The 115,343-nt window shown below is 60.5% G+C and carries 94 protein-coding genes and 2 pseudogenes (1 of these 96 only partly in view); 36 read left to right on the forward strand and 60 right to left on the reverse strand.

The window, feature by feature from the left end; all coding sequences use genetic code 11:
* Window positions 1-305: 305 nt before the first annotated feature.
* Together G3I74_RS15730 and G3I74_RS11130 are read left to right on the forward strand one after the other, a co-directional pair.
* Window positions 306-728: pseudogene (locus tag G3I74_RS15730) on the forward strand (integrase core domain-containing protein); the annotation flags it as partial.
* 354 nt (window positions 729-1,082) lie between these two features.
* A complete protein-coding gene (locus G3I74_RS11130; RefSeq protein ID WP_164211684.1) occupies window positions 1,083-1,334 on the forward strand; it encodes a hypothetical protein in 252 nt (83 codons plus the stop codon).
* Between the two features lie 10 nt (window positions 1,335-1,344).
* On the opposite strand, the gene G3I74_RS11135 is transcribed toward G3I74_RS11130, so the two are convergent.
* From G3I74_RS11135 to G3I74_RS11165, 7 genes are all read right to left on the reverse strand, one after another.
* The gene (locus G3I74_RS11135; RefSeq protein WP_164211685.1) at window positions 1,345-2,205 is read right to left on the reverse strand and encodes a glycosyltransferase; all 861 of its coding nucleotides are present in this window, start codon (window positions 2,203-2,205) and stop codon (window positions 1,345-1,347) included.
* Between the two features lie 60 nt (window positions 2,206-2,265).
* Entirely contained in the window at window positions 2,266-3,210 is a 945-nt protein-coding gene (locus G3I74_RS11140; protein ID WP_164211686.1) for an IS1595 family transposase, read from the reverse strand.
* A 74-nt stretch (window positions 3,211-3,284) separates the two neighbouring features.
* Window positions 3,285-4,352, reverse strand: coding sequence for a glycosyltransferase (locus G3I74_RS11145; protein WP_164211687.1), 1,068 nt, complete (start codon window positions 4,350-4,352; stop codon window positions 3,285-3,287).
* Window positions 4,352-5,902, reverse strand: coding sequence for a glycosyltransferase family protein (locus G3I74_RS11150; RefSeq protein WP_164211688.1), 1,551 nt, complete (start codon window positions 5,900-5,902; stop codon window positions 4,352-4,354). Before G3I74_RS11150 ends, G3I74_RS11145 begins: the two co-directional genes overlap by 1 nt.
* A gap of 57 nt (window positions 5,903-5,959) precedes the next feature.
* The gene (locus G3I74_RS11155) at window positions 5,960-7,186 is read right to left on the reverse strand and encodes a hypothetical protein (protein WP_164211689.1); all 1,227 of its coding nucleotides are present in this window, start codon (window positions 7,184-7,186) and stop codon (window positions 5,960-5,962) included.
* Between the two features lie 7 nt (window positions 7,187-7,193).
* Complete coding sequence (locus tag G3I74_RS11160; protein ID WP_164211690.1) at window positions 7,194-8,531, reverse strand: FkbM family methyltransferase; 1,338 nt, start codon at window positions 8,529-8,531, stop codon at window positions 7,194-7,196.
* A gap of 23 nt (window positions 8,532-8,554) precedes the next feature.
* Window positions 8,555-9,820 carry a hypothetical protein gene (locus G3I74_RS11165; RefSeq protein ID WP_164211691.1) on the reverse strand — a complete coding sequence of 422 codons (1,266 nt, stop codon included), beginning with the start codon at window positions 9,818-9,820 and terminating at the stop codon, window positions 8,555-8,557.
* Between the two features lie 488 nt (window positions 9,821-10,308).
* Here G3I74_RS11165 and G3I74_RS11170 point away from each other — a divergent pair, with 488 nt between their 5' ends.
* The 4 genes and pseudogenes from G3I74_RS11170 (at window position 10,309) to G3I74_RS11185 (ending at window position 13,739) form a co-directional block, all read left to right on the forward strand.
* Window positions 10,309-10,983, forward strand: coding sequence for a sulfotransferase family 2 domain-containing protein (locus tag G3I74_RS11170; RefSeq protein ID WP_164211692.1), 675 nt, complete (start codon window positions 10,309-10,311; stop codon window positions 10,981-10,983).
* A complete protein-coding gene (locus G3I74_RS11175) occupies window positions 10,974-11,936 on the forward strand; it encodes a sulfotransferase family 2 domain-containing protein (protein ID WP_164211693.1) in 963 nt (320 codons plus the stop codon). Before G3I74_RS11170 ends, G3I74_RS11175 begins: the two co-directional genes overlap by 10 nt.
* 137 nt (window positions 11,937-12,073) lie before the next feature.
* Window positions 12,074-12,277: pseudogene (locus G3I74_RS15980) on the forward strand (IS5/IS1182 family transposase); the annotation flags it as partial.
* 271 nt (window positions 12,278-12,548) lie between these two features.
* A complete protein-coding gene (locus G3I74_RS11185) occupies window positions 12,549-13,739 on the forward strand; it encodes a hypothetical protein (RefSeq protein ID WP_164211694.1) in 1,191 nt (396 codons plus the stop codon).
* Here the strand turns inward: G3I74_RS11185 and G3I74_RS11190 are convergent.
* The 7 genes from G3I74_RS11190 to G3I74_RS11215 form a co-directional block, all read right to left on the reverse strand.
* Window positions 13,702-14,811: a rhamnan synthesis F family protein gene (locus G3I74_RS11190; protein WP_164211695.1), complete on the reverse strand. Its 1,110-nt coding sequence runs from the start codon at window positions 14,809-14,811 to the stop codon at window positions 13,702-13,704. The two genes, G3I74_RS11185 and G3I74_RS11190, sit on opposite strands and share 38 nt — an antisense overlap.
* Entirely contained in the window at window positions 14,808-15,866 is a 1,059-nt protein-coding gene (locus G3I74_RS11195; RefSeq protein WP_164211696.1) for a glycosyltransferase, read from the reverse strand. Before G3I74_RS11195 ends, G3I74_RS11190 begins: the two co-directional genes overlap by 4 nt.
* Before the next feature lie 82 nt (window positions 15,867-15,948).
* On the reverse strand, window positions 15,949-17,727 hold the full coding sequence (locus G3I74_RS11200; protein ID WP_164211697.1) for an ABC transporter ATP-binding protein: 1,779 nt from the start codon (window positions 17,725-17,727) through the stop codon (window positions 15,949-15,951).
* A 12-nt stretch (window positions 17,728-17,739) separates the two neighbouring features.
* The gene (locus G3I74_RS11205; RefSeq protein WP_164211698.1) at window positions 17,740-19,227 is read right to left on the reverse strand and encodes a glycosyltransferase family 2 protein; all 1,488 of its coding nucleotides are present in this window, start codon (window positions 19,225-19,227) and stop codon (window positions 17,740-17,742) included.
* Between the two features lie 195 nt (window positions 19,228-19,422).
* The gene (locus G3I74_RS16355) at window positions 19,423-19,542 is read right to left on the reverse strand and encodes a ribbon-helix-helix domain-containing protein (protein WP_420823079.1); all 120 of its coding nucleotides are present in this window, start codon (window positions 19,540-19,542) and stop codon (window positions 19,423-19,425) included.
* 281 nt (window positions 19,543-19,823) lie between these two features.
* Window positions 19,824-21,341 (reverse strand): MBL fold metallo-hydrolase RNA specificity domain-containing protein, encoded by a 1,518-nt coding sequence (locus G3I74_RS11210; protein ID WP_164211699.1) that lies wholly within the window; start codon window positions 21,339-21,341, stop codon window positions 19,824-19,826.
* Between the two features lie 375 nt (window positions 21,342-21,716).
* Window positions 21,717-23,057, reverse strand: coding sequence for an MSCRAMM family protein (locus tag G3I74_RS11215; protein WP_164211700.1), 1,341 nt, complete (start codon window positions 23,055-23,057; stop codon window positions 21,717-21,719).
* A gap of 85 nt (window positions 23,058-23,142) precedes the next feature.
* Here G3I74_RS11215 and G3I74_RS16360 point away from each other — a divergent pair, with 85 nt between their 5' ends.
* Window positions 23,143-23,703 (forward strand): helix-turn-helix domain-containing protein, encoded by a 561-nt coding sequence (locus tag G3I74_RS16360; protein ID WP_164211701.1) that lies wholly within the window; start codon window positions 23,143-23,145, stop codon window positions 23,701-23,703.
* 434 nt (window positions 23,704-24,137) lie between these two features.
* Window positions 24,138-27,173, forward strand: a complete 3,036-nt coding sequence (locus G3I74_RS11225; protein WP_164211702.1) for a hypothetical protein — start codon at window positions 24,138-24,140, stop codon at window positions 27,171-27,173.
* Between the two features lie 51 nt (window positions 27,174-27,224).
* Here the strand turns inward: G3I74_RS11225 and G3I74_RS11230 are convergent, their stop codons facing one another.
* The 10 genes from G3I74_RS11230 to G3I74_RS11275 all read right to left on the reverse strand — a co-directional run bounded on the left by G3I74_RS11230 (window position 27,225) and on the right by G3I74_RS11275 (window position 45,469).
* Window positions 27,225-33,434, reverse strand: coding sequence for a carboxypeptidase-like regulatory domain-containing protein (locus G3I74_RS11230; RefSeq protein ID WP_164211703.1), 6,210 nt, complete (start codon window positions 33,432-33,434; stop codon window positions 27,225-27,227).
* Between the two features lie 211 nt (window positions 33,435-33,645).
* Complete coding sequence (locus G3I74_RS11235) at window positions 33,646-34,059, reverse strand: transposase (RefSeq protein ID WP_164211704.1); 414 nt, start codon at window positions 34,057-34,059, stop codon at window positions 33,646-33,648.
* A 126-nt stretch (window positions 34,060-34,185) separates the two neighbouring features.
* Complete coding sequence (locus G3I74_RS11240; protein WP_164211705.1) at window positions 34,186-34,974, reverse strand: glycosyltransferase; 789 nt, start codon at window positions 34,972-34,974, stop codon at window positions 34,186-34,188.
* 99 nt (window positions 34,975-35,073) lie between these two features.
* Window positions 35,074-35,853, reverse strand: coding sequence for a polysaccharide pyruvyl transferase family protein (locus G3I74_RS11245; protein WP_164211706.1), 780 nt, complete (start codon window positions 35,851-35,853; stop codon window positions 35,074-35,076).
* Window positions 35,854-36,165: 312 nt separating this feature from the next.
* Window positions 36,166-37,185 (reverse strand): UDP-glucose 4-epimerase GalE, encoded by a 1,020-nt coding sequence (gene galE / locus G3I74_RS11250; protein WP_164211707.1) that lies wholly within the window; start codon window positions 37,183-37,185, stop codon window positions 36,166-36,168.
* Window positions 37,182-39,254 (reverse strand): glycosyltransferase family 2 protein, encoded by a 2,073-nt coding sequence (locus G3I74_RS11255; protein WP_164211708.1) that lies wholly within the window; start codon window positions 39,252-39,254, stop codon window positions 37,182-37,184. The genes galE and G3I74_RS11255 overlap by 4 nt, the downstream gene beginning before the upstream one ends.
* 16 nt (window positions 39,255-39,270) lie before the next feature.
* A complete protein-coding gene (locus tag G3I74_RS11260; RefSeq protein WP_164211709.1) occupies window positions 39,271-40,167 on the reverse strand; it encodes a CgeB family protein in 897 nt (298 codons plus the stop codon).
* A 5-nt stretch (window positions 40,168-40,172) separates the two neighbouring features.
* Window positions 40,173-41,624 carry a glycosyltransferase family A protein gene (locus G3I74_RS11265; RefSeq protein ID WP_164211710.1) on the reverse strand — a complete coding sequence of 484 codons (1,452 nt, stop codon included), beginning with the start codon at window positions 41,622-41,624 and terminating at the stop codon, window positions 40,173-40,175.
* Between the two features lie 24 nt (window positions 41,625-41,648).
* On the reverse strand, window positions 41,649-43,436 hold the full coding sequence (locus G3I74_RS11270) for an FkbM family methyltransferase (protein WP_164211711.1): 1,788 nt from the start codon (window positions 43,434-43,436) through the stop codon (window positions 41,649-41,651).
* Window positions 43,433-45,469, reverse strand: a complete 2,037-nt coding sequence (locus G3I74_RS11275; protein WP_164211712.1) for a sulfotransferase family protein — start codon at window positions 45,467-45,469, stop codon at window positions 43,433-43,435. The genes G3I74_RS11270 and G3I74_RS11275 overlap by 4 nt, the downstream gene beginning before the upstream one ends.
* Before the next feature lie 150 nt (window positions 45,470-45,619).
* Between G3I74_RS11275 and G3I74_RS11280 the strand changes: the two genes are divergently transcribed.
* From G3I74_RS11280 to G3I74_RS11290, 3 genes are all read left to right on the forward strand, one after another.
* Window positions 45,620-46,342, forward strand: a complete 723-nt coding sequence (locus G3I74_RS11280) for a glycosyltransferase family 2 protein (RefSeq protein WP_239056880.1) — start codon at window positions 45,620-45,622, stop codon at window positions 46,340-46,342.
* Between the two features lie 11 nt (window positions 46,343-46,353).
* Entirely contained in the window at window positions 46,354-46,722 is a 369-nt protein-coding gene (locus tag G3I74_RS11285) for a DUF2304 domain-containing protein (RefSeq protein WP_164211714.1), read from the forward strand.
* A gap of 70 nt (window positions 46,723-46,792) precedes the next feature.
* Window positions 46,793-48,523, forward strand: coding sequence for a tetratricopeptide repeat protein (locus G3I74_RS11290; RefSeq protein WP_164211715.1), 1,731 nt, complete (start codon window positions 46,793-46,795; stop codon window positions 48,521-48,523).
* Here G3I74_RS11290 and G3I74_RS11295 read toward each other — a convergent pair.
* Together G3I74_RS11295 and G3I74_RS11300 are read right to left on the reverse strand one after the other, a co-directional pair.
* The gene (locus G3I74_RS11295; RefSeq protein WP_164211716.1) at window positions 48,511-49,662 is read right to left on the reverse strand and encodes a glycosyltransferase; all 1,152 of its coding nucleotides are present in this window, start codon (window positions 49,660-49,662) and stop codon (window positions 48,511-48,513) included. The two genes, G3I74_RS11290 and G3I74_RS11295, sit on opposite strands and share 13 nt — an antisense overlap.
* Window positions 49,663-49,742: 80 nt before the next feature.
* Window positions 49,743-50,678 (reverse strand): glycosyltransferase family 61 protein, encoded by a 936-nt coding sequence (locus G3I74_RS11300; protein ID WP_164211717.1) that lies wholly within the window; start codon window positions 50,676-50,678, stop codon window positions 49,743-49,745.
* A 19-nt stretch (window positions 50,679-50,697) separates the two neighbouring features.
* On the opposite strand from G3I74_RS11300, the gene G3I74_RS11305 reads away from it, so the two are divergent.
* The gene (locus G3I74_RS11305) at window positions 50,698-51,636 is read left to right on the forward strand and encodes a glycosyltransferase (protein WP_203594707.1); all 939 of its coding nucleotides are present in this window, start codon (window positions 50,698-50,700) and stop codon (window positions 51,634-51,636) included.
* A gap of 28 nt (window positions 51,637-51,664) precedes the next feature.
* On the opposite strand, the gene G3I74_RS11310 is transcribed toward G3I74_RS11305, so the two are convergent.
* The 11 genes from G3I74_RS11310 to gspG form a co-directional block, all read right to left on the reverse strand.
* The gene (locus G3I74_RS11310; protein WP_164211719.1) at window positions 51,665-54,721 is read right to left on the reverse strand and encodes an AMP-binding protein; all 3,057 of its coding nucleotides are present in this window, start codon (window positions 54,719-54,721) and stop codon (window positions 51,665-51,667) included.
* Window positions 54,722-54,915: 194 nt separating this feature from the next.
* Window positions 54,916-56,349: a hypothetical protein gene (locus G3I74_RS11315; protein ID WP_164211720.1), complete on the reverse strand. Its 1,434-nt coding sequence runs from the start codon at window positions 56,347-56,349 to the stop codon at window positions 54,916-54,918.
* Window positions 56,350-56,811: 462 nt separating this feature from the next.
* Window positions 56,812-58,968: a secretin N-terminal domain-containing protein gene (locus G3I74_RS11320; RefSeq protein ID WP_164211721.1), complete on the reverse strand. Its 2,157-nt coding sequence runs from the start codon at window positions 58,966-58,968 to the stop codon at window positions 56,812-56,814.
* A gap of 161 nt (window positions 58,969-59,129) precedes the next feature.
* Window positions 59,130-59,729: a hypothetical protein gene (locus G3I74_RS11325; RefSeq protein WP_164211722.1), complete on the reverse strand. Its 600-nt coding sequence runs from the start codon at window positions 59,727-59,729 to the stop codon at window positions 59,130-59,132.
* Window positions 59,726-60,319 (reverse strand): GspMb/PilO family protein, encoded by a 594-nt coding sequence (locus tag G3I74_RS11330; protein WP_164211723.1) that lies wholly within the window; start codon window positions 60,317-60,319, stop codon window positions 59,726-59,728. The genes G3I74_RS11325 and G3I74_RS11330 overlap by 4 nt, the downstream gene beginning before the upstream one ends.
* Window positions 60,316-61,167 (reverse strand): hypothetical protein, encoded by an 852-nt coding sequence (locus tag G3I74_RS11335; RefSeq protein ID WP_203594708.1) that lies wholly within the window; start codon window positions 61,165-61,167, stop codon window positions 60,316-60,318. The genes G3I74_RS11330 and G3I74_RS11335 overlap by 4 nt, the downstream gene beginning before the upstream one ends.
* Before the next feature lie 109 nt (window positions 61,168-61,276).
* Window positions 61,277-62,335 (reverse strand): hypothetical protein, encoded by a 1,059-nt coding sequence (locus tag G3I74_RS11340; RefSeq protein ID WP_164211725.1) that lies wholly within the window; start codon window positions 62,333-62,335, stop codon window positions 61,277-61,279.
* Window positions 62,332-62,961, reverse strand: a complete 630-nt coding sequence (locus tag G3I74_RS11345; protein ID WP_164211726.1) for a PulJ/GspJ family protein — start codon at window positions 62,959-62,961, stop codon at window positions 62,332-62,334. The genes G3I74_RS11340 and G3I74_RS11345 overlap by 4 nt, the downstream gene beginning before the upstream one ends.
* Complete coding sequence (locus tag G3I74_RS11350; RefSeq protein ID WP_164211727.1) at window positions 62,961-63,383, reverse strand: PulJ/GspJ family protein; 423 nt, start codon at window positions 63,381-63,383, stop codon at window positions 62,961-62,963. The genes G3I74_RS11345 and G3I74_RS11350 overlap by 1 nt, the downstream gene beginning before the upstream one ends.
* 2 nt (window positions 63,384-63,385) lie before the next feature.
* On the reverse strand, window positions 63,386-63,772 hold the full coding sequence (locus tag G3I74_RS11355) for a pilus assembly FimT family protein (protein WP_338063102.1): 387 nt from the start codon (window positions 63,770-63,772) through the stop codon (window positions 63,386-63,388).
* Between the two features lie 6 nt (window positions 63,773-63,778).
* A complete protein-coding gene (gene gspG / locus G3I74_RS11360; RefSeq protein WP_164211729.1) occupies window positions 63,779-64,222 on the reverse strand; it encodes a type II secretion system major pseudopilin GspG in 444 nt (147 codons plus the stop codon).
* Window positions 64,223-64,423: 201 nt separating this feature from the next.
* On the opposite strand from gspG, the gene G3I74_RS11365 reads away from it, so the two are divergent.
* Together G3I74_RS11365 and G3I74_RS11370 are read left to right on the forward strand one after the other, a co-directional pair.
* On the forward strand, window positions 64,424-66,163 hold the full coding sequence (locus G3I74_RS11365) for a GspE/PulE family protein (protein ID WP_164211730.1): 1,740 nt from the start codon (window positions 64,424-64,426) through the stop codon (window positions 66,161-66,163).
* Window positions 66,164-66,170: 7 nt separating this feature from the next.
* Entirely contained in the window at window positions 66,171-67,370 is a 1,200-nt protein-coding gene (locus G3I74_RS11370; RefSeq protein WP_164211731.1) for a type II secretion system F family protein, read from the forward strand.
* Window positions 67,371-67,458: 88 nt separating this feature from the next.
* On the opposite strand, the gene G3I74_RS11375 is transcribed toward G3I74_RS11370, so the two are convergent.
* The 4 genes from G3I74_RS11375 to G3I74_RS15995 form a co-directional block, all read right to left on the reverse strand.
* A complete protein-coding gene (locus G3I74_RS11375) occupies window positions 67,459-71,151 on the reverse strand; it encodes a hypothetical protein (protein WP_164211732.1) in 3,693 nt (1,230 codons plus the stop codon).
* Between the two features lie 190 nt (window positions 71,152-71,341).
* Window positions 71,342-72,214 carry a glycosyltransferase family 2 protein gene (locus G3I74_RS11380; protein WP_203594709.1) on the reverse strand — a complete coding sequence of 291 codons (873 nt, stop codon included), beginning with the start codon at window positions 72,212-72,214 and terminating at the stop codon, window positions 71,342-71,344.
* Window positions 72,215-72,387: 173 nt separating this feature from the next.
* On the reverse strand, window positions 72,388-72,525 hold the full coding sequence (locus tag G3I74_RS15990) for a hypothetical protein (RefSeq protein ID WP_239056890.1): 138 nt from the start codon (window positions 72,523-72,525) through the stop codon (window positions 72,388-72,390).
* Window positions 72,516-72,668: a hypothetical protein gene (locus tag G3I74_RS15995; RefSeq protein WP_239056891.1), complete on the reverse strand. Its 153-nt coding sequence runs from the start codon at window positions 72,666-72,668 to the stop codon at window positions 72,516-72,518. Before G3I74_RS15995 ends, G3I74_RS15990 begins: the two co-directional genes overlap by 10 nt.
* A 430-nt stretch (window positions 72,669-73,098) precedes the next feature.
* On the opposite strand from G3I74_RS15995, the gene G3I74_RS16005 reads away from it, so the two are divergent.
* From G3I74_RS16005 to G3I74_RS11400, 4 genes are read left to right on the forward strand one after another with little or no spacing between them, the layout of a single operon-like run.
* Window positions 73,099-74,130 (forward strand): outer membrane protein assembly factor BamB family protein, encoded by a 1,032-nt coding sequence (locus G3I74_RS16005; RefSeq protein WP_239056884.1) that lies wholly within the window; start codon window positions 73,099-73,101, stop codon window positions 74,128-74,130.
* A 1-nt stretch (window position 74,131) separates the two neighbouring features.
* A complete protein-coding gene (locus tag G3I74_RS11390) occupies window positions 74,132-74,449 on the forward strand; it encodes a hypothetical protein (RefSeq protein ID WP_164211734.1) in 318 nt (105 codons plus the stop codon).
* A 48-nt stretch (window positions 74,450-74,497) separates the two neighbouring features.
* Window positions 74,498-75,085, forward strand: coding sequence for an ECF-type sigma factor (locus G3I74_RS11395; RefSeq protein WP_164211735.1), 588 nt, complete (start codon window positions 74,498-74,500; stop codon window positions 75,083-75,085).
* Between the two features lie 5 nt (window positions 75,086-75,090).
* Window positions 75,091-77,655 (forward strand): serine/threonine-protein kinase, encoded by a 2,565-nt coding sequence (locus G3I74_RS11400; protein ID WP_164211736.1) that lies wholly within the window; start codon window positions 75,091-75,093, stop codon window positions 77,653-77,655.
* Between the two features lie 352 nt (window positions 77,656-78,007).
* Here the strand turns inward: G3I74_RS11400 and G3I74_RS11405 are convergent, their stop codons facing one another.
* The 3 genes from G3I74_RS11405 to G3I74_RS11415 form a co-directional block, all read right to left on the reverse strand.
* Entirely contained in the window at window positions 78,008-78,400 is a 393-nt protein-coding gene (locus G3I74_RS11405; RefSeq protein ID WP_164211737.1) for a PIN domain-containing protein, read from the reverse strand.
* Window positions 78,397-78,636 carry a type II toxin-antitoxin system Phd/YefM family antitoxin gene (locus tag G3I74_RS11410; RefSeq protein WP_164211738.1) on the reverse strand — a complete coding sequence of 80 codons (240 nt, stop codon included), beginning with the start codon at window positions 78,634-78,636 and terminating at the stop codon, window positions 78,397-78,399. Before G3I74_RS11410 ends, G3I74_RS11405 begins: the two co-directional genes overlap by 4 nt.
* A 72-nt stretch (window positions 78,637-78,708) precedes the next feature.
* A complete protein-coding gene (locus G3I74_RS11415) occupies window positions 78,709-82,530 on the reverse strand; it encodes a methylmalonyl-CoA mutase family protein (RefSeq protein ID WP_164211739.1) in 3,822 nt (1,273 codons plus the stop codon).
* 99 nt (window positions 82,531-82,629) lie between these two features.
* Between G3I74_RS11415 and G3I74_RS11420 the strand changes: the two genes are divergently transcribed.
* Window positions 82,630-82,953: an ArsR/SmtB family transcription factor gene (locus tag G3I74_RS11420; RefSeq protein WP_164211740.1), complete on the forward strand. Its 324-nt coding sequence runs from the start codon at window positions 82,630-82,632 to the stop codon at window positions 82,951-82,953.
* A 261-nt stretch (window positions 82,954-83,214) separates the two neighbouring features.
* On the opposite strand, the gene G3I74_RS11425 is transcribed toward G3I74_RS11420, so the two are convergent.
* Window positions 83,215-84,699, reverse strand: coding sequence for a helicase HerA-like domain-containing protein (locus G3I74_RS11425; protein ID WP_164211741.1), 1,485 nt, complete (start codon window positions 84,697-84,699; stop codon window positions 83,215-83,217).
* Between the two features lie 103 nt (window positions 84,700-84,802).
* Between G3I74_RS11425 and G3I74_RS11430 the strand changes: the two genes are divergently transcribed.
* The 3 genes from G3I74_RS11430 (at window position 84,803) to G3I74_RS11440 (ending at window position 86,841) form a co-directional block, all read left to right on the forward strand.
* The gene (locus tag G3I74_RS11430; protein ID WP_164211742.1) at window positions 84,803-85,006 is read left to right on the forward strand and encodes a YgaP family membrane protein; all 204 of its coding nucleotides are present in this window, start codon (window positions 84,803-84,805) and stop codon (window positions 85,004-85,006) included.
* A 32-nt stretch (window positions 85,007-85,038) separates the two neighbouring features.
* Window positions 85,039-85,569, forward strand: coding sequence for a DsrE family protein (locus G3I74_RS11435; RefSeq protein WP_164211743.1), 531 nt, complete (start codon window positions 85,039-85,041; stop codon window positions 85,567-85,569).
* Window positions 85,570-85,737: 168 nt separating this feature from the next.
* Complete coding sequence (locus tag G3I74_RS11440) at window positions 85,738-86,841, forward strand: Glu/Leu/Phe/Val dehydrogenase (RefSeq protein WP_164211744.1); 1,104 nt, start codon at window positions 85,738-85,740, stop codon at window positions 86,839-86,841.
* A 107-nt stretch (window positions 86,842-86,948) separates the two neighbouring features.
* Here the strand turns inward: G3I74_RS11440 and G3I74_RS11445 are convergent, their stop codons facing one another.
* The 8 genes from G3I74_RS11445 to G3I74_RS11480 form a co-directional block, all read right to left on the reverse strand.
* The gene (locus G3I74_RS11445; protein ID WP_164211745.1) at window positions 86,949-88,643 is read right to left on the reverse strand and encodes a hypothetical protein; all 1,695 of its coding nucleotides are present in this window, start codon (window positions 88,641-88,643) and stop codon (window positions 86,949-86,951) included.
* Window positions 88,644-88,793: 150 nt separating this feature from the next.
* Complete coding sequence (locus G3I74_RS11450) at window positions 88,794-91,970, reverse strand: TonB-dependent receptor (RefSeq protein ID WP_164211746.1); 3,177 nt, start codon at window positions 91,968-91,970, stop codon at window positions 88,794-88,796.
* Window positions 91,971-91,978: 8 nt separating this feature from the next.
* Window positions 91,979-93,154, reverse strand: a complete 1,176-nt coding sequence (locus G3I74_RS11455; protein ID WP_164211747.1) for a tetratricopeptide repeat protein — start codon at window positions 93,152-93,154, stop codon at window positions 91,979-91,981.
* Window positions 93,155-93,174: 20 nt separating this feature from the next.
* Entirely contained in the window at window positions 93,175-93,807 is a 633-nt protein-coding gene (locus tag G3I74_RS11460; protein ID WP_164211748.1) for an energy transducer TonB, read from the reverse strand.
* Between the two features lie 25 nt (window positions 93,808-93,832).
* Window positions 93,833-94,243: an ExbD/TolR family protein gene (locus G3I74_RS11465; RefSeq protein WP_164211749.1), complete on the reverse strand. Its 411-nt coding sequence runs from the start codon at window positions 94,241-94,243 to the stop codon at window positions 93,833-93,835.
* On the reverse strand, window positions 94,240-94,848 hold the full coding sequence (locus tag G3I74_RS11470) for a MotA/TolQ/ExbB proton channel family protein (protein WP_164211750.1): 609 nt from the start codon (window positions 94,846-94,848) through the stop codon (window positions 94,240-94,242). Before G3I74_RS11470 ends, G3I74_RS11465 begins: the two co-directional genes overlap by 4 nt.
* Entirely contained in the window at window positions 94,848-96,311 is a 1,464-nt protein-coding gene (locus G3I74_RS11475) for a MotA/TolQ/ExbB proton channel family protein (protein WP_164211751.1), read from the reverse strand. Before G3I74_RS11475 ends, G3I74_RS11470 begins: the two co-directional genes overlap by 1 nt.
* A gap of 2 nt (window positions 96,312-96,313) precedes the next feature.
* Window positions 96,314-97,096, reverse strand: coding sequence for a DUF3450 family protein (locus tag G3I74_RS11480; RefSeq protein WP_164211752.1), 783 nt, complete (start codon window positions 97,094-97,096; stop codon window positions 96,314-96,316).
* A 168-nt stretch (window positions 97,097-97,264) separates the two neighbouring features.
* Here G3I74_RS11480 and G3I74_RS11485 point away from each other — a divergent pair, with 168 nt between their 5' ends.
* Window positions 97,265-98,413 carry an acyl-CoA dehydrogenase family protein gene (locus G3I74_RS11485; protein ID WP_164211753.1) on the forward strand — a complete coding sequence of 383 codons (1,149 nt, stop codon included), beginning with the start codon at window positions 97,265-97,267 and terminating at the stop codon, window positions 98,411-98,413.
* Window positions 98,414-98,429: 16 nt separating this feature from the next.
* On the opposite strand, the gene G3I74_RS11490 is transcribed toward G3I74_RS11485, so the two are convergent.
* Window positions 98,430-99,008: a Uma2 family endonuclease gene (locus tag G3I74_RS11490; RefSeq protein ID WP_164211754.1), complete on the reverse strand. Its 579-nt coding sequence runs from the start codon at window positions 99,006-99,008 to the stop codon at window positions 98,430-98,432.
* A 201-nt stretch (window positions 99,009-99,209) separates the two neighbouring features.
* Between G3I74_RS11490 and G3I74_RS11495 the strand changes: the two genes are divergently transcribed.
* From G3I74_RS11495 to G3I74_RS11515, 5 genes are read left to right on the forward strand one after another with little or no spacing between them, the layout of a single operon-like run.
* The gene (locus G3I74_RS11495; protein WP_164211755.1) at window positions 99,210-100,379 is read left to right on the forward strand and encodes a thiolase family protein; all 1,170 of its coding nucleotides are present in this window, start codon (window positions 99,210-99,212) and stop codon (window positions 100,377-100,379) included.
* Between the two features lie 14 nt (window positions 100,380-100,393).
* Entirely contained in the window at window positions 100,394-101,290 is an 897-nt protein-coding gene (locus G3I74_RS11500; RefSeq protein WP_164211756.1) for a hydroxymethylglutaryl-CoA lyase, read from the forward strand.
* Window positions 101,291-101,329: 39 nt separating this feature from the next.
* Complete coding sequence (locus G3I74_RS11505) at window positions 101,330-102,100, forward strand: SDR family NAD(P)-dependent oxidoreductase (RefSeq protein WP_164211757.1); 771 nt, start codon at window positions 101,330-101,332, stop codon at window positions 102,098-102,100.
* Between the two features lie 6 nt (window positions 102,101-102,106).
* Entirely contained in the window at window positions 102,107-102,508 is a 402-nt protein-coding gene (locus G3I74_RS11510) for a hypothetical protein (RefSeq protein WP_164211758.1), read from the forward strand.
* A gap of 27 nt (window positions 102,509-102,535) precedes the next feature.
* Window positions 102,536-103,369, forward strand: a complete 834-nt coding sequence (locus G3I74_RS11515) for a mechanosensitive ion channel family protein (RefSeq protein WP_164211759.1) — start codon at window positions 102,536-102,538, stop codon at window positions 103,367-103,369.
* Window positions 103,370-103,433: 64 nt separating this feature from the next.
* Here the strand turns inward: G3I74_RS11515 and G3I74_RS11520 are convergent, their stop codons facing one another.
* Window positions 103,434-104,306: an NYN domain-containing protein gene (locus G3I74_RS11520; protein WP_239056881.1), complete on the reverse strand. Its 873-nt coding sequence runs from the start codon at window positions 104,304-104,306 to the stop codon at window positions 103,434-103,436.
* A 134-nt stretch (window positions 104,307-104,440) separates the two neighbouring features.
* On the opposite strand from G3I74_RS11520, the gene G3I74_RS11525 reads away from it, so the two are divergent.
* Entirely contained in the window at window positions 104,441-104,965 is a 525-nt protein-coding gene (locus G3I74_RS11525; protein ID WP_164211761.1) for a YqiA/YcfP family alpha/beta fold hydrolase, read from the forward strand.
* A 160-nt stretch (window positions 104,966-105,125) separates the two neighbouring features.
* Here the strand turns inward: G3I74_RS11525 and G3I74_RS11530 are convergent, their stop codons facing one another.
* Window positions 105,126-107,075, reverse strand: coding sequence for an acetoacetate--CoA ligase (locus G3I74_RS11530; protein ID WP_164211762.1), 1,950 nt, complete (start codon window positions 107,073-107,075; stop codon window positions 105,126-105,128).
* 67 nt (window positions 107,076-107,142) lie between these two features.
* Window positions 107,143-107,652, reverse strand: a complete 510-nt coding sequence (locus tag G3I74_RS11535) for a GNAT family N-acetyltransferase (RefSeq protein ID WP_164211763.1) — start codon at window positions 107,650-107,652, stop codon at window positions 107,143-107,145.
* Window positions 107,653-107,756: 104 nt separating this feature from the next.
* Here G3I74_RS11535 and G3I74_RS11540 point away from each other — a divergent pair, with 104 nt between their 5' ends.
* On the forward strand, window positions 107,757-107,984 hold the full coding sequence (locus G3I74_RS11540; protein WP_164211764.1) for a DUF2061 domain-containing protein: 228 nt from the start codon (window positions 107,757-107,759) through the stop codon (window positions 107,982-107,984).
* A gap of 49 nt (window positions 107,985-108,033) precedes the next feature.
* On the opposite strand, the gene G3I74_RS11545 is transcribed toward G3I74_RS11540, so the two are convergent.
* The 3 genes from G3I74_RS11545 to prmB form a co-directional block, all read right to left on the reverse strand.
* Window positions 108,034-108,972 (reverse strand): FAD-binding protein, encoded by a 939-nt coding sequence (locus tag G3I74_RS11545; protein WP_164211765.1) that lies wholly within the window; start codon window positions 108,970-108,972, stop codon window positions 108,034-108,036.
* Window positions 108,972-109,718: an electron transfer flavoprotein subunit beta/FixA family protein gene (locus tag G3I74_RS11550; protein WP_164211766.1), complete on the reverse strand. Its 747-nt coding sequence runs from the start codon at window positions 109,716-109,718 to the stop codon at window positions 108,972-108,974. Before G3I74_RS11550 ends, G3I74_RS11545 begins: the two co-directional genes overlap by 1 nt.
* A gap of 84 nt (window positions 109,719-109,802) precedes the next feature.
* A complete protein-coding gene (gene prmB, locus G3I74_RS11555; RefSeq protein WP_164211767.1) occupies window positions 109,803-110,693 on the reverse strand; it encodes a 50S ribosomal protein L3 N(5)-glutamine methyltransferase in 891 nt (296 codons plus the stop codon).
* A gap of 46 nt (window positions 110,694-110,739) precedes the next feature.
* Here prmB and G3I74_RS11560 point away from each other — a divergent pair, with 46 nt between their 5' ends.
* The 6 genes in view from G3I74_RS11560 to G3I74_RS11585 are tightly spaced (at most 9 nt apart) and all read left to right on the forward strand, a layout consistent with a single transcriptional unit that may run on beyond the window.
* On the forward strand, window positions 110,740-111,381 hold the full coding sequence (locus G3I74_RS11560) for an SCO family protein (RefSeq protein ID WP_164211768.1): 642 nt from the start codon (window positions 110,740-110,742) through the stop codon (window positions 111,379-111,381).
* Window positions 111,378-112,259: an archaetidylserine decarboxylase gene (asd, locus tag G3I74_RS11565; RefSeq protein WP_164211769.1), complete on the forward strand. Its 882-nt coding sequence runs from the start codon at window positions 111,378-111,380 to the stop codon at window positions 112,257-112,259. Before G3I74_RS11560 ends, asd begins: the two co-directional genes overlap by 4 nt.
* A complete protein-coding gene (panB, locus tag G3I74_RS11570) occupies window positions 112,256-113,047 on the forward strand; it encodes a 3-methyl-2-oxobutanoate hydroxymethyltransferase (RefSeq protein ID WP_164211770.1) in 792 nt (263 codons plus the stop codon). The genes asd and panB overlap by 4 nt, the downstream gene beginning before the upstream one ends.
* Window positions 113,048-113,056: 9 nt before the next feature.
* Window positions 113,057-113,815, forward strand: a complete 759-nt coding sequence (panC, locus tag G3I74_RS11575; RefSeq protein ID WP_164211771.1) for a pantoate--beta-alanine ligase — start codon at window positions 113,057-113,059, stop codon at window positions 113,813-113,815.
* Complete coding sequence (gene coaBC, locus G3I74_RS11580) at window positions 113,802-115,064, forward strand: bifunctional phosphopantothenoylcysteine decarboxylase/phosphopantothenate--cysteine ligase CoaBC (protein WP_164211772.1); 1,263 nt, start codon at window positions 113,802-113,804, stop codon at window positions 115,062-115,064. Before panC ends, coaBC begins: the two co-directional genes overlap by 14 nt.
* Window positions 115,064-115,343, forward strand: the 5' portion of a protein-coding gene (locus G3I74_RS11585) for a type III pantothenate kinase (protein WP_203594711.1). The gene runs 527 nt beyond the window's last position; only the first 280 of its 807 coding nucleotides appear in the window; its start codon is at window positions 115,064-115,066; its stop codon lies beyond the right edge, outside the window. Before coaBC ends, G3I74_RS11585 begins: the two co-directional genes overlap by 1 nt.

The raw sequence follows: 115,343 nt of genomic DNA on the forward strand, positions 1-115,343 counted from the left end.
AACCAGCCGTTGCCACTGGTTCCGAGTACGGCGCTTCCAGCCCATGGTGAAACTCCTTGGCAATCCAGGTAGCACTCATCATCGGCCAGAGCGCGAGCCAAGGGAAGGACGTATTTGTCCAGACGCTTACATTTCGTCTGAGACAGGGTGCTCTCGAGCGCCCCGAGTGCTGCTGTAAAGGAGCATCCCGGCTCTGGCTCTGAGAAGATGGAAGTGTCAAGCAACCATCAAGCAGAGCACGGAGGCCGGGATTCAACTGAAGACTATCCTCAATCGAGTCCAGAAGTTCAAGTCGTTTGTGTATACCGAGGGTGAGCAACGACAATCCATTCAGCGAATCACAGTTCAAGACGGCCAAATACCAGCCAGACTATCCAGGCCGGTTCGATAGCAGCGCCCATGCCCAACGGTGGTTCGATAGCTACTTCGAGTGGTACAACTTCAAGCACCATCACAGTGCCTTGGCTGGGTTCACGCCTGCGCAGGTGTTCACCGGACAGCATCACCAGGTCGCGGCCACCCGACAAGCCGCACTGGACGAGATGTACCAAAAGCATCCGGAGCGCTTCGTCGCCGGGCCGCCACGAACCTCGATGCCACCCAGTGTGGTGGCCATCAATCCGGTCACTCAGGGCGACATCGAGCGCGGCATCTCCACCACTGTGAACTTCCCGACCCTGCTGGCGGCGCGTCAGACAGCTCGAGAATCTACGTTAATTTTGAAATGAGTGTCCGAAACAGCTTGACATGTTCCGCAGCCGCCCTCGGCCAGGCTATGATCGGCTGCCGGCACGGCGCTTTGAGTTTGTCCCGCTGTGGGGCATCAAGGTGTTTCTGGTCTATGCGCCACGCCGGGGTGGACTGCCCCGAGTGTGGCGTGCGGGTCGAGCAGATGCCTTGGGCTTCGGGCAAGCATCGCCTGACCCAAGCCTATGCCTGGTTTCTGGCACGCTGGGCGAAGCGACTGATTCCTTTTCGTCTGTGTCGTCGAAAACTCCGACAAAAGGATAAGCCGGTGGCCTACTTCAATCCTCGGCCACCGAAATTACAGAACAGATGATGCACTAACCCGCGAATTGCAAATGACCGTTCGTCAGCCGACCCGAAGCAGCAATGAAAAGCGCTCGCCGCTCTGGTCATTCGAGATGTTGGGCACGCTGCGTCGCACCATTATCCAGCGTGCCTGCCGATTGACCCGGCCCGGTGGCAAGCTCAAGCTGACCATGAGCGCCAATCAGGTGACTCAGGATGAGTTGCTGCACATTCTCCATGCTCTGGAGCGGGCCGCGCAGGGTCAAATCGGGCCGGATTTATGCAATAGTTGGGTGTACTAAGGCACAGCAATCAGCCTGGACGGTGATAACTAATTGATTGAAAATGCTCTTCAATACAAAAATCTACTTCCACGCCAGATTTCATAATCTGACTAAGCTCGCCTACGGAGTCGCGACTACCAAATATTGAATCGTTGTGCTGATGCCACGTGTAGACCCACGCTGGATAGGTGGCATCGCACACTGCGGGATAGAGAAGATCAGCTTTCTTGTGCGGTATGTTCTGCTCCGGCAGTATCAACTCTTGACTCTTTTTACTGTAGCACCCGATCCTCATCCACCCAATTGCTAACATTCGATTATGAACTTTTCTAAAGTTCTTATACTTCAACGACTCGCCGCACAACTCGCCATAAAGGCCTAAGCTTGGCGCGTATATCATCCCCCCAAATGAGGCTTTGACAAAAGGCATCGCTCGGGACATCCACAGACTACCAAGAACATCATCATCATCCAACCGAAAAACACCCAGAGGCACCGTTTCTTTCTCAGACGAGGCCTCCAACAGATTCTTTACATCACCATATTGCAACGGATCCAATAAGTCCGGATGGTGTGGCACTGGAATAATAAAGCTGTGGCGATTCAAGGCCTCCAATAGCGCAGAAAGATAATTAATTGGCAACTCTTCACTATAACCGACCACATGCCTATAGTTAGGATTAAGATTCGCAAAACGCTGCAAGATAGGTAACGAATACACCAAAAATATATGCAACCTTGATCTTAAACGCTCTTCGGAAAATAGAGCTTTCTTAAAAGCCGCTAAATCGTCCCCAGTTTCTCGGCCAATCCGCCAAAATTTACGCTCACGATCAAAGACGCTAAATCGAGTAACACCAACCATGACCGGAGCATCTCTTTCGTTCATAAACATTAACTTCCCTCAGGAGCGTTTGGCCGAAATAAAAGAATCCACAGCATATCCTGATTACGTATGTACCTCAGCCATCGTAGCGAACCGATAAGGCAGCGGCGCCGTGCGGCAGGCCACGTAGGCCAGCCGCTCGATCATGCTGCCGAGCTCGAAGCGACGGTTGAAGCGATAAGCGAAGGCGCCCAGGTACCGACCAAGGTGCTTTCCTCTGACCGCATGGTAGGTGCCATGCAGAGCTTTCTTGACGTTCCCCAGCATCGTATTGACCCAGGTGAATTCCGGCGTCTCGACGCTGCCGGGTCCACCACCAGTCTTGATGCTCCAGTGCGGGCAGGTTTCCACGATGGCCCGGAAGCACGCCAAGCCATCGGAGGTCACTTCCGCCTCAGGTGCCAGATGCGTTCTCGCCCAGCGATCAATCGAGTCGCTGGAAAAGGACTTGATCGGCGTCATCCGCATCGCCAGAGGCCGCCCGTCGGTACTGCAGGCCACGGCAGCCACAAATGGCGTCTTGCCCTCGGCACCTCGGCCACGCTTGCCACCCCGACGTTCTCCGCCCCAGTAGGCGTCGTCAACTTGCACCGGACCGGTCAGTGGTTGGCTGTCATCGCGCTCGCGCATGGTCTCCATCAGTTTCTGCTTGACCAGCCAGGCAGTGTTGTAGGACACCCCGAGGTGGCGACAGAGCGCCAGCGCCGACAGGCCGGTCTTGCTCTGGGTCAGCAGAAAGATGGCCAGAAACCAGGTCGTCAGGGGCAGCTTGGTCCGATCGAAGATCGTCCGCGCTGTCAGCGAGGTCTGATGATGACAGTGGTGGCACTGAAAGACCTGGCGAGACTTGATCTGGCAGTAGGTCGAGTTACCGCACTCTGGGCACTCGAAGCCACCGGGCCAGCGCAACTGAAAAAGAGCGTCTCGGCAGGCCGCTTCAGAGCCGTACTTTTTCAGAAACTCGGTCATGCTGAGGCCTTTCTGAAACTGGACCATATTCCGCGCCATCTCGTAACCTCGTGTTTATCAGATGGTTACAAGGCTACCGGGAGCCATTCTCAATAGCTGAGAAACCTACATAATCAGGTAGCATAATGAACAACCTGTTCATACATCATACCAAGAATCTTCCGCAGGTCGTATCTATTTCTAAAAATCAGACCATTCATTTCAGATATTTCAGAAATATTAACCCCGTTCAACGAATGGACAATTTCAAAAAGATCTGATGCTGACGGAACAGCCTTTACGATTTTTTTTCCCGCCAAATTCTCTTGCGCAAACTTCTCAACCGGTACAACAAAATCAGTTCCACATTCATTCATAGGAGCATGATCGGTCGTTACAACCAAGGCACCAGAACATTGGGCCTCATATAAGCCCAACCCCAAGCCTTCCCAGTACGAGCAAAAAATAAAAACATCCCCGTCGGCATATACGTCTTTTCTCTCATCAAAATTACCGAGGATTAAATTAGCTGACCGAGGCACATTCTCGGCTAATCGTTCAGTTTGCTGAGTGTAAACTGTCAGCGGAGGAGCGCCCGGCAAAGAAAACGCATCGAATATCACATCCGACGCCTTCCTCAATTTATAACCACCATTGCCATTAATAAAAACGAACCTTTTAGCGAATTTTCGAGGAACAAAGGGAAACTCATCGAGATTGACGCCCCACTGTCCTTGCACCACCTTATTGCGCCAACAATGATGAAAACCATGTGCAAATAACACATCTGATAACGAAGAAAGATACCGGTAAGTGAAATCGGTAACTGCCCACAACATGTCTGTTGCAAGTGCCCAATCCTTGCTTTCCGGCCACCATTCCCACATCGGAACACCGATCACAAAGACGCCCCGCTTTTTTGCCTCCAGCACTATGTTATACGAACCTCGCAAGCATGGATGCTCCACATATAGCAGGACGTCAATTGAATCAAGAAAATATTTGTACTCAGCTTCCGAACCTGCAAGTTCGCATTTTATGACTTCACTATCACCGCAAGCCTGAAGGTATGGCTCATGGTTCTCAGAATTTGGGTGCTTCGGCACAAGCCAATGTGTTACCCAAGGCGCTAAGCGAACGATGTCATAGTTCATACTTCCAACGCCACTAGCTATTCCCCATCCAACAAGCCCGACCCTCATTACGCAGTCTCCCTATTTCGTAATGTCAGAGCTTTCGGAATTTTCCCACCCCACCTTCTAACAGTACAATTCTCCGGCAAATCATTAGAAAACCACGCTTGGCGACATTGTGTCGTCTCGGGCCTTGTACGCTCTTCACCCCGGTTAACGTAATATTCAGTCTTATCAAGCATATCATCGGCCGGTTTAGCAAAGCCCATATGGACGCAATATGGTCCTTCAAAAACAAAACTATCACCGTCCGCAATTTCGCTAATCAGTCTGTTCAGTTTCTTACGTCGCTCATCAACCAAAAAGAAGCCATTCACTTCAGGCCAATTATGATTCCTAAGATACATCATTCCCGGGAGGTACCTAAAAAATCGCGTATGCGATACATCATAGTATCCCCCAGTCACAAAGTTATTAAGATCCTTCCAAAAGTGAACTTGGGGAACAGTGACTGAAAGATATTCCGAACCCGCTAATGCTATTTTTATACTTTCAATGAATTCCGGCTCATAAAATTCATCGGCATCAATAACTAGAAGAAATGAAGCACTGGCGTTGTCCAAATAGCGATTTCGCAATTCAGACTTTGCGTCCTCCCCATCGGCTTTTGTTCTGCCGTGTGCAACATATCTAATTTTTTCAGCATAATCGGGAAAAAGACGCACCATCAATGACGTGCGATCCCCTGAAAGGCCATTCAATCTTACCTTTCTTTCCGGATAACCTTTGCAGAGCCCTTCTACAATTGTCCAGCTGTCAACGTAGTTATAGTGCTGCAATAGATTTAATCCAATGTAGTGCTCCTCGTTTAAAACAATAGTTCCTGCATGAAGACTATTGACACTTGTAACTCGGCGAGCAGAAGCGTTAGGCAATGCACTCGACCATATGCTCGCCGGCTCTGCAGCAGCACCCAACAACGGCAACATCTGGCCATACTGTTCGTCAGGGATGGGACGATGAGAGTAAAGCAAACGCGCCCGAGGGGATGCAACCTCAACTCGATCTAGAAACCTAAGATATTTAGCGCGATTTAGTAGCCAAAAAGAATGCCTTGAGGCTAGCGCCACCATAAACCCGATTGATGGGATCTCATTTTCGAAGTCTGCGTAAACTTCGGGATTGACGTCGAGTTGCTCTGATATATAATTTGCGTAAAATAAGAGATCTCTTTGAAATGGTGACGATATCGCACACTGCAGTGCTCGTTGAAGATGCGCAACTGAAGGAGCAAGACTCCCACACTCGTCAAGAAAAGCGATAATTATATCGTCGCTAACTTTTGGTGAGTTCTGAAACTGCAAATTGACAGGCAATCGAAAAAGGGCGTCTAGTTCGCTAGGAAGCGCCTGTTGGGGGCATGAATTAGCGTTAGCAATTGATTCAGATCTGGCTATCCGCCTTCGACAGATCTCCGCGTTCACTTCCAGAACCCGTTCTAATCGCGGCCATTTTTTTGCAAGCTGGTTATACTCGCCAAGAGCTTTACGATAGAGTTTAGCGTTAAAGCTTTCGTTGGCCGCCTTCAGTTGAGCTATAGACTCCATATTTGATTTCATTCTATCCCCCATAGCTGGAACGACACATTCAGGCATACCGCCGAAAATCGAATTGACCTACCTGAAATAACAAAGATCTGGTGCGAGCCGAACTTTTTGAATCAATGATGCATAAGCGCTCTCAATACGAAATCGGTCTGCACTGCGAACTCGCGTTGTTCGGCTCTTCTTTTCTGGCAGCGGAACCTGGCAACCGAGTAGTTTCTCTACGATATCTGCAAGTTCATGTATTCGGTCATAGCGCACGCAGACATGCGGAATACCGTTCGGACGCATCCACGCGTCGAACATTTTTTCATAATTCAAGTGATCCGCTTCATAAAGATCAGAAGTTTCAGGCGAAAGGTGTTCCGCACCGCAGTTTCGGAAATGGCCTGCATCGAATCGCTTCTCGCGCGTGGACACCACTGAGTCCACCACGTCACCAAATAGAAATATCGCTACGTCTACTTTGTTAACAAGGGTAGACGGCTCAAAGGTATGAGTTTTGACGTGCGGTCCCGCGTAGTCCTTCGGTGTTGTACTCCCAGGTGGAAGGCCTGCAATCGCGCGAAAAGTCATCGTCGTACCAGATCTGGGTATACCTGCAACGGCGACTCTCGGTCTGATAGAAGCGTCTAAAACTGGTGACGAATTAGAAAGAATCTGCCCCATCGCTGCGTACTGGGCCATTTCCCAGATTACTGACGATCCGCTAGCCTCAGCAAGGGATATCAGTTGACGCGTTGCGGTCGGCTTTAGAACCAGGTCGATATCGGCATCCGGCGCCGCGAGGGCGATGGCTGAACGAAAGTGATTCATGACCTTCTGGTCGGGGCGGTGAGTAAGTGCTGCGATTCGGCCCAATGTGTTGCTGGCCCCTCCGATCAAGATCCGGGCAACGGATTCACTATCCATACCGGCTCCGATAGCTCTGTCGAGCAAGGCGCGGGCGCGCGACCTGGCATGCTCACCGCCTTTTTGCAGATGCCCGGCGGCGGCCAGCAGTTGCAGCTCGGCCGCGGCCGGGTTGTGTTGGAGTTCGTGATCGTCCAGATCGGCCAGCTTTTCCCAGTCGCCCAGTTGTAGCTGCAGGCGCGAGCGGTTAAGCAGGCGCGGGTTGTAGGGGACCAGGTTGGATTGCGCTTGGGCGGTTCGTGTCAGGTCTTGTTGGGTGTGATCGGCCGTGTCTTTCGGCTCGTTCGGCTGCCGAGCGACGTGGGTATCTGGCCGTGGCTTGCGCGCCTTATGAGGACGGCTGCGGATGGCCTGGATACGCTGCTTGCTGGTTCTGCGCGAGGGCATGGTGCGGTCAGACCGGCTTGTCTCGAAACACCAGCTCCTTGATCAGCTCCAGCTGGGATTCGGCCTTTAGGAATTCCTCGTCGATCAGGGCTTCCTTGCGTTGGTATTCCTGCTCCAGCTTGCGGTATTTCTGCTGTAGGTCGTCGTTGTGCTGGCGGGTGGATTTGGCATCGTTCTCGGCTGCGCTGAGCTTGGCCTGGAGTTGTTTGAGTTCTTCTTGCTGTTTTCGGGTAGCTTCGGAGGCTTCTTTTGCCTTGGCTTCTAGCTGAGTGCGCAAGCTGGCGTTTTCTTCTTCCAGGGCCTTGAGGCGCTTTTCTTGCTCGGTAAGGTTGGCAAGTTTTTGTTCGGCCTCGGTGAGTTTCTGCTGCGCCTCGTCGTGGGCCTGGGTGAGGCGGGCGAGGTCTTTCTTGTGCTGGTGGAGTTCGGTGCCGAGCTTTTCGCTGGTGGATTTTTGTTCGGTGAGGGCGGATTCGAGTTGCTGGGTTTTGGCCAGCTGGGCCTTTTGCTGTTCTTCGGCCTGGGTGCGGGCTTGTTCGGATTCGGCCAGTTGGGTCTTGAGGGCGTTGAGTTCGTTCTGATGCTGGCGATCGCTTTCGGCCAGGACTTGCTGGACGCTGGCCAGTGCCTTTTCGATGGCCTGCAGGTCGGCTTTGTGTTCAGCCTCCAGCGTTTGGTAGCGCGCCAGCTCGGCCTTCAGGCGCTTGCATTCCAGCGCCATGCGGTCCAGGCGCAGGTGGTGGCGGGGCCAGTCGGCGTCGGTGGTGTCGGGCTGGCTGGCGGGTTCAAAGCCTTGGGCCTGCAGCTGGATTACCAGGTCGGCTGCGCTTTTGGCGCCTTCATACAGGGGTTCGATGCCGGCGCTTAAGAAAATGCGGGCAAAGTGGTGCAGGCGGTCGCTGCGCTGCAGTTGATCGATCACGGCGGCTTCTTCACCGGGGGTGTCAATGACCAGCCAGTTGCCGGTTTGGATGTCGATACCCAGCCGGTCCAGCAGCTGGTCCACGGTTAGTTGCTCGACCGTCGCCCGGCCGGTTTGCTGCAGCCCGGGCAGGCTGTGGTACAGGCCGGTGGGTTCGCGCAGGCTCGACAACAGGGGGAAGTTGAACAGGGGAAAGCTACCGCGGCCGGGTTGGTCGGCAATGGCGGCGGCAATAATTTCGACGTTATCATGGTCGGCGGTGCTGCGGCGCAGTTCGGCGAGCAGCTCCGGGTTGGGTTCGACCAGCACGATGCGCTTGGCACCGGTTTGCTGCCAGGTGGGCAGCTCGCGGCACAAGCCGGCACCTAAGTGAATGATGGCGTCGGGCGGTGGCGTATTTTGCAGTTGTTGTTGTAGCCAGTCCATGTGTCCCCCTGGCGTGGCTTACTTTAGGAAAAGATTCTTAAAGGCTTGGTGATTTTCCAGGATTTGCTGTTTTTCAGGGCCTGGATGGTGTCGTGGGCTGCCTCGACGGTGTCGGGCAGCGGCTGTTTCTCGCTGGCTGCAGGGCCTGCGCCAAAGACCCGCAAGAACCAGCGCAGCGGCCGGGTCAGGCGCCAGGAATAGCTGTTGTAGATGGCCCGGATGGTGTCATGGGCAGCGTGGAGCTCGGCCGTGTCTTGCCACGGGCTGGCCTGCTGGGTGCTTTGCAGGTAGTAGTGCTCCAGCTCTTCCTGGACGTGGTGCAGCTGCTGCAACAGCAGCTCGTTTTCTTCCTGCAGGTCCTGGAGGGCCGGGTCGTTTTTGCCGGATTCCTGGCCGGCCGATTCCAGCTGTTTGCGCAGCTGGTCGTACTGCTTTTGGGCCTGGGCCAGTTTTTCTTCGCTTTGTTTGGCCTGCAAAAAGTGGCTTTGCAGTTCTTCTTGCACCTGGTGCAGCTGGGTGAGCAACAGCTCGTTTTCTTCTTTGAGCTCTTCGGCTGTCTGAGCTTTGTGCTGGACTTGCTGGAGTTTTTGGCGGGTTTTTTCCAGCTCGACCCTGGAGGTCGTGTCGACGCTGTGGCGGTATTCGGCAAAAACCTGGTCGATGGCCGGCAATAAGATGTTTTGGGCAGAGCGCAGCGGTAACGCGGTGGCGGTCAGCTCTGCAGCCAGATTGCGGGCCTCACTTGATTGCCAGATGGCGTTTTCGGCCATCATGCGCAGCACGGCGCTGGGCAGGGCCGGCGCGGCGGCTTGAGCGGGAACCTCTTGCAGCTGTAACTGCAAACGCTGGCTGACGGTGTCCAGCAGGGCTGGCGTATCGGCCAGGGCCGGTTCGGCAAACAGCAAGCTGACCCGCCGCCGATGCCGCCGAATGACCGCCAGCACCGGTTGGGCCGACTCCAGCCATTGCGCCAGCGCTGTCTTGGGCGCCATGCCCTCGCCCAGCCGGCGCGCCACGGCCACGACCGGCAGGCGCATCAGCAGCAGCAGATGGCCTTGAGGGTGTTCTGCCATCCAGTCCGAGACCTCGGCCAGGTCGCCGATCTGGTCCTGGCTGATCAGTTGTGGTTGCCCGCATGGGTCGCTTTGGGCAGCCTGGTCGGATAGTCCGGCGGCCTTTAGCGCATCAAAAAAGGCGGCCTGGTGGGTGGGCAAGGTGGCCGCCACAATCACGCTCTGCGGCGTTTGGATCGCGGCCAGCCTGCGGGTGCTGGTTTGGTGGTCGCTCATGTGGGTCTCGGCAGGCAGGAGATACCTTGGATAATTTACAGTGCTGAACATTTCAGTGTGATGAATTCCCCAAAAAGCACCCTTTTTCGGTAATCTGCCTGAGGGGGCTTCAGGCACGCTACCGCCCTTGGGCGCCCCCACCGTTTTCGCGATTGCCAATAGCTGGCATACCCTCGTCATCAAAGGGTCATCGCCAACACGTTTAAAGTATACCGAACTTTAACGCGCCTATAGCACCTGGATTGGCGCGGGTTCGACGGGTTGTCCGGTTTCGGCAACGGGTGTTTTTGGTCGGCGAGCAGTTGCTGGACGCCGAATGTCATAATATGTCACAGGGCACGGAGTAGCGGCAATCGACCCTAATCGCCCCCTCAACATCCAAGACATATTGATGGCAGCATTTGTACATATCCGGTGCCACGTTTTTGTCGCCTTACCATCTGAGCACTTCGACGATGATAACCAGGAAGGAAAGACGGACTTCAAACTTGGAGTCTCTCGAAGCCATTTTTGTCCACATCCCGAAAACGGCAGGAGTGACCCTGCGGCAAGTATTAACAGATTTGTACGGCCCATCAGCGGTTTTTTTGTCTTATCATCGAAAAGTCGAAGGCATACGACCGGATATAGCACAATCAGTTCCACCGGGCACACGCGTTCTGGCAGGCCACTTCACCTTCCGTCAGATAGAACATCTTTACGACCCCCGACGCCATAAAATTTTTACCTTCGTTCGCGAACCGCTAGCACGTTTTGTTTCTTACTACTATCATCTAAAACGTCATGCTCACACAACGCAAGCGACCCGAATAGAGAAAGCTCGCAAGCACGAACCTCTTTGGATATATGCCGCAAACCCTTTTTACTTTAATGTCATCCATAAATACACAAAAGGTCTAGATTTAGATGACTGGAACTTTATCGGCAGACAAGAAACTTTCGACACTGACCTTCCGAAACTTCTTGATATCTTAGGTCAAGACCTCCCAAAGAAAAAAAAAGAAAGTCTCTGCAAGCTACACTTTAATGCAAATAGAACATATCCGCCCAAAACAAGACCATTAGCTAAGCCTCTTAATTCGTGGCTTAAAATTATCAACTCGAAAGACCGTAAAGTACTAGCTCAGATTGATTTAATTAGGTCCAAGAAAGGATGGCTGTAGTTCGCCGATGGCTGGCAACGTTTACGATTGGCAATATGGCAACCGTTACCTATAGCCAGCCAAATTTGGGATTCAACCGAACCTTGCTGCACCTAATAGCAGAGGATGGCATGAAGGCTTTATTGAAAAATATTCTTCTCTTTAGCAGGTTGTACCGCTCGCCTAGGCCGTTGATAGACGACCACCATCGAACGGTCATTTCATGGTCCGCCAAAGCAGCCTGCACACGTGTCTTGATCTGGCACTACGAAAGACTTGGACTGATCGACGAGGCGCTTCAATACCATCACTGGCCACACAAATACAGAATGAATGTTCTATATAAGTCACGTCGCTATGTCGAAGGTCGGAAAAAGCTCATAAGGGAGGGCCCTCCGCTTTGGGACTATGTCAAAGTCGTTCGTGATCCTGTGAAGCGCTGCGTGTCATCCTACCGGCATGCACTAGCCCATGGATATGCCGACAAGAACATGAGCGCGGTGCTGGGTAAGAAAATAGACCATAAATATGGTTTTTCCTATGCTACGTTTCTTGAGTATCTGAAGGGCATAAATATTTCACGTTGCGATGTACATCATCAACTTCAGGCCCATCCTTTAGACAAAATCAAGTTTGGACGCACCTGGCTTGTACACATCGATGAATATGATTTGGACACGGAGCTGGCCTCGATTGATTCAGCCCAAGGCGTTATGCTAAACAGAAAAGATTCGGTCGCAGGTGACTTTGTGCGCAAAGATGCGCACCGATATGCCATAGGCAAAAGGAAATCTGACTCATTTGATGTAGATCAGTGGTTGCGTCCCCTGAGAAAATCCGATACCGCGTCTTGGCCGAAACAAGCACTTGAAAAGGCACCAGAAGCCAGAGAGATCGTTGGTAAACTCTATGGTCATGACTACCGAACCATATCAGAATTGAAAAATCGATCAGAAAGATTTGAAGCAGACTAAGACGTTAGTCTAAACAGCGCGGCCACGCTGAATCTAAATGCTCTAGGGAGCCTCTGGATAGGGCACCGGTTTTGCGATGCTGGGGTCAGTTGGCTGCAACACGTTGATTTCAGATGAAACATCTGATACTGCGTTAGGGCAGCATTGTGGATGCCAGCATCTTTACGGCACCGAGCTCGACAAAGAATGCCGACAAGCAGCGGGATCCGGAGATGCACCAGACCACGAAAGCAAACCAGTGGCACTGCGGCATGAAGGTGTATATCGGTGTCGATGATGAACTGACGGTCGCAAACAAGCTTCTGCATGGTCAGGAGAAGCGGGTCTACGGTGATGCCGGCTCGGCTATCGTGGCATCGAGAAACGGCAAGCGCATCAGGCGCGCAGAAAATGCCGCTGACGTAGGTTCAGTACGTTCGGAGTCCGCCCATAAAGCGGCATCCGGCCAAAAATTGATTAGAAAACGAGCAAGAAAATCGCGCACAATCTATACCAGCCCTTCCCTTCCGGGAGAGCGAGTTAGGCGAAAATCATCGTTATTCAGAGACTCTTTAGCGCTGTTGGATGCATTCAGCCACATCGAAACAGCTCATCATATTTCCATAAATAGTAATGGGGCTTTCCATGGTTGATAAAGTGATTCTTCATATCGGTATGCATAAAACCGGCTCGACGTCGATTCAGGAAGCGCTCAAAGACTACGACGATGGCAAGACATTCTATGCACCATTTCAAGAAGCCAACCACTCGGCTGCTATTCGATCTGCTTTCTCCAAGAGACCAGAAGACTTTCACTCTTGGCGGAAGCTCGGCCTGGATCGATCGGAGGTCCTCAGTCGCCGCAACCAATACAGGAGTCAATTGGTCAGTGATCTGAAAAGAAAGGATCGGGACCAGCTCATCATCTCTGGTGAAGACATCGGCTTGCTTGAAGAAGCGGGAAAACATGAGCTTGTTGAACTCTTAAATCGACATGCCAAAATCATTCAGGTGGTGTGTTACATCAGAGCACCGATGGAATTCGCCGCATCGTATTTGCAGCAGCAGATTAAAACTGGGAGGAAATCGCTTCCTGAACTAATTAAGACCGATTATAAGAAGCGTCTTACTTTCTTCAAAGAGCATCTACCAACGGACCAAATCATTGTCAAATCCTTTAACCGGCAAACCTTGCAGCGGGGTTGTGTCGTATCCGATTTCTGCCGTACCTGCGGCATTGACAGCACACAAGTACCAAAATCAAGGTTAAACGAAAGCCTGAGCGCACCGGCCTTGAAGCTCCTGTATTCATTTAACAGGAGCAACGGCTGTTATCAAGGTGATCTAGTGACTCATCGGGCCCACCACCTGTTGATTCAATGGATAGCTCACGATTACCGAACAGGTCCGGGCATTAAACAAAGCCGCTTCCTCCCGATGAGCGATTTTTCCGAGCTGGACTACTTGCGCGACAAGTTCGGGCTCCATTTTGAACCTCCCAACCCCCAGATCCACTCTGGCGATCAGTCACTTGAGGCCTGGTTGACTGACACCAGCGACATTGACATGGAACCTTTGAATCAACGTCTCGCGCAGATCGGAGTCAATAGCCAAAATAAATCTGTTGATTTTCTTCTTAACAGGCTGTATTACCACGCACTTGTGGTTACCGCCTTACGCCATCAACAAGTCCGCATCCAACCGAACATGATTAGCCGGGGACTATTGAGGGATGTCATAAAAAGCCTCTTCATTGCGACATTCAACACCATCAGGCGAAGGATTTTCACACCTGCTCACCGACGCGCAGACCGCAATGGGTAACCAGGTAGCCCAGCGCGCGCTCAAAGGCATGGGCGGTGCTGCCGTCGGTGCCGCCTTGCTCGGGTTCAAAGTCGGCTGCCGTCAGGCCTAGTGCGGCTATGGCCTGAATAATGGGCGCCTTGACCCAGAAGATGGAGCCGGCGGCGAAGTTGAGCGCCTGCGGGTCCGGCTGCAGGCCGGCGCGAGCGAGCATTTGCATCGCGCGGGGCTGGTTGGCGCCCCACCATTTCGGCCCCTGCAGATGCTGCCCTTGGCAGACCAGCAGGCCAAGCTTCGGATGCTCCAGAAAGGCTTTGACCCGCGTTGCGCTGGCAGCGCCGGGCAGAACGCCACGCAGCAAGCTGTCTCGCCAGGCCGCACCGTGTTCGAGGTGGGGGGAGCGCTTGGTGTGGAGTTTGCAGACGGCGCGATAAGGATCAAGCACCCCGGCATTGATCAGATACACCCACGGAAACACGTCGCGCCCATGGTTGGGCATAAGCAGCACGGTGGCCAGCGGATAACTGCGGCTGATGGCCTCGGCCAGCTCGCGGTGGGTCGGACCGAGATCGGTAATGGTGATGTACCAATCCATGGCAAGACCGCTGTCAGCCAGCAGTTGTTCGATTTCCGGCCACAGATCCGGGTAGTAGACGTGGACCACGGCGGCCAGATCACTGCCCGGCTCTCTTGAGCGAACCGGCGGCAGCGGCGCGGGCTTGTTTTTATCGGTCGGTGAAGGGTCGCGCGTGATCAGTTGCTGATCGCAGCCGGCTTTTAGGTAATGCAGAAAAGGCGGCAGTTGGCTGGCGGCGGCTTCGGGATTGAGGCGCAGGTAAGCCGTGGGTGAGAAATCCGGGCGCGGGAACAGGCCGGCGGCCTCGCCGAAGGCAATGTAGTGGCGCTCGGGAAGCCACAGGAATAGCGGCATCAACTGCGGGTTCTGGCGGCGGTAAAAGGCGCGATCGAACAGGCCGCTTTGCTTGAGTTGGTTTAGATAGGCGCGCTGGGTTGGGGAGAACACCAGCAAGCGCCGCAGCAGGCTGAAGACCCAGGCCTTGTGCCGAACGTAGTTTGCCAGCCGTGTCTTCATCGCTCGAAGATGGTCTTTTCGCGTCCCAGCACAAAGCGACGAAAGTAGCGCCAGTAGCGGCCGAGAAAAAACTCTTGCCGGCGCAGGATCTCGCGACGGCGGATGCGGATCGGTGCCCGGTTGCTGCGCGCGCGGCGGATTTCCGGCCAGCGCGCAGCGGTGCGCCAAAGTGCCAGCCATTGCACCTTGAGCAGACGCCAGCGGCCGGTCAGGGCCGGGACAATCAGCATGCCCAGGGTCTTTAGCATGATCCAGGGCATGTTCCAGAAGATCACCGAGGCCGGCATGAGCTTGAAATAGGCGTAGTGGATATTGACCTGGAGGGTCACGGCGTAGTCCAGATCGCGAATCTTGTCGATGCTGGCACCGACCTTGTGGCGGATTTGCGCGGCGGGCTGGTAAACCTGGCGGTAGCCGGCCAGCCAGGCGCGCAGGCCAAGCTCGGCATCTTCGTAGCCGGTGGAGTAGAACGCGTCGAACAGGCCGATGTCCTGGAGCATATCCAGGCGCAGCAGACACGCACCGCCGCAGCTGCCTTCAACGTCGGCGGGCTCGCTGAAAGTTGCAGCCGGTTCAGCCGACCCTCGCGGCAGCACCTCGCCGGTGTTGAGAAAGACATGGCCGGCATTATCCAGCAACCCGGGATTGTCGTAGCGCAGCATGCGGCTGGCCACAGCCCCCGCCCCGGTGGATTCTGCCGCCTCGACCAAGGCGGCCAACCAACCGGGTTCAGGAAACGCATCGTTATTGAGCAGAGCGACGTAGCGCGGCCTTTGTTCCGGGCCGGTAGCCAGCAGCTCGGCCAGAATGCGGTTCATCCCGAGGGCAAAGCCCAGGTTTTCGGGGTTGCGGCGCAGTTCGACCAGCCGATTGTCGCCGTAGCGGGCCTTCAGTTGGTCGTAGTCGTCGCCGTCCGAGGCGTTGTCGACCAAAATCACGCGCAGTGAAACGTCTTTGGCGGCCAACAAATGGTCGATGCAGTTGATCGTGTCGTTGAGGCCGTTCCAGTTGAGCACAACCACGGGCACAATCGTGTTGCGGGCAGAAGCAGTCACAGCGCCCTGCCCTAAGCGACTGAGCCGCAGGGCGTCTGGCGGCTGAACAGCATACACATGCCTGGAGCCGCGGCCAGGGCCGTCATGAGGCCTTTTTCAGATCGGGCAGACCCTGAATACCGGCTTCTTCCAGCACAACAAGAATGGGCGGCAGCGCATTCAGGGCGGCGCGGTAAGCTTCGCGGGCAACGATTTTTTCCAGATTACTCAAATGCACCACCAGCTTGAACCCTTGAGGACTGGCCTGGGCTGCCGGGCAGCCGCATTCGGCCAGTTCGGGTAGCAGGGTGTCGGGATTGTAGGCTTTGTCCAGATCTTGAACGGTCAGGTCGACCCCCATGACGTCCCGGGCAATGGCGTCCCAATTGATCAAAACGGGCTGGTCTTGTTCGGTCAGCAGCAAATTGGCCGGTGCAACATTCCTGTTGATCAAGACCCGTGGCATGGCATTGACCATGTGGCGCATGTCTGCCAGGCAGTCCAGAAAGGCATCCAGAAGCTTTTCTTCCTCAGGCTCGTTGCAGCCCAGACGGATGCGGGCAAAGCGCTCGGCGTCCAGGCGGTCGCCGAGCGAGGCAAAGCTGCGCTTCAGACGTTCAGCCAGGGCCTTGTCCAGATCATGCTGCCACAGTGCCAGGCGCACCTGGCGCAATTTGGCCGGATAGTCTTTACCGGGACAGGCCTTGAGCACACCAGAGCGCAGCGCCAGAAAGCCGCGGCCGTGCACGGCACCGGAGCCCACAAACTCAGCTGACAGGCCCAGGGCCTTCGCCGAGCTACTTTGGTAAAACTGGACCTCGCGCGCCAGGCCGGCGTCTTTGGCGTTGCCGATTACTTTCAACCGGAGTTCTGCCTGGTCTTCGGCCTGGGGCGAGGACACATACAGCGCCTGCCCGCGCACCGCAAAATCGCACCATTGCCACTGGCGATGAGCCATCTCGGGATAGCCCATCCGGGCAACTTCTTCAAACAGATCGCGACGACGATCGGGCATCAACAGCGTCTCGAAACTGACCTCGCGCGCTTGCCGCTTCTCGCGCACGTGCTGCTCGGGATAGACCAGGGCTTCGATACGCTCGCGCTGCTGCAGCATGAAATATCCGTCCTGGGTGCTCTTGACCATGCGCTGCAATACCTGCCGGGTCAGGATGAACATGATCAACCCGATGATGAAGTTCATAGTCGGGTCGGTCAAAAAAAGAAACACCAGTACACCGAAAGCCAGGAAAGTGTTGACGGCCGAGATGTTCTGCAATACATCTACCCGCTTTTGCACGAACCGGTCGCGGGCCTCGGCCTGCTCGGGTGCCTGGTAACGGTTCCAGAAGCGCGCCAGAAAAATGATTTCGAGGATCACGGCCACCATAAGCACGGCCACCAGGCGCCACTCAAGCAACAGCCCCAGCGCAACGCCGCCGATCACGAGCAGGAGCGTGCCCCAGGTCTGGGCAACGCGCGAAAACACATCTTTCGCGAAGTCTTCCTCGGCGTCGAACAGGGTCGCTTTGTTGCCCTGAGCGCGAATGCGCGCACCACCCCGTGCGCCCAGGCGGCTCAACACAAGATCCGATACCAAGTAGAGGATAAAGAAGCCGACAATGCCCAGGCTCAGATAGATGATCCAGGCCTGGCGGGTTTCCTGGGTGACAAAAAACTGCATGTACCGGGGAATGCCCTCCGTCCCGAGCATGATGATGATCTTCAGCGGCAGCATGAACATCAAAATGAACGACACCTGATTGATCACCACCAGCGGCATGGAAAACAAAAAAGACCACGGCGCGCACCGACCGACCCGCCGAGTGACGTGAACCAGGGTTCGACTGTAATCAGTGATCAGGCTGGAAAAGCTGTTGGACATTCTGATTACTCCTCAATCACTGCCGGAAGCGCCCCGTTTGGGCAGCATGGCGTCGGCCACCGGAAAGGGACGCTTTTGGGGGGATTGTGGCATGTACAGGTCTGCAATGCCTTTGGCTGATGCATGCCAGTGTGCGTGAGCGCGATGATAGTCATGGCGCAACCCTTTGAGTTTTGTCATTAAATGGGTTTCGGACACGCGGGTTAGCGAATTCGGCTCGGAACGGGCAAAAGCCAGAGGCACCTCGGGCATGGCGGTACTAAGCGCCCGCATTCCCCAGGCTGTGTAAATCCGGGATACATACTCTGCATCACAACTGCAGCGTAATTCGTCCCAATAACCCAGCGTATCGAAAACCGCCCGTCTAATGAGCAGAGAGGACGTATTGCACCGCACCCAACCAATCCAGGCCGAAGGCGAGCCCCAACCCCCAAACATCAACTCAGGCGTGGTGCGAACCCAGTTTGAGAAGCAACCCTTCAGTTCAGGCTGCTGCTGCATCAAGGTCATTTGGCGCTCGATTTTCTGGGGGTGTGACCAGTCATCGGCATCGTGCACGGTGATGAACTCGCCGGTGGCCGCGTTCAGCGCGTGGTTGCGGGCGGCGTATGGCCCACCGGGCTGTTCGGGCTGCAACAGCTTTACCCGCGCATCCTGGGCTGCGACGGCCTCGACAGCGGCTGCCGTCTGATCGTCAGAGCCGTCATCGACCACAATGATCTCCAGGTCCTGATAGGTCTGGGACAGCAGGCTTTGAAGCGCTGTGTCAACCGTCGACTGCGCGTTGTAAGCCGCCATCAGCACGCTGACCAGCGGACCGTGCGCTGGGCGTCCCGCTTCCGTGAGCAAGGCGTCCATCCTCGATGCGCTGCTGTTCTTCAATTTCAGCGGCAGCAAGCCATGCCGCGCATACCAGTCGTTGAGATGAGCCAGCCAGGCCGCTCGACGCTCATTACGATCGTCGGCCGCCGCTCGCAGGTAATTAGCCCTCAGAAGGGCCACGTCTGCATGGTCCGGGTATGCAGCTTCCAGCCACTGCAGCCGCTTATTCGCGACTTGTAATTGGTCAGTGTGCACCAGCGCGTCGGCCTCCAGCAACGCCGGCAAATGGCGAAAAGGTGATTGTTTTTGTAAATCTCGCTCAAAATCCGCATCTTGCAGGGTTGCAATGACGTCGGCCCAGCGCTCGTGCAGCGCATACCAGCGCGCGATCAGCCAGCACAGGTAATCGCGATCCAGCGGCTCGAGCTTGGCCCGGTCACGCAAATAGGCCTGCCTGACTCGATCAAAAACGGACTCATCGAACCAGAGGGCAACATGGTCTTCAGCTGCAAAGCGGCCTTCGTGGCGGCCGTGGGCATGAAAATGAGCCCATGCATTCTCACCGGAACGAGCAACATCGGGGTATTGCGACAGGTACCAGCGCGGAGAAAAAAATCCAGGCGGGCGTGGCAGTTTGAGCTGTGCATGCAGCCAGCTTTTCAGTCGTTTTGACAACATCGTCGTTTAGCTATCCGTGCCCGCTGGCGCGGTCCAGCAAATGAGTCTGCTGAAACCGCGTCATCCGCTCAATCAGCGACTTGCTTTCGGTCGCCGAGCGCCGAGACCGCAGCCCGTCAATATCTTCGATGGCGACAGGCTTACCTCGATGAATCGCGCGTCAGCCGGAGAGGTTCCTAATTGACATGGAGCTTTTCAGTGAGGAGGGTCAATCGACTGGGAGTCCCTGACAACCTCTGTTGCGTTGCCGTATTCGCCTGTTTTCGCAAGGCTTTTGATGAATCCTTCCATTTCCGGCGGCAGGTTGATATGCATCGTCGTCTCAGAGCTCCGAGCAACCATAGGATGTCCACATTATATCGATGAGTGACGGGTTACCGGCAAACCAGATCCCGGATCAAGTCCGGGATGACGGCTTGCGTTAGCTACAGGTTACGGGTTACGGGAAAATCAGATCCCGGATCAGGTCCGGGATGACGGGTTGCGTGTTAAGGAAAATCAGGTCCCGGATCGAGTCCGGGATGATGCTTTGCGTCAGTTACGGGAAACAGGTTTCAGGGTTCAGGTTTCAGGAAAAACCCAGCCGTTGGTCTGGTTCAGGTGGCCAGGGTTACTTCGGTTTTGTGGGCGTTGGCTTGGGCCCAGGTTTCGATTTTGGCGTTCAGTGCTTCCTGCGCGTCGCGTTCGCCGTGGACAAGGCGAATTTCTCTTGGCGGCTGAGGAATGCCCTGGATGAAGCCCATCAGGTCGTTCTGGTCGGCGTGGGCGGAGTAGCCGCCGATGGTGTGGATCCTGGCGCGGATGTCGATCCGTTCGCCGTCGAGTTCGACCCAGCCGCCTCTGGGGCCGAAGCGCTGGATGGCGCGGCCGGGGGTGCCCTGGGCCTGGTAGCCGACAAACAGCACGTCGTGGCGCTCGTCGCCGAGCATGGCTTTCAGGTAGTTGACCACCCGCCCCCCGGCGGCCATCCCGCTGGCGGCGATCACCACCGCGGGGCGGCCGGTGCGGGCCAGGTAGGCGACGGTTTGCAGGTGTTCTTCGTGGCTGTCGACGGTGTAGAGGTTGTCGAAGGCCAGCGGGTGGCGGCCGTGATCCAGGCGCTGGTGGGCTTCGGCGTCCCAGTAGGGCTTGAGTTCGCGGTAGGCCTGGGTAAAGCGGGCGGCCATGGGTGAGTCGACGATGATTTCCAGATCCTGCCAGTGCGGGTCGGTGGCGTGGTGGATGAGGTCTTCGAGCTCGTAGAGCAGTTCCTGGGTGCGGCCGATGCTGAAGGCCGGGACGATGACGGTGCCGTTGTTTTCCAGGGCGTGGTCGATGGCGGCTTTCAATCGGCTCTGGCGGGTGCTGCGGTCTTCATGCACGCGGTCGCCGTAGGTGCTTTCCAGGACCAGGATGTCGGCGCGCTCTGGCGGGTTGGGCGCCGGCAGCAGGGCGCTGTTGGGGGCGCCAAGGTCGCCGGAGAAGACGATGCGGGTGGTAGGGGCGCCTTTGCCGGGTAGATCCCGGATATCCGCCTGCGGCCGATTCCGGGATGACAAGGTGGTTTCGTTGTCCCTGTCATCCCGGCCGGAGCGCAGCGGAGAGCCGGGATCTCCAGCAGTCTGATCCAGTGCGCAGATGTCGACTTCCACGTAGGCCGAGCCGAGGATGTGGCCGGCGCGTTGCAGGCGGATGCGCACGTGGTGGCGGTGGTCTTGGATCACGGTGTGCCAGGTGCGGTAGTCAAGCGCGACGAGGCGGCCTTGCACTTCTTGAAGGAAGCGTGTGATCAGGGCGCGGTCGCGCGTGAAGCCGATTTTCAGGGCGTCTTCAATCACCAGCGGCAGCACCCGGGCCGAGGGTACGGAGCACAGGATGGGGCCGCGGTAGCCGGCAGCCAGCAGGTACGGCAGGCGCCCGATGTGGTCGATATGCACATGGGTGACGATCAGCGCCAGCACGTCGTCGACCGGGAAGCTGACACGGTGTTGTTCGAGTTGGTCTTGCCCGACGGCATCCTCGCCCTGGAACAGCCCGCAGTCCACCAGCAGCGCACGGTCGGGTGCGATTTGCAGGCGGTGGCAGGAGCCGGTGACGCCGGTGGCGCCGCCGTGGTGGGATATTGAAGGGGACATGGGTTACGGGAAATCGGTGGTCGGCGGGCTACTTCGGCCACACTGGCAACGCCACCAGAGGCTTTGGCGAGCTGAGAGACGCCAAGGCCAAGGCGGGATCCTTCCGTCTTTCATGACACGGTCCGTGAGCACGCTACCGCCCTTGGGTGAGCTCCCAAAGGCTAAGTTTCTTGAACGGATTTAATCAACCCAGGCGCAAGCCAGTGTTTGTTTCTGGAGGGGAATCTGCCGGTACCCCTTCTCCGACGCCAAGCGGTCAGTGTAAGGAAATGGATAGGGGTGTCAAGGTGGCTTCGAATGCTCCAGAAAAGCTTAACCACCAGCCCCGGAGCGGATCCGGGGCCGGTGGCGCTGGTCAAGCAGTCAAGGCACGTTTCAGTCGGCCTGGAAGCGGCTCTGGAAGATCACGTCCTCGCGCGCCAGAATGATGTCGACATCGGAGTCCGGCTCGCCGCCGCTGATGGTAAACACGGTGTCGACCGACGGATCGCAGTCGCCATCGCAGAAGCCGGCGCCCACGACCACGTCGTCCAGGTTAGAGACCAGGTCGTTACGGACCACAACGGTGTAGCCGCCATCCGGCAGACCATCAATCTCCCAGTTGCCATCGGTGCCAAGACTCGTCAGACCAACGAGTCGACCTTGAGCATCAAAGATTTCAATCTGGGCGCCTACCAGTCCGCGATCGCTGCCGTCCACAGCACGGCCCGATAACGCACCGCCGTCCAACACGCGCAGAACCAGCTGGCTGCTATCGAACTGGCCATCCAGGCTCACCGCTGTGCCTCGCGTCACATCGCAGGACAAGGGGCAGGCCAGCGAATCGGGCTCGCGGTAGGCCACGTTGACGAAGCTTCCCGTTGTCACGCCACGGGCCTCACCATCGGTTGTGGCAACGTAATAATCACCGGCGCTGAAGGCCGCGCCTGAAATAAACTCACCCAGCCCATCGGTTTGGGTTGAGCCTACCAATTCGCCGTCTGCGTTAAAGAAAGACACGGTGGCGTTGGCCAGCGGGTTTCCGTCCGGGTCGAGCAAGATCCCGGTGATGCGGGAACCACGCTCCAGAACAAACGCTAACGGACCGTTACCCGGCTCTCTTGCCGTGCGGTCAGATCCTGCGGGCTCTGCAGACGCTTGCGGGACCGTGATCGGTGTTCCCTGGGTTACATCACAGCGGCCACCCGGGCACGGCAGGCGCTGGTAAAGCTCATCGATCAACCCAGAGCCATTCAGCACCACCGCGAAATAGGTTCCGTTTGCAATACCGGTCAAGCGCCACGTGCCATCGGTAATCGGGCCGCGCTTGACTTCGCGACCTTGCTCATCATAGAGAACGACCTCGCCGGTGGGCAACGGGTTACTGAACTGGTCCGTGACTGTTCCGTTCAGTTCACTACCCGCTTCCAGCGCGAAATTGATGCCTTCGATCAGGCCGCCGCCAACCTGCAGCGGTGTGCCCAGTCCCGTTGAGCAGGGGAACGGGGTACAGCTGAAGCCATCGAACACCTCATCAACCAGGCCACGGCTATTCCGGGTCCGCGCAAAGTAGCGGCCACCGGCCAGTCCACGCACTCCGAACTGTCCGTCAGCATCGGTTATCGGTGCAGCAACCAAGGCGCCCAAGGCGTTGTAAATCTCCACGGCAAGGCCGGCTTCAGGCTGCTGCTCTGAGGCATCAATGACGCGACCGGCCAGGCCGCCGCCAAAGGTCAACGCGAAATTGATGGGCTCTTCCCGGTTTTGTGTGGGTTGATCGGTTCGGATAGCCTAAGGACTGGCCCTGCTGTGAGTCCAGCCCATGCACGACCGCGAGCTTTACCGCCAGATTCTGGGTATCCAGGCGCCCTGGGCGGTTTCCGAGGTGCAGGTCGAGCTGCCAGCCACCGGTATCACCGTCCATATTCGCCATTCCGGCGCGGATCTGGCTTGTCCGCAGTGCGGGGCGATCTGCTCGGGCTACGACACCCGCGAGCGCAAGTGGCGGCATCTGGATACTTGCCAGTACAAGACCTGGCTGGTCGCGCAGGTGCCGCGCGTCCAGTGTCCGGAGCACGGGATTCATCAGATTCCGGTGCCGTGGGCCGAGAGCAATAGCCGCTTGACGGCGCTGTTTGAGGACTTGGTGATTGACTGGCTCAAGATCGGCACGATTTCGGAAGTGGCTGAGCAACTGGGTCTGAGCTGGTCGGCGGTCAGCGGTGTTCAGGAGCGCGCAGTGGCGCGTGGCCTCGCGCGTCGCGGACAGGCGTTTCCTGACTCGAAAAGAGCGATTCAAGGCTGCGATCTACTTTCATCTGGGCGGGCTCGACCTCTACCCGGAGGCGCTACGGAAATGAGCGCTACCCACACGATTCAGTGAAGAGCCAACAAAACTTTACAGGAGGCCCCATGGCCTCTCAAATCAGACCGGATCAGCCCTGAAACCCGTTGCGAGATTCGGATAGACCCACAAAAACGACGACACGGACTCCCTCCAGTGGCGCCTGTGTCCCGGCATCGCGGACGACCCCGGAGATCGAGATATCCTGCGCCGAGGCCGGACTGAGCGCCGCGGCAATCAAGAGCAAAATATACAGAAAGCTTGCCACGTAGCCCCCAGGCGCGCAGCGAAAGGTCCCAAAAACGCCAAACATGTGCTGTATCCTTAACACATTCCCCTCAGAAATCCTAGCAATGCGCCTAGCCCGAGTCAAACATTATTTCGGATCGGTACTGCCCGGCCCGGGGTTGACCTACAGGGGTGTTGACCTGGAGTTTGCGTACGACCTCACAACATAGAATCTTAGAGCCGCAATGAACAAAATAATCCACAGCGCGATTTCTTTAGCGATTTTTATCCTGATGGCCCCCATAGATCTGGCCCATTCTACGAAGGCTTCAGGCGAGCCAGCCGGTCTTTTAGCGACACAGGCCAGGGCACTTGAGGGTGCTTCATGGACTCGATTCGGCGGCTCACTTACCGGTTGTGATGGGCCCGTTGACGCTCTTACAGCTGGAGACGACGGCATGCTCTATTTGAGCGGGACCTTCAGAAATTGTGGGGGTGTGGAAGTCCCCGGCTTAGCATCTTATGATCCCAAGACAGATCGCTTCCGGACTATCGGTACACCGCAAAGCGTTGTGAATGGAAGGATCAACGCGCTCACTTTCCATCAAGGCGCGTTGCATGTCGCCGGCATTTTTGACGACGTGGGTGATCTGCCTGCCAGCAATATCGCGCGTTGGACAGGTGACCATTGGGAAGTATTGGGCGACGGGAACTTGAACGGTGTTAACGGTCCGGTCAACGCTTTAGAGACCGACGGGGACGCTCTTTATGTCGGAGGTCAATTCACAGAGGCAGGTGGACAGCCTGCAAACGGCATCGCCAAATATTCTGCCTCTGCATGGCGTCCTATCGGTCAAGCGGGAGACAATGGTGTAACGCATCCGATTTCCGCATCCGTAAACGTTATCAAGGCGACACCGGAGGGCTTGTACGTCGCCGGCCAGTTCGAGAAAGCGGGACAGCTCATCACTAACAATATTGCGCTGTGGGATGGGACGGATTGGCAAAGTCTGCCTGGACAAGGCGGCGTAGGGGTCGACGGCGTAGTCAATGCCTTGGTCGTTAAAGGCACTTCTATTTACGTCGGTGGCGGATTTTCTGCCGCGGGTGGCTCACCTGCCAGCAATATTGCTGAATGGACCAGCGCCGGATGGTCCCCTCTTCAAGGGACATCGGCGAATGGCACTTCCAGAAGTGTTTTTTCCCTGGAGTTTTACAATCAAAAGCTATTCGTTGGGGGCCGTTTTAATACTGTTGGCGACATAACGGCCAACTATGTGGCGTCATGGGATGGAAATGATTGGGCGTCCGTTGTGGTTGATGGCCAGAACGGGCTCTCTGGTGGCACTGAATCTTTCGCGGAGTCGGGCTCGGTTCGCGCACTGTTCCACACCAACGATCGCCTTTACTTAGCTGGTAATTTCACGGTTGCAGGGGAAAAGAGAGCGTTCTTCTTGACCTCATGGGACGACAACGAGTGGCAAGCAATCGCTAGCGAGTCGCAACAAGGTCTGGGCAGCTTTGGGCTTGTCGATCTTCGATCGATCGAGCGCCAAACGACCGGGATCTTTGCAGGTGGCCTGTTCGCCTACGCTGGCGGCCAAATTACCAATGGTATTGGTTTCTGGGATGGAACGTTCTGGCAACCATTGGGTCGAGCCTCTGAAAACGGCATTGATGGAAGCGTTGAAACTATCCTGGCCAATGGCGACAACATTTATGTTGGTGGCCGTTTCTCCTCAGCGGGGTCCATCCCGGCAAGCAATATAGCGCTTTGGGACGGAGGACGGTGGAACGCTCTTGGCCCAGTCAGCGCAAACGGCCTTGATGGTGATGTCTTCGCCATGGCAATTTACAATTCAGAGCTCTACGTAGGAGGCCGTTTTTCTCTGGCGGGTGATGTGGACGCGAGCGGAATCGCTCGATGGGATGGTGCTCGATGGGAACCCGTAGGTCCAACCGGCGAAAACGGCGTGGATGGAGCCGTTTTCGCTCTGGACATCTATCAAGGTGATTTATATGTTGGAGGCAGCTTCAGCCGCGCCGGAGACATAACTGCAAACAACCTGGCGCGATGGAATGGAACAGATTGGAAATCCGTCGGCGACGGTCAAGAAAATGGAGTTTCCGAGCTATCCAGCACTTTTTCGTCACCTGCAGTCACAGCATTCGCCCACTCCCCCGACGGACTGATAGTTGGAGGACGCTTTGAAAAAGCAGGCTCGGTAGCCGCTCGAAACATCGCAAGCTGGGATGGACAGCAATGGAAGCCGCTCGGAGGCGGGGTCGATGGACCCGATTTTGTTCCCTTCGGACCACAACAGGGCGTATTGTCGCTCGCGTCCAAAGGGGATTTTATTTTCGCTGGCGGCAACCTTGATCAAGCAGGCGACCAGGCCATAAATAACGTCGCGTTATGGAACGGTTTCGAGTGGGTCCCTCTAGCGACCGAGTCCGAGGATGGTGTTCGGATGGCGTCCGGTGCCGCCTCAAATGTATCCGCGCTGAGTGTGACACCTGATGGGGTTTGGATAGGAGGCTCTTTCGACCTCGCAGGTGGCAAAGCATCGGAAGGCATCGCACACTTTACCCATAACCTTACCCCGGCTGAACCTCTGACCATTCAGGCATTGCAAACCACGCTGCTTGTTGATCAAGCAACGGAGCTCAAGCTGACAGGCATTTCTGGAGAAAACCCCATCGCCCTCGAAGTCAGCGAAGGAGAGCAGCACTGCTCATTGCAGAATCTGACCTTGACTGCACAATCAGAAGGCCGATGCATCGTTACCGCCCGGGAAACTGACGCTGATGGTAACGTAATTGCCACCGCCAGCGCCGTATTCCGCATCGTTACCGAACCTGGCGTTAATCTTGTTGTTGATATTGATGTGCAGCAAACTGATGCGCGTGTGTCATGTCAATCCTTGACCGTCGAGGTATTCGTGACGAACCAGGGGCCCGTTGATGCCCCCCAGGTACGTGCCACGACGTCCCTGATACAGGGGCTACTGGATGAGACTCAATGGTCTTGTGAGATCAACAATACTCCTTGCCAGCCGCCAACCGGGACCGGGGTAGTCGACACTGTTTTCCCGATTCCGATAGGAAGTACCGCGCTCATCAAATTAACCGGGTGTGCCCAGCCCGACGCTGCGTTTGCTGAAGTCAGCGCTGCTGCAAGTCCTACCGACGACACACCACTGCTGTTCGCCGACGAGGCGCAAGTGGTACGTTATCTGCCGGTCAACAACGACGGGCTGTTCCGGAGTCGATTTCAATAGCACGATGGGACCGGAGCCGGTGGTGTGCCGGCCCGGCCATCAAGACAGGATTTAGTCGGCCTGGAAACGGCTCTGGAAGATCACTTCATCGCGCGCCAGAATGATGTCGACATCGGATTCCGGCTCGCCGCCGCTGATGGTGAACACGGTGCCGACCGACGGGTCGCAGTCGCCGTCGCAGAACCCGCTCCCCACAACGTAGTCGCCGAAGGCTTCGACCAGGTCATTGCGCAATACCACGGTATAGATGCCGTCGGGTAGTCCATCGATGCGCCAGTCGCCACTGGTACCGACTGTCGCCAGACCGGCAAGACGACCCTGTTGGTCGAAGATCTCGACCTGGGCACCCACCAGACCTGCGTCTTGCCCGTCCACGGCTCGACCTTGGAGGGCGCCACCTTCCAGCACGCGCAGGACTATATCGTCACGATCGAACTGGCCGTCCAGCTCAACCGCCACTCCTTCCGTGACGTCACATTCCAGCGGGCATGGCAGGTCCTGGTAGGCGACGTTGACATAGCCGCCGGTCGTAACCCCACGGGTTTCACCATCGCTGGTGGCGAGGTAGTAGTTTCCTTCGCTGAAGGCCGCCTCAGAGACGAACTCGCCAATGCCATCGGTCTGGGAAGAGCCAACGACCTCGCCAGTATTGTTGAAGAAGTAGACGGTGGCGTTGACCAGCGGGGTGTTATCCGGCCCCTGGAGGACGCCGCGAATACGTGAGCCGCGCTGCAGCTCGAAGACCAGCGGACCACTGCCGGCCGTTCTGCCGCTGCTGTCAGTTTCAGCAGCATCCAACTGGGGCACCGGGATTGCAGTGCCTTGAGTAATATCGCAACGCCCCCCCGGGCAAGGTAACCGATCGTAAAGTTCGTCGATCAGGCCCGAGCCGTTGAGCACCACCGCATAGTAGCTGCCGTCGGCAATGCCGGTCAGGCGCCATTCACCGTCGGTGATGATGCCGCGTTTGACCTCGCGACCGGTCTCGTCGTACAGCACGACCTCGCCGGTCGGCAGCGGATTCCCGAACTGGTCGGTAACCGTACCGGACAGCGAGTTGCCAGCGGCCAGGGTGAAGTCCACGCCCTCGATCAGACCGCCATCAAGCTCCAGCGGCGTGCCGAGTCCGGTCACGCACGGGAGCGGCGTGCAGCCTAAACCGTCGAAAACCTGATCAATCAGCCCCCGGCTGTTACGGGTACGAGCAAAGTAGCGTCCGCCCGACAGGCCACGAAGGACGAAGTCACCGTTCTCGTCCGTATCCCGCATGCCGACGATGTGGCCCAGTGCGTTATAGATTTCCACGCTGAGCGAGCTGACCGGCACCGCATCGGACGTCGTGACGCTGCCGGCCAAACCACCGCCGAAGGTCAGGCTGAAATCGATCCCGTCTATGCGCTGTCCGGCCGAGACCGTAACCGCGTCTGAGCCGGTCACGTCGCAGACCGGGATGCAGTCACGCCCGTTGTAGGTCTGGTCGGTGTAGTTGCCGTCGGCACGGGTGCGCAGGAATACCTCACCTGGGGCCAGGCCGCGGATTTCGTAGCTGCCGTCGGCGCGGGTCCTGCCCTGCCGCGCCAGGCGGCCATCGGCCAGGACGGCCTGAACGGCCACGTCGGCGATCGGCGCGTTGTCGGCATCGAGCACGGTACCGGCGATGCTGGCGGCAGACTCCAGGGCGAAGTTGATGGTTTCGCTTTCGCCAATCGTCAGCGAGACAACGGTGCCGTCCCCGATGTCACACTCGGCGACGCATTCGACGCCGGCGTGGACCTGGTTGACCAGGCCCAGCGAGTTGCGGGTGGCGATTCGATAGCTGCCTTCGCCCAGGCCATCGACCTGCCACGTGCCGTTGCTGCCGGTCCTATGCGATTTCAGAAGGTCACCGGCGGCGCTATAGATCTCGACATTGACGCCGGCCACCGGGGTGGCATCGGCCTGGCGGGTGACGGTACCGGTCAGGGCGGCACCGGTATCCAGGGCCAGATTGATGTCGGCGCGGGCCTCGCCGCGGCTCAGTTCAATGGCAGTGGTCTGAGTGACGTCGCACCCGGTGCACTCCCGACCGTCCCAGGCCACGTTGACCAGACCCAGATCGTTGTCCGTGCGGACGTAAAACTGCCCGGCCGGCAGACTGTCCACCCGCCAGGCGCCATCCTGGTCAGACAGTGACGAACCAACCAGGCCACCCAGGGCGTTATAAACCTCGACCATAATTGCACCCAGCGGGACGGCGTCTCTGCCGGTGGTGGTACCGCTGATGGACCCGGCGCCGGTCAGCACAAAGTCGATGCCCTCAACACTGTCGCCGCTGGTCACCGTGACCGGAGTGCCGCTCACGGGGCTGCACGACGGCTCGCACAGGATGGGCGTGTCGCCGTTCCAGAGCTGATCTTCAAGACCGGCGGTGTTGCGGGTTCTCAGGTAGTAATCCCCCGGTAGCAGGCCACCAACGGTGAAACTGCCGTCTTCCTGCGATACAAAGGTGCCCGGTACTGAGCCACCGCTGTCATCAAACACGTCGATTCGGCCAGATACCGGCGCCCCGCCATCGGCTTGTCTGACCGAGCCGCTGATTGAAAGACCACGGAATAGTTCGATATCAATCGGCGGCGGCAGGGTCTCGGCCTGCAGGTCGACCTCGATCGGTGTGCCTGTGGTCACATCGCAGTCCGCAACACAGGGAACGTCATCGTAGACAACATCCACGAATTCCGCTGACACCCCACTCCCGCCGCCCCCTTCAGGGTCGACCAAGCGGGTGGATACGTAGTAAGTGCCGTTCGGAAGACCATATTGCGTCTGAAAAATCCCATTTTGACTCCCGAAGGCGAAAACCTGACCTGCCAGCACCCCCTGATCGTTGTAGATGTGCAGGCGGCCGAAATCGACGGGCGCACCACCGTTATCGCCATCAAGAAGTGTGCCCATCAAAGGCACCCCATCGCTCAAGGTGACGTCTAGCTGCGGCTCATCGGCCGGCGTCAAGACCTCATTTTGAGAAACCTGCACCGAACCCGTCGTCTCCATGCCGCAGCTGCCATTGGGGCACGACACATCATCAAGCGCAGTTGCGACCAGTGCCCGATTTGAGCTGCTTGCCTGGAACAGCAAATGCCAAGTACCCGGCGGCACCTGCACGGCAAAAAAACCTTCCGGGTCTTGCGCATACCATGGCATAACCCTGATCTGCAGGGAGTCGACCGGTTGGCCGTCTTCATCAAAAACCCTGCCGGTCACGAATTCGTTGGAGCCGACTGGCGCTCCTTCCGGCAGTGATACGGTTCCGGTCACGAGCGCGCCCGGATCCATCGGCAAATCACCCAGATCCACGGGTTCATCGCCGACCGAAACGCGCTGTCCGGGAAAGTCTGGGCAACGCCTGGCCGAACACCAGCCTTCTGCTGATCTGAAGCTACTGAATAAGCGCGTAATATAGCCGTCTTTCTCAATCACCACGCCCCAGTCGCCGATCGGGAGAACAACGTTGAACCGCCCGTCGGGGTCGGTCTCAATCGTCCTCAGCGGAACACGCACGTCATTCAAGATCATATCGATCCGAGCACCGGCCAGAGGCTGCCCGGTACTGCGTTCCAACACCCGACCGGTCACGGTCTGGGTCGGCGCAATGTCCAGAGCAAAATCGATCTGCTTATCATCGCCCGGCGCAAGGGTCAGCACGTCGCCGGCCTGCTGGTAAAAGCAACGTGTTCCCCGCGCCCCAACGCAGTTGCGATCTTCAAACAGCTGATCAATCAATACTGGGTCAGTTTCTCGAGATTCCGCACCCATTCGGTATTCGCCGGGAGGCAACGCGGCAAATTCAAATGATCCTTGTTCAACAACGCGACCCGCGGCACGGTCTGGACTCTCTGCTGGAGTGAGAAGCCATACCCTCGAGTTGATCGGCTCCCGGTCACTTTCACGCGCGACGCTGCCAGTTACCCGAGCCCCGAGATTAAGCACTGGATTGACTTCAATATCACCATTGGTGATTGAAAAGCTTTGCGCAGCGGATCGGTCGCAACCGAATAATGTGCACGGAACATCAGGAAAAAGCGCTGGCAGGTACCGCTTGCTGGATCCTTCCGGCCAAGGTTGGAACTGGAAGTAGAACTCTCCCTGCGGGACGCGAAACTCATAGTTGCCGTCTTCTTCAGCCGACACCCATCCCAGATAAAGCGATTGGTTGGGATCATCAACAGGTCGCGCGTTCACCCACATTTCACGCAGCCCGTCGCCGGCGGCATTGGTTACGCGACCACGCATCAGGTTAACGGACTCGGCCGGTATCGAGAGCTCTCGGTCGGAATCAATCATCTCCACCACGGCGCCCTGCTCGCCGATATTGCAAGACGGCAGGCAGGTCGTGCCAGAAGCGCCATCATAAAGTGTGATTGCGTAACGAGACCATTCATTGATTGGATTGATCTGAACTTTATATTGACCCGGCAAGACAGCTGGCAAATCGTTACGGGTGGTATTGGCATCGCGACACCGGCTATTCAAGAACTGACCGTCTACCGAGAATAGATCTATGCACAGAGCGTCAATCGATACAGCAGGATCGTCGCGATCAAAGGCATCTATCGAGATATTGAGACCTCGAGTCAGCTGGAGGCTGATTTCCTTCGTCTCACCTTGGTCAAGGAAAATTGGATCACCATCTTCTGGCCGACAGCGCTGCACGCAATCTGTTGATTCATATAGCCTTTGCACGTAGTCCGAATCCGGATCAATCCGCATCCGATATTCGCCCTCAACCATCCCGGCAAAACGATAAAAGCCATTCTCGTCCACCCGGCGGGCCGCGACCCAATTACCCACCGGATCGTACAAGCTCACCCATGTTGACTGGACGACACCGCCATCATCCCCGGTCAGAAAACCCTCAATCGTCGAGCCTTGCACCATAGTCACTGGTTCAAGCTGGGTTGTTTCTCCTGCACTGATTTCGATTGTCTGGCCAAGAGAAGCGCGATCACAGTTAAAGTCAGGGCAGGACACCCCTTCGTACAGCTGATTCACAAAACCGTCCGCGCGGAAGCCCAATTTGTAAGTGCCGGGCGGGATTCCATCGATGCTGAATTCGCCACCTTCTATACGGTATCCCCGCGACCCCCACTCGCCATTGCTGCCTAAAAGCTCCATCGAGCCATCAAGATTGCCGCCCTCGGCATCCTGCAGCAAGCCGGACAGCGTTCCCCCCGGCTCCACGGCGATATCCAGCTCAAGAGGCTCCCCGTCGGCAATAGCCTGTGCAGTCACTTCAATGGGGGTGCCCTGATCCGATACCGAGCACTGAAAAACGCAGGGAATATCGGGGTAAAGAACGGGCGGGAAGGAATCAAACGCTCCGACGGGGGTCATGATCAGCTTGTAGTCACCGGGCAAGACCGCAGGCAGTCGAAACGTCCCGTTTTCACTATGGCGGCAGCGCCAGTTCACAAACTCGCCCGTGTCGGTGAACAGATCGAAGCAGGCCTCCTGGATGGGCGTAGCCGGCGTACCCTGCTCCGCCACATTGACGGTGAAACTGAGGCCTCGGGTCAACGTGATGTCAAGTTGCTTGGTCTCATCCGACTCCAGGTCAATGGGGTCACCGTCTTCGACGCGACAGGAGCCTACGCAGTCCAGCCCGCCATAGACCCTTTGGAGGTAGTCGGCATCCGGATCAATCCACATTCGGTATTCCCCGGCAGGCAACCCGGAAAAACTGAAAAAGCCGTTCTCGTCTACCCGTGTACTGGCGATCCTGGAGGCAGCACTGTCATAGAGGTTGACCCAGGTTGCCTGGACGACCGCCCCGTCGTCTCCTTTCAAGGTACCCTCGATGACCCCACCTGAATCCGTGGTCAGCGGGTCACTGCGCGACGTGCTTACATCACCAGCTTGAGGCGAACGATCAAAACGTGCTTCATAGTCAACACTTTGGAGATCGTCATCTAACGGCTCGTCATAATATCGAGAAACAAAATCGAGCCTGCGCGGATCTGACTCAAGATCGCTAGACCGCTCCAAACGCGAGCCAGCGTCGTCTGGATAATCTGCTTGCACAGGCTCACCCGATCTGTCCCAAACCAATATCGGATTCTCAGCCGATGAGACACCGGACCAACTCAGGCATAGCAGCAACGCGCAACCCAGCAAGAAGATTGATTTGACGCGCAAAACCGCGCAATCGTCAGAAAAGCCAACCATTTGAAACCACCACATGAAGCACCCGGTCGGCACCGTAACAAACTTTGTCCAGGCAGTCAAAGGGAGCTTCCAATGGGGGCTCTTTGCCCACCGGACGTGCTGCTAGGGCCTTTTGCGGAAGAACTTCACAGCGTTCTCAGTCGATTTTTCACCAGTTTCATGCAGCGCGCTGTGTTTCGGGGATGCGCATATACCGTACTCCGGTTCAGGCCAAGCGCTTGACAGGCCAGCGCCATTGGCAGACGGCCAGGCCGCTGCTGCAAGACGGCATTCATTCGGCTTTGCCAGTGTGTGGCCGATCCAGCATCGATAAGGCCTTTTTTTGGAGATCGACGCAGTCCTGGGTGATTTCGAGCCGTTGCTTGAGTCGCGAGATATCCTTTTCGAGCTGCTGAATCCGCCGCTGATCCGGTGTCAATGCAGATCGCGGGCCGGGCTGGGTCTTCGACAAAGCGGCCTCGCCACCGTCAGCAAGCTCCTTGCGCCATTGCTGGAGTTGGCCGCGGTAAAGCCCCTCCGAACGGAGTAACTCGCCGAGCTCGCCATACTGACAGGCATCGGCCTTGGCGATGATCCGCAGCTTGAATTCGGTTGAAAACCGGCGGCGACTCCGCTTTTCAAGCTCCGGCTTCGGGACAACCTGTGTCTCCGGCTGTTGCAGGACTGGCTTAGGCATTGCGCTCATTCCTCGCTCCTGAGGCCCTGAGATTTACACTAACTCAGACGAGCAGTGTATGGGACGAGGTTGACACACAGGGTCTCCAAGTCAGCTAAACATGCGGCTTTACCACGTCGCTTTATGCTAAACGAGCTAGCCGACTGAGTACTTACTCGCGGAGGGCGAATTTAAGAGAATCTCTGGGTGCGGACCGTATTTGTTAAAATCGAATGGAATCACATCTAACTTAGCTTTAGTAACTGACCGTAATAATCGATTCTGAATTTCATCTATAGAAAACTCAGACTTAAAAATCGTCCTTCCAACCCAATCAATATATGGTTCTTTTGTACCTGATGCCAAATACCTTGACATATAAATGCGATAACTCAATTTCTCTGGCTTTTTGAGGTTATTTGCATGCACCCAAAACGCGCCGCCATAATTACGGCAGATTCTATTCTGCTTTATAACAACCGGATAGTCACCAAAATTATCAGTTCGTCTAAACTCGACAAGACCCCGCCGAAACAGATACAGCTCAGGACCGAACTCTGGCCTTTTCCGAGGCTGATGATTAATATCTCCAGATAAATTGGGGCCACTTAGAAGATAAGAATCAAATCGGTTGCCAATATCGGAAAACAACCGGCCGATGTGATCATACGCGATAAAATCCGCATCCCATCTAATGACCCACGGGTTACTCGCTTTCTCCTGTGCGAAATTCTTAAGGTCACCTAAGCTGCTTATCCCGTGCTGTTCATAGCAGTAGACCCTCACCTTTTCATTCTTTATACTTCTGACTCGATCAAGGGTATCATCGGTAGAGTTATCGTCAACGAAGACCACTTCCGAAACATATGGCAAGATTGATTGAATAGACTCATAAACCCACTCTTCTTCGTCAAAAGCCACTACCATCGCAGTTACCGGATACATTGACTCTCTCCCCAAACCAGAAAAGTCTTCAATCAGCTAATACTTAGATTGTCGATCGCGACATATGCTGGTTGCAGTCGTTTAAATCAGATACATTTTTTAACTATTGATCCACGGACATACATCTAAGAGGTCGTTCGAATTAAAATTCACGGCGGTATATCGGTCCAGTAAGCGGCTTATTTGTGTTTCAATACCGCTATCATCAGATATAAGATAATCCAAAGAACGACCAACAGACGAGAGATAATCCATAAACTTAAAGCCGTTGCCTTGAACCTTCGTATTAAGATTTATCGCCACATTCGGTATCTGGAAAGAATCAGCGAAAACAATACCGTGTAATGAACTTGAAACAATCACTTCGCATTCCAGCATAGATGCGAGAAATTCCTCAACATTATCCGTTGAAACATCAAGCACTTTGCACGACCCCATGTCACGCAAACGCTGCCAAACTGGATTACTATGATCAACTTGGTGCGGAATAAGCCCATATTCGACCCTGGCAGATGGACGAGACCGATAAAACTGACTCACCAACAAACCGGGATCGCCATAATTTTCCGGACATGAAGGAAAGCCGCCTTTCAAAAGCTTTTCGCGCGTCAAAGGGCCGCGCACCGCCAAAACATTCTTTATACTACTTGGAACCCTTGATCTCGCACTAATAAATCCAGCGCCCCAGACTGTAGATTGAGCATTTGCATACTCGAGAATTGAACCGGTCGCAACAATGTTGTCTAGTTGTTCGTGATGCGTGGACCTTGGAGCCCTCAGATCGTAAAATCTTGGACTGTTACCAGTCATTTTCCTATAGAGGTAAGGAGTGACATTGTCACCGACGTTCTTCCCCTTCCACCAAAAAAGATTACTCATAGTAAGCCTCAACAGAAACTAAACTTCAAAATACAAAAACCAAAAAGACAATTTAATTCTTTCGCTTAATGACACGACCACAACTGTAAACACCTTTGAAATAGGCACGAACCTTCGCCAAGTCGAAGCGACAGCGCGTCAAAATGCGTAATTCTTAACAAAATTGACTTTGACCCAAACCGCCTTGGTTCTAACTGACGCTATCGTGACATGACGGGGTAGAAAAATCCCGTTGCATATCTCAAATACGACCGGCATAACGAGCAGCAAGTTCTGGATCCCAATTACCACATAACCTAAGCCCATCCTATGTCACAGATCCGAAGCGGGGCCAGACTCTTTGAGATCTTCCCACTGGAGAACAGACAAACACATATCGGAAAGCGACCTCCTGGGCCGCCACCGAGTATCCGCTTTGAGTCGCTCACCAGAAGCATAGACTTCCGCCGGATCACCAATACGCCGCTGTTCAAAGCGCAATGGAACTCTACTCCCCATTGCGGCTTCGAACCTAGTTACGATATCGATCACGCTATAGCCATGCCCCGTCCCGACATTATAGACGAGGAGTTTCGACGTTTTCTTGGAAGCCTCCAGTGCCTCTACGTGCGCTTCAGCTAGATCCATTATATGGATATAGTCTCGAACACCGGTCCCATCGCGCGTCGGAAAGTCCTTCCCGAACACCGATAAAGCTTCTTGCTCTTTCTTGAGCACACGAACAATTTGAGCAACCAAGTTATGACTCTGTTCTTTAACAACTTCACCAAGAAATCCAGCCGGATGGGCTCCTACCGGGTTAAAATACCTGAGGATAACCCCACGCATATTGCTTCGGGTGGCAATAAAGGACGCAATGAGCTGCTCGGCCGCTAATTTTGTCTGCCCGTAGGGGTTTATGGGTTTAGTCTCTGTGAGCTCAGTAACTGGAAGTTCCGTTGGAATGCCATAGACAGCGGCCGTCGAACTGAATACAAATCGAGAAGCATGATACTTATCCATGCATTTGAGTAAACAAAGTGTTCCTTGGACATTGTTCTCCCAGTATGCCAAGGGATCCCTGATGCTCTCAGGAACAGATTTATAGGCTGCAAAATGAATGACGCCATCAGGTCTGAAAGCTTCAAATACTCTTTCCAGCCCCTCTAAATTTAGAATGTCGTGCCTCCAAAATTTCGGCTTGACGCCTGTGGTCCTTCCTATAGCATCCAGAACGTCCTCTGAAGAGTTGGAGAGATCATCAACAATCGCAAGCTCGTGGCCCTGGTTTATAAGTACTGTCGCAGTATGCGATCCGATGTAACCCAGCCCACCAGTGACTAAAACTTTCAATTAATTATCCCACCAGAGCCAACATTCTTGAAGCAATACTTCCGACATCCCGGATTCTCGGTGGATGCCGGCGCCACTTGAATCAGCTCGATTCCCTGACGATTCAGGGCGTTATTGGCAGCAATAAAATGGTTCTCCTTCTGCAATTCAACCCGCTTGACCGACGTGTTATGCCCGTGCAAGCGACGGATATACGACCTAGTATTTATATGTTTAATCGGCGCAACTTCACTGAGTTTAAGATAAATATCGTAATCCACAGCGTTCTCCATTTCTTCAGAAAAGCCTTGCGTCATATGCCACGCTCTTGCGCTAAACATTCGAAAATGATGAACGATCATAGCAGTTGCCAGCTTTTCTCGGGAGAAAGCGGGCCAGTTATATCCTGGCGTCATCTCTCTAGTTGATGCGTCCTGATTCCAATTGCTCGTGTAGACCAGCCCCAGATTCGGATCATTTTCGAACTCGTGCAGGCATAATGCCACGGCGTCCGGGAGCAACAAATCATCCGAATCCAACTGACCGATGTAGTGGCCGCGACAGTTTCGGACGGCGGTATTTGACGCGGAACCAATGCCGCCATTTTTCTGGCTGACTATTCGGACACGTGGATTTTTTTCATACTGGTTTTGTAGAACCGTCAATGTTTCATCAGTTGAGCCGTCATCGCAGACCACAACTTCCAGATCGGTTACAGTTTGTGCCAGAGCACTGTTGACGCAGTCAACGATAAAGGCTTGCGCATTGAAGGCGGGGATGTATATGGACACCAACGGCCGACGCCGGATACGAGCATTCTCTATATTTGGGCTCCGTTTCCGATAGAAAATGGGGACTCTATCTTTCACCATCGGGATTGTGATGACCTTTCCTTGCTTACGGTCGATTTCATTTTCGCCGCCCGGCGGTTCCTGGTGATACGCAAGGCCCTCGGGCAGAGAGCGGAAAAAGCAGCCCTGCCGAAACAGACGATAGCCATACTCATTATCCTCACCGCCCCAGGCAGAGAAGTCTTCGTCGAACCCCCCAACCAATTCAACCCATTGACGCGAAAAAGCAACGTTCCCTCCGCTGAAATAACGAAAAGGATGAGTGCACAATCGTAGTTGCTCAGTGTGCTTGAAAGCTTCTAACCGCCAATCTACCGAAACCTCTCCATCCCGTTTTCCGGAGAGTTCATTTTTACTGAGTACTAACGGAACGGTTTCAAGGTAATCGGGATCATTAAGAAAGTCGCTGACGTCCAAATCTCCAGTATCGATGTACTTCCTGGGGCCGATGAGCGCCCAGCGCCAACTCAATGACAATGCCTCGCAGTAGCTTTGTACCCAGCCTCTCGAAGGCGCCATATCGCAGTCTAGGATTGCAATCCAGTCGTGGCGGGCCGCACGAATGCCCAGGTTACGAGCGGCACAAAGCCTGTAGCCAGAATCGGGCTGACGCAGATATTTGACATCCAGCTTACTCTCGTAGCCTCTGACAACTCCTTCGATATCCACACTGCTGCCATCATCAACCACTAGTACTTCGAAAACAAATTGGGTCTGCTGATGACAAAGACAGGCCAGCGTGATTGCAAGATGATGTGGCCGGTTGAAGGTCGGGATAATGACGCTCAGCCCTGTATCAGAGCGACGGATCTGTGAGTCCTTAAAGTGCCGTAGCATCCAGCAATAATCATTAGTTGATTCCGGCAGTGCGGGCAGCTCCAGACCATCGGGCCAGTCGGAGGGTACTGTCTGGGGGTACTCCGAAACCTCTATGGGCTGGGAGGTGTTTTCCCACTGCTTTCGCAACTCCTGAATAAGCCGTCGTCGCTCGTCGTCGGAGAGCGCAGCCTTATTTGCATTGGACAAGAGTATTCGGGTAACGGGATCCATGACATCTACCGCAATCCCGGAAGAGTCAATACCCGACTCCGATTGACCCAACCGCGCTCGACATTGGGCGATACTGTAATCCACCCATTCCACACCGGTTACAGCTTTGAATTCCTCATAAAGCTTGAGGGCGGCCCGATATTGGCCGGTTTCGAATAAGCGATGCGCTTCTGTCAGTGAGAGGGTCATAGACTGCCGGAGAGTATTAGAGGGCCGCCTCCAACTCCACAACCCTGTGTAAGAAACTGTGTTTGGCGCGTACGAAAGCGGCGCTTTGCCGCGCACCAGCCAGCAGGGCCGGGTAGTCCAGCAGCATCTCGATCAAAGCTTGCCCGAACACGCCATCTTCTGCCTGAATAATACTACAACCTGTATCGATCAGGCCAGAGAGCCCTGGGTGGTGATCGGTCAGAACGGGCAATCCGCAGGCTAATGCATCAAAAATACGGTTGTTAACATAGCCATATTCACGCATATCAGGCCAATGGTCGTTAAGTGTGATACGGGCACTGCGGTATACATCGCCCAGTTTGGGATTGGGTAGAGTTTCCAGCGTCAAGTGACGTTCCAGACCAGACGTATCCCAGCCAAAACCAATCAGTTCCAGACCAGGTAGACGCTCTGCCACTTCCGCAACTATCGGCCTTTTCTGGCCACGACTATTGCCGATGAAAATAATGCCGCGTCGAGAGTCCGGCTGATTTTTCGGCGGTGGAAAGAATACTTCGGTATCCGTGCATTGCCATAGCGTCAAGATTTTACCGGGATGCCGCTCACTCAGTTTCTCGGCATGCAGTGCCGATGCAACGCAGACCAGATCGTAGTCCTCGACTTCTTCGTCACTGATGTCCTCGGGATGACTGATCACCCACAGGATATGTAGGGCTTGACGGTTGCTACTGGTTTTCTGATAGCGGTAGAGCCCCCGCAAAACGAGGACAATATCGCTGTAAGCACTGTCTTGCCAGTTAGTGTGGTACTGGACCTGGGCTTCGTGGCCACGGGCATGCAGGGCTTTGCACAGTGAACGACAAAACCAGTAGTCACCCCACTTGAAGCGGTAGTCATTGGCCGGTGCAGGATTCTTGATCAACCAGCGCATTTTAGCTATCCGTGTTTGGTGATCATTTGGCGATCAAGTGCGGCGAGCTCCATGGTGAAACGCTTAATAATTTCGCAGTGGGCCGGCAAGCACTGGCCCCGCTTCAAAATACGAGCCCTGAGCTGAAGTTGTTCTTCGAAGCCGTTATGCCGCGCATATGGATGCACGATGAGGGCTGGGCTTGCGCAAGGCGTGGTCGGATGCAATAGGGCCTTCAAAGTGTTTCGCACGATCTCCTCTAACCGCCCGAGCCCGGTTGAGGGTGGATTGGCAGCCAACCAATTCGGATCAGGCGCTAACAAGGTCGGGGTCCGGTACCAGTCATAATGCAGCAAAGCAAGTGCATAGGGCATTGGCGAATCACCCATCACCAGCAGTGTATCCGGCGGATCATTAACCGTTTGTTCAGTTATTTGTTTCCAAGCAGTGCGCAGAGAGCCGGTCAACGCAATAAATGGCTCACCAGCATCTGGCGGCGAGGACGATTCCTGCAGCTTTGGACTATGCGTCTCGTCCCAGACCCAAGCTTGATAGATCAAGGCCTTTTTGAGGAGGAATTTCCAAGCGGCCAGATCAAGACCGGCGCCACATGCAAGTAGGGTGACGTCTTCATTGCAAGGCTTGATGTCGGCTTCTATAGGCGGATCCTGCGTTTCGGAGGCGACTTGCGCCAGCCCTTCAATCGTAATGGCATCGCGCTCGGGACTCTCCGGGCCGCAATTGCCCTCGACCAGGATTGCAGCATTGGGCCAATCATGTTTCATGTACCACTGTGCCAGCATCCGCGGCTGCGTCCACGGTCGAAACCCACCCAGGCAGGCTGATACCGCTGTTCTGACGCAGGTCTCCGACAATGAAGGTAGCTGTACCAACGACCATGACTGACTTTGCCCGACGTTGGGATCAGGGCATTCCCGGGTGGTAGTCATCCAGGCGCTGGGGTGGTGCTGAAATGTCTCCAGTCTTCTGACCAGGGCATCCGGTGCCATCGGGTGGGCCGGATCTATCCAGCAAAGAAACTCTCCGCGGGCAGATCGCACACCGGCATTGAGGAAGTCAGCCGGATGCCGGCCCAGACAAGGCACTGATCTCACCCTGTCATCGTCAGTCGGCCAGGCGGTTGAATGTTCATCACTGACTGCGGCATTCGTTACAACAAGCAGCTCCCAAAGTGGCCAGATCTGGTTTTGCATCTGGTCGATGGCTTCAGCAAGCTGCTGGCCTTGGGATAGATCCGTCAGCACCAGGATGACGGAAAACACGGCGCCCTCTTCCCAGGCCAGTTGATTGTTTTGGTGACCCTGTGCTTGGCCAAGCGCTCGAAGGAGAAAGTGCCTTTGCTGCTTGTAGTCACGTAACTCGGCCTCGCAGACGTTGAGCTCCCCGAGCAAACGGTTGCGCATGGCGCGCCGGCTTTGCTCAAGCCGTGCTACTGCCTTTTCGTCTGCTGAACTCATTGCTCTAACCCATAGTGCCCGGACTTAAACGCCCGCATCAAGGGTGAACAGGGATGTGGCCGGGATGCCGGGCAAGGCACAATAATCCAAGGGCAGATGCCGCTCTTGAGCAGTCGCAGTCCAATGCTGATCCAAGCTCTCATCATCCCCATGAACAACGATCGTCAACGAGCAGCCGGGGAACGTATTCAGCATCAGCGTCAAAGCGGGTCCGGGCTCAAAGTCACCAGAACTGGCATCAATAAACGCCATAAGCCTTAGGGTTTTACCCTGGGTAGCTGCAGCAATCGATTCCAGTTTGCGCTGACAGGCGGGAAACAGCGGATGATTTCCCGAGGACGATGCCTGCTCAACCAGCGGTGAGTACTCGACCTCAACCAGATGCTGTAGATCAAGTGCTTTGACCTGGCGACTAAGGCGATCACATGAGACCGAAACGTGCTCAAACGCAACTACGGGTGCCGGCAATAGCCTGGTCTGGTCTGGCTTATCGGGCTGTCTATCCTGACGCAGCGCCATTTCGCGGGCGTCGGAGGACGCGTTTTCTTCAGTCGACTGCTGTGCCTCATTGTGTGGCGACAGCTCTGAAAAGTCAGACCAGCGTTCCTTGATGGCATCAGCAAACAGCAGTGCGGCAGCCCCGCAGTCGAAGATCAGCACCAGTTCCGGGTCTGACTCCTCAAGATGCTCAAGCAAAATGAGAGACAGGTTGGGCGGCAGCTGCGACTGAAAAACCGGCTCCAGCAAAAGGTGCCCGGATCCCAGCCGCGACTGCAGTGCAGCATAGGCTGTGATATCGCTGACCGAACTTTGGATACCTTGCAGAATGGCCTGGCGCATTTGGCCAAGGCTATCGCGTTGAACATCCAGCAGCCGCCGCATTTCGGCCAGTTCGTTGCGGTCTTGCAGTTGGGCCTCAAGAGACATAACGCGCGTTCGCTGTTCAGCAATTCTCGCCTGCATGATGTCTTGCTGATGAACTGACTCCTGAAGCTCGCTTTCACGCTCCGAAAGCTGGGCTTCCAGCGACTTGATCTGCTCCTGCAAGGACGCCTTCTCGCGCCCAAGCTTCTCCTCGAGTTCACCTCGAGCCTGCTCAGACCGCTCCAGCTCCGCCGAGCGCTCCGAGAGCTGGCCCTCCAGCGCCTTCAGCTGCTCCTGCAAAGTTTCATTCTTTACGGCAAGCTGGTTAAGCGCGAGGTGGTAGCGGGGCCAGTCCTGGTCGGCATCATCCGGCACGCCGACGCGGCGATAACCCAAGGCCTCCAGTGACTGGAGTAACTTCGAGGCCGGCTCGGCGCCCTTATGCAAAGCCTCTAGTCCGGCCGCCAGAAATATGCGGCTAAACAGATGCTTATGGCTGGAGGCAGCAAGTTGATCGAGCACCTTGGCTTCTTCACCGGGCACATCGATCATTAACCAATTTTCCTGCTGCTCAGAAGGCTGCACGAGTGCAAGCAGGTCGGCCAAGGAGAGAGTTTCCACAACTTCCTCACCGACCACCTGAGCACCGGGCCAGACCTTTGCCAATTCCGGCGCATCTCTCAAACTGCTGAGCAAGGGATAGCTACAAAGCCGGAGTTTATCCCGGCCCGAATGATCCGACAACGCTGCCCCAATAACTTCGACACCTTCCATGTTCTCAGACTGTCGGAGGAGCTCTGGCAGAAACTCAGGATGCGGCTCCAACAGCACGATTCGTAAAGCACCCCGCTGCTGCCAAGTTTCCAGATCTTGACCGATCCCGGCGCCCAAATGGATGATGAGATCGGGCCCTGCCAGCTCGGCTGTCTCGCCTTCAAGCCAGTTCATGATCTTGACCGTCCATCGGAGCTTGAGTCCGCGGTTTTATTGCCACGAAGCAGCTTCATAACGCCCCTAAGCGGACGCGTTAGCTTCCAGGATACGGAGCTCTCGACATAGTTCAGTCGACGTTGCTGGAAGCCCAGCTTTCTGTTCAGCCGCTCGACCTCGCGCTCAGCCGCCGAAAGACGCGCATTTTCCAAATGATAGTGGGCCAGCCGCTCTTCCAGAAAATGCACTTGCTTGATAAGTTTTTGGCTATCCGACCGAGCCTGTTTTGAACGCGTGAGATCAGCAACTTGAGCTGAAGCTTGCTGGGCCAGTTGTTCAGCCTGCTTTAACTCGTCCTGCAGCTGGTCGTTCTGCGCTGACAGATGAGCGCGCTCATCGACCGAGGCCAAAAAGTCTTGATGAGCCATCCTGATCAAATCTGACTCGCTCCCGCCGCCGTCGGTATTAAACAGTGTGCTGGCATTCAATTCGGCCAGAAGAGTCCGCGAACCCAGGGCGGATTCAATCAAGCGCTGTGCCAATACGCGCAGCATGGCCGGCATGCTTGCAGCTTCAGGTAAGGAAAGAGACGCTGAAGGTGACTCAAGACCGAAGTGTTTGGTCAGCGAGACTTGCAGCTTTGAGGCGTCCGAACATCCCGATTGAAGCTGGATCAAGACGATCCGTTTGCGATGGCGCCTGACTACCGCCAGTACGGTCTTTGTTGACTGCACCCAATCTTCCAAAGCACGATCCAGCGCCTGGCCCGCCTTGAGGGCCGCAGCCAACTGGACTTTTGGCACATGCACCACCACCAGCGCTTTGCACGCCGCATTTTGGTTCAGCTGAGCCAGTAATGACTCAGGTCCTTCAACCTCTGAGGTTGGAAGCACTGAGCACCCGGCGGCCGACAACCAGACTGCAAGTGGACTGGCATCCCAGTCTGGCGGCGCCCATAGCGCGATTTTAGATGCATTGCTCATTTTCTTGCCCTTATTGCTATGCTGACTCGGCGTTCGCATTTGGCCACTACTGGCTGGCTGGCAATCGTTCGAAAATCCAATCTTTTCAGCTAGTTCATCTGCCTCAACAAGACACTGATTCAACCGCGCCCTGAGCAAGGCCTGCTTGTACTGATATTCCGTAGCGGGCGGATTGGCAGATGCGCGCAGTTGCTGCTGCAACTCGGCGTCTTGTTGCTCAAACTCGGCCAGCACCGAATCCAGCGACTTCCGAATCACATGGAAGGTCTCTCCTCTCTGCAGTCCCCGCCAGTATTTATGGCATTCAGGCAGCCACCAGGCGTCAGATTCCTGCCCCGACTCGTGCTGCAGGCCCGATTCCACAACCGTCGCCGCCCGCGATGGCGTCAGACCGAGCACTCCGACCGCCTTCAAGGACTCTGCCAGCGCGCTGAGCGTTTCCACCGGATGCTGGATCAGGGCTTCGTAATGAATCCTTAACGGTTTTTGCGGCCATGGATAATCGTCAACCGCCATATTGTAACGCGCCCAAAGGGCCTGCCCAACGCGCATCGGCAAGCCATTTCGCCGCCGCAAAGATCGAGCAACGGCCAGCGGGTGCCGAATCACCTGGATGGGCACGACATCGGTCAGCCAGGGCGCAAATAACGGCCACAACAAACACAAACGAGGCTCCTTCAGCGCCCAGACCGGGTGTGCGCAAAGCCGATCCGCGAGCGCCTGGAACTGCCCTTCCAGCTCGCCGCGCGTGGCATCAGATACTCGAGACACGTCAAAATCAGCGATCTTCCACCAATCGGCCCCAACTGAATGCAGGAGCTGATCGCACAGCTGACGGGCGTCCCGACGTTCCTCAAATCCGCGCGGGTTCTCAGGATATACCGGGGTCAGCTCCTCCTGCGTGCCGACATAAGCGCCCATCGCCCTCAGGGCCGCCGTCACCGCCGAGGTTCCTGAGCGGTGCATTCCAAGTACAACCAGGCCGCGAGTACTGGTCATGCCCTGAGATTTCTCGCAAATCCACGACACATTTGGGCTGTCAGCATGAACAACAACATTGGCCGTCATGATAAATCATCGCGGAACCCGAAAAACGGGAAGGCACACCCTTTCGGGGGCGTGCTAAGCTACGAATTCATTCGAGAAATCAGGTGCTAGCGGCCGGCATCCAGAGGCATGGCAGTCTATCGAGGGGATGACTAATTGCAAGATCATGATTTGGCACAGACGATCTCTACGGGGGTCGCCGTAATCCCGGCCCGCAACGAGGCCGCAGATATTGGCCGAGTGGTGGCCGGGACCCGAGAACTCGGCCTAAGCGTGACCGTGGTCGATGATTTTTCGACCGACCGGACCGCCGAAGCTGCTGCCGAGGCCGGGGCGCGCGTGTTGCGCCTGCCCTTTCATGCCGGCTCGTGGACCGCCATGCAGACCGGGATTCGGGCGGCGGTCGCGGCCGGGTACCAGTGGACCGTGACCCTGGACGGCGACGGGCAGCATGATCCGCAAGATATCCCCAAACTGATCGCGTTTGCTCAGGCTCGCGATCTGGCGCCCAACGTGGTGGTGGCCTCATGCGTGGCCCGCGGCAACCGCCGCCGCAAACTGGCCTGGCGGATTCTCAGACTGCTCAGCGGGCTGAAGGTGGCCGATCTGACCTCGGGCTTCCGTCTCTATGACCGTCAGGCCATGGAGTTGCTGGCCGATTCGGACTGCACCCTGCTGGAATACCAGGATGTCGGGGTGCTGCTGCACCTGCACTGCCGAGGCCTGGAACTGGTTGAACACGAGGTCGCGATGCGGCCCCGCTGTCATGGCCAATCGAGGATCTTCTCCTCCTGGCGAGTGGTGGGTCACTATCTGGTCTACTCGGCCCTGATCAGCCTGACCCGGCGCGCCTACGGCCGCCCGACCCAGGGTACCGGGGAGTGCACCGATTGATGACTTTGCCCATGTTTAGCGCAATACTTGCGGGCGTCGTCGTCCTTTCAATTTTCTGGCTGCTGCGGCGTGATCGGCTGCCGGTCATGCATTCGCTGTGGTGGCTCAGCGTGGCCGGCCTGATTGGGCTGCTGGGCCTGTTTCCACGCCTCATTGATCGAGTCGCTGACTGGGTCGGCGTGGCTTATTCGCCATCGCTGTTGTTCATGGTCGCCATTCTGGTCCTGCTGATCAAGGTCTTGCTCGAAGACGTGGACGTCTCGCAAGATCGTCGCCGCCTGCTGCGCCTGGCACAGAAAGTGGCGATGCTGGAAGAGCAGATCGAGCAACTGAACCACGAGGATCCCGGCAAGCGCTCGCGCGACCCGAGAAACTCCTGATGGCCAGCTGGGTTCGGACCCAACAGCGGGGCTGAGGGATCCGGGTGCGTTGTAATCCGGGGCGTTTTATATGAACGACACGACACAACGAAAAATAAGCTGGTTGGCTGCCGTCACTGTGGTCGCAGCGACGATCGTGGCGTACTGGCCATCGTTCGAAGTCCCGTTTTATCTGGACGATTACCTACACTTTATTGAAACCCCCGCCCTGCATGATGCCGGTGATGTCGCCGGCATCCAGGCCTACTCGCCTGCGCGCTTTATCGCCAACTGGACGCTGGCGGCCAACTACAGCGTTCACGGCGAGGACGTGTTCGGCTACCACCTGGTCAATCTGCTCATCCACCTGCTGGCCGGACTGGGCCTTTGGTTGCTGCTCAGCGCCCTGTTGCGAAGCCGGGCGCTGGATATCAAAACTCGACCCTGGCTGCGCTGGGTGCCGCTGATCGCCACGGCTATCTTTCTGCTCCACCCGCTTCAGACCCAGGCGGTAACCTACATCATCCAGCGCCACGCCTCGCTAGCGGCGATGTTTTACCTGCTCAGCCTCTCGGCCTTCGCCTGGGGGCGGTTGCGCGGGGACTGGCGGTTGTTCATCCTAACTTCGCTGGCCGGTGTACTGGCGTTTTTTTCCAAACAGTCGGCAGCGACGCTGCCGCTGGCCTTGCTACTGGTCGAGCTATTGTTCTTCCGTCGCCTGGGGCCGAAGTCGGTCGTTGTGGTGGCAGCCGCTGCGGCACTGACCGCGGTGCTGGTGGCCTGGGTGCTGCACTGGCCCCGGTTCGACATTCTGGGCACGACGCGCGAGGTGGGCGGCATGGCCCGGCTGGACTACCTCGTCACCCAGTTCGGCGTGCTGTGGCACTACATTGGCCAGTTTTTCCTGATCGGCGAACAGCGCCTGGAGTATGACTTCGCGCTGGTGGCCATGGACTGGCGCATGGGGATCGTGCTGCCAGCGCTGGGCCATCTGGCGCTCCTGATTCTGGGCTTCCTGACCTGGCGACGCGCTCCGCTGGTGGCCTTCGGCATTCTCTTTTACTACCTCGCGCACGCGGTGGAATCCAGCGTGATCCCGATTCGCGATCTTGCCTTTGAGCACCGCACTTACCTGCCCAACGCGGGACTGGCCGTGGCCTTGGTGGCCGGCTTGGCGACAATGTTGGCCGGCCAATCCCGAACCTGGCAGCGCAGTGCTGTAGCCGGCCTCGTGCTGCTGATGGGCTTTACGCTTTACCAGACCTGGGCGCGCAACAGCCTCTGGGTCCAACCGGAGGCATTCCTGCAAGCCAATACGCGCCTGGCGCCGGACAGCCCGCGGGCCTGGACTAATCTGGGAAGAGAACTACTACGACAGGAGGGCCGCACCAACGAGGCACTGTCTGCAATTGAAAACGCGTTGACGGTTGCTGCCCAATCCACAGTGCCGTTTGATAGCAGCGCGTTAATTATCTTGGCGATGGCAGCGTTGCACGAGCGTGGCGAGAACTTCCAGCTCTTGAAGTTTGCCCAGCACCTCGACGCAAGTGCCCTATCGGATCAGCGTAGATTCGATTACCATGCCTTGATAGGCGGCGCATTTTTGTCTTTTGAAATTGCCGAACAGGCTCAGGCTCACCTGTCAGAGGCAGTTTCAATCAGGCCCGATCCAAACGTCATTGCCGCACTGGCTCATAGCGAACTGATGCTGGGTCACTACGAACAAGCTTTTCTGTTATCGCAGCAAGTTCTGCAAGTCATTCCTGATCATCCGGTTGCCAATGCTATCGCCAGCCGCTTTCAGCTAAATCAAGGACAGTAGTTCTTCCACACTGCCTGCAACTGGCCAGCAGTCTTGGAAATATGAAAGTGTTCGGAGAACGCAGTTTTAGCGCGCCGCCCGATTTCTAGCAATTCAACTGAGGATGCCGCGATGTGGCGCAACTTTGCGGCCAGTTCTTCCTGATTAGCCGGTGTGAAAAGCCAGCCGGCAGCAGCCGTTTGCACCACCCATCCCATGCCGGAACCCTGGACATCTGACACCAAAACCGGTTTACCGGCCGCCATCGCCTCAAGCAGGATCAGTCCAAAAGCTTCGGCGCGGTTGATTGAGGGAAGGCAGACCAGGTCGCAGTCCGCCAGCAGTCGATTTCGCGCTCCATCATCGACCGCTCCGGTCAACTCGATCTGATCTGGACATCCCGCCCGCTCCAAGAGACTACCGAGCGATCGGCGCAACTCTCCTCCGCCGACGATTTTCAGCTCCACTTCCGGCACCGCAAGTGCGGCGCGCACCAGGGTCTCAAAGCCCTTGTAACGGGTCAGCCGACCCACCCCCAGCACCCTAAGCCGGCCCTGACTGGGCCAAAGTGATGGCTTGGATGAGTCGACCTCCACCCGAGCAGGATCTAGCCCGAGCGGCACGACCTGGCACTTGTCGCGCCAGGGCGCGAGCGCGACGCTGCTCTCGAGGTAGGGCGGCGAGGTGGCGATAACGCGTCGGGCCCGCCGCAGCAGAGCCTGCTCGAAGGGCCGGTAGAAGGGGTATAGCAATTTCAGTTTCCTCTCAAGCCCCGGACCTACAACATCGGAATGCCAGTGGACCAGCCAGGGGACGCTCCTCGCGCGGCGACTGAAAAGGACAGCAAACGCTGAGACGTTAGGCAGGTGCAAGTGAAGCAAATCTGGGCGAAAGTCCTGCAACATCCGCTCCAAAGCCATTGGATACCCCGGGCTGATGGGCGCGTAGCTTAGGTGCCCGTGGACCTTTACCCGCACCAGCCGCTCCAGAAACGGAAGATCAGCCAGATCCTGCTCGCCTGCCAACTGGCCCCGCTCGGCATGCACTAGACAGGCCTCGTCAATCTCAGACCCAACATTGGCGCGTAGCAGATCGTAGAGGAAGTTTTCCATACCGCCGTGGCTCGGGTAAAAAAACTTGCCGATGTGAAGAATACGCATAAGCCAAAGCTCAAATGATGTCGGTACAGATTGGGTCCGAAACAGGCCAGGCGGCACGGTGCCGCAGTTGGCAATCTTTGCTACAAAAAGGCCTGGAGCATATCGAGGTCAACATTCCACTCCGACCGATGATAGCTTTTGTCGGAAACATCAATAGTTTCGCAAGGCTGAGCGCTAGTGTTTTGAGCCGGGTTAACCAAGCCTAGATAGTGCGCCCCAACTTCACGACTGATCTTGTAAAAAGCCGGATTGATAAAGTCCTCCTGAAAAAGCTCGATGACGCGCGTCCCAGATTTACAAAACAAGAGGTTCGTCAAGCCCGCCCCGTGAGGTCCGACAATCACCGAGGCGCGATTAAATAGCTTGATTTGCTGTTCTATCGAAAAATTTCCCGGTATGATGCAGGTGAAGCCTGCTTGCTCAAGATAGTGCATCACCGCGGCTTCATTGAGAACCCTTCGAGCGGTCGCATCCTGTCGGGAGATATATAACTTGTCCGCTGCGGGAACAGCGGCTTGACTTGCAAGCTCGGTCATGCGTTGATATCGGGCCAAACAGTATGGCAGCAAGATATCTTCAGATTGGGGATCAATTAACAGAATCTGTGGAGCCCTGTAACGAACACGTTCGCGTACCGTAAGGACGTTCTTCTCAGCTATATTGGCACAATTGCAGGCGAGCTGGAAAACCTCGCCAACACGACGATCAAGCGCTGGATCCGTAGTTAGAAAAAGCGTTTCAGGAAGGGCGACTCTTGCAAGCAAGAATAGTGAGGAAACTTCTTGAAAAATCAGATGATAATGATTCCTCCCTCTCCATCGATTGGCGCATATTGCCAACGGACGATCAGTGCTGAATTCCTCGTCGTAGGGGCGCGCTTGGGGCTCGGATGGATGCCAATCTACACGGCCGTCGATCATGACATCGTCGTAGCAAACAACGCGTGGATAGCAGCGATCGGGCATCCAGCGGATCGCCTGTCGAACCCGAACATGGGGTGAATAATGAATCTCCATCGGGACAATTATGCACCAGATGAATATAGATCCGAAAACTTTCCCATTAACCAATGATATGACCAAACCATCTTCATCCGAGCATCTGAGCGACTTGTTGGCACGCAACTTCGATCAACTGACCTTTGAAGATTACGCGCCGTTGTTCAGGCAAATCGCAGCGATACCCACTCCGCTTGCACCTGCATCCAAGCCATTGTCTGGCGGGGTGATCCAGTTCTGGGATCGAGACCCGGATCACCAGATTCTGGACTTGCTGGGGGCAACCCGTCGGCGCTGCGAAGCGTTGGGCGTGCCATGGCAAAGCTACGATGACGCTTCAGCCGAGGCACTGCTGGCGGCAGAACTGGGAAAGACACACGTGGAGGTCTACCGCAAATGTCTGCATCCGGTGCAGCGCAGTGATTTCTTTCGCTACTGTGCCATTTACCTCAATGGCGGGCTATGGCTTGACGCCGACGTGGTGATGGTCGCTGATCCACGGCCGTTGCTGAGGTCAAAGGTACCGATCTTTTTCCAGCGTACGGACAGCCACGGAGGGCTGGCCAATGGTTTGCTGTTTGCACCGCCGCGCCACGACATTTTCGGCGAGATCGTCGAGGCTTGCGTGGCCAACATGCTCGACGAAGCGTTTTTCGAGGAGCACGCAAAGACCCGCAATATCATTGCATTAACCGGCATTCAGGTTGTCAATCGCACGGTTGCACAACGGGTACACCGCTTTTTGGTAGGGCGCCAGACCGACCAGCTGCCGCCCATTGGCCTGATCGACGATGCAGGCTACCGGGCTTTTGTACAAGGCGGTGCCGCCTATCTGGGCGCGCCGCTGGCTTACAAGGACGGCCCGTGCAGCTGGCAGGACTGGTGCCGCCAGGCGTCGGGCAACCCTTTGGACCCGGCGGTACAGCAACAGTTACTTCGGCGCATACCGGCTAAGGCGCCTGACCGACGCCGATAGCTGCGCCGTTGTCTCGTCCCTAACTTCTTCAGATCACCAAAATCGGGTGCCGCAGAGCCCGATAGCCGTGTTCGGCCAACCAGGCCACGCCCGATTCTGCCAGGTCGATCTCAAGAATCACCGGCCCCGGCACGGCAGGCGCTGTGACCTCCAGCACTAGTCGGACGGTTTCGCCGGGCGCCACCTTTTCCGCTACCGGTTGATGGTCATCCAACCATTGCAGGACTGCTTCGTCCTCGCTTAGCCAGTGGTTGGCCACGATCAAGTCGTCTTCGCCGAACCAGGCCTCGGGGCTCTGGTTTACCAGCTCCAACACCACCTTCAGCTTTCGGCCGGCCGCAATTTCAGCCGGCAGCGGCTGCGCCAGGCCAAGACCGGCCCGGAAAGCCCCGGCCAGCAAGGGCGGGCGGGCTTCCTTGATCCTTTCGCCCTTCGGCACTGCGGCCAACCGCGTCTGCAGCATGCGCATGAACGGCACAACACCGGGCGGGCGAAAGTAGCCGCCGTGATCGGCTTCCACCAGATCAATGCTGTAGCCGGCCGGATACAACTTCGCCCAACCCGGGGACGGGTCCGGGAACAGATGGTACGGGTTGAACTCCTGGCTATGCTGGCCGAAAAACATCGCCACCGGCACCGGCACCGGCTGCGGATCAAGACGAGAAGTGATGTTTTCGAGCAGAAACAGGCCTGCGACCGTATTGCCTTTTGCCAGTTGTTCCCGGGCCATGGCCAAGGCCACAACCGAACCCTGGCAGTTGCCGCCTAGATGCACAGGTGCTCCAGCCGGTGCTTGCGAGAGCTCCTCAAGGTAGAGTCGCGCCAGTCCGGTGATGGCTTCACGGTCATCGTGTGCGGCCACGTAATGAGCCGAGCGCATCCCGTACAAGGGTTGGTCCGGCCCGAGATGCTTTGCCATGGCCTCGAACTCGGCAAAGCCCTGAAAGCACCAGGCCAGCGGCGGGAGTTGCCCAGCCAGATTGCGTCCAAAGACCAATCGGTTGGCGGAAATCCAGTCGCCGCGCCATCCAACGGTGTAGGACTGCATGCGCCGCAGCCTGCCAGCATCAAACTCGTCCAGCGGCAAGCGCGCAGGCGTCGCGGATTCAGCCGGATTGGCCTTGCCGTCAATACAGTCCTGGATTGCCTCCACGCTCACGCCGTACTCGAAGGCGCCCAGGTCCAGAGATACGCCCCAGTGACCCTCGATGTCCAACGCCAGCTCGGCTGCGCGCAGAGAATCCAACCCGTGGGAGAACAAATCGTCGTCGACGCCAAGCGTCGGTGCGCGCAGCATGCGCCGGCACAGGGTCAGCAGCGTGGGCGGATGTTGAAGATCGTCGCCCGAAGACGGTTCCGGCATCGGCCCATCAGTCGCAGTCCATTCGGCCAGGACCTTCAGTCGTTCGGCCTCGCAGTTGGCGCGGCAACGACGGCGGGCCAGCTTGCCCGAGGAGGTGCGCGGCAAGGCCGCCTCCGGCACAAGGACGATGCGAGCGGCCGCAAGCCCCAACTGCTCGACCAGTGCTCGACGAATACACCGAAACACGTCCCCGGTGTTCAGACTACGTCGGGTCGCACGGCGTATCTCACAGGCCAGTGCGACCCCTTCCAGGCCGCGATGGGCGATCGAGAACGCCACCACGCCACCGGTCTGGATGGCCGGATGACATCCAGCCACGGCCCATTCAATGTCTTGCGGGTAGCGATTTTCGCCGCGGATGATCAGTGTGTCACTGATACGTCCCAGCACAAACAACTCGCCCCCATCAAAAAACGCCAGATCTCCGGTGCGCAGCCAACGGCCCGACTCACCTGGCAGGCTGTTGTGCATGGTTTCTTTGCTCTGATGGGGTTTGTGCCAATAGCCTTCCGAGGCATACGCTGCCCGCACCCAGACCTCGCCGACGGTCCGCTCCGGGCTCGCCTGGCCGCTGTCCGGATCGACAATGCGCACGCTATCTTCGGTGCAGGGCCGACCCGAGCTGACTACGGCCTCACCCTTTTCATCGGGCCGGACTTTTCCCCGGCGCAGGCTTTCGGAAGCATAACGACGCACCACGGGGCCGGTCGTCCCTGTGGTGGAAATCAGCAGGGTGGTTTCGGCCATGCCGTAGGATGGTCGCATTGCGGATTGAGAGAATCCGCAGGCGGCAAAACGGCGAGTGAAATCCCTCACCACCCCATAAGGAATCGGTTCGGCGCCGATCAGCAGCGCGCGCAAGGCAGACAGATCCAGTGCCTTTAGGCGCGCCTGGTCGATCTTGCGGGTGCAAAGATCCAGCAGAAAAGTGGCTGATGGGGTCAGGGCAGCACGGTATCGGCTAAGCGCATCCAGCCAGGAAAACGGGTCGCGCACGGCGTACAAGGCCGGCAGCAGCATCAATCCGGCCCCCTGGTGGAGCGCATTGAGGCTCATCAGCAGTCCGGCATCATGATACAGCGGCATGGGATTGATCACCAACTCGCTTTGGTCCAGCGGGACGCGATCGGCCAGCATGGCCAGATGGGCAGACAAGTTGGCCCGACTGATGATGACCCCCTTGGGTGCGCGAGTGGATCCCGAGGTGTACTGAAGATAGGCCGGGGCATCCGGCGACGGCTCGAAATCAGAACCGATTCTGTCGGAACCCTCGACCGTCAGCGCCTCGAGGGTCTCGACAGACCAACCAGCCAGTACGTCGCTGCGCATGCGAAGCTGGAGCTGAGCATCGGTGTCCACTAGCAAGGCCACCGCGCCGGCGTCAGCCGCATAGTGGGCCAGACGATGGTTGTTACGTGCCGTACCGGGGGAGACGGCTGGGACCGCCACCACGCCGGATTGCAGACAAGCCAGAAAAGCGCACAAGAAGGCGGTTTCGTCGGCTGCGGCCACGACTACGCGTTCACCGGCCCAGCCGCGCGCAGCCATCCCGCTTGCCAGGCGCTGGACCTGGCTGGCCAATTCGGTGTTGGAGATCGCACGGGTGACCGACGCGCCTGCATCAAGACGACGCAGGCATGGAACAGCCTGGTCAGTTTCGGCCGTGCCTTTCAGCTGTCGATCGTTTGCGAGGGTCTGAAAGATATGAGTCGAGGCGTTCAATGCTGCAGGAACTCAAGTGCAAAGCGCGTAGTATCCCATACCCTGCAGCCCTGCGATCCAAGGAGTCGGCTGCCCCGGTTCCAACGGCGTTTTGCTCAGGATCGAATCACGGTTCGTGCCATAAACGCGCCATCAAAAAAGGGGCGCCTTGTCGGCGCCCCTTTTCTTCTGGCTTGAGTTATGCCTCGATTAACTTACCGATTCGGCACGAAATCAGAGGCGTTGAAGGCATCAATCCGAACACCCGAAAGATCGCCTTCGCCAGTGCCCTGAAGGTTGCTATTGTTATCACCAAATTCAGCGTCTACAACCACGCGAATCTGACCCGACACGTTGCCACAAGTCGATCCGATTTCTTGGCCGGTAAACAGGTTGGTTGCTGTATTTTCAACCAAAGACGCAGGCATGGTCGCTCCCGTTGTATCGGTCAGATCACTCAGCGCCAGATCGCACTGATTGCCCGAATCATCATAAACAGTCAAAAATACCGCGCCTTCCGTACCGGTTGGGTTAGTAATTTTGAAGTACTGGTTCGGCTTCAGGGTCGCAAACGCCACGGTATCAACAGACCCATTCTTCGTCAACCTGCTGAGCTCACCGAGGTCAATGCCTGAAACCACAGCACTGGTTGCCGGACTAAGATTCAAGGTCCCTGTGATTGTGGAGGTCGGGATTTTCAAATCCCCGTCCACGGTCATTGTCACTGTTGTGTTCCCTTCAACAGTCGGATCAAGGAAAGGAACAGTGACGTCAGACGTTGTTTGCCCGGTGGCAGCGGGGGCTGCTTCAAAGGTGGGTCCGTCTACGGTAATTCCCCCAGCAATAAGAGCACTAGTCGCACCAATCGAAGAAAACACTGCATTCGTTCCATTGATGGTCAGCGTTGAATCCGCTTCATCAATCATGTCCGCCAGCGTGACCTGATCGCCATCGAACCACGCCACACCCTCTACAGCTTCAACGTCAAAGTCAGCGATTGGTGTCTCCCGAACGTCAGCAGTCACAAACTTCGTGGACCCGATTGGCGTAGAAGCGACGTTAATGACTTTCTCGTCCGCATCATTAACCTTGGTTGAAAGAGCGTTGACAAATCGAACCATGGCCGCTGACTTGGTCTGAAGGGCGGGAAAGACCGAATTGCTTGGATCCGTCGCCGTAGATTCAAACTCGAACAGTCGGAATTGCACATCCACCGGCGACTGGTCAAACACTTCAATGCTCTCCAGCGGAAACGTGATGGTGTCTTCCGGTTCCACCGTTTCACCAGTACCGCAGGTAATTGAATACACAGCTGCGGAAGTTCCGGCGCCCCCAGAAATAAAGTTGGGTGTGCAATCTGAACCTGTAATTGTAGGGACAGGGTTAGCAACAAATTCAGCATCACCCGTCAAATCCAGCCTGACGTAGCGAACCACTTCCTGCGCAATGGCCGCACCGAACTTAGTAACTACGTCGAAGTCTGTAAGCACACCATCGGCCTCCAGAATTGAACCCGTGGGATCGATGTCAGTCTGGGATGCATAATCCTGCTCTTGGCTAGTTGTTGCGTCCAAGTTTATAGCCGCCTGGGCGCCGGACACTCCCAGTCCCGCCGCCACCATTGCTGTTACTAGCAGTTTCCTTTTCATGTGTACACCATTCCTTTGAAATTGTGAGTGAAACTCAAAAACCTTGTCGACAAGGATTTTCTTGGTGACTGACCCCTCGCAAGCACGTACCTCGCCTCCTTAAAGCATCAAACCACCGGGGTGAAGTATAGCATCGACATAATCACTGTCAAGCGTGCGTGACTGCCTGGCCTTGTCCTTTGTAATTCCTCATTTTTTATCGCCCTGCCAGCAACAGGCTATGCCCGAGTTTAATGCCTGTTTTGCTGCCTAAGATGGTCGAACATCTGCCAGCTGTTGTGCCAATAGGCAACCGCCAACGTAATCAAGCGGGCCCTGCCGCGAGGGCATCCTTATGCAAGCGCCGCCCAACAAAATCAATAGGTTAGCGCCAGGCCGATGATGCCACGGCGGAAGCCCCAATCTTCATTCTGGCTATCTCAATGCCTTGCACGAGACAAAGACGCGAGAAAGGCGGAAACGCTATTGATCATCACTACCTGTTTCCGGCGGCAAAAGACCGCGCCCCGGATGTGAAGGGGTGAGCCGTAAGCGAAAGGCCTCGGTAATCTTCTCAGCCTCATCATGGCCCGGGAGGATGTACGGGATCATCAGAATCACCAGTTCCGTGCGGTTGCTGCTGGCGCCATCCGACCGGAACAGCCGCCCCAGCAAGGGGATTCGGCTGAAACCCGGCACGCCGCTCGTCCCTTCGCTGCGGTTCTCGCTGATCAAGCCACCCAGCATCAGTGGGCGCCCATCCCGCGCCGTCAACTCCGTCGAAACTCGCCGGGTGAAAATCGATGGACTGTTAATACTGGAACTTTCGGTTTGCTGAGCTTCACTGACTTCCTGATCAATCGCAAGATCCACCACCCCGCGCCCCCGAACGGTGGGGCTGATGCGCAATATGATGCCCGTATTGCGGAATGCGACATCCTGGAGAATACTCGGTCCGCCTGGACTACTGATATCCGCGCTCGACGCCTGACGGGTGATGATGGGCACGTCGGTGCCGACGTCGATGCTGGCCTCGCTGCCTGACTGCACGAGCAAATGAGGCCGAGAAAGAATGGACACCCGATCACTGGACTGGAATGCATTGAGAATGACGCGTGCATCGCCGGGATTATCAAATACTGCCGAAAGACCTGACCCACCCAACCCAAGGCCGTCAACGGTGGACACGGTTCCGCTGAAACCTCCGATCTCCAAACCTTCCAACAGGCCCTCGACTCCTATATCACGTTGGTCTGTCAGCGAGATTTCGGCGATGGTGACCTCGACCAGCACCATCGGTGTTTCGGTATCCATTTGCTCCATCAGCGGCCGAAGCCGCTGCCACTCGGCGCCCGTACCGCGAAAAAGAATCGCATTACGAACGTCATCAACCACCAGGCCGCTGGCCGCCCTGCCCTGCTGCCTGGCCTGGGTGCTATCGCGCTGATCTCTGAGGCCTTCCGCCGGCTCAAGAACCATCCCGCTTCCGAGCAGGTTTCGCAAGACACCTGCAATATTTTCTGCCGAGGTCCGCTGTGCCTGATACCTGAAAAGGCTCTCCTCATCCGGTGGTGCGACCACGCGATCCAGTTCAACGGCCCAGGCCTGAATCTGGCTCAGGACATCATCGGTAGCTGCAAACGCGAACAGCACATTAACCGCATCGACAGGCACCAGCGTGACCGGCCCCAGACCACCGGTCTCTGGCGCGTAGCCTTGCGCCGTCAAGAGCTCCTGAATCTCTGACGCGAGTTCACCCGCGCTGCGGTAGATCGGTTCAATACGGAGGATGTTGCGTCCACGCATCAAAGGCTGGTCCAGCACTTCAATCGTCGCCAGCGCCTGACGAATAATCTCGGGCCGTCCCTGCAGGAGGATAGCGTTCCGACCGGCATCCTCAGAGACTTCCAGCCCTCGACCTCGGAAAATGTCGGCGAGCAGCGATCGGACCTGGGTGTTCCGAACCACCGCCAGTGGCACGATCTGGAAAACGGGACGATGGGTTTCCGGCACGCTCGGCAAAGTTGCGCCGGTTGCCAAAAGGGGCAGCGGCGACCCGGCTGCGTCATTGTCAAGGGCAAAGTAAAACAAATCGCCATCGTTGAACGCGCCAACACCATACCGAGCCAAGATTCTGAGTGCGGTCTGATACAACGCGGGTCCGTCCTGTGGTTCTGCCAAACGCAGGGTCACTAAATCACCCCGCTGCCGCACAGCCTCGTCCATCTGAAAATCAAGCTGCAAAACACGACCGAAAGCCTCATCTATAAAAACGGGAAGAGGCATCGCTTCGAAATTAAGCCTGAAAGGCCCTGCGGGCAGATCTTCCGGCACATCTGCCAGCGCCATGGACGCAAGATTCGACCAGTTTCCTGTCGCTGCGAGGGCTTTAAATCGCTCACGGGACTGCTCAGGTCTGTCCTGGGGGTCCGCGCGGGAGGCATCCGGGTCTGCGTTATCGGCTGAGGCTGCTGGCGTGTTGCCTGCGGGGCTTCTCAGCGGCCCTTCAGCGGAAAGCGGGGCAGGCGGCGTCGCACAGGCAGCAAGCGCCAGAACCAGAATAGCCGCCAGGATAAGCCGTTCCATCGACGAGATAAGGACAACTTTCTGGTGGTGATGGCGTGATTGGGCGATTGTCATGCAGTAAGCTTCCCTGTTGGGCTGTACGTTAGGAATCTAGAGCGTAAATGGGTTCGCTGAGCGCTCCTGTCGGCATGGCTTCCAGTGTGCCCGGTCCGCCATTCCAGCTTTTCTGGGCACTGGACGCCTCCGCCTGGCGATTGGTCAGGCATAGGACCAAGTCAGTTGCTGCGGCCATCCGCCGCAGCAGAATCGGGCAAGTAGAGATCCAGATCCGTATCCCTGAATAGCTGCAGACGGTGTGGCACCGTTCCTGAAGGCTCCTGTGACGGATTTTGCAGTTGGCCCGGCAGTTCAACCACAACCCGGCCCGGATGCAGCTCAATGACTCGTGCGCCGTGCTCAATTTCCTCGCCTTGGCTGACATGGCGCAATCTGCCGTCACCGGCCCTGAACACCGATTGCAACTTGCCGTGCTGCTCAGTGCTGCCCAAAAAGCGCCAACGGTGAGCACGGCGACGCTGACGTTCCGCTTCGGCCAACCGTGCGGCTTCTGCAGCCGCTTCTGCGGCGGCTTGTGCGGCAGCCTCTTCAGGCTCGTCCACAACTTGCTCGCTGATCCAGCCCAATCTCTCAGCAACGGCCGCTGCGATCACTTCAGCATCGGCCGCCTCGCTGAGTTCGGGCAAAGCCCACTCCAATGGCTCGTTAAGGTCGGCTCGGTACTGTTGTTTAGGCGCAGTGATCAGGCCAGTTGCAAGCCCGATCAGCAGAGCCGCTGTTATCGACAGCAGGAGCGGATATCGGGCGAGTCGATTCATGCCTCGTCACCTTCGGATCCAGACACCTGGTAGACCGCGTGCAGCAAAACGCCGTCCGCACGCCCGTGCTCAACGTCAATGCGCAACTCATCAACGACAATCAAACCGTCTCGGTTTTCAAGTGCCGCGAGGAACCCCAGCAGACGGCGCGGGTCATGCTGCAAGCGCAACGTGGCCCCTACCTTGAACAAACCCGGGATATGCCCTATTGCAGCTGGGGCTTGCATTTCCAGCCGGCTGATCTGCAGTCCGGCTGATTGAGCCTCGCGTTCCAGCATTGACTGAAACTCCGCCCGCGCCAGGCTGGTGGTTTCGGCTCGATATAGCCGATTGTGAATTTGCTGCAGTTGATCGTTGGCTTCAGACAATCGTGTTTGCCAGTCACTGTCGGCCAGTACAACATCCAGATGGTGGTAGAGCCTTGCTTGGCGCTCAATTTCCGGCACCAGATCGCGACGCGCGTCGGCTAGGCTTAGCACCAGATTTAGCCCGAGTAGACCGAGTACAAACCACACCCCGATCCGAATACGCGGTTGCTCAACCAGCGCGCGGCGGATGGTTTCGGTTCCGTGGATCAGGGTCTTGTTCAAGGCCATGGTCGGTCCAGGGCAGCAGAGAGTACCAGCTGACCAGCCTGCCGACTGCGCTCTGCCGTGATTTCACTCAGGCCGCTAACGTCCTGCAGCGCTCGGACCAGGGTTTCGGGATCCGGCGCCGGGCTGGCGGCCAGCAGGAGACTAAGACTGTCAGCCTGATGCTGCCATTCGCGTAGTTCTACATTTTCAGGCAGTGTTTCAACCACCTCGCGCAATAATTGCAGCGCGCTGCGTTGTGGTGACAATTGAAGGAGGTCTTCGGTGCGTGCCCGGGCGCTGAGGGCCTGGTCGCGGGCAGCGAGTTGCTCCGCTGAGGCGGTGCGTTGCTCGGCCAGTTGTTGCTCTACCTGATCAAGCGTCGCATGCGTTTGCCATAAAGCGCCCAGTTGCCAACCTGCGGTAAGGGCCAGCAGCGTCGCCGCCGCCCAAACGACCGTGCGCTCGTTGTGTGCCCAGAGGTTGTCATCGTTGGCGACGCGGCGCGCCCAGGGCCTGACATCCAATCGAAGTTTCTGCACATCCGGAGTAGGCTCGGGCGCTTGCCCCGCTGCTCGGGTGAAAGCACCCCACTCCGCTGTGCTGGGGGTGCGCGCCCACCAACGCGAGGCCTGCAGCTGGCCATCTCGCCAGATTTGCCCCTCTACACCCTCCAGACAAGCCACGAGCCGGGCGCCGTCTTCGTCAGGCGCATACAGCGCGGATTCTGGTACTGCTCGCTCGCCGGGACCTGTACTCAAGGCCAGGTCATTTCCAACCCAGGCCCAAACATGCGCAATATTGTCCTGCCAGCCAATCCAGTACCGCGCTTCCGAGAGGGGCCGCCAGGCTTCGATCTTCAGCATCAGCACCGGCATGCGACGTGGGGCTGGCACGGCATCCAGTTTGAATCGCCGGTAGAGCAGACGGCTACGGGGGATAATCAACTCGCGGCGGCCCAGTCTTCCGCCCGCTTCATTGTCGCCCAGCAGTGGACTCCTCCGGCGAGGCGAAAAGAGGATGGTCAATGATCTGGGGATCTGGAGGCGCACTGCTGGAATGTGATGTCTGCGGTGTAACCGGATAAGTCATTTCGAGCTGCCAGGGTTGCGCTCGATGAGCTTGCGGCGTCATTCGCAAATGATACCGCAAAGCCCGACGGCTGGACACGGCCGGAAAAGTGATGCGAAAGGAAGTCCCTGGAACGCCTTGGTAGTGTAGCGGGTCAAGCACCGCATTGTCGAGACCACCGGGCCCGGCCACTGGCCTGGATGCACGCTGCTCGACGATAGTCTGAGCGGTTGATGCATTCATGAACGGCAACACAGGCAACAGCCACGGCGGGGCTGAATTGAGGTTGAGGCGTCCACGCGCCAGCGGGCTGACGCCGTCATTCCACAGCGCAATTTGCGTGGGGCCCAACTGCTCCCAGCCAGGCTGATGAAGAACCTCAAACGGCGACAGAGGATACCGCGCCGACGGAGCCACAACCCCGCCCGCTCTGAATGCAGCTGCGATTGATCGGCCTGCCAGGCTATCAGGTGGCGCCAAGATAGTAGTCACCAACTGACGCGCGAGACGGTCTCGCTGAGGACCGCGGACGTCCATCAGTTGCAGAAGACTCGCGAACGATGCCGTATCCAGGTTCTTCAGCTTGATGAGCCCGGCTTCGTCCTGAATCCGGAACACACTTTTGTCGAAGGCGAGGAGCGGGCGATTGTCGAGTGGAAGGTCGTCCGGCCGCCAGAGTAAACGGGTGTCGTTAGCAGGCGTGGATCGCCAGCTGTTGGCGATAGCCGGATCGTAAGGACCCATGTAAATCCCGCCGATGCCAATAAGCCGGGTCGCCATGAAGTATTTTAGGGTTTCGAGCGTATCGTGATGGGCGATTTGCTCGGAAGCCATATCGCTGAAATCGATGGATTGACGCATTGTTGCCGAGACCCAGGCTGCAATAGCCGAAACCAAGAGGCTAAGGGCTACCAGTACGGCCAGAACGAGTGCGAGAATGAAGCCTTGAGCCTTGCGTTTCATCGGAATTCTGCCGGCAAGTCCAGATCTGGCCGAGGATTTCGCCTACCACGAACGGAGGCCGCCCACGTCACTGGCTGCCCACGCCACTGCGTTGTGAAAGCAATGATGGCCGGAAGCGCCGGAATCATGGCAAGACCGTGGCCGCCTTCGGGCGGCCACTGCGATTGCCAGCCGGCTTGCGGGTCGTAGTAAGCAAATTCGGCCGACTGCGCGTACCACGACCAGGCACGCTGCCATTCAGAAGCAATGATCGGCGCACCCTCTTGATAGTAAAGATGAAATAGGTCGCCCTCAGACTCAAGCTGCCAGTGGACCATGGACGGCTTACCCGGCCAGTCGGTCAGTGGCGCTAATGAAAGACCGCTGAAGCCGTTTGGGCCACCCGTAAAACGATGCCGCTCCACGCGACCCAGGTCGGCGATCAGGGCACTGACGGTGTCGTCGAACCAGGCATAACGGAGTCTGGCTTCACGCTGAAACTGGACGTGATCCAGCACGCGGTCTCGCAACAGCAGCGCTTGCGTCAGGCCTTGCATCAGTAAAACCGATACCAAGCTCGCGATGATCAAGGCGACCAGGGTTTCGAGTAGCGTAAAGCCCAGCTGAACGCGCGATGACAGGTTCATCAGCGGAAAAAGTCGGGCTGGCGGACTTGCCGCCAACCTGCTTTACGGGCAGAAAAACTGACCGGTTCGCCACCGCCGGTCACGGTAATCTCCAGCTGCCAAAGACCAACATCATACAGTGAATTGAAGCCACTACTGTTGATGCCAGGTATCGGCTCAGCCAGCGTCTCTGCGACCCACTCCACGCGGTAATGCCCGGCTTGACGAAAGCCCTGCGGCGTAGCCATGGGATTTACATATTCAATCGTGGCGAGGCCCACCAGCACGGCTTCCTGCATCTGACGCTGGGACTCAATGCGCCCAAGCCCGTGCGCGGTTACGCTCAGCCAAGCGTACAAGGCCGATACAACGCTGGCAAAAATCACCAGTGAAACGATAGCCTCGAGCAATGAGAATCCCGCTTGCAATCGGCTTTTTCGCATGCCTAGTCAACCAGAATAGCGCGGCAGCGTGGCGGCTCCAGGCGGTAGGTGAACCTGCGGTCGCGCCCCCGAAGTTGGATCAGACCGCCGTCGCAGGCCCCTGAGGGATGAAAAACGATGGCTGGATCCGCCTCTATATGCCAGTGAGGCGGGATTTCGCCCTGCAGCCATTCGTTCTGGCCCGCAAATGTGATGCGCTCACCTTCGGCCCGAGCATGCACGCCGAGCGCGGCAATAGCCTCAATGACAGTCTCGCGCTCTGCCGCCGCTCCGTAGCTCGACACCATGGCATCCAGTCTTGGCAATACGATGCCAACGGCCAAGGCAATGATGGCCATAACCACCATCATCTCCATCAACGTGAATCCGCGCATTGGCCTGCTGATCATACGCACTTAGCTGCGCGGGAGGTAACCGACGTCGGCATTCACATCCTCCCCACCCGGCCGGCCATCGGCGCCATAGGAGTAAAGCGCAAACGGCAGGTCCCGTCCTGGCAACGAATAGCGATATGGGTTGCCCCAGGGGTCTTCCGGCGGCGGCTCGTCGATGTAGGGCCCGCGCCAACGGTTCGCCACGCGCTCATCCGAGGGCCGGGAGAAGAGCGCGTTCAGCCCCTCCTCCTGAGTAGGAAACCGTCCCACATCCAGTCGAAAAGTCTCCAGCGCGCCGCGCAGCATGCGCACCTGGGTCTCGGCGGTGTCGACGCGCGAGTAGTCCACCCGGGTAAACAGGCGCGGGCCGACCAGGCCGACGATGAGCGCGATGATCACCAGCACTACCAGCATTTCGAGCAGGGTAAAGCCACGTGAGTTGGTATGGATTGATTTTTTAATCATCGGACCCTGAGAACACGAACGGTTGCGAGAGGTTCCCTAAATTGTACCGTCTGGTGGGGATCGGGGTAAAAGCGCAACCAGCCCGGGGCAGGCCAATCAGGCCTGGCCTTGGTGGTCGGAACCGGCAGCGACCGGGCGCATCGCGCAGGGGGTGAACCTCGGGACTGGGCCGTTGCGGCCCGACGGCGTTAGAATTGCGGAATGAACAGTGTCTCTGCAACCGAACTGCCCACCTCCGACCCGTCTGAACTGGCGCCCCACCCTGCCCTGCTTGGCGGCTTGCTGGTGGAGTCTGGGCTGGTCTCGGCCGATGATGTCAAGCGCGGGCTGGAGTTTCAGCGTGAGTTTGGCGGCCGGCTGGGGGCGGTGCTGGTGCGCATGGGAGCAATTTCGGAAGACAATCTGCTGCCGGTGCTGGCCCGCCAGCTGGACATGCCGCTGGCCGAGATCGAGGATTTCCCGATGGACGGCAAGCGGGTTCAGGCCGCCATTGAGCACAGCGGGCTGAGCGCAGAATGGTGGCTGGATGCGCAGGCCTGCATCTGGGAGATCGACGAGGGCCGCTACGGCTGTACTGCGCGCGACCCGCTGGATCCAGCCCTGGGTGAGGCGCTGGATCGGGCCTTTGCCGACGACGAGGTCACGCTGTACCTGGCCCGCAACCAGGAGGTCGACCGCCTGCTGGAGCTGGTCCAGCGCTCGTTGCGCAAGCGCGGCAGCGACGATGACATCAGCCGCCTGCGCGAGCTGGCCGAGGAAGCCCCAGTCATCGAGCTGGTCAACAACATCCTGTCCCAGGCCGCCGACCAGGATGCCTCCGACATTCATGTTGAGCCCGAGGAGCATCAGTTTTTCGTCCGCCTGCGCATCGACGGGGTGCTGCATACCCGCTATACCCTGCCGCGGGAGCGCTTTGCCGCGGTCGCGTCGCGAATCAAGCTGATTTCGGGCATGGATATCGCCGAGCGCCGCCTGCCGCAGGATGGCCGGGTGGGGATGCGGGTCAGCGGCGAGGAGCTGGATATCCGTGTCTCGGCCGTGCCGGGGGTGCATGGCGAGTCGCTGGTGCTGCGTCTGCTGCCCAAAGAGGCCCAGCAGCTGCGCCTGACGCACTTGGGCTTTGCCGACGACCACTACCGCCTGTTTCGCCAGTGGGCCACCTCGCCGCACGGGATCATTCTGGTCACCGGGCCGACCGGCTCGGGCAAGTCGACCACGCTGTATGCCACGCTCGACGAGATCAACGAGCGCGACCGCAAGATCATCACGGTCGAAGACCCGGTGGAATATCAGCTCAAAGGGGTCTCGCAGATCCAGACCCACGCCGAGATCGGCTACACCTTTGCCCGCGCCCTGCGCGCTATCCTGCGCCAGGATCCGGACATCATCATGATCGGCGAGATCCGCGACCTGGAAACCGCCGAGATTGCGGTGCAGGCGGCGCTGACCGGGCACCTGGTGTTTTCCACCCTGCACACGAATGACTCGGTCAGCGCGTTTACCCGCCTGGTCGACATGGGGGTGGAGCCGTTCCTGGTCGCCACCTCGGTGCGCGCAGTCCAGGCCCAGCGCCTGGTGCGACGGGTGTGCTCGGCCTGCGCCGAGCCGCTGGACAAACCGCATCCGCAGCTGCGCGAGCAGGCGCTGGCGGCGGCCCAGCGCGCGGGTTTGGCAACCGATGAAAACTGGGTCCAGGCGCGCGGCTGCCCGGCCTGCCGCGGCACGGGCTTCCGCGGCCGGGTGGGCCTGTATGAGCTGGTGGACGTCAGCGAGCGCCTCCAGGATGGCATTACCTCTGGCCACACCGCCCAGGCCCTGTGGCGCATCGCCGCCGAAGAAGGCGCGCGCACCCTGCGCGAAGACGGCCTGATCAAGGCCATGCAGGGCCTGACCACGGTAGAAGAAGTGATCCGGGTCAGCGGCGGGCATGCGGGGGATTGAAACACCCATGAAATTCCATTATCAGGCCATTACCGGTTCCGGCGAGGAAACCAGCGGGGTGCTGGAGGCCGATAGCCGTGATGAAGTCACGCGCAGGCTCGAAGCCCAGGGTCTGGTGCCGTTTGCCATTGCCGATGCGCGCGAACTGGGGCGGGGGCGAAGGCGCGGCGGCAAGCCGCCCCGGCGCGAGATCATGATTGCTCTGCACGAGCTGACTACCCTGATCGAATCCGAGGTGCCGATTGCTGAAGCCGTCGGCTCGCTGGCGACTTCTTCGCATCATCCGGTCATTCAGGACGCTTTTGAAGCGATGAGCACCCGGATCAAGCGCGGCGAGCCGTTTGCCGAGGCGCTGGCCGAGACCAACCTGAAGCTACCGTGGTATTTCGGCCAGCTGGCGCGCTCGGGCGAGATGACCGGGCAGCTGGGCGATGCGCTGAGACGTGGCGTGGCCCAGATGGAATACGACCTGGAAGTCGCCAGCGAGCTGCGCGGTGCACTGGTCTACCCGACCATTCTGGTGGCCACCGGCATTGCCGCGATTCTGGTGGTGTTCATGGTGGTGGTGCCGAATTTCGGCACCATGGTTGACCTGGATGACCCCAACGTGCCGTGGCTGGCCTGGGCGGTGATCAGCACCGGGTTGTGGTTCAACGCCCACACGGCGGCCGTAACGCTGGGTGTGGTCGGCGGCCTGGGCCTGCTGGGCACCGCCATTGCGCAGCCGGCCATGCGCCGACGGGCGCTGGAGTGGCTGTCGCGTCTGCCGATCATCGGCGACTGGCTGATGGAAGCCGAGACCGGGCGCTGGACGGCGATGCTCTCAACCCTGCTGGGCAGCCGGGTGGAGCTGGTCCAGGCGCTGGATATGGCCGAACAAAGCGTGCAGCTGCGCAACCTGCGTGCCCGACTGGCCCAAGTGACCCGCGCCACCCGCGGCGGCACCGAGCTATCGGCCGCGCTCAGAGACCACCAGGCCATCACCGCCACCGGCTGCGACCTGGTCCGGGTGGGCGAGAAAACCGGCAAGCTGCCGCAGATGCTCGAATCCCTGGCCAAGCTGTATCAGCAAAGCGGCCGCGAACGCGCCAAGCGCGCCCTGCAGCTGATCGAGCCGGCCGCCATCCTGATCATCGGGGCGGTGATCGGCGTGATCATCACCGGGGTGATCCTGGCGATTACGGCGAGTCAGGATTTGGGGATGTAGCGAGTACTGGAGGGATATCACCACCTGATCATTTGTTCTCATCCTACCGGCATTGCCGGCCTTGTCAGGGCCGTTCATGTCGCCGACCTCATCGAAACGAACCCTCGGCCGGTCGGAAGATGACGGGGACGGGCGCGGCCTTTTCGTCGCGCTGGTTTTGGGCCCAGGCCATCAGGCTGCCGTCGCTGCGGATTTCGGTGGCGCTGACGATATGCCATGCGCTGTCGTCGGGCAGCAGGTCGTTGAGGTTCAGGATCAGTCCCTGCTCCCAGACGAAACCGGACTGGCGGCCGTCGGCGTCGAGGCCGGTGCCGGCGACCACCCCGGTTTCGCTGACGGCCAGCGCTTCGGTGTAGCCACCGCCCAGGCTCGGCAATTCGGTTATGCCCTCCTGAGCCGACCAGATGAACGCGCGCAGCACTTTTTCGGCCCCGGTGCTGCGGTTCGGCACGTCTTGGACCGCCGAGGTTCCGACGACCTGCCCCTCGGCATTGGCCGCGCGCGGAACGGTCAGATCTCCGCCCAGCGAGGGCAGCAGGTACAGATTGCCGCGTTCGGGAAAATCGGTGCTGATAATGTCGTAGAAAAATGCCGCCCCACCGCCGGCGAAAAGGCCGCCGTTGGTCGGGAAACGCGCCCCGCAGGCGGGACTGCCGCCGCCAGGGGGTTGCAGAAAAGACGTTGAAAAGGCCCTGAAGTCCGGATCTTCAGCCAGCCCGTAGACGCCGAAGAACTGATCACCACGGCTTGAAGCACCCAGCGCCAGGTGACCGCCGACCAATTCGCTTTGGTTCAGCTGCACCGGCTGCCCCTCGGCAAGCAGCAGCACCCGGCTGCCCGATTCATCGACTTGCTGGCCCAGCAGGAATCCGCTTTCGGTGACATCGAACAGACGGCCCTGCGAATCCCGACTGATGCCAGAGGCCACATCCAGACTGACCCCATTCCAGATCACCGGACGAACAAAGCCCTTGGCATCACTCGACCAGCCGAAGGCCAATCCGTCATCGGTAACGGCGTTGAGGACGGTCTGACCCGTATCTCCACCCAGACTTCCAACAGAGAAATCAACTCCACGCACACGGGTGGATGAGCGCAACAAACCGTCCTTGGACAAGCCGGTCGCTGCAAACAAATCGCCGTCGAGACCGCTGCCAAAGTTCAGGTCGCAGGGCGTGATCTCGGGCGGGAAGGTTGGACTGGTATCAAAGGCCAGCTCGAACTGGGGCCGGTTGACTTCGATGGTGATGATGCCACTGTCGGTCAAGCCGACCCGGTTACTGATCTCGTAGCTGGCCCGGTCGACGTAGCCGAACAGGGCACTGTCGGGCGTCAGGGCCCCGCTGGTGTATTCCAGCACACGCAATGAAGACAGGGTGGCGGAGAGCTGAAGGCTACCGACAAACTGCCCCAGTGGTTCTGAATCGTCCAGCATCAAGGAGCCGTTGGCCGGATTGTCGACCGCTTCGCGCGGATCAATGAGCAGCTCTGCGCCCACACCGGTTTTCACGGTGAAGTCCTGCGCCGTCGGGGTGACCGAGCGGTTGACCGTCAAAGTGGCTGTATCGACAAATCCATGCTCGTTGCGCACGGTATAGCTCATGGTGTCGGTCCCATCAAACTTAATATCTTCAACCCCGAACTTCAGCAGCGTGATCTCGCCGGTCGCGTCCATCTCGGCGCGGTACCGATTACCGGCGTCCGTCGATAGCCAGCTACCGACCGGGTCAATGATCTGCAAGACTCCGCCGAGATAGCCAGGCTCGTCGTTATCAACAACGGGGACTTCAATAAATCTATTACCGTCCATTTCGATCTCGACATCGTTGGCAACGGGTTTCCATTCCTCCAGCGGGGGAAAATCAAGGTAGGTATCAGACTCGGTCCGGGCCGGGCTGACCCTGAGCACGAAAGTGCTCGAACGCACCTCGCCGGGATTGGAGACCAGGATCCAGGCCCTGCGAGGCTCGGTCTGACCCGCCGGTGAGAGGGCCGAAGCCACCACCGCGGCATCGCCTTCATCAATTTCGGGATTGTCGGCGCCAGGCTGATTGTAGGCCCGGATCAGCGTCCCGCTGAGGTCGCTACAGCCGCCCTCGATCGGCTCGGACTGTTCGGTGAATGTCTGGATCATGGGGCCGGACGAAAACCACGAGGTGGTCTCGTAGTCGATTTCATAAAAATGGTGCTGATCGCGCGGCGGCAGGACCAGTTCGACCAGCGTGGCCGACAAGGGGTCGAGGTCCAATTCAATTTCTTTTTGCGTGCTGGCCGATACCGTCAAGGTGGGTATATCGCCGGCCATGGACCCGGGGTTGGGCTCGCAGCGATGGGTATATCGATAGCCGGCGCTGCTGCTCGCACCCCTTACGGGCAGCTCGATATCACCCACGAAGAGCGCGTTGGCAGCCCAGTGCCAATGCGCTTCGCCGAGAGTATCGAACGGCGTTCGGATGTCAACGAAGGAACCGGCAGCCGTGGTCGTCAGCCCCTCTCGGAAGATGCGGCTGACGCCGCGCACGTCGGCCAGGCCACTTCGCAGCAAGAGGTCGAACCAGAAGTGCTGGGCCTCGTAGTGAAAGCTTTGGTCGGTCGATTGCAGCCCAACATCAACCGGGCGTTCTTGGCGATGGATGATCAGATTCGGATACTGAACCAGCGCCGCCGTTCCCTCGGTCAGCCAGCGCCGAAACGGTGATAGCTGGTAGTCAAATTGAATGGTGTGGAATAGTTCGTGGCGGGTCGTGGACAGACCAGCATCGACGTCATTGCTGCTGCCAAGCGCATTGGTACAGGTCCACGCATTCGTGGTCACGCCATTGTAAAAACCACTGAAAGAGTTGCAGGTCCACCGCGTGGTTTCATCGGACAGGTAATAGATGTATTGGTCCTGCGCGTTGGTTTTCAGCCTCGGTACAGGGTTGCCCACCATGTCCGTTTCGAATTCTTCCAGTCCGTCTTCCAGATGCGGGCCCATGGCGGTGAAAAGGTCGTTGTAGTCCAAGCCACACACCGACGGGTCGCCTTCTGCCACATCGCAACGCACGTCGAAGGGGGAGTCTGACGACCGGGCGGGATCCCAGTCGGGACCGGTCTTCCAGGTGGGCAGACGCTCGCCTGGACGTGCCTTTTCGGCCATGGGCAGGTATTCCTCGACCAGCCAGTCCAGAATGGGCTGGGTCGATTCGGTCTTCATCCACGGATGCTCCACCAGCACCACCTGGGTCGGAAACTCCGCATTACCGATCGTCGGCAGGTCGACCAGGTAAAGTTGGTGGTCAGGATCGTAGACGCCGTTGATTGGCATCCAGATATCGGGCACCTCGCGGGGATCCATCTCGTGCTGCATACTGAACTGGCCCCAGCCTTTCATCATCGGCACCAGGCGGCGGGTATCGCCACCGGAGGGAACGGGAATGGCCAGAATGAACGCTGCCCGGCCCTTTCCCTGCAGCAGGTCGGTTTCTTTCTCCAGGTCCAGGGCAATCAGTTCGATAAGGTCGCCCAGCGGTCGAAAGCGCTCGCCGCGCTCGGATCCCAGCAAGTCTTCGGGTGGCGTTCGGCGCTTCAGGGTCACCCTCTGCGACGCATCCAAGGCTTGCGGATGAGAACCCAGCAGGAGGTCATCGTCCACCGCGGACAAGACCCCGGGAGTGACTTCGGTGGACGACGACAAGTCGCCCTCGAACCGATCGGAGAACAAGTCGTCTTCGCTACGGGGAACGGCCCATGCCAGGGTAATAATCAGGCCGAACAACAAACCAAAACAGGAGATTCTCATAAGACGACACCGTGCGGCTGTTTAGCAACTTCCTTGCTATACGAGAAACCGGCACGATTACTGCCAACCGATGTAGATCAGGTGTTGAATCGGCCGGCGCCTTGAGCCGGTCAATCGCCATTTTTCAGCCGCTGAAATTCAACAAGTGCGCGCCGACCGCCAAAACCTTGATGATGGCAAATTCGACACTTCAGCGCTGAGGCCCGTGGCGCAGTAGCAGGCGCATGGTTTCCACCATTTCCATGACCCACAGGCGCAGCTGCACGGCGCTGGCGACCAGGCGGTAGCGCAATGGCCAGGCGGTGCGGCCGAGAAACAGGTAAAACGCGATCACCGGCGGCAGAAAGGTGCGCAGCGTCCAGATCAGGCGCTGGCGGCGGCTGCCCTGGGTGATCTGGCCGCCCTTGATACGACGGTACTTGGCAGCCAGCTCCGGCCAGCTGGTGCGGGCCGGGTGTTCGACGACGGCGGCTTCGACGTAGCGAAGATCTGCGCCGGCAGCGACGGCGCGGCGGCAGAAATCGGCATCACCGCCGGAGTAGCGGGCGGTGTCGAAGCCGCCAAGCTTCCGCGCCAGTTCGGCCGGCACCATCAGGTTGGCGGTGGCGGCGTAACCGCGCTGCACGTACCACCCCTGCGGGATACCCTTGACCAGGTCGTGCATTTCCCACGGACCGGGCTTGGCGCTACTGGCGATCATCCGGACCTGTCCGGCGAGAAGGGTGTTGAGCGCAGGTTCTGGCACCTGCGCCAGCAACTGCGACAGCCACTCCGGCAACGGACGGCAATCGGCGTCGGTGAAGACCAGCCAGGGCGCACGCGCCTGTTCGATACCGTGGTTGCGCGCGGCATACGAGCCGGGGATGTGACAATGCAGGATGCGCACGTTGGTAGCGGTCATCTCTGGCGGCTGGAACGCATCAGAGCCATTGTCAACCAGCAGGACTTCAAACTGCTCGGCCGGCAGGGTCTGTCGCGCCAGGCAGTCCATCAGCGCGGAGATGTGGTGCCAGTCGTTGTAGACCGGCACGATGACGGAGATGCAGGGGGCGGACGTTGCCATGGATGGATGGTAGCGCCAAATGAGCCTACCGCAGCCTCTTCTCAATAAGGCCAGACGCACAGTCGGCGCCAATGAGACTTTTCCCGTGCTTTCTGCGCTGACTGTTGTAGATCAAGCACTGTTGAGGCGTTGTAATGATTTTTGCGCGACGTACGAAGATCTGGCGAGCCGCTTTATGTGCCGCCGTGGCGATCTTGCTTTATTTGCCCGCGCAAGCGCGCGATCAGGCAATTTTTTTCCAAGCCGAGTTGTTCGACGGCCAGCAGCTGGCTGACGGCCCCGTTGAAGTCGAGTTTCGCCTCTACGGACAAGCCGAAGGCGGCAGTCCGGTCGCCACGCCCTTGTTCGACCCGGCCGTGACGGTCAGTGACGGCGTGCTGGAGGCCCTGCTGGACTTCGGGCCCGGTGTTTTTGACGGCTCACCGCGCTGGCTGGAGTTGGTGATCGAAGGCACCGTGCTCTCTCCGAGGCGGCCCATCCAGCCAGTCGCGGTCGCCTTGCATGCGCTCAGCGGAACAGAAGGGCCGGAAGGGCCAGCTGGAGAGACCGGCCCGCAAGGTCCCGCTGGTCCCGAAGGACCTCAAGGCTCCGCCGGAGAGACCGGGCCACAAGGTCTTGCTGGTCCCGAAGGACCTCAAGGCTCCGCCGGAGAGACCGGGCCACAAGGTCCCGCTGGTCCCGAAGGACCTCAAGGCTCCGCCGGAGAGACCGGGCCGCAAGGTCCCGCTGGTCCCGAAGGACCTCAAGGCCCCGCCGGAGAGACCGGGCCGCAAGGTCCCGCTGGTCCCGAAGGACCTCAAGGCCCCGCCGGAGAGACCGGGCCACAAGGTCCCGCTGGTCCCGCTGGTCCCGAAGGACCGCAGGGTCCGCCAGGTGTCGCTACTATGGTGCAGATCCTGCCCCCGCCGCCCGGGCCGGCTGGGACGCAGTGGATGCGGATGGATCCACCCGGCACGCCGATTTGGCAGCACGAGCATCATGCTGATGCTGATGACGCTCCGATTCTTTCCGTGTTTGCAGCCGGCGGCGTTGTCTTCTCGGCAGGCCGGGATCGCAAGGTCATCGCAGCCGACGCCCGAAGCGGCGAGAAGATCTGGGAACACCAACGCCACACCGGACGCGTGAATGCGGTCTTTGCGCGTCAGGGTCAGATCTATTCGGGCGCAGATGATCGCCATGTGATTGCAGCCGATATTGCCGATGGGTCACAGATCTGGCGTCACTCCCATCACGCCGATCCTATAGGTGCGGTGACCGCCAGCGATTCGGGCGTCTATTCAGGCGCCCAGGATGGTGTCATCGCCGCAAGCGGATTGGATGGGGCCAAGCTTTGGGAGCACACCCATCACGATGAGGCATTTAACGAAATAGAAGCGATCATCGAAGCACAAGGCGTTGTATTTTCCGCCTCGGATGCCGGCCAGGTGGTCGCTGCCGATGCCGAAGACGGTCGCTTGCTCTGGCGCCATGAACATCACGCCGGTGACTGGATTCAAGACCTTTCGGTCGATCGGGGTGTCCTCTATTCCGTATCGCTGGATGGCCTTATCGTTGCTGCCGATGCCGGCAGCGGTGCCTTGATCTGGGCCCGCAAGGCCAACCCGGAAGACGCCCGCGTGACCAGCGTTTTCGCCCGCAACGGCTTGGTCATGTGGAATACCTTTCGACCGGTAGAGTCCAGAGACCCACGCTTGTTCATCGCCGATGGCACCACGGGCAGCATTCTTTGGGACGAGCCAATGGATCAGTTCTCCTTGTCCATCCATGAATCACTCGGCGTTGTTTATGTTGCGGCCGCGGAAACCAATGTTGTCCAGGCCATCAGCGCAGCACCCGCTCTGCACGTCAGCGACGGAAACCAGTGGTGGCTGCTGAACTGGTTGGCTCCGGCCGGCGGGGCTGCCGGTGCGAACTGAGATGCGCTGGATAATGATCCTGATCCTGCTCGTCGCCTGGCCGACGGCCCAGACGCGCGCCGACGACCCGGATCGCTGGCAGCTGGGCCAGGTCATCATTGGACAAAGCCCGGTACGCGCCAAGGGCGGACCCTGGCGTGTCGACGGACGCATCCATGCCCAGGGAAGCCAGGTGATTGAGTCCACCGGTGCCGACTGGCGCTTGCGTGCGTTGCTGTTGCCGCGCAGGCCTCGCGAACCGCAAAACCCGCCGGACACGGACCGGATTTTCCGTGACCGGTTTTCTGCGGGCACACTGCTGCAGCGGACCGGGGAGTAAATCTGGACGTCGATTTGCCACCGCAGCGCGATCGGCTAAACTCCCGGCATGGCCGGGTTTGTAGATTCCAGCAACGACAGCAGCGACATCACCCGCCTGATCGGTCACTGGCAAGCTGGGGATCAGGATGCTGCAGAGCACCTGTGTCGGCTGCTCTACCAGCGCCTGCACCAGATGGCGGTCGGCCGATTGCGCGGAGAGGCGCGCCAGGTCACGCTGCAGCCGACCGTACTGGTCCACGAGGTTGTCATCGAACTGCTGCGCAACGCCCCGGCGGTCAGCGACCAGTCCCACCTGCTGGCGCTGGCTTCGCGCATGATGCGCCAGTTTCTGATCGACGAGGCGCGCCGACGCGGGGCCCAGCGCCGCGGCGGGGACCAACTGCAAGTGACCCTGGACGCCGAGCGCCATGGCCAGCCCAACGAAGTGGTCGATCTGATTGAGCTGGATGCCGTTCTGGAAAAGCTCGAGGCCCAGGACGAGCGCAAGGCGCGAGCGGTCGAACTGCACTACTTCGGCGGACTGGACTACAACGAAATGGCTGCCGAGCTGGGGGTCTCGCGCGCCACCGCGCACCGCGAGCTGCGCTTTGCCCGCGCCTTTATTGCCGCCGAACTGGGCAGCCCGGCAACCTGAGCAGGATGGATCCGACCCGCTGGCAAAAGCTGCAGGCGTTGTTTGATGAGGCCGTCGGGCTGGAGCCGGCGGCACGCGCGCAGTGGCTGAAAACACTGGAAGAAAGCGATGCGCCGCTGGCCGCAGAACTGGCTCGCCTGCTGGCCGCTGATGAGGCAGCGGCCGATCGTCAGATCGGCGGGCGCATCCAGCGCTTTGCCGCCAGAGCTGCAGATTCAGACGAGCTCCGGCCTGGACTGACAGTTGGGCCCTACACCATTGACCGACTGCTGGGCCGCGGGGGCATGGGACGGGTTTACCTCGCCCATCGCAGCGACCGGGCTTACGAGCAGCAGGTGGTGATCAAGGTGGTCCAGACCGGGCCCGGCGAGCGCCTGGTGCGATTGTTTGAGCGCGAGCGCCAGATTCTGGCCAATCTTACCCACCCGAACATCGCGCGCCTGCTCGACGGCGGCACGCTGGATGACCGCACACCGTACCTGGTGATGGAGTACGTCGAAGGGACCGATATCGTCAGCTATTGCGAGGCTCGGGGCATTCCGCTGGACGAGCGCCTGCGGCTGTTTCAGGAAGTCTGCGCGGCCGTGCAGTACGCCCACGCCAAGCTGGTGGTGCATCGCGATATCAAGCCGGCCAACGTGCTGGTCGACGGGTCCGGCCGAGTGCGACTGCTGGATTTCGGCATCGCCACCCTGCTGCGCCGCCACGCCGAGCCGCAGTCGCTGAACGCCGGCCTGGAATCCGCCGCCGGCGAACAAACGCTTTCCGGTGCCCTGCTCTCGCCCGCCTACGCCAGCCCCGAGCAGCGCCGGGGCGAGCCGGTAACCACCGCCAGCGACATCTACAGCCTGGGGCTGCTGCTTTATCGACTCGTCTGCGGCCACCTGGTCGACCAAGACAGTGGGCGCGACGAGGTATCGCCGACACCGTCGGCGCTGCTGCGGCAGGCCGGCCACGCGCGCCAGGCCCGATGCGTAGCCGGCGATCTGGACGCGGTCATCCTGCGCGCGCTGGCGCCCGATCCGGGCCAGCGTCACGCCACGGTAGCCGAATTCAGCGCCGAGCTGGGGCGGTTCCTGGAACACCGGCCGGTGCAGTCGCGCCCGGCCGGCGCTAGCCACCGTCTTGGCCTGTTCGCGCGCCGCAACCCGGGCCTGAGCCTGGTAGTCGGCGGGTCATCGCTGCTGATCACCGGCTTTGCCGTCGCCATGGCTTGGCTGGCCGTCCAGCTGGGCGAAGAGCGCGACCAGGCGCTGGCCGCGCGCGCGACCACCGATCATGTCGCCGGCTTCATGGTCGAGCTGTTTGCCGCCGCCGATCCGCGCCAGCACTTGGGGGATCCGCCGGATGCGCGCACGCTGCTCGATCGCGGGGCCGGCCAGATCGCCGAACTCGAAGGCCCGCCGGAACTGAGCGCGACTTTGCTGCTGCGCATGGGCGAGGCGTATCGCCACATCGGTGCCAGTGACCAGGCCAATGCCCTGTTCTCCAAAGCCCTGAAGCTCGCTGACCTGCCGCGGGAACTGCAGGTCGATATCGCGCTGGAGCAGGCCGATCTGTGGCGCGAGATCGGCCGGCTGGAGAAGGCCGAAGTGCGTCTGGCCGAACTGATAACCTCGCTGGAAGCCTCATCAACCACGCCCAACGCCCTGGCCAGTGCTTACAACAACTACGCCCTGGTGCTCGACGTGCTGGAGCGGCCCGAGCAGGCCGAGGCGTGGGTGCGCAAGGCGCTGGCGGTCGACCTGCCCGACAGCCGCGCCAGCCGCATCGACCGGCTGGCGTTCGGCAACAACCTGGCGCTGGCCCTGTCGCGCCAGGATCGGCACGACGAGGCCATCGACCTTTTCGATCGCGTCATCGGCGACAAGATCGAGGTCTTCGGCCAACGTCATCCCTCGGTGCTGCTATCGCAGCAAAACCTGGCCGACAGTTATCGCCGCACCGGCCGTCTGGAACAAACCGTGTCCCTCCTCGAGCGCATTCGCAGTACCAATGCGGTCATTCATGGTGAACACTCGCTGGCGGTTGCCGGCACCGATAATGAACTGGCCAACGCCTTTCACGACCTGCGTGCCTACGAACAGGCCGAGGCCGCCTACCGGCGCGCCTATGCCTTCTTCGAGCAGCATCCACAAGCCGATCCGTCCCTGCACGCTTTTGTCACCAACAACCTGGCCAGTCTGTTCGAAGACCAGGGCGATCTGGCCAAAGCGGAGCGCTGGTTCGCTCGCTCGGTGGCCTTGAGAGAAGCGCTGTTTGCCCCCGACAGCCTGCCCTACCTGAGCGGTCTGATGAACCGGGTTCGGGTGCAGATCCAGCTCGGCCGGCTGGAGCAGGCCGGCCGTGATCTGACAACCATCGAGCAGGCGCTTGCAGCCCATCACCCCGACCAGACCAGCCGCCGCCTCCAGGCGACGCTGCTGCGCGCCGAGTGGCATGCGGCATCCGGCCAGGCGGATGAAGCCCGGGCCACGCTCGCGACGATCGATCCGCAGCTGGTGGCTGAACAGGCGCAAAACGCTCATTTCGCCCGGCGCTTGCGGGCCGTGCAGGACGTCTTGCGCTGAGAATAGTGGTCACTCGGCTACAGCCGCACAAACTGCCCTGACGTCGACGAGGTCGCCTAAACACTCTGTCGGGCCAGACATGATCCCAAGCCATCCCCGAGCCCCCCGCTGCAGGCGAATCCAGAATCGGGACTCAAGTGCGCGCTTGTGCTCTTCGATCATCTCGGGCAGTTCAATGTACAACTCGATGTCTCCGCCGCGCTACCTGTCATCCACTCGGGAGCCAAATAGGAAAACCTACGCCGCCTGTCCGAAAATCTCCGGGGTAGCGGCTTTGATGATGTCGATTTGTTGCTTGGTCAAGCGCATGGAAAAGATTCCAGCGCGAATGCCACGGTCTGCCGAGCCTGAATCAGTGCACCAAGCGAATTGGCCCCGGATAGTCTGCGAGGGTCTTGTCGGCGGTGAGCAACTCCACACCCTCGGCGTTGGCCTGCGCGGCGAGAATGCGATCGAAGGGGTCTCGGTGCAGGTCCGGCAGGCTGGCCACAGCCAGAGTATGGCCGCTGGTGATCGGCAACTCCTGGTAACCATTATCCAGCAGTCCGCGGCGCAGCAGCGCCGCATCGACTTCAAAATCCGCTCTCTCGAGCCCGGACTTGATGACGACTTCCCAGATCGAGGCGGCAGAAAACAGCGGCTGGGTCCGCTGATCGCCCAACCGGCTGATAACCGCCGGCGGCAGGCGCGGATGGCCAGCGGCGGCCCACAGCAACAATTGGGTATCGAGCAGAACGTGGTTCACCGGTCGAACATCTCAACGATCTGCTCGCGAGCCATATCGTTGAAGTCATCCGGCACCGCGATACGACCGGCCAGAAAGCCGATACGCCGGCGCTGCCCGCTGACCGGGCTGTCCAGCGCGCTCACTCGAACCATGGGTTTGCCGGCCTTGGCGATGATGAAAGCCTCGCCCTGGGCCGCTTTCTCGACCAGCCGCGACAGGTGGGTCTTGGCTTCGTGGATGTTGATGGTTTCCATGCAGCACCACCTGGATCAGGTTAGTTCGACTGCATTAGTTTAACCCATCAGGTCAACACGGCTCGCATGAACCTACATATTCCGCCGATACTCCCCGCCCACCTCATACAGCGCGTGGCTGATCTGGCCCAGCGAGCAGGTCTTGACCGCTTCCATCAGCGCCTCGAAGGTGTTGCCGCGCGCTCGAGCGACGGTCTGCAGGTGTTTCAGGGCCGCGGCTGAGCGCTCGGCGTTGCGGGCCTGGAAGGCCTGGACGTTGGCGACCTGCTGGCGTTTTTCTTCTTCGGTCGAGCGCATCAGCTCGATCTCGCCGCCCTCCTGTTCGCTGCCTTCAGGCGGCAGGAAGGTGTTGACGCCGACCAGGGGGAGCGAGCCGTCGTGTTTCTTGTGCTCGTAGTAAAGTGATTCGTCCTGAATCTTGCCGCGCTGGTACATGGTGTCCATGGCGCCGAGCACGCCGCCGCGCTCGGAGATGCGCTCGAATTCCGCGTAAACCGCTTCTTCGACCAGGTCGGTGAGCTGATCGATGACGTGGCTGCCGGTCCAGGGGTTTTCGCAGAAGTTCAGGCCCAGCTCCTTGTTGATGATCATCTGGATGGCCACCGCCCGACGCACGGACTCCTCGGTCGGGGTGGTGATGGCCTCGTCGAAGGCGTTGGTGTGCAGGCTGTTGCAGTTGTCGAACAGCGCGTAGAGGGCCTGGAGCGTGGTGCGGATGTCGTTGAACTGGATTTCCTGGGCGTGCAGCGAGCGGCCCGAGGTCTGGATGTGGTACTTCATCATCTGGGCGCGCTTGTCGGCGCCGTAGCGCTCGCGCATGGCCCGCGCCCAGATCCGGCGCGCGACCCGGCCGATGACAGCGTATTCCGGGTCCATGCCGTTGGAGAAAAAGAAGCTCAAATTCGGCGCGAAGGCGTTGATGTCCATGCCCCGGGCCAGGTAGTACTCGACGATGGTGAAGCCGTTGGACAGGGTGAAAGCCAGCTGGCTGATCGGGTTGGCTCCGGCCTCGGCGATGTGGTAGCCGGAAATCGAGACCGAGTAGAAGTTGCGCACACCAAAGTCGATAAAGTACTGCTGGATGTCGCCCATCATGTGCAGGGCGAACTCGGTGGAAAAAATGCAGGTGTTCTGGGCCTGGTCTTCTTTGAGGATGTCGGCCTGGACGGTGCCGCGCACCACTTTCAGGGTGTCGGCCTTGATCTTTTGGTAGGTCTCGGCGTCAAGCAGCTGGTCGCCGGTCACGCCGAGCAGGCCTAGCCCCAGGCCGTCGCTGGTGCCCGGCAATTCGCCGGTATAGACGGGAGGATGGTCGCCGAGCAACTCGGCCTTTTTCTTCTCGGCCTGTTCCCACTGGCCGGACGCTTTGAGGTGTTTTTCGACCTGCTGGTCGACGGCGGCGTTCATGAACATCGCCATCAGCATCGGCGCCGGGCCGTTGATGGTCATCGACACCGAGGTCGTCGGGTCGGCCAGGTCAAAGCCCGAGTAGAGTTTTTTCAGGTCATCCAGGGTGGCGATGGAGACCCCGGAATTGCCGACCTTGCCGTAGATGTCGGGGCGCTCGGCCGGGTCTTCGCCGTAGAGGGTGACCGAGTCGAAGGCGGTCGACAGGCGCTTGGCCGGCTGACCTTCCGAGACGTAGTGGAAGCGCCGGTTGGTACGCTCAGGCGTGCCCTCGCCGGCGAACATCCGGATCGGGTCTTCGTTGGCTCGACGGTAGGGGTAGACCCCGCCGGTGTAGGGGTAGTGGCCGGGCAGGTTCTCTTTCATCAAAAAGACCAGCAGATCGCCCCAGTCCCTGGTCTGCGGCGCGGCGATCTTGGGGATCTGCAGTTTCGACAGCGACTCGCGGTAGTTCGAGCCCGTGATGTCCTTGCCGCGGACCTGGTAGCGGTATTCGTCGGCTTCGACTGAGGCCTTGCGCTCGGGCCAGCGGGCGAGAAGGGCGCGGGCTTCTTCGGGGATGGCTTTGGCGGCTTCGGCGTAGCGTTGTGCGAGCAGTGCTGCCAGGTCCGATGGGGAACCCCCCTGCCCTTCGGCTGGACCGGGAGATATGGGCCCCGGCTCGGGGGCCGGGGCGACAGCGTTTGGATCGCTGTGGGCCGAAGCAGCCGGATTCTGGTGGGTCTGGCCTGGGGCGAGGGCGTTTTGCCCGGAATGAGCCGCGCCTGACGAGGCCGGCATGGCGGAGCTGGAGCCTGCAACATCGCCCAACGGAACCAGCGGCTCAAGGGCGTGGTCGGGTGCGAGTTCGTTCAAGACTTCGTAATAATGCTGGGCGCGGCGGGCTTCTTCGGCCCAGCGCTGAATCTGATCGTTGATGGCCCGGCCCTGCTCCGCGATCTCGGCCAGGTAGCGCACCCGAGAACCCGGAATCAGCACCGAAGGCTTCGGGTCCTTGTCGACCAGCTCAACCACCGGCGCAAAATCGCACCGCCCAGGGACCGCAGAATCCTCAGCACCTGCATCTTGCTCGTAACCCGTAACCCGTAACCCGTAAACCTTATCCCTCACCAACCGACACAGATTGGCAAACATCCAAGTCACCCCCGGATCGTTGAACTGCGAGGCGATCGTCGGATACACCGGCACGTCTTCATCGGCCAGGTCAAACGCCAGCCGGTTGCGCCGCCACTGCTTGCGCACGTCTCTGAGCGCGTCTTCGGCGCTCTGGCGATCGAACTTGTTCAAGACCACCAGTTCGGCGAAATCCAGCATGTCGATTTTTTCGAGCTGGCTGGCCGCGCCGTAGTCGGAGGTCATGACGTAGACCGGGAAGTCGACGAGATCCACGACCTCGGAGTCGGACTGGCCGATACCGGCGGTTTCGAGGATGATCAGGTCAAAATCGCAGCTTTTGAGGAAATCCAGGCTGTCGGCAACGACTTCCGAGACCGCCAGATGCTGGCGCCGGGTGGCCATGGAGCGCATGAAGATACGCTCGGACCTGAGCGAGTTCATCCGGATGCGATCGCCCAGCAGCGCCCCGCCGGTGCGCCGCCGGGTCGGGTCGACGGCCAGAACCGCGATGCGCATCTCGGGGAAATACTGGAGGAAGCGGTTCAGGAGCTCGTCGGTGACCGACGATTTGCCGGCCCCGCCGGTGCCGGTCAGGCCGAGGACTGGGGTTGGGGTTTGGCTTCGAGCGGCCTGGACCCCGGCTCGCTGGCCGGGGTGACAGGCCTTTTGGCCGGGTGGGAACGTGCCATTTTCGATCGCCGACAGCGCCCCGGCGATTTCAAGATCGCTCAGCCTCTCGGGCGAGCAGCGGCCCGACCCCGAAGAATCCTCCGACGCCAGCCCCAAACCCCCTGTCGTCCCGGCCCCCGAGCCGGGGCCCGACCCCGAAGAACCGAACCCCTGCCCCAACCCACCTGTCGCCCCGGCCCCCGAGCCGGGGCCTGACCCCTGCGCATCAGCTCGCTTCGATCGCCCCTCCCACGCCCGCGCCACCAGATCATCGATCATCTCCACCAACCCCATCTTCATCCCGTCTTCCGGGTGGTAGATGCGGTTGACCCCGTAGTCCTGGAGTTGGCGAATCTCGGCCGGGGTGATGGTGCCGCCGCCGCCGCCGAAGACCTGGACGTGGCCCGCGCCCTGCTCGGCGAGCTGGTCGACCAGATAGCGGAAGAACTCGTTGTGGCCGCCCTGGTAGGAGCTGATGGCGACGGCGTCGGCGTCTTCGCACACGGCTGCGCGCACGATTTCGGCCACCGAGCGGTTGTGGCCCAGGTGGATAACCTCGCAGCCGCGCGCCTGGATCAGGCGGCGCATCAGGTGGATGGCGGCATCGTGGCCGTCGAACAGGCTGGCGGCGGTGACGACGCGCAGTGGCGCGGTCTGCGCCGGCGCGGCGGTGGTGAATCTTTGTTCGGCTGGTTGCGACATAAGGGTCATTTTAGCGCGCTGGCCAAAAATTGATGCAGATCAGATACACATGGTCCGCGGGTGGTTCATAATTGATGCATGGATCAGGCCGTTACAACAATGAACAACTTTCCCAAGCCCCCGCCGGAGGAAATGGCAGAGCATGCCGAGCAGGCCGCGCAGTTTCTCAAACTGATGGCCAACCCGCATCGGCTGATGATTCTCTGCCACCTTCTGGACAAGGAATTTTCGGTTGGCGAACTCAACGAGCACCTGCCGCTGAGCCAGTCTGCGCTGTCCCAGCACCTGGCGGTGCTGCGCAACGCGAGTCTGGTCACCACCCGGCGCGATCAGCAGGTGATCTACTACTCGCTGGCCAGCAATGAGGTGCGCGGCGTGATGGGCGAGCTCTACAACCAGTTCTGTCGCCCGCACTGCGGCTAGTGGGCCATGCGGCTAATTAGGTAACGCTCAGCCGTCGCACAAGCGTTGTGGGCAAGGCGCGCGAGCGCAGGACTGGCCGTCGCCAATTCAAGCGAGTGGAACGCAGCCCACGGCGCTTGTGCGGCGGCCCTGCGGGAGCCACTGTGCTGGCGCGACTCGGCGTTGCGTTCCTTGGCAAGGGCTGGCCATTCCCTGCGGAACGCGCCTTGATTCGCGCCAGCACAGTGACTCTGAGCGCTACCTAATTAGCCGCATGGCCCACTAGCGTTTCTTCCCAAACAGGATCCCCATCAGGTTGCGCGAAAGTTCGCGGCCGATGGTGTTGCCCACCGTGCGCATGGTGGACTTGAGGAAGGCCTCGCCGGTCGACTGACGGCGCGAAGAGCGCTGACGCGGCGGCGATTCCGCATCGCGCCGGGCCTTTTCGGCCGCGGCCCGCTCGGCCTGCTCCTGCGCCGCCTCGGCGGCGGCTTCGGCCTGCTGCTGCAAGACCTCGTAGGCCGACTCGCGGTCCAGGGTGGTGTCGTACTTGGCCCCCACCGGGCTGCGCGCGCGTACCTGGGCGCGTTCCTGTTCGTCAAGCGGCCCCATGCGGCAGCGCGGCGGTGAAATCAGGGTCTTCTCCACCGGCTGCGGAATCCCCTTCTCGCCCAGGGTCGAGACCAGCGCCTCGCCCACGCCCAGCGTCGTGATGGCGCCGACCACGTCCAGCCCGGGCCGGGGCACGAAAGTCTCGGCGGCGGCACGAACGGCCTTCTGGTCCCTGGGGGTGAAGGCGCGCAGCGCGTGCTGGACGCGGTTGCCCAGCTGGCCCAGGATCTCGTCGGGCACATCGTCGGGATTTTGCGAACAGAAGTACACGCCCACGCCCTTGGAGCGGATCAGGCGCACGACCTGCTCGACGCGCTGCAGCAGCGCCGGCGGGGCGTCGTCGAACAGCAGATGGGCCTCGTCGAACACAAACACCAGTTTGGGTTTGTCGGGATCACCGACCTCGGGCAGCTGCTCGAACAGCTCGGACAAAAGCCACAGGAGAAAGGTCGAGTACAGCCGGGGCTTGAGGATCAGGCGTTCGGCCGAGAGCAGGTTGATCACGCCGCGCCCGGACAAGTCGGTGCGCATCAGGTCGGCCAGCTCCAGCGCCGGTTCGGCAAAGAAATGCTCGGCGCCGTCGGCCTCCAGGCTCAGCAGGCGGCGCTGGATGGCGCCGATCGAGGCGGTGTTGACCAGGCCAAAGCGGGTGCTGACCTCCTGACGGTTTTCGGCCACATGGTGGAGCAGCGCGCGCAGGTCTTTCAGATCCAGCAGCAGCATCCCGGCCTCGTCGGCGACCCGGAAAACCACGTTGAGCACGCCCTCCTGGGTGTCGTTGAGGCCGAGCATGCGCGCCAGCAGGGTCGGACCGATCTGGGTGACCGTAGCGCGCACCGGATGCCCGGCCTCACCCCACAGGTCCCAGAACACCACCGGGCTGGGCTCGGGCCGGTAGCCCTCGATGCCGATGCGCTCGACGCGCTCATCGATCTTGGGGTGCGGCGTGCCGGGCGCGGCCAGGCCTGAGACATCGCCCTTGGCGTCGGCCATGAACACCGGCACCCCCATGCGCGAGAATCCTTCGGCCAGCACCAGCAGGGTGACGGTCTTGCCGGTGCCGGTGGCGCCGGCGACCAGACCGTGACGATTGGCGTATTGCCCGGCCAGATGAACCGGATGTTCGCCTTTACCGAGCAGGATGGAGTCAGTCATGACAGGATAGTAGCGTAATCAACGCCATCCGGCTGGTTGCTTTTATATTAGTAAGTCCTTATTCTTTGGACTGCATCCGCACTTTCATTTCAAGGATCCGACCATGAATATTGACCGTTTCGTTTTCGCATTTGCCGGCGTGATCATCCTGATCAGCCTCGGGCTTTCCCAGGTTCACAGCGTTCACTGGCTCTGGCTGACCGCCTTTGTCGGCCTGAACATGCTCCAGGCGGCATTTACCGGCTTCTGCCCGCTGGCCAAGATCCTCAAGGCCGCCGGCGGCAAGCCGGGTCACGCTTTCGAGTGACCGCCTTACCCTTTTCGCTCCAAGGAGATCTCATGAACCGTTCCGCTTCCCTGCTGATTCGTACGCTGGCGATCGCCGTGCTGGCGCTGATGCTCGCCGCCCCCGCCCTGGCCGACCACCATCGCGGCGGTGACGATCCGGACCGTGAACGCGGTGAACACCACGGCCAGCGCGGCCATCACGGCGGCGGCATGGGCGGCGGACGCGAACACCGCCTGTTCGTGACCGTCACCGCCAGCGCCACCCAGGACCGCGCGATGCCACTGACGCTGGCCAACAAGGCGCTCGACCAGGGCCTGGAAGTGCGCGTGCTGCTGTGCGGTGACGGCGCCGAACTGGCCCTGGCCGACTACCAGGCCGAGCGCTTCGACCCACCCGGCGTGACCCCGAAAGACCTGCTCGGACGGCTGCTGAGCAATGGCGCCACCGTGGAGGTCTGCGCCATTTTCCTGCCCAACACCGACTACGACGAAGACGATCTGACCGACGGCATCGGCGTCGGCGCGCCGGATGATGTCGCCGAATACATGATGGGGCCAAGGACGCGGATCTTCTCGAACTGAACATCGCTGAAACCTTCCGCCCTGCCGATTCCGCTAGACTAGAAAGGTTGCGTCGCCCGGCCGCTTGGTCGCGCCGGGGGGCGCTTTTCCTTATTCCGGCCGGTTCTTCGGGGTTCCGGCCCAGTCTTGAGCCTGCGACACAGAAGCGCGGGCGCCGGAGGTCTTAGCATGAATCTGTTTGAAATCATCGACACGACCGAGCACGAGCAGGTCGTGTTCTGCCACAACAAGGATGCCGGGCTCAAGGGCATCATCGCCATCCACAACACCACCCTGGGCCCGGCCCTGGGCGGCTTGCGCATGTGGCCCTACGCCACCGAGCAGGAGGCGCTGGAAGACGTGCTCAGGCTTTCGCGCGGGATGAGCTACAAGGCCGCCGTGGCCGGCCTGAACCTGGGCGGCGGCAAGTCGGTGCTGATCGGCGACCCGCGCAAGGACAAGTCCGAGGCGCTGTTTCGCTCGTTCGGCCGCTTTATCGAGTCGCTGCACGGGCGCTACATCACCGCCGAGGACGTCGGCATCGACGTCAACGACATGGAATACGTGTTCCAGGAAACCGACAACTGCGTTGGCGTCCACCAGGTCCACGGCGGCTCGGGCGACCCGTCGCCGTTTACCGCCTTCGGCACGCTGCAGGGCATCCGCGCCTCGCTCTCGCGCCGCTTCAACGACGAGGAAGTCGGCAACTACAGCTACGCCGTCCAGGGCGTGGGCCACGTTGGCTTCGAGTTGGTCAAGCTGCTGCGTGCCCAGAATGCAAAAGTGTTCGTCACCGACATCAACGAAGACGCCGTCGCCCAGGCCGTGGATTTAGGCTGCGAAGCGGTAAGCCTGGACGATATCTACGAGGTCGACGCCGACGTGTTCTGCCCGACCGCGCTGGGCGCGGTGGTCAACGAGCGTACCCTGCCCCGCTTTCGCTTCAAGATCGTGTGCGGCGCGGCCAACAACCAACTGGCCACGGAGGAGTGCGGCAACGAGCTCGAGGAGCGCGGCATCCTTTACGCGCCCGATTACGCGGTCAACGCCGGCGGCCTGATGAACGTCTCGATCGAGTTCGAAGGCTACAACCGCGAACGCGCCAAGCGCATGATGCGCACGATTTATTACAACGTCTCCAAGATCTTCCAGATCGCCCAGCGCGACGGCATCCCGACCTGGAAAGCCGCCGACCGCATGGCCGAGGAACGCATCGCTACCATCGGCAAACTCAAGCTGCCCTTCATGGGCCGCTCGCATCGCTTCCCGGGGCGGGAGCGGGGGAATCAGTAGGATTTCTCCCAGCAAAGAAACAATCGGTATAAAAAACGCCGCGGCAAAGAACCGCGGCGTTTTTTATTGGCTTGCCGTAAAGACAAAAGCCAGGTTGTAAGCAGAGCTTACGGCAGGTCACGGTCCAGGCCGACGGTCCAGCCGGCCGTCCAGTCGGCTTCAGCGCTCGGGATGGCCCCGGCGTAGTCGACGTTGTCAAAGAACGCATCAGTGAACGGCACAGCACCAATTCCGATGGCCGGAGAACCAGGCATGGGCGCGTAGTTCTGGAGCATCGGGTCGACTTCCAGGTTTTTGGTCTGTCCGAGAACGAAGTCAGACACCAGGAACGGGTCGCCGTCTTCGTTGGCAAACGTGCCATCATCGCAACCAAACAGGATGTTGTTGGTGAACGTCAGGTTGTCGGCGTTGTTAAAGGTGGATTCCTGGTCGATATCCAGGCATTCATCACCGAACCCGGTCACGATGGAATTGGCCAGATCGACCCCGGTCCCTTCACGAATCAGCCAACCGATATCAGCGTTCGGCGAACCAATAAACGTCCCGTTGGCGATCTTCGGCAGGGCGCGCGGCAGGGAGTCATTGGCATCACCGTTGTTGTCGGCTTCAATGCCCTGGTCACCGTCGTCGAGGTACTGCTTGATAACTGCATACTGCACGTTGCCCTGCCAACCCTGGGTCCAGTCGATGCTGTCATCACCGATACCCGTCAGGACCAGGTAGCGCGCGTTGACGGTGCCACCGTAGAACTCGATACCATCGTCTTCGTTCAGGTGAACCTGAATGAACTCAAAGGTCGTAGCATCACCCACACCCTGCAGGGCGATACCGTTGAGTTCGTCTTCCTCGTTGAAGGCGATGCCCGCGTTGGAGACGATCAGGTAGCGCATCACGCCGCTGTTGTCGTGTGGATCGTTACCACCGTAGGTGCCGGAGTTTCCTTCGCCTTGAGCGGTGCAGGGCTCTGTGCCTTCCGGGCATCCGTTGATCGGGGCACGGCCATTAATCACCAGACCACCCCACTCACGACGATCCTCGGCCAGGAAGCCGCGCATGATGATCGGGTTTTCCGGCGTGCCTTCGGCGAAAATCTTGCCGCCCTGTGAGACGATAAAGGTGTCGGTATTCCCCTCGGTACCACCGACGATCTCAGTGTTGGGCTCGATCGTGACCGAACCGCCATCACCAACAAAGAACTGGCCTTGAACAAGCCAGGTCGTCTCGTTGGTCAGGGTGATGTCGTTTGTTACCGGATCGCCTCCGCCAATGATGCAAGATCCCTCCAGCGGGCCAGCGGTGGCAAAATCGGGGCAGCTTTCGAATACTTCATCAACGACGCAGTTATCGCCCTTGAGGTTGGTCAGCGTATCGATGGTGCCAGATCCGTCAACGCCGTCGTACTCGAGTACGGCATTGTTGCAGCTGTTGAACTTCAGCGTCGCGGTGCCCCAAGGGTCGGACTGAGGGCTGCCCGGAGCGGGGTCGAACGCGCCACCGCTGAACTCAAAAAAGGTCAGCTCTGCTGTATTGGTCGCCGGATCGATCTTGGCCTGCTCGGAAATCAACCAGACCGGTGCGCCGTCGCGATAGGTGAACCACTGAACGAGAGCGGCGGGAGCGAAATCACCGGCTACTTCAGCATTTTCATAAATATCGATGATCATGCCGCGCGCGACGTTGGTCTCGAGGGTCTCGGCCCAGTTTCCACTGAACGTATCGTTCACTACAAAAGCGTGCGCAGAGCCGGCCAGTGCGGTGCCGACCGCAAGCGCGAGCGCGTTACGGGTCAAATTTTTCAACATGCTGAAATTCCTCTTGGATGAGCGTCAACTGCCTAGGAAATATTGCTAGCGCTTCAGCGCCAGTCGCTGACAGACTCTAGAGGTCGGAGATTGCAATACCGTGACCTGCGCATTTCAGATCCATTACAGCGCGTCGATCATCAACCCGGATCAAAGAAAATCGTAACTGAGACCCAGCCCCAGCGTGCGGCCATTGCCGTAGCGCTGGGTGGTTTCCGGCCCCTGCTTGATTTCGAATCTGTCGTCAAGCAAGTTGCCGAACTTGGCGCTGAACGCCCAATGATCCCTCCAGCGCCAGCGCAACACGAAGTCCAGCGCGCCCTGGCCCTGCTCGATCTTGTCGGGTGCACCCAGCACCCCGACTTCGGCAATCCGCTCGCCGACGAAGTTGTAGAGCAGGGTCGCCTCGATACCCAGATCGGGGCGGTCGTAGCCGACCTGGAAGTTTATGATCAGCGGCGACTGTCCCTGGAGTTCGCGCGAGGTCGACGTCAGTATCCCGCGGTCATCCGGATTGATGGTGATCTCTGAGTCGATGATCGAAACGTTGCCCGCCATGTAGAACGGGTCGAATACCTCATCCCAGCCAAGCCAACGGTCCAGGAACCCGAGCGTCTTGCGACCCTCCAGCTCGATTCCGAAGTTCTCCGCTTCTTTGGCGTTGGCGTAGGTCAGTAGCTGGCTTACGCCGGGCTGCACCGTCAGTTCGATCGGTTGCTGGATGAGCTTGTAAAACGCGCCGATGGAAACCAATTCACCTGGCTCGGGATAAAACTCCCAGCGGATATCGGCGTGCTGAACGTCGGAGGAGACCAAGTCGGGATTCCCTACCACCTCGCGTTTGAGGATGGGATCGGTAAACGGCGAGTCAGAAAGCTCCTTGAAATCCGGACGGATAATGGTTTTGGCGTAGCTCAGGCGCAGCTGCTGGCGATCGCTGATCAGCCAGGTCAGCGAGGCGGCCGGGAACAAGTCAGTATCGGCAAGATCGGACTCAGACTCCAGCGTATCGGGTTCAAACAGGCTGAAGGTTCGGACATTCTGTCGCCAGTCCTCGACACGCGCGCCGCCAGAGAGACGAATCCGTTCAGCGAACGTCACATCGAGACTGCCGTAGAAGGCGTCGACGTCGAGAAAAGCAGCATAGGTATCGCTGTTGCGGGTGACCTCCTGCAACAGGACACCGCCGGGACCGATGTTCTCCGGAGTCAGGATGTCTTCGAGTTGCTGTCGACGGCGCTCCTCCTGCGTGAGGTTGGAAATCCCCTCCCAAGTGAACCGACGGATGATCGAATCACGCTCTTTTTCCAGTACGCGGAAACCGCCGCTGAGCTCGCCGTCGATCAGCCCGCCAAAGGAGAACGGAACGAACACATCTGCACCGACGTCGACGGCGGAGTCATCGAGTTGGGTGTAGCGCCGAATATTGGAATCCGCGCGCCTGGAGAAGATCAAACCGGCTAAATCATCAGGATCATAGCGGTAGCGGCGCTGATCTGGCGTATCAAGTGATGCGGCCGAATCGGAGTAATCCCATTCAAACCGTGTACCGTTGAGAAACGGAAACACATGACTTCCCTGAACCTGGTAAGTCATCAACTCCCGCTCCTCCCATTCCAGCTCATTGATTCGAATATCGCCGTCCTCATCGAGGTTGAACCCGGTCTGACGCGAAGTCTCATCCTCGGTCTGGCGCAGCCGCATCCAGGTCAGGTCGATCTCATGCAGGTCCTGGTAGTTGATCCCGCCGGTGAGAAAGCCGCTCAGCCCGATGGTGCGGGTTGTGCGCTCGATGGTATAGTCATCGTTGCTGCGCAGGCTGCCGTCGCCCAGGGGGATGAACGTGCGGCGCAATTCGGAACGGTTACGCCAAGAGTCGTCCCAGAGCAGCGACCCGGTGAGGCCGGCGTTCCAGTCGGGGCCGAACTCGAGCAGCTTGCCGCCCTCGATCGATACGCCTCGATCTGGGCCCATTTCCTTTTCGTTGATGTCGTAAATATTGGAAAAGGATTCTCCCAGCGCTTCCAGCTGCTCGGGCGTGAGCCCGTCGGGCGTGAACGGCGACTGCTGCGGCGGCAGCTTGGTGCCGCCGGCAACGATCTCGGCCACCGGCTCGGGCAGCGAGCGGGTGCCGTCGTCGAAACCGCTCCAGTCGCGGCCACCGCCGTCGTAAGTCAGCCCGTCATCAAAGGTCGTTCCGTCGCGCAAGCCCGCCGACAGGCCGACCGAAAAGAAATCCTCCTCCGGGATACCGCGGGTGCGGACCTCGACCACGCCGCCCCCGAAGTCACCGGGCATGTCGGGCGAATAACCCTTCTGGACCAGGATGGAGCGGATCACCCCGGTGGGGAAAAGGTCCAGCGGCACGACCTTGCGGGTGGGGTCGGGGCTGGGCACGTTGGCGCCGTTGACCAGGGTCGAGGAATAGCGCTCGCCCAAGCCCCGGATGTAGATGAACTGACCGTCGACCAGGGTCAGCCCGGTCACCCGCGACAGCGCGCTGCCGACATCGCTGTCGCCAGAGCGCGAGATCTGCTCGCCGCCGAGCACGTTGGCCACGCTGGCGGTGCGCCGCTGTTCGTCGATGACCGCGGTCAGGCTGCCCTCGATAAACGGCTCGATGACCACGAACTCGGCCAGTTCCAGCCCGGCCGGCGGGATTTCGAAGTCGCGCTCGGTCTCTGCGTCGGCGGCCACGCTGACGCCGCGCACGGTGCGGGTGGCGAACGCGCTGTGCAGCACCGAAATGGCGTATTCGCCGGCATCGACTTCCAGACGGTAGAAGCCATCGTCGTCGGTGCGGCCTTCGACCGGCGTGCCGCTGACGAAGATCCGCGCCCCGGCCACCGGTGCGCCGTCCTCGGTCGAGACCACCCGGCCCAGCAACACCCCGCTGCCGGCCTCGCCGCCGGCGCTGGGCTCATCGGCCGCGCGCGGCATGACGTCGCGCTCGTGCGAGCTTTCCATGCTGACCATCGCGCGGCGCTCATCACCGGTCAGGGTGACGATGAGCTGCAGGCTTTCTCCGGGTTCCAGGCTCAGTGGCAGCCCCAGCAGCGGCAGGCCACGGTCGCGCACCTCCAGCCGACCGGTGCCCGGGGAGACCCGGCCGCGCCAGGCACCGTCGACGTTGGTGCTGCCGCGAACCTCGCGCAGCTCGACGGTCAGATCGGCCACCGGGCGGCCGCGCTCAAACACGAACAGGCCAACGCGGGCCGGGTTGTCGGCGCTTGGTTCTTCCTGGGCCGGCGCCGCGGACGGCAATACGGCGGCAAGCACCATCGCCGTGATCAACATCATCGCCGCCGGCCAACTCAAGCGCTGCATGGGCCCGACTATCCGCATTGCCAGGGCTCGGCGGCGCACTGCTCCATCGCCCGGCGCAGCTCGATCGCCTTGCGGAACAGGTCATCGCCGGTCAGGCCGGCCAGGTGACGTTCGGCGTTTTCGTATTCGCCGGTCTTGAAGTAGGCGAACGCCAAGGCGTAGCGGATTTCCTCGTGGTTCAACAGGCCGGTGCGAAACAGGGTTTCTTCCATCGCCGCGGCCTGGTCGAAGCGTTCAAGCTCCAGCAGGATGGCCAGGCGCTGGCGGAACTTCTTGGGCTGGTCGATGACCTGGCCGTTGAGCATCAGCGCCTTGATCAGCCAGCCCGAGCGCCGGTACAGTTCGGCCGCCTCGATGACCAGCTCGGGATCGCGGCGACCGGCGGCGTGGATCAGGTCGGCCGCCGGCAGGACCTGCTCGCGCGCCAGCCAGGTGTGAGCCAGCACGCGGGTCAGCTGGATGTCGTCGGCGTCGTTCAGGCGCGCCACCTCCAGCACCCGCAGGGCCTCGTCGAACTGCCCGGCCTGGCGCAGCGCGTTGCCGATGGCCACGGCGTCTTCGGTGGCTGCGCGGTGCTGGTCGAGAAAGGCCAGCCCGATCTCGGCGGCCTGCTGGTACAGGCCGAGATCGACCAGCCAGAACACCTGGCGCCGGGTGAACTCGCCGGCGCGATCCGGGAAGCGCTGGACGCCGGCGGCCAGGACCTGCCAGGCCGACTCGACCTGGCCCAGTTCCCAGTGCGACTGGGCGCGCATCAGATAGACCGACGGCAGTTCGGTGGTCTCGGCCGAAGCGCGATCGAGCGAGCGCAGCACGCCGGCGTAGTCTTCCTGGCCGAAATAGGCCTGGGCCAGGTACAGCCAGATCACCTCGGGCACCGGCTCGTCGCGCTCGGCGGCGGCTTCGGCCACCTGCTCGAAGGCGGCGGCGGCGCGCGGCAGCTCATCGAGGTTGAGCGCCACCAGGCCTTCCAGCGAGTAATAACGCATGCGGTCCAGGCCTTCGTCGTCGGTATCGACGCCGGCCAGGACGGTGCGGGCGCGCTCAAAGTTGCCGTCGCCGATCAGCAGCGCGGCCAGCGCCAGGCGGTCGACGTCGTCGGCCGGCGCCTCGGCCTGCTCCTCGGCCGCCACCGGAATCGCCAGCACCATCCAGGCGGCGAGCAAAAGGATTCTGAAACTCATTCGACGGCGCTCCCCGCAGCTCACGACAGATCGAAGCGGATGCTTTGCCGCGCCCAGACCCGGACATTGCGGCCTTGGTACTGGGCCGGCTCGAAGCGCCAGCTGCGCACCCCCTCGACGGCGTTCTGGTCGAACAAACCCGGGGGGTTGGATTCCAGCACTTCGACCTGCTCGATCTCGCCGGTCTCGCTGATCAGCAGCGACAGCACGACGTAGCCCTCCACCCCCTGCTTGCGCGCAGACGATGGATAGGGGATGGGTTCGCGGTGGCGCGGCCGCGGCGGCATATCGACCGAATCGTCGGTCATGATCACGTCGCGGGTATCGCCCAGCAGGTCGTCGCGCAGGCTGCCCAGATCGTCGCCGCTGATGCCGGGAATACCCAGATCGATCCCGCCCAGCGAGGTGTCGAGGTTGGCCAGCGGCGGATTGGGGTTGCGGCTGCGGCGCGGTGGCGGCGGCTCCTGGCGCTGGACCCGCGGCGGCGGCGGCTGCGACTCGCGCTCGATCTGGAAGCTGGTCTGCTTGTCGAGCTCGCGCGCGTCGGGGCCCTGGGCGAGGCGGTTGATGACCAGCAGCGCGCCGATGATGACGACCGAGCCGAACACCATGAAGGCCAGCCCGAAGCCCAGTTTTCTCAAGTTGGTCGGCATGCGATAGCTCCTGCTTTAGGTTCCATCAGCCCCGGCCGGCCTCGGCCACGGTCGCCACGCCGACATCGCCCGCGCCGGCGCGCCGGGCCTGGTCGACGACCTCGACCAGCCGGCCCGAGGGCACGTCTTCGTCGGTGACCACCAGGATCTGCTCCGAGCCCGAGGACTGCATCATTTCGCGCAGGCGGCTCTGGATCACCCACAGCCGGATCGGCTGACCGTCCAGGAAGGTATCGCCGTTGCTGTCGATGTAGAGCCGGATGGCCTTGGTCGAGGCGACCTCGGCGCTGCTCGCGGCCGGGCGCTCCAGGTCCAGGTTCATGTCCCGCACGAAAGTCGTCGAGACCATGAAAAAGATCAGCAGAATGAACACCATGTCGATCAGCGGCGAGATGTCGACCCGCTGTTCTTCTTCCTGACGTGCGCGGTATCTCATGCGGTTGTTCCCGGTGTGGAGCGCGAGCAGAGGATGTCTTTGACCTGGGCGAGTTCCAGGCGAATCATGTCGGCGCGACGGTTGAGCAGGCCGCCGATGATCAGCCCCGGAATGGCCACGGCCAGGCCCATCTGGGTGGTGAACAGGGCCTGGGAAATGCCGCCGGCGATGCCGCCGGACTGGGCAAACAGCGACATGTCGGCCAGCGAATCGAAGGTCTCGATCATGCCGACCACGGTGCCGAGCAGGCCCATCAGCGGGGCCACGGCGACGATCACCATGATCAGCTTGTGGAAGCGTCGCACGTCGCGCTCCAGCGGCCAGAAGGCATCGTCGAGCAGGCGCCTGAGGTTGGCTCCGCCGCGGCGGGCCAGCGGGATACCGTCGGCCAGCGCTTTCTCGATGACCCCGCGCGGCGCGTGGTCCAGCCCGTCGGGGTATTTCTCGATGATGGCGCGCACGCTTCTGACGTTGCCGCGCTTGAGGGCGGCAAAGCGGTAGCCGATGGCAAACCACAGCACCAGGGTTGAGACCACCAGCGGCGGCATGACGTAGCCGCCGACCTCGAAGTAGAACCGCAGGTCGTTGAGCAGACCGTCGAACATCAGGCCGGCGCGGGCTGACCCGGCTCGCGGGCCTCGCTGTACTGGTTGGACACGCGCAGCGCGGCCTGCTCCATGTCATCCTTGATGCGCTCGGCCCAGCTTGACAGCAGCGTGCCCAGCAGCAGGGTCGGGATGGCCACGATCAGGCCCATCTCGGTGGTCACCAGGGCAATGGAGATGCCGCCGGAGAGCAGCTTGGGATCGCCGGTGCCGAACTCGGTGATCACGTCAAAGGTCGAGATCATGCCGGTCACCGTTCCGAGCAGGCCCAGCAGCGGCGCGACCGCGGCAATCACCATGATGAATGCACCCAGCCGGTTGAGGTGGCTGCTTTCGTGCAGGATGGCCTCGGAGACGATGTCTTCGAGGTGCTCGCGGTTGCGGTCCAGGTTGCGGATGGCGGTGGCGACCACGCGCGCGGTCGCGCCGTGGCGTTTATCGAGCACGGCCAGCGCGCCTTCGCGGTCGCGCCGGCGGATGTGGCCTTCGACGCGGTCGACGACCCGGCCGGTCGAGCGTCCGGCGCGCCACAGAAAGATCGCGCGCAGCAGCACCAGCAGCAGCGCCACCATGCCGAGGCCGAAGATGATCCAGCCGATCACCCCGCCCTGGGCGACCTTGTCGAACAGGCCGCGCTCGGTCGAGTGCTCGACTTCGGTGCGCAGGTTTTCGTAGATGAAAATCGGCAGCGGATCGACGGTCTGGCCGGCGGCCAGCGCGCGCGCGGCCTCGGCCGAGGTCTCGTTCCATAATTTCAGCTCGCCCTCGCCGGCCGGGGCCAGTACGCCGGCGCCGCGCTCGCTGATGCCATAGCTGGCCACGCGGCCGACGTGGACGATCTCGCCGCCCACGCGGGTGCCGTCGGCCAGGAAGAACTCGCCCGACTCGGCGCGAATGCGGCCGCGCTGGTCGAGTTCGCCGGCCACGGCGGCGAACAGGGCCTGGACATCGGCCTCGCGGGGAATACTGTCGCCTTCCAGCGCCGGGGCCTGGTAGCCGTCAACGGTGACCTCGGCCTGCTGGAAGGTTGCGGCCAGCAGGTTGACGTTTTCGCCGGCCGAGTCGACCGAGCGCTCGGCCTCGAACACCTGGTCTTCGAGCCGGTCGGCCTGGGCGGTCAGATCGATCAGCTCGCGCTCCAGCGCCTCGATATCGGCCTGCAGGCGGCTTTGCTCACGCTCGGCAGTGTCGGTAAAGGCCGCCAGCCGGCGCTCGAGGTCGGCCTTTTGCCCCTGCAGGAAGGCGAACTCGCGCTGGTAGGCCTGGCGCAGCGAGGGCGGTTGCTCGGCCACGGTCTGCCCATCCTGTTCGTCGGCCGTCTCTGCGCTTGGATCGTCGGACGGCGCTTCGGTCAGCGTCGGCTCTTCGGCCCGGGTTGCTTGCGGCTCGTCCTGGGCCAGGCCCATCCCCGCAGCCAGCAGCAGGCCCAGAGTGATAAAAATTCTCAGAGAGATGGCTTGCATGCTCAGGACTCCGGCCGGATGGCGGCGTTGGGCAGCTCGAAATACCCGGTGCGGATCTGCTTTTGCAGCGAGTCGAACAGGGTCTCGACCTGGCGCACAGCGGCGCGTTCCTGCAGCCGCTCGAAGCGCCACTGATCGCCGCTGCGGGTGACGTGGCCGAACTCGCCGTCGCGGGTGCGGAAGTACATCGCCACCGTGCCCAGGCGGGCGACGTCGGCCAGCAGGCGCTCCCCGTCGAGCTCGATGATCTGGCTGTGCAGGCCGTTCTCGCGGGTCAGGCGCAGCTCGTCTTCGTAGAAGCGCCAGATCTGGTTGATGGCGCGCGCCGGGGTCAGCGCGCCAGCGGCGATCCGGTCTTCGATCTCTTCGACGGCCTGCAGGCGCTCGCCGGGCTTGAACGGCAGCGAGGACTGGATGTGGAGCTTGAGATCGGCGATCGCGTCCTCGGCGATCGGCAGCAGGGCCTCGCCGGCAATCCCGGCCTCGCGGGCGCGCTCGCGGTTGCGCGCCAGGTCGGCCTGAAGCTGTTCCACGCGCAGGCGCTCGCGCCGCACCGTGGCCTCCTGGTCGCCTTTCTGCAGCGCCAGCGAGCTCATCTCGCCGCGGTGGCGATCCTGGGCCTGGTTGAGCTCGGCGTTGAGTTCCTCGACTTCGCCGCGCAGCCGGACCAGTTCCTCGGCCAGGGCTTCGAGATCGTCGTCGCCGTCGGCGGTGGGCTGGGCCGCCAGGCCGGTCGCCGCGAGCAGCGCGGCCATGATCAGCCCCCAGTGAACAATTCGCCTCACGATGGATACTCCGGAATAGCGCGTTGGAATCAAGACTCTCTATTGGGCCGGGAAAATACGAAGCGTTCATGTCAATGGAATTACAGAAATGTGACCGCTGCGGTCGGTGACGCCAAAAACCGGGGCCTGAACTACAATTGCAGGGTTATTTCTGACAACCGGAACCGCATGCAACTGCCCGAAGACATCGAACTGTTACGCGACACGGTGCGCCGCTTCGCCGCCGAGGCGATCGCCCCGCAGGCCGCCGCCATCGACCAGGCCAACGAATTCCCGCAGGCGCTGTGGCGTGAGCTCGGCGAGCTGGGCCTGCTCGGCATCACCATCCCGGGCGAGTACGGCGGCGCCGAGATGGGCTACCTGGCCCACCTGGTCGCCATGGAGGAAATTTCCCGGGCCTCGGCCTCGGTCGGTCTGTCCTACGGCGCCCACTCCAACCTGTGCACCGACAACCTGTGCCGCAACGGCACGCCCGCGCAGCGCGAGAAATACGTGCCGAAACTGGTCTCCGGCGAGTGGGTCGGGGCGCTGGCGATGTCCGAGCCCGGCGCCGGCTCCGACGTGGTCGGCTCCATGGCCTGCCGGGCCGAGCGCAAGGGCGATGTCTGGGTCGCCAACGGCTCGAAGATGTGGATCACCAACGGCCCGGAATGCGACGTTGCCGTGGTCTACATGCGCACCGCCGGCAAGGAAGCCGGCAGCCGCTGCATGACCGCCTTTATCGTCGAGAAGGACTTTGCCGGATTTGCCAGGGCCCAGAAGCTCGACAAGCTGGGCATGCGCGGCTCCAATACCTGCGAGCTGGTGTTCGACAACTGCGAGATCCCGGCCGAGAACGTGCTCGGCGAGGTCAACGAGGGCGTCAGGATCCTGATGTCGGGGCTTAACTCCGAGCGCCTGGTGCTCTCCGGCGGGCCGATCGGGATCATGCAGGCCGCGCTCAATGAGGTCCTGCCCTATATCCGCGAGCGCAAGCAGTTCGGCCGCACGCTGTCGGATTTCGGCCTGATGCAGGCCAAGGTCGGCGATCTCTACACCCTGCTGCAGTCCTCGCGCGGGTTTTCCTACCAGGTGGCTGCCGCTTACGACCAGGGCGAGCTGTCGCGGGTCGACGCCGCCGCCTGCCTGCTGCACGCCTCGCGCAGCGCGGTGACGGTCGCGCTGGAGGCCATCCAGGCCCTGGGCGGCAACGGCTACATCAACGAGTACCCCACCGGCCGCCTGCTCAGAGACGCCAAGCTCTACGACATCGGCGCCGGCACCAACGAAATCCGGCGCATGCTGATCGGGCGCGAGCTGGCCGAAGGCCGCGCCTAGGAGAACCCCTTAAGGATCAGTCTTCCAGCCGGGCCGTGACCCTGTCCCAGTCGATGGCGATCTCGGGCAGCTCGGCAACCGCGCTGACGCCCTCCAGCTCCTGGATCTCGGGTCGGCCGTAGCCGCCGTTGGCCAGGCGGTAGCGGGTCAGCATGCGGTCGGTGGGATGGACCAGCCAGACTTCGGCCACGCCCGAGCGTTCGTAGACGGCCAGCTTGCGGGTCTGGTCGTGGGCGGCGGTGGACGGCGAGAGCACCTCGACCACCCAGTCCGGCGCCCCGCGCAGGCCGGCCTCGTCGAGTTTGTCCCGATCGCGCACGACCAGCACGTCGGGCTGGACCACGGTGTCGATGTCGTCGTCGATCTCATTGCCCTTGGGCAGGCGGACGTCGAATGGGGCGACATAGGCTCGACAGGGCATGTCGGTCAAGGCGTTGGCGGCCTGACGAAAGATCTCCCCGACCATTTCCTGGTGCAGCCGGCCGGGCGCCGGCGACATCAGCCAGGCGGTGCCGTCGATCAGCTCGTAGCGCACATCTTCCGGCCAGGTCCGGTAGTCACCGTAGGTATAGCGCCGGTCGTCGCGTTGCTGCAAGGCCCTGGACCGCTCCTGTCTGCGAAGGCTACGTCCGGGATTCTATCGATGCTGCCCCGGACGTGCCAGCACCGAACCGATCCTTTAGCCCAGCGATCAAACCCGCTCATCACCAGGAGCACGCGCCGCGGGACGGCGGTGGTTGCACCGCCTTGAACCTGCGATAATGCCGGCGGGTTTCCAACCAGAGAGAGTGTGATCATGTCCGATGATGTCGTATTCGTTGCCGCTCGCCGTACCGCGATCGGTTCGTTCCAGGGCCAGTTCGCCCCGGTGAAATCACCCCAGCTGGGTTCGGCCGTGATCGGCTCGGTCATGACCGATGCCGGGGTAGCGGGCGACGACGTGTCCGAGGTGATCATGGGCTGCGTACTGCCGGCCGGCACCGGCCAGGCACCGGCGCGCCAGGCTGCACTGGGCGCCGACCTGCCGATGAGCGCCGGGGCCACCACCATCAACAAGGTCTGCGGCTCGGGGCTCAAGGCGGCCATGCTGGGCAGCGACCTGATCCGGGCCGGCAGCGCAGAGATCGTGGTCGCCGGCGGCATGGAATCCATGACCAACGCGCCGTATCTCATGGACCGCGGCCTGCGCATGGGCCATGTTCAGGCCCTCGATCACATGTTCTACGACGGCCTGCAAAACCCCTACGACGGCGCCATGATGGGCGGCTTTGCCGAGAAATGCGCGGCCAAGTACGAGTTCAGCCGCGAAGACCAGGACGCATTTTCCAGGGCCTCGGTCGAGCGCGCCACGGCAGCCATGAACAACGGCGCCTTCGCCGATGAAATCACGCCGGTGACGGTCAAGACCCGCAAGGGCGAAATCGAGATCACCGCCGACGAAGAGCCACCGCGCTGCAACATCGACAAGATGCCCTCGCTGCGCCCGGCGTTTGCCAAGGACGGCACCATCACCGCGGCCAGTTCCTCGAAGATCTCCGACGGCGCTGCGGCCTTCGTGATGATGAGCGCTACCGAGGCCGACAAGCGCGGCATCAAGCCCCTGGCTCGCGTGGTCGCCCACGCCACCCACAGCCACGAGCCGGAATGGTTCACCACCGCACCGGTCGGTGCGATCGCCAAATGCCTGGAGCGGGCCGGCTGGCGCGCCGACCAGGTCGACCTGTGGGAGATCAACGAGGCTTTCGCCACCGTGACCATGGCGGCGATGAAGGAACACGGCCTCGATCACGCCAGGGTCAACGTCAACGGCGGCGCCTGCGCCCTCGGCCACCCCATCGGCGCCAGCGGGGCGCGCATCCTGGTCACCCTGATCCATGCGCTGAAGGCGCGCGGCCTCAAGACCGGGGTCGCCTCGCTGTGCATCGGCGGCGGCGAAGGCGTGGCCATGGCCGTCGAACTGCTGTAGTTCGTTTGACGAGCGTGAGCGGTAATTTTGTCAAGCTGGTCGAGGTGGGTCCGCGCGACGGGCTGCAGAACGAGCCCTATACCGTGCCCACCTCGCTCAAGCTCGACCTGATCGATCGCCTCGGACGAACGGGCTTGAAGGTCATCGAGTCGACCAGCTTCGTCAGCGATCGGGCCATCCCGCAGATGGCCGACGCCGAGGACGTGATCGCCGGGCTTAAGCGACGCGCGGGCATTCGCTACCCGGCGCTGGTGCCCAACGAGCGCGGCTACGACCGCGCCCGCAGCGTCGGCGTCGACGAAGTCGCGCTGTTCACCGCCGCCTCGGAGGCTTTCAACCAGCACAACATCAACTGCACCATCGAAGAATCGCTGCGCCGTTTTGCGCCGGTGGTCCACCGGGCGCGCAACGACGGGGTGCGCGTGCGCGGCTACGTCTCGACCGTGCTCGGCTGCCCCTACCAGGGCCAGGTGCCGATCGCCGACGTGGTGCGGGTGGCCGAGGCGCTGTTCGAGGCCGGCTGCGAGGAGATTTCGCTGGGCGACACCATCGGCGTGGGCACCCCGCGCAAGGCTGCCGAAATGGTGCGCGCAGTCGGCGCCTCGATCCCGATCGCCCAGCTCGCCGTGCACTTTCACGATACCTACGGCCAGGCCCTGGCGAATATCATGACCTGCCTGGACCTGGGCGTGCGCGTGGTCGACAGTTCGGTCGCCGGGCTGGGCGGCTGCCCGTACGCGCGCGGGGCGACCGGCAACGTCGCCACCGAGGACGTGATCTACATGCTCGAAGGCGTCGGTATGGAGACCGGTATCGACCTGCTCGAAATGGCCCGCACCGGCGACTGGATTGCCGGCGAGCTGGGTCGACCGCGCTCGCGCGCCGGGCAGGCCGTGCTCAAGCGGCACTGAAGCAGCGCAATCCAACGCCAATTCAATCGAAGGAAAAGCATGCAGTTAGCATCCGTCAAGGCCGTCATCACCGGCGGCGTGTCCGGCCTGGGATTCGCGGTGGCGAAGCGACTGGTCGCTGCCGGCGCCCGGGTACGGCTGTTCGATATCGATGCCGAAAAGGCCCGGGCGGCGGTCGACGAACTGGGGCCGAATTCGGCCCGCTTCCTGGCCGTCGACGTCACCAGCGAGACGGCAGTAGCCGAAGCCGTCGGCCAGGCGGCCGCAGAGATGGACGGGCTGAACGTGGCGGTCAGCTGCGCCGGCATCCTCGGCGTCGGCCGCGTGCTGGGACGCGAGGGTCCAATGGCGCTGGATCGCTTTTCCGGGACGGTGATGGTCAACCTGATCGGCAGCTTCAACGTCGCCAAGGCCGCCGCTGAACGCATGCAGGGCAATGAGCCCGGCGAAGACGGCGAACGCGGGGTGATCATCAATACCGCCTCGATCGCTGCCTTCGAAGGCCAGATCGGCCAGGCGGCCTACGCGGCCTCCAAGGCCGGCGTGGTCGGCATGACCCTGCCGATGGCGCGCGAGTTTTCGCGCCTCGGCGTGCGCGTGATGGCGATTGCGCCGGGCGTGTTCCACACCCCGATGGTCGACGTCATGCCCGAGCCCGTGCAGCAGGCGCTGGCCGGGTCCATCCCGTTTCCCAAGCGCCTGGGTCGGTCGGACGAGTTCGCCGACCTGGCCGCCCACATCATCGAAAACCGCTATTTCAACGGCACCGTAATCCGACTGGACGGCGCCGTTCGCCTGGAGCCCAAGTAAGACATCATGCAGACTTTTTCCGAGATCGAAGAATACATCCGCGCGCACTACTCGGTGGTCCACGCCGAGCCGTTCATGCTGGCCGTAGAGGTCAAGGTCGGCGAACGCCATCAGGACATTTTCCTGGCCGAGCTGAAAAACAGCGACGAGCGCCGCTCACTGCGATTGGAGACCAACATCGCGCCGCTGCGCGAACACGACGCCGAAAAGTGCCTGCGCGTGAACCTGATGCTGCGTGTGGGCTACCTGGCCGTCGGCGATCTCGACGGCACGCCGTTCATCAAGCTCTGCCACAACCTCACTTACGACCTGCTCAACGAGGCCTCGCTGCGCTACGTCATCAACCACCTGGCCCTGCTCGGCGACAGCATCGAGGACACGCTGACCGGCGGCGAGGATCTGTTCTAACAAGAAATCATCCAGGGAGAAACAACCATGGACTTCACTCAAGTTCAGCAGCTGCTGACCGACTACAACGTCATCGAAATGGGCACCCGCCTGATCGGCGCCATCCTGATCTTCTTCATCGGCCGCTGGATCGGCAAGCGCGTGGTCCGCGGCGTGTCCCGCGGCATGGAAAAGCGCGGCATCGACGCGCTGCTGGTGACCTTCGTCGGCAACATCCTCGGCGTCTTGCTGCTGGTGATCGTGATCATGATTTCCCTGGGCCACCTCGGCGTCCAGGTCACGCCGCTGATCGCCGTCCTGGGGGGTATGGCTCTGGCCGTTGGTCTGGCCCTGCAGAGCAGCCTGAGCAACTTCGCCGCCGGCATCATGCTGGTGATTCTGCGCCCGTTCACCCGGGGGCATTTCGTTGAAGCCGGCGGGGTCTCGGGCACCGTTCAGTCGGTCGGCATCTTCAATACCCAGCTGCAGACCCCGGACAATCGCCTGGTCATCGTCGGCAACAGCGATATCACGGGCAACCCGATCACCAACTATTCGGCCTTCGATACCCGCCGTATCGACATGATCATCGGCGTCAGCTACGACGATGATCTCAAGCTGGCCCAGGCCACCATGCAGCGCGTCATCGAAGGCCACGAGAAGGTGCTCGCCGAACCCGAGCCGGCCATCCTGCTGATGGAGCTGGGCGAGTCCAGCGTCGATTTCGCGGTCCGTCCGTGGGTGCTGTCCGAGGATTACTGGACCACGCGCAGCGACCTGCTCGAAACCCTCAAGACCGAACTAGAAGCCGCCGGCTGCTCGATTCCCTTTCCGCAGCGCGATATCCACCACTTCAACGTCGCTGAAGAAAAAGCCGCCTGACCGACCACAGCCGACCCCGGCAAGCGCTCGCGCAGGCCGGGGTCGCGGCGCCGGGGCAAACCGCTCAGTCGTCGTTGCCGTAACTTTTGATGATGTAGCCGCCTGACTTTTCGTCGTGCTGCAGCTCCAGCAGGCCAAGCTTTTCGGCTTCCTGGAGTAAGTGGTTGAAGCTCTTGAAGCCGTGGTAGCTTTCCGAGAAGCCGGGCTTGCGGCGCTTCAAGGCCTGCTTGATCATCGAGCCCCAGACCTTTTCCTCGGCGTCGCGGTCGGAAAACAGCGCCTCGGTGGTCTCGAGCACCAGGTCGAAGGCTTCCTGGGCCTTGGGATCGACGCTGGCGCCTTCGCCTGAGGGCGTTTCGCTGGCCGGTGCGTCGCCGGCCGCGCTCTTGCGCTGGGCCTTTTTGGCGGTCTTTTTCTTGGTCGCCTTTTTCTTGGCCGCGGCGGTTTTCTTTTTCTCGCTGTTGCGGATCAGGTCGTCGTAAAAGATGAACTCGTCGCAGTTGGCGGTCAGCAGGTCGGAGGTCGAACTCTTGACGCCGACACCGATCACCGTCTTGTCGTTCTCGCGCAGCTTGGAGACCAGCGGCGAGAAGTCGGAATCACCACTGATGACCACGAAGGTATCGACGTGAGCCTTGGTGTAGCACAGATCCAGGGCGTCGACGACCATGCGGATATCGGCGGAGTTCTTGCCCGACTGGCGCAGGTGCGGGATATCGATCATCTCGAACGCCGCCTCGTGCATGGCGGCCTTGAACTCGCGGTAGCGGCCCCAGTCGCAGTAGGCTTTCTTGACCACGATGTTGCCCTTGAGCAGCAGGCGCTCGAGCACCTTCTGGATGTCGAAGGCGGCGTACCTGGCGTCGCGCACGCCCAGCGCGATGTTTTCAAAGTCGCAGAACAGGGCCAGGTTGCGGGTCGGGGCTGAAGAGTTCAAGGCGGGCTCGTTATCGTGGATTGGTATGATCGCCATGGTAATCGCTGGCGCAAAGCTTTGCAGACGCATCGGTGCCCGCCACAAGCCCGGCATGGGTGGACTTCAACGACATCAAGCGCGAACGGAACCCTGACATGCACCTGATTTTCAGCCACGGCCACCTCTCCAGCCCCGATTCGCACAAGATCCGCACGCTTGCGCCGCTGGCCGAAGCCGCGGGATTGACGACCGAAGCCATCGACTATCGCGATTTGCGCGATGACGCGGCCGGGCGGGTCCAGCGCCTGTGCGCGCGACTGAACGGCTTCAGCGAACCCGCCGTCCTGGTCGGCTCGTCGATGGGCGGCTACGTCTCGGTCGCGGCCGCCTGCCGGATGCCGGTGCGCGGTCTGTTCCTGCTGGCCCCGGCGGTCTACCTCAACGACCGCTACCCCGACGCCGGATTGATCGAGGAAAATTACCCGGTGCGCTGCCAGGCCATAAGCGTGGTCCACGGCTGGCGCGACGAAGTCATTCCCTGGCACAACGCCCGGCGCTTTGCCGAAGAGCGCCGGGCCAGCCTGCATCTGCTCGATACCGACCATCGCATGGCCGACGCAATGGCCACGATCTCGGAGCTGTTTAGCTTGTTTCTTAAGAATGGTTTGAACCGCGGATGAACGCAGATAAACGCGGATAAAAACACAAAGCTCAATACACCGGGCGGATCGCTTATTGTGCCCGGCCACTCTTTGGTACTTGTCTGCAGCCGTTATTGGCTTTTATCTTCAGTTATCCGCGTTCATCCGCGTTCATCTGCGGTTAATTTAACCCAAGCACTTAAACCCGCAACGCCGCCAAGTCCCGATAGTGCTCCAGCGCCTCCGGGTTGGCCAGGGCCGAGGTGTTCTTGACCTCGCGGCCGTGGATGACGTGGCGCACGGCCAGTTCGGTGATCTTGCCGGAGACGGTGCGCGGGATGTCGGGCACGGCGATGATCCGGGCCGGCACATGGCGCGGGGTGGCGTTGGCGCGGATGGTCTTGCGGATGCGATCCTGGAGCTCGTCGGTGAGCTCGACGCCCTCGCGCAGGCGCACGAACAGCACGACCCGGACGTCGTCCTCCCACTCCTGGCCGACGCAGATGGACTCGAGAATCTCGTCGAGTTTCTCGACCTGGCGGTAGATCTCGGCGGTGCCGATGCGCACCCCGCCCGGGTTGAGCGTGGCGTCGGAGCGGCCGTAGATCACCACCCCGCCGCGCGGGGTCAGGCGGGCGTAGTCGCCGTGGCTCCAGATGCCGGGCCAGGTATCGAAATAAGCCGCCCGGTACTTCTCGCCGGACGGGTCGTTCCAGAAGGCGACCGGCATGGAGGGAAACGGCAGCGAGCAGGTCAGCTCGCCGGTCTCGTCGCTGACCACGCGGCCGTCGTCGGCGCGGATCTCGACCTTCATCCCCAGGCCGCGGCACTGCAGCTCGCCCTTGTAGACCGGCAGCACGGGATTGCCCAGGGCAAAACACGAGACGATGTCGGTGCCGCCGGAAATCGAGCTCAGCTGCAGGTCGGGCTTGACGTCGCGATAGACGTAGTCGAAGGATTCGGGCAGCAGCGGCGAGCCGGTCGACAGGATGGCCTTGAGCGAGCCCAGCGCGTGGCGCTCGCGCGGCTTGACGCCGGCTTTCTCGCAGGCGGCAATCCACTTGGCGCTGGTGCCGAAAACGTGGATGCCGAGCTCGTCGACCAGATCCCACAGCGCGTTGCCGTCGGGATGAAACGGCGAGCCGTCGAACAGCACCAGCGTGGCCTCGGCGGCCAGGCCCGAGACCAGCCAGTTCCACATCATCCAGCCGCAGGTGGTGAAGTAGAACAGGCGCTCGTCGGGCTTCAAATCGGTGTGCAGCATGAGCTCTTTCAAGTGCTGCAGCAGCGTGCCGCCGGCACCGTGGACGATGCACTTGGGCACCCCGGTGGTGCCAGAGGAGTAGAGGATGTAGACCGGGTGGTCGAACGGCAGGCGCTGAAAGCGGATATTGACCGCCTGGTTGTCGGTGAACTGCTCCCAGGTCAGCGCCTGCGGCAGGTCGTTCAGGTCCGGCGCCGGATCCATGTAAGGCACCACCACCAATCGCTTCACCGACGGCATGTGGGTGATCAGCTCGCGCACCCGACCCAGGCAGTCGTAGGTCTTGCCGTTGTAGCGGTAGGCGGCGCAGACAAACAGCGCCTTGGGCTCGATCTGGCCGAAGCGGTCGAGCACGCCCTGGACGCCGAAATCCGGCGAGCACGACGACCACACCGCACCCATCGAGGTCGCGGCGAGCATGGCGATCACGGTCTCGGGCAGGTTGGGCAGGTAGCCGGCGACCCGGTCGCCCGGCTGCACGCCGGCATCCTTGAGCGCGAGCGCGGCCCGGGCGACGGCCTGGTAGAGCTCGGCGTAGCTCAGCGTTCGGCGCGAGCCGTCCTCGCCGGCAAACACGATGGCCTCGCCGTCATCGCGGCGCTTGAGCAGGTTCTCGGCAAAGTTCAGGCTCGCCTCGGGGAACCAGCGCGTGCCCGGCATGGCCGGCCAGCCCTCGGTGCCAACCTCACCCGGCCCGTCACCGATCACCCCGGCGAAGTCCCACAACTCGCGCCAGAAGGTTTCCGGATGCTCCAGCGACCAGCGATACAGGCTGTCGTAGTCGGTCACGCGGGCGTCCAGGCCATCGCGCACACGCTCGATGAAGCGCTGCATGTGGCTGGCGGTGATGCGCTGCTGCGAAGGAATCCAGAGAGGTTCGGCCATGGCGGAAAGGGCAATTCGGGCGGTGAATGGGTCAGGCGGCAAGACTAACCATTTGACCCGGCCGCTGTCACCTGTACTTTGGGCCAGCCGGCGGTGGCAGCTCGGGCACCTGGCCGTCGCGGCTCAATCGATACACGGTCCAGTCCGACATCGCCTCGGCGCCCAGCGACTGGTAGAACTCGATCGCCGGCTGGTTCCAGTTGAGCACGCTCCATTCCATGCGGCCATAGCCCCGTTCTCGAGCCAGGTCGGCCAGACGCTTGAGCAGCGCCCGGCCGATGCCCCGGCCGCGACAGGCCTCGCGCACGTACAGGTCTTCCAGGTACAGGCCCGGGCGGCCCAGGAAGGTCGAGAAGTTGCGGAAGAACAGGGCAAAACCCACCGCCGCGCCGTCGATCTCGGCCAATAGCGCTTCGGCCACGGCATTATCGCCGAACAGGTGCTCGGCCAGCAGCGCCGGGGTGGCGGTGACTTCGTGGGCCAGGCGTTCGTACTCGGCCAGCTCGCCTATCAGGCCGAGGATGCTGTCCTCGTCGCCCCGTGCCGCCCGGCGGATGTTGACCGCCCCGCTATTCATAGTCAAAACACATTGAAACCATCGCAATAATCAGTTGGACAAATAATAGCGAGGGCGTAGAATCTTAGCCATTGCTAACAATTTCCCTGCCGAGGTGGCTACCCATGGCACGCTACAAAACCCTGTCTTTCGCTTTCGTTCATATGACCGTGGCCTTCAGCGTCGTCTATCTGATGACCGGCAGCTGGGCGCTGGGCGGTGCCGTGGCCCTGATCGAACCGGCCGTCAACACGGTGGCCTATTTCTTCCACGAAAAGGTCTGGGAGCGGGTCACCGCCCGTCGCCAGGCCCCCACACCGATGGATTCCTGGATGCCAGGGCGGGCGGCCTGACACCCGCCAGGCATTCGGCGCAAGCGCGGATTTCAGCCACCGATCACGTCTATACGGCCTTCTCCAGCTCGGGCACCAGCTCGAACAAGTCGCCGACCAGGCCGAAATCGGCAATCTCGAAAATCGGCGCATCGGCGTCCTTGTTGATCGCAACAATGGTGCCGGCGTCCTTGATACCGGTCAAATGCTGGATGGCACCCGAAATGCCGATGGCAAAATACAGATCCGGGGCAATGATCTTGCCGGTCTGGCCGACCTGCAGCTCGTTGGGGACGTAGCCGGCATCAACCGCTGCCCGGGATGCGCCGACCGCAGCACCCATCTTCTGGGCCAGGCTGAAGATGATGGCGAAGTTGTCCGCCGAGCCCAGCGCGCGCCCGCCGGAGACGACCACATCGGCCGAGGCCAGGTCCGGGCCGTCGCCGCCGCTGCCTTCCACCCGCACGAAGCGGGTGTGGCCCGGATCTTCGGCTTGCGGCTCCAGGCCGCTGATCTCGGCGTTGCCGCCCTCGCCAGCGGCTGCAAACGAAGCGCTACGGATGGTCCCGACCACCGGCCCACCCTCGGGCACCTCGACCGTGACGATGGCATTGCCGGCGTAGATCGGACGCTTGAAGGTGCGCGCGTCGATCACCTCCATGATGTCGGAGACCTGGTTGACGCCGATCAGCGCCGCTGCGCGCGGCAGCAGGTCCTTGCCGAAGGTGGTCGAGCCGGTCAGGATGTGGCTGTAGTCGCCAGCGATCGCGGCCACTTCCGGGGCAATGCGCGAAGCCAGCGGGTGGGCAAAATCGTCGTGGACACAGGTCAGCACACGGCTGACGCCGTTGACCGCCGCGGCCTGGGCGGCCACATCGTCCAGAGCGGTGCCGAACAGCACGATATCGATATCGTCAATGCCCAGCCCGGACGCGCCCTGCACGGTCTTGGCCGTGGCCGGGTTGAGGGTCTGACCGTCGTGTTCTCCAATAATCAATACTTTAGCCATTACAGCAGTCCCTTGTTCTTGAGTTCACCGACCAGCTCGGCCACGCTGCCCACCATCTTGCCGCCGCCGCGCCTGGGTGGCGGCTCATAGGTCCTGGCGACCAGGTCAGGGGGAGAGTCGACCCCCAGGTCGGCCAGAGGAACGGTATCAAGCGGCTTGCGCTTGGCTTTCATGATGTCGGGCAGCTTGACGAAACGCGGCTCGTTCAGGCGCAGGTCCGAGGTCATGACGGCCGGCAGATCGACTTCGTTGACTTCCAGGCCGGCGTCAACCTCGCGCGTGACCGTGGCCTTGCCGTCGGCCAGTTCGACCCTGGAGGCGAAGGTGGCCTGGGGCCGGTCCCATAGCGCGGCCAGCATCTGACCGGTCTGGCTGCAGTCATCGTCGATCGCCTGCTTGCCGAGAAACACGATGTCGGGCGCTTCCTTTTCGACCAGCTTGAGCAGCGTGCGGGCCGCGGTCAGCGGCTGGACCGCCTGATCGGTCTCGACCTGGATGGCGCGGTCGGCGCCCATGGCCAGGCCGGTGCGCAGCTGCTGCTGGACCTCGGTGCCGCCGATGGAGACGACGACGACCTCTTCAGCCTCGCCGCGCTCCTTGATTCTCAGCGCCTCTTCCAGCGCGATTTCGTCGAACGGGTTGATCGACATCTTGACCCCGTCGGTCTCCACCCCGGAGCCGTCGGGCTTGACGCGCACACGGACGTTGTAGTCCACCACGCGCTTGATCGTGACCAGTATTTTCATTGTTTCAGCGTGCCCTGATCGATTGAGATAGCCCCTTATTGTAGAGGGTCGATCGGACCGCGATGGCGTCGATTATTGACGAGCTCAGCGCCTGGCAGCGACCCGGCGACAGCCGTCGCGATCGAGCAGGAAAACCCCGTCGCCGCCGTGGGCAAACTCCAGCCAGGTCACCGGCTCGTCGGCCAGCCAGGCATCCAGCGCCGCGGCTGCCTCGCCCACCTCGCAAATCAGCACCCCGTGCGGCGCCAGGCAGGCAGCGGCCTGGACGATCAGGCGCCGGACCAGGTCCAGCCCGTCCGAGCCGGCGACCAGGCCCAGCGCCGGCTCCCAGGCATACTCGGCCGGCAGTTCAGCCATGGAGGACTCGGGCACGTAAGGCGGATTGGCCATAATCAGGTCGTAGCGCTGTCCGGCCACCGCCTCGAGCAGGTCGGATTGCTGCAGCCGAACGCGCTCGGCCAGCCCGTGATCGCGGACGTTGCACTCGGCGATCGCCAGCGCCGCCGGTGAGACATCCAGGGCGTCGACCCGCAGCTGCCGATGGTGGTGGGCCAGGGCGATCGCGATGCAGCCGGAACCGGTGCCGACATCGGCCGCGCGGCGCAGCCTGTCTTCGGCAAGCCACGGCTCGAAACCCGCCACAATCGGTTCGGCCAGCGGCGAGCGCGGCACCAGCACGGATGCATCGACGCGAAACTTCAGACCGGCAAACCAGGCCTCGCCGATCAGGTAGGCCAAGGGCTTGCGCGTGGTGATGCGCTCGGCCAGCAGGCGCTCGAAGCGCGATCGCTCGGCCGCGTCCACGGCCTGATCAAAGGTCTCGGGCGGGAAATCCGGCGCCAGCCTGAGGACGTGGGCCGCCATCCAGCAGGCCTCGTCTAGCGCATTATCGGTGCCGTGGCCGAAGTGCAGACCGGCGACCTCCATGCGGTGGGCGGCGGCGCGAACCAGCGCGGCCAGATTGTTGTCGGACATCAAGTCGTCGCGGCTCAATACACAAGGCAATCGTTATACTATCGCAATGATGAGATATCCCCTGCCCGGCGGCCAGCAAGGCCGCATCTTCGTGTTCGCCGTGATCCTGGTGGCCGCCCTGGCCGCAGGCCTCGTCGCCTCGCGCTTCATGATGGAACGCACCCAGGACCTGCGCGCCGCCCAGCTGTTTCCGACCCCGCGCGCGCTGACCGACTTCCGCATGGAAACCGCGGCCGGGGAGCCGTTCACCCGCGCCGACCTGGAAGGCCAGTGGAGCCTGCTGTTTTTCGGCTTCACCAACTGCCCGGACGTGTGTCCGGACACGCTGGCGATGCTGTCGCAGTCCATGGAGCAGCTGCGCCTGATGCGGCGCGAGGAGTTGCCGCAGGTGGTTTTTGTCTCGGTCGACCCGAAGCGCGACGAGGGCGAGCTGCTGGCGGACTACGTGGAATGGTTCGACCCGGAATTCGTCGCCGTCACCGGCGCCGAAGAACAGCTGCAGGCCCTGACCCGCCAGCTGGGCATCGTCTACTTCCGCGAACAACCCGACGAACAGACCGGGTTTTACAACGTCGATCATTCGGCCGCGGTGCTGATCATCGACCCGCAGGGCCGACTGCACGGCCGCTTCGGCCACCCGCTGGTACCCGAAGACGTGGTCGCCGACCTGTTCCGGATCAGCTCGTGAGCGCCTCCCTGGTCGACCGCCTTGCGGTCTGGCCACAGTATCTGCTGCCGCAGCGCCTGCTCACCGGGCTGGCCAACCGTTTGTCGCACTCGGAAAAAGCCTGGGTGCGACGGCCGCTGATCGCCGGCTTCCGCCGCCTGTTCCCGGTCAACCTGGCCGAAGCTGCCGATCCCGACCCGGGCGGCTACGCCAGCTTCAACGCCTTTTTCACCCGGGCCCTGGCCGCTGATGCCCGGCCCGTGGCCGAGACCGCCCACCGGCTCATCTCGCCGTGCGACGGCACGATCAGCCAGCTGGGCAGCGTCCGCGCCGGACAGCTGATCCAGGCCAAGGGCGTGGACTACAGCGCCGCCGCCCTGCTCGGCTCGGCCGAATGGGCTGAGCGCTTTGCCGACGGTCACTTCATCACCATCTACCTGGCGCCGTACGATTATCACCGCGTCCACAGCCCCGTGACCGGGCGCGCGGTCGAGGAAGCGCGCATTCCCGGCCGCCTGTTCAGCGTCTCGGCGCGGACCAGCCGCGCGGTACCCGGCCTGTTCACCCGCAACGAGCGCATGGCGGTGATCCTGGAGACCGAGCACGGCCCGGTCGCCGTGGTGATGGTCGCCGCGCTGCTGGTGGCCGGCATCGAGACCGTCTGGGGCGGCCCGGGACAATATCGACCCGGGCCATCGGCCACGCGCACGTCGATCAATGCCGTCACCCTGGCGCGCGGCCAGGAACTCGGCCGCTTCCACTGGGGGTCGACCGTGATCGTTCTGACGCCGGCGGACTTTCCGCCCTGGGCGCCCTCGCTGCAACCCGGCGATACCGTCCGGCTCGGCCAGGCGCTGACCGCGGCCCAGGCCGATGCAGGGCAGGAGCCGCGCCCGTGAACCTGCAGGTCTTTACCGACGGCAAGGCCCATGGCCGCAAGATCACCATGATGACCTGCTACGACTACAGCTCGGCGCGGATCCTGCGCCAAAGCGCCGTCGATGCCTTCCTGGTCGGCGACTCGCTGGCCATGACCCTGTACGGCCACGACTCGACCCTGCCGGCGACCACAGAGATGATGGCCCGGCACACGGCCGCAGTGCGCAAGGGCCTGGGCCCGGATCGCGCCTTGATCGCCGACCTGCCCTTCCTCGAGCACCGCGGCTCGCTGGACCGCGCCATGGACGCGGTGCGCGCGCTGATGGTGGCCGGCGCCGACGCCGTCAAGCTCGAAGGCATCCGCGGCCACGAGGCGCTGGTCGGCCACATCGTCGAATCCGGCATCCCGGTCATGGGCCACCTCGGCCTGACCCCGCAGGCCGTCCACGGTCTGGGCGGATACCGGGTCCAGGGTCGCGACAAGGCCGCCGCCGAAGCCATGATCGAACAGGCCCGCACGCTGCAGGAGCAAGGCGTCTTCGCCCTGGTGCTGGAGTGCGTGCCCGAGAAGCTGGCGGCCACGATCGCCGCCCAACTCGAGCTGCCGGTCATCGGCATCGGCGCCGGCAGCGACGTCGACGGGCAGGTGCTGGTGCAGCAGGACCTGCTGGGCATGAACCTGGACTTCTCGCCGCGCTTCGTGCGCGCGTTCGCCGCCACCGCCGAGGACTGGATCGGGGCGGTGGATGAATACTGCCGGGCGGTCCAGGAAAAGCGCTTTCCGGCCGCCAAGGAAAGCTTCCAGTGAGCCGCTAGGATGGAGATTCTGCGCTCGATTTCCGACTGCCGCGCCTGGCGCCGAAACGACCGGCGCGCCGAGCCGGTGGGCTTCGTGCCGACCATGGGCAGCCTGCACGCCGGCCACATGGCGCTGGTCCGGGCAGCCCAGGCGCGCTGCCGGCGCAGCGTGGTCTCGATTTTCGTTAACCCGGCCCAGTTCGACGACCCCAAGGACCTGGCCCAATACCCGATCGCGGCCGAAACCGACCGCCTGGCGCTCGAGCAGGCCGGCGTCGACGCCCTGTTTGTGCCCTCGGCCGAAGAGATCTATCCCGACCGCTATCGCTTTCGCGTCAGCGAGAGCGAAGACAGCCGGGTGCTGTGCGGGGCCCACCGGCCCGGTCATTTCGACGGCGTGCTGACGGTGGTAATGAAGCTGTTCCACATCATCGAGCCCGACCAGGCCTTTTTCGGCGAAAAGGATTTCCAGCAGCTTCAGCTGATTGGCGACATGGTCAAGGCCTTCCACCTGCCGCTGACGGTGGTGGCCGTGCCGACCGTGCGCGAGCCCGACGGTCTGGCCATGAGCTCGCGCAACCAGCGCCTGGGGCCTGAGGCGCGGTCGGCCGCGCCGCTGATCCACCAGCTGCTGAAGTCGGATCTGGGCTGTCGGGAAGTCCGGCGCGCGCTCGAAGGCGCGGGCTTCGAGGTCGACTACGTCGAACAGCGCTGGGGCCGGCGGCTGGCGGCGGCGCGCATCGACGGCGTCCGGCTGATCGACAATGTCGCGCTCTAGTCCGCGCATCCTGGTGCTGGTGTCCGGGTCGATCGCCGCCTACAAGGCGCTCGACCTGCTCTCGCGCCTGAACAAGTGGGGCGCGGAGATCCGCGTGGTGCTGTCGGCCGGCGCCGAGCGCTTCGTCACCCCTTTGAGCGTGGAAGCGCTGACCGGGCGCCCGCCCTACCAGAGCCAGTTTGCCGCCGGCCAGGCCATGGCCCATATCCGGCTGGCCGAGTGGGCCGACCTGGTGTTGCTCTACCCGGCCTCGGCCTCGACCCTGAACCGCCTGGCCGCGGGTCTGGCCGACGATCTGATCGGCTCGCTGAGCCTGGCCCGCGACGACAAGACCCCGTTCTGGCTGGCGCCGGCGATGAATCCGAAGATGTGGGCCCATCCGGCGGTCCAGGCCTCTACGCAACGGCTGGACCAGTGGGGCTACCACATGCTGGCGCCGGCGGCCGGCTTGATGGCCTGCGGCGATGAGGGCGTGGGCCGGCTGGTCGAACCGGCCGAGGTGTTCGAGCAAATCCAACGCTACTTTGAACCCACAGCGGAACCCACAGCGGAACCGACAGCGGAACCCACAGCGGCCAGCGCGCCGGCGCTGCGCTGGCTGATCACCGCCGGCGGCACCCGCGAGCCGATAGACGCGGTGCGCTATCTGGGCAATTACAGCAGCGGCCGCACCGGCTCGGAGCTGGCCCAGTACTTTCTCGATCAGGGCGATGAGGTCACGCTGCTGGGCGCCCGCCACGCGCTCGTGCCCGAGGCCCAGGAACGCCTGACCCTGCATCGGTTCTCCAGCGTGGCCGAGCTCGAGTCCGGCCTGCGCCAGGCGCTGCAGACGCAGGCTTTTGATGCCGTGGTCCACGCCGCCGCGGTCAGCGACTACCGCGTCGTCGACGCCCAGCCCGACCTGAAGCTGGACTCGGTCGACGCCGAGCGCACCCTGCGCCTGGAACGAACGCCCAAACTGCTCGACCGGATCCGGCGCTGGGCCGACGACGACACGCTTTACCTGGTCGGCTTCAAGCTTCTCGTCGCCTCGACGCCCGAAACCGTCGCCGAGGCCGTAAAGCGCCAGCTGAGTGCCGCGCGCCCCGACCTGGTCGTGGTCAACGACCTCCGCGACGTCGACGACCAGCGCCACCGAGGCGAGATCTGGAAAGGCGGCCAAGCGGCCGGCCGCTTCCAGGACCGCCGCCAGCTGGCCCGCCAGATCCGCGCCGAGCGCCTTCAGCACGCCCGCGACGCTGTTCGATGATGCTGTGCCTGGACATCGGCAACAGCCGCACCAAGGGCGGCGTGGCCGAGGATGGCGAGATTCGCGCCCGGTTTCAGATCGACACCCGCCGGACGCGCGCGGCCGAGGATCTTCGAGCATGCCTGGCCCAGGCCCTGGCCGAGAGCGGGCAGCCGGCCGAATCGATCACGGCGGTGAGCGCCTGTACGGTGGTCGCTGAACTTCGCCCGACCGTCGACCAGGCCTGCCAAGCGCTGTTCGCCGTGGCGCCCTTCTGGCTCGAGGCCGGCACCGAAACCG

This window comes from Wenzhouxiangella limi (assembly GCF_010499265.1).
Classification (GTDB): domain Bacteria; phylum Pseudomonadota; class Gammaproteobacteria; order Xanthomonadales; family Wenzhouxiangellaceae; genus Wenzhouxiangella; species Wenzhouxiangella limi.

Bases quoted from the DNA above. Each gene is read 5' to 3' on its own strand.
- G3I74_RS11460 (WP_164211748.1), bottom strand. From the start codon at position 93,807: ATGCCGACCAACTTGAGAAAACTGGGCTTCGGGCTGGCCTTCATGGTG.
- G3I74_RS11320 (WP_164211721.1), bottom strand. From the start codon at position 58,968: ATGACAATCGCCCAATCACGCCATCACCACCAGAAAGTTGTCCTTATC.
- G3I74_RS11450 (WP_164211746.1), bottom strand. From the start codon at position 91,970: ATGCAGCGCTTGAGTTGGCCGGCGGCGATGATGTTGATCACGGCGATG.
- G3I74_RS11395 (WP_164211735.1), top strand. From the start codon at position 74,498: ATGGCCGGGTTTGTAGATTCCAGCAACGACAGCAGCGACATCACCCGC.
- G3I74_RS11485 (WP_164211753.1), top strand. From the start codon at position 97,265: ATGCAACTGCCCGAAGACATCGAACTGTTACGCGACACGGTGCGCCGC.
- G3I74_RS11235 (WP_164211704.1), bottom strand. From the start codon at position 34,059: ATGAGCGCAATGCCTAAGCCAGTCCTGCAACAGCCGGAGACACAGGTT.
- G3I74_RS11550 (WP_164211766.1), bottom strand. From the start codon at position 109,718: ATGAAAATACTGGTCACGATCAAGCGCGTGGTGGACTACAACGTCCGT.
- G3I74_RS11545 (WP_164211765.1), bottom strand. From the start codon at position 108,972: ATGGCTAAAGTATTGATTATTGGAGAACACGACGGTCAGACCCTCAAC.
- G3I74_RS11305 (WP_203594707.1), top strand. From the start codon at position 50,698: ATGAATATAGATCCGAAAACTTTCCCATTAACCAATGATATGACCAAA.
- G3I74_RS11265 (WP_164211710.1), bottom strand. From the start codon at position 41,624: ATGAGTTCAGCAGACGAAAAGGCAGTAGCACGGCTTGAGCAAAGCCGG.
- G3I74_RS11425 (WP_164211741.1), bottom strand. From the start codon at position 84,699: ATGACTGACTCCATCCTGCTCGGTAAAGGCGAACATCCGGTTCATCTG.
- G3I74_RS11135 (WP_164211685.1), bottom strand. From the start codon at position 2,205: ATGAACGAAAGAGATGCTCCGGTCATGGTTGGTGTTACTCGATTTAGC.
- G3I74_RS11370 (WP_164211731.1), top strand. From the start codon at position 66,171: ATGAAATTCCATTATCAGGCCATTACCGGTTCCGGCGAGGAAACCAGC.
- G3I74_RS11255 (WP_164211708.1), bottom strand. From the start codon at position 39,254: ATGACCCTCTCACTGACAGAAGCGCATCGCTTATTCGAAACCGGCCAA.
- G3I74_RS16360 (WP_164211701.1), top strand. From the start codon at position 23,143: ATGCACGACCGCGAGCTTTACCGCCAGATTCTGGGTATCCAGGCGCCC.
- G3I74_RS11455 (WP_164211747.1), bottom strand. From the start codon at position 93,154: ATGAGTTTCAGAATCCTTTTGCTCGCCGCCTGGATGGTGCTGGCGATT.
- G3I74_RS11540 (WP_164211764.1), top strand. From the start codon at position 107,757: ATGGCACGCTACAAAACCCTGTCTTTCGCTTTCGTTCATATGACCGTG.
- G3I74_RS11415 (WP_164211739.1), bottom strand. From the start codon at position 82,530: ATGTCGCAACCAGCCGAACAAAGATTCACCACCGCCGCGCCGGCGCAG.
- prmB (WP_164211767.1), bottom strand. From the start codon at position 110,693: ATGTCCGACAACAATCTGGCCGCGCTGGTTCGCGCCGCCGCCCACCGC.
- G3I74_RS11145 (WP_164211687.1), bottom strand. From the start codon at position 4,352: ATGAGGGTCGGGCTTGTTGGATGGGGAATAGCTAGTGGCGTTGGAAGT.
- G3I74_RS11340 (WP_164211725.1), bottom strand. From the start codon at position 62,335: ATGAAACGCAAGGCTCAAGGCTTCATTCTCGCACTCGTTCTGGCCGTA.
- G3I74_RS11355 (WP_338063102.1), bottom strand. From the start codon at position 63,772: ATGATCAGCAGGCCAATGCGCGGATTCACGTTGATGGAGATGATGGTG.
- G3I74_RS11430 (WP_164211742.1), top strand. From the start codon at position 84,803: ATGAATATTGACCGTTTCGTTTTCGCATTTGCCGGCGTGATCATCCTG.
- G3I74_RS11530 (WP_164211762.1), bottom strand. From the start codon at position 107,075: ATGGCCGAACCTCTCTGGATTCCTTCGCAGCAGCGCATCACCGCCAGC.
- G3I74_RS11315 (WP_164211720.1), bottom strand. From the start codon at position 56,349: ATGAAAAGGAAACTGCTAGTAACAGCAATGGTGGCGGCGGGACTGGGA.
- G3I74_RS11465 (WP_164211749.1), bottom strand. From the start codon at position 94,243: ATGAGATACCGCGCACGTCAGGAAGAAGAACAGCGGGTCGACATCTCG.
- G3I74_RS11245 (WP_164211706.1), bottom strand. From the start codon at position 35,853: ATGAGTAATCTTTTTTGGTGGAAGGGGAAGAACGTCGGTGACAATGTC.
- G3I74_RS11185 (WP_164211694.1), top strand. From the start codon at position 12,549: ATGGGGCTTTCCATGGTTGATAAAGTGATTCTTCATATCGGTATGCAT.
- G3I74_RS11390 (WP_164211734.1), top strand. From the start codon at position 74,132: ATGCGCTGGATAATGATCCTGATCCTGCTCGTCGCCTGGCCGACGGCC.
- gspG (WP_164211729.1), bottom strand. From the start codon at position 64,222: ATGATTAAAAAATCAATCCATACCAACTCACGTGGCTTTACCCTGCTC.
- G3I74_RS11190 (WP_164211695.1), bottom strand. From the start codon at position 14,811: ATGAAGACACGGCTGGCAAACTACGTTCGGCACAAGGCCTGGGTCTTC.
- G3I74_RS11445 (WP_164211745.1), bottom strand. From the start codon at position 88,643: ATGTTGAAAAATTTGACCCGTAACGCGCTCGCGCTTGCGGTCGGCACC.
- G3I74_RS11470 (WP_164211750.1), bottom strand. From the start codon at position 94,848: ATGTTCGACGGTCTGCTCAACGACCTGCGGTTCTACTTCGAGGTCGGC.
- G3I74_RS11300 (WP_164211717.1), bottom strand. From the start codon at position 50,678: ATGGAGATTCATTATTCACCCCATGTTCGGGTTCGACAGGCGATCCGC.
- G3I74_RS11290 (WP_164211715.1), top strand. From the start codon at position 46,793: ATGAACGACACGACACAACGAAAAATAAGCTGGTTGGCTGCCGTCACT.
- G3I74_RS11165 (WP_164211691.1), bottom strand. From the start codon at position 9,820: ATGAGCGACCACCAAACCAGCACCCGCAGGCTGGCCGCGATCCAAACG.
- G3I74_RS11240 (WP_164211705.1), bottom strand. From the start codon at position 34,974: ATGTATCCGGTAACTGCGATGGTAGTGGCTTTTGACGAAGAAGAGTGG.
- G3I74_RS11130 (WP_164211684.1), top strand. From the start codon at position 1,083: ATGACCGTTCGTCAGCCGACCCGAAGCAGCAATGAAAAGCGCTCGCCG.
- G3I74_RS11225 (WP_164211702.1), top strand. From the start codon at position 24,138: ATGAACAAAATAATCCACAGCGCGATTTCTTTAGCGATTTTTATCCTG.
- G3I74_RS11495 (WP_164211755.1), top strand. From the start codon at position 99,210: ATGTCCGATGATGTCGTATTCGTTGCCGCTCGCCGTACCGCGATCGGT.
- G3I74_RS11285 (WP_164211714.1), top strand. From the start codon at position 46,354: ATGTTTAGCGCAATACTTGCGGGCGTCGTCGTCCTTTCAATTTTCTGG.
- G3I74_RS11325 (WP_164211722.1), bottom strand. From the start codon at position 59,729: ATGAATCGACTCGCCCGATATCCGCTCCTGCTGTCGATAACAGCGGCT.
- G3I74_RS11560 (WP_164211768.1), top strand. From the start codon at position 110,740: ATGATGAGATATCCCCTGCCCGGCGGCCAGCAAGGCCGCATCTTCGTG.
- G3I74_RS11410 (WP_164211738.1), bottom strand. From the start codon at position 78,636: ATGGAAACCATCAACATCCACGAAGCCAAGACCCACCTGTCGCGGCTG.
- panC (WP_164211771.1), top strand. From the start codon at position 113,057: ATGGAGATTCTGCGCTCGATTTCCGACTGCCGCGCCTGGCGCCGAAAC.
- G3I74_RS11140 (WP_164211686.1), bottom strand. From the start codon at position 3,210: ATGGCGCGGAATATGGTCCAGTTTCAGAAAGGCCTCAGCATGACCGAG.
- G3I74_RS11475 (WP_164211751.1), bottom strand. From the start codon at position 96,311: ATGCAAGCCATCTCTCTGAGAATTTTTATCACTCTGGGCCTGCTGCTG.
- G3I74_RS11260 (WP_164211709.1), bottom strand. From the start codon at position 40,167: ATGCGCTGGTTGATCAAGAATCCTGCACCGGCCAATGACTACCGCTTC.
- G3I74_RS11295 (WP_164211716.1), bottom strand. From the start codon at position 49,662: ATGCGTATTCTTCACATCGGCAAGTTTTTTTACCCGAGCCACGGCGGT.
- G3I74_RS11155 (WP_164211689.1), bottom strand. From the start codon at position 7,186: ATGCCCTCGCGCAGAACCAGCAAGCAGCGTATCCAGGCCATCCGCAGC.
- G3I74_RS11515 (WP_164211759.1), top strand. From the start codon at position 102,536: ATGGACTTCACTCAAGTTCAGCAGCTGCTGACCGACTACAACGTCATC.
- G3I74_RS11505 (WP_164211757.1), top strand. From the start codon at position 101,330: ATGCAGTTAGCATCCGTCAAGGCCGTCATCACCGGCGGCGTGTCCGGC.
- G3I74_RS11345 (WP_164211726.1), bottom strand. From the start codon at position 62,961: ATGAACCTGTCATCGCGCGTTCAGCTGGGCTTTACGCTACTCGAAACC.
- coaBC (WP_164211772.1), top strand. From the start codon at position 113,802: ATGTCGCGCTCTAGTCCGCGCATCCTGGTGCTGGTGTCCGGGTCGATC.
- G3I74_RS11375 (WP_164211732.1), bottom strand. From the start codon at position 71,151: ATGAGAATCTCCTGTTTTGGTTTGTTGTTCGGCCTGATTATTACCCTG.
- G3I74_RS11335 (WP_203594708.1), bottom strand. From the start codon at position 61,167: ATGCTGAAGATCGAAGCCTGGCGGCCCCTCTCGGAAGCGCGGTACTGG.
- G3I74_RS11435 (WP_164211743.1), top strand. From the start codon at position 85,039: ATGAACCGTTCCGCTTCCCTGCTGATTCGTACGCTGGCGATCGCCGTG.
- G3I74_RS11400 (WP_164211736.1), top strand. From the start codon at position 75,091: ATGGATCCGACCCGCTGGCAAAAGCTGCAGGCGTTGTTTGATGAGGCC.
- G3I74_RS11535 (WP_164211763.1), bottom strand. From the start codon at position 107,652: ATGAATAGCGGGGCGGTCAACATCCGCCGGGCGGCACGGGGCGACGAG.
- G3I74_RS11380 (WP_203594709.1), bottom strand. From the start codon at position 72,214: ATGGCAACGTCCGCCCCCTGCATCTCCGTCATCGTGCCGGTCTACAAC.
- G3I74_RS11175 (WP_164211693.1), top strand. From the start codon at position 10,974: ATGGCTGTAGTTCGCCGATGGCTGGCAACGTTTACGATTGGCAATATG.
- G3I74_RS11205 (WP_164211698.1), bottom strand. From the start codon at position 19,227: ATGTTGTCAAAACGACTGAAAAGCTGGCTGCATGCACAGCTCAAACTG.
- G3I74_RS11150 (WP_164211688.1), bottom strand. From the start codon at position 5,902: ATGAAATCAAATATGGAGTCTATAGCTCAACTGAAGGCGGCCAACGAA.
- G3I74_RS16355 (WP_420823079.1), bottom strand. From the start codon at position 19,542: ATGCATATCAACCTGCCGCCGGAAATGGAAGGATTCATCAAAAGCCTT.
- G3I74_RS11440 (WP_164211744.1), top strand. From the start codon at position 85,738: ATGAATCTGTTTGAAATCATCGACACGACCGAGCACGAGCAGGTCGTG.
- G3I74_RS11160 (WP_164211690.1), bottom strand. From the start codon at position 8,531: ATGGACTGGCTACAACAACAACTGCAAAATACGCCACCGCCCGACGCC.
- G3I74_RS11200 (WP_164211697.1), bottom strand. From the start codon at position 17,727: ATGTCCAACAGCTTTTCCAGCCTGATCACTGATTACAGTCGAACCCTG.
- G3I74_RS11210 (WP_164211699.1), bottom strand. From the start codon at position 21,341: ATGTCCCCTTCAATATCCCACCACGGCGGCGCCACCGGCGTCACCGGC.
- G3I74_RS11270 (WP_164211711.1), bottom strand. From the start codon at position 43,436: ATGAACTGGCTTGAAGGCGAGACAGCCGAGCTGGCAGGGCCCGATCTC.
- G3I74_RS11525 (WP_164211761.1), top strand. From the start codon at position 104,441: ATGCACCTGATTTTCAGCCACGGCCACCTCTCCAGCCCCGATTCGCAC.
- G3I74_RS11365 (WP_164211730.1), top strand. From the start codon at position 64,424: ATGAACAGTGTCTCTGCAACCGAACTGCCCACCTCCGACCCGTCTGAA.
- G3I74_RS11510 (WP_164211758.1), top strand. From the start codon at position 102,107: ATGCAGACTTTTTCCGAGATCGAAGAATACATCCGCGCGCACTACTCG.
- G3I74_RS11420 (WP_164211740.1), top strand. From the start codon at position 82,630: ATGAACAACTTTCCCAAGCCCCCGCCGGAGGAAATGGCAGAGCATGCC.
- G3I74_RS11275 (WP_164211712.1), bottom strand. From the start codon at position 45,469: ATGACGGCCAATGTTGTTGTTCATGCTGACAGCCCAAATGTGTCGTGG.
- G3I74_RS16005 (WP_239056884.1), top strand. From the start codon at position 73,099: ATGGTGCAGATCCTGCCCCCGCCGCCCGGGCCGGCTGGGACGCAGTGG.
- G3I74_RS11350 (WP_164211727.1), bottom strand. From the start codon at position 63,383: ATGCGAAAAAGCCGATTGCAAGCGGGATTCTCATTGCTCGAGGCTATC.